Source organism: Paraburkholderia sp. RL17-373-BIF-A (assembly GCF_046030175.1).
GTDB lineage: Bacteria > Pseudomonadota > Gammaproteobacteria > Burkholderiales > Burkholderiaceae > Paraburkholderia.
Window position 1 is genome coordinate 1 of record NZ_JARESO010000019.1, and the last position, 111,137, is coordinate 111,137.

The window sequence follows — 111,137 nt, forward strand, 5'->3', positions numbered from 1 at the left end:
GGGAGGCAGCAGTCACTATATAAGTGAGAGCTTTGGGTTTGGTGCAGTCAAGCAAGTCTTGACAACAAGCGGTTGTTCCCCCATAATCATCAGTTCTCTGCGGAGGGGTGCCCGAGTGGCTAAAGGGGGCAGACTGTAAATCTGTTGGCTTACGCCTACGTTGGTTCGAATCCAACCTCCTCCACCAGAATGCAAGTTGTAGCAGTTGTTGGGAATCCATGAATCCTTGCGGGTGTAGCTCAATGGTAGAGCAGAAGCCTTCCAAGCTTACGACGAGGGTTCGATTCCCTTCACCCGCTCCAGCAACACAGAAGTAGCGCCCATGTGGCTCAGTGGTAGAGCACTCCCTTGGTAAGGGAGAGGTCGGCAGTTCGATCCTGCCCATGGGCACCAGAAGTACTCGGTGATTGTTTGCGCCCGGCGCAACGTACGGAAAAATCCTCTTAGGAGTCGAAAATGGCCAAGGGTAAGTTTGAGCGGACCAAGCCGCACGTGAACGTCGGCACGATCGGTCACGTTGACCACGGCAAGACCACGCTGACGGCAGCGATCACGACGGTTCTGACGCAGAAGTTTGGCGGCGAAGCGAAGGCGTACGACCAGATCGATGCGGCGCCGGAAGAAAAGGCGCGTGGCATCACGATCAACACGGCACACGTCGAGTACGAAACGGCTAACCGCCACTACGCACACGTCGACTGCCCGGGCCACGCTGACTATGTGAAGAACATGATCACGGGCGCAGCGCAGATGGACGGCGCGATCCTGGTGTGCTCGGCCGCAGACGGCCCGATGCCGCAAACGCGTGAGCACATCCTGCTGGCGCGTCAGGTTGGCGTGCCGTACATCATCGTGTTCCTGAACAAGTGCGACATGGTGGACGACGCTGAGCTGCTGGAACTGGTCGAGATGGAAGTTCGCGAACTTCTGTCGAAGTACGACTTCCCGGGCGACGACACGCCGATCATCAAGGGTTCGGCCAAGCTGGCGCTGGAAGGCGACAAGGGCGAGCTGGGCGAAGTGGCGATCATGAATCTGGCCGACGCGCTGGACACGTACATCCCGACGCCGGAGCGCGCAGTTGACGGCGCGTTCCTGATGCCGGTGGAAGACGTGTTCTCGATCTCGGGTCGCGGCACGGTGGTGACGGGTCGCGTTGAGCGCGGCGTCGTGAAGGTCGGCGAGGAAATCGAAATTGTCGGTATCAAGCCGACGGTGAAGACGACCTGCACGGGCGTGGAAATGTTCCGCAAGCTGCTGGACCAGGGTCAGGCGGGCGACAACGTGGGTATCCTGCTGCGCGGCACGAAGCGTGAAGACGTGGAGCGTGGCCAGGTGCTGGCGAAGCCGGGTTCGATCAACCCGCATACGCACTTCACGGCTGAAGTGTATGTGCTGAGCAAGGACGAAGGTGGCCGTCACACGCCGTTCTTCAACAACTATCGTCCGCAGTTCTACTTCCGTACGACGGACGTGACGGGCTCGATCGAGTTGCCGAAGGACAAGGAAATGGTCATGCCGGGCGACAACGTGTCGATCACGGTGAAGCTGATCAACCCGATCGCGATGGAAGAAGGTCTGCGCTTCGCAATCCGCGAAGGCGGCCGTACGGTCGGTGCAGGTGTGGTTGCCAAGATCCTCGAGTAACGCCAGATAGTTCTCGTTGATCGGTAGTTTCGGGGTTGGCGGTGTCGTCAACCCCAAATGGTTTAGGGGTATAGCTCAACTGGCAGAGCGTCGGTCTCCAAAACCGAAGGTTGGGGGTTCGATTCCCTCTGCCCCTGCCAACTCTCGCGCCGTATGTGGCGCTTCGTTAAGGTGTTATGGCGAATCCTTCCGTCGAAACTGTAAATACATCCGGCGACAAGCTGATGCTCGTCGGGGGCGTATTGTTGGTCTTGGCCGGGTTCGTGGGGTTCTTCTGGCTTAGCGGCCAGGAATGGTACGTCCGCGGAGCTGCCTTGGCTGTTGGTGCGATCGCGGGTGTTGCAGTCGGTCTTCTCTCCGCGCCTGGCAAGGGTTTCATCGCTTTCGCCAAAGATTCGTATAAGGAAGTCCGCAAGGTTGTTTGGCCGACTCGCAAAGAGGCTACCCAGACAACGCTCGTAGTGTTCGGCTTCGTGTTCGTCATGGCGATCTTTCTTTGGATTAGTGATAAATCCATCGAATGGGCGATTTTCTCGGTGATTCTGGGTTGGAAATGATATGAGCGATACTCCGGCATCCCCGAGCGGCAAGCGTTGGTACGTCGTGCACGCCTACTCCGGCATGGAGAAGAGCGTGCAACGTGCGCTTCAGGAGCGCATCGAACGTGCTGGCATGCAAGACCAGTTTGGTCAAATCCTTGTTCCGACTGAAGAAGTGGTCGAGGTGAAGGGCGGTCACAAATCGGTGACCGAGCGTCGTTTCTTCCCGGGCTATGTGCTCGTGGAGATGGAAATGACTGACGAGACGTGGCACCTCGTGAAAAATACGGCAAAGGTGACGGGTTTCGTTGGTGGTGCGCGTAATCGTCCGAGTCCGATTTCCCCACGGGAGGTCGAGAAGATCATGTCGCAAATGCAGGAAGGCGTGGAAAAGCCGCGTCCGAAGACCCTGTTCGAAGTCGGCGAGATGGTGCGGGTGAAGGACGGTCCGTTCACGGATTTCAACGGCAGCGTCGAAGAAGTGAACTACGAAAAGTCGCGCGTCCGCGTTTCCGTTACGATTTTCGGCCGCGCAACGCCGGTCGAGCTGGAATTCGGCCAGGTCGAAAAGCTGTAATCCAAAATTCTACGGAGCGCACCAGTCGGTGCGTTTCGTATTTCGCGCTTACGGTCCGCGTAATGGCCGTTGAGGAGCGTAAGTACCCAGTTTTTCGGCGAACGCGCGCTACTACTCACTGAACTCCCGCATGTACCCATGCGGTGTTCCAAAGAGGTTTTCAACATGGCAAAGAAAATCATCGGCTTTATCAAGCTGCAGATTCCTGCAGGTAAAGCCAATCCGTCGCCGCCGGTTGGTCCGGCACTGGGTCAACGCGGCCTGAACATCATGGAGTTCTGCAAGGCGTTCAACGCGCAGACTCAAGCGCTGGAACCGGGTCTGCCGATTCCGGTCGTGATCACCGCGTTTGCGGACAAGAGCTTCACGTTCGTTCTGAAGACGCCGCCGGCTACGGTTCTGATCAAGAAGGCAGCGAAGATCGACAAGGGTTCGAGCAAGCCGCATACCGACAAGGTCGGCAAGATCACCCGCGCTCAAGCTGAAGACATCGCCAAGACCAAGATGCCCGATCTGACGGCAGCTGATCTGGACGCAGCGGTTCGTACGATCGCTGGTAGCGCCCGCTCGATGGGCATCACCGTGGAGGGCGTGTAAATGGCTAAGCTTTCAAAGCGTCTGCAAGCATTTGCAGCCAAGGTCGATCGTCAAAAGCTGTACGCAATCGATGAAGCGCTGTCGCTCGTGAAGGAATGCGCAAGCGCGAAGTTCGACGAGTCGATCGACGTTGCAGTGCAACTCGGCATCGACGCGAAGAAGTCGGACCAAGTGGTTCGTGGCTCGGTCGTTCTGCCGGCAGGTACCGGTAAGTCGGTCCGCGTCGCCGTGTTCGCACAAGGCGAAAAGGCTGAACAGGCCCGTGCAGCCGGCGCGGAAGTCGTCGGTATGGAAGACCTGGCTGAACAAGTCAAGGCTGGCAAGCTGGACTTCGACATCGTGATCGCTTCGCCGGATACGATGCGCGTCGTCGGTACGCTCGGTCAGATCCTCGGCCCGCGCGGCTTGATGCCGAACCCGAAGGTCGGTACGGTTACGCCGGACGTCGCGACCGCGGTCAAGAACGCCAAGGCTGGTCAGGTGCAATTCCGTGTCGACAAGGCCGGTATCATCCACGCCACTATCGGCCGTGCTTCGTTCGAGCCGACGGCTCTGCGTAGCAACCTGAACGCTCTCGTCGACGCGCTGCAAAAAGCGAAACCGGCAACGAGCAAGGGTATCTACCTGCGCAAGGTTGCGCTGTCGAGCACGATGGGTGTCGGCGTTCGCGTCGACCAGGCATCGCTGGCAGCACAGTAAGAAAATTCATCGCCTCGGCGAAAGTCGGGGCGGTTTTATGGGCTTTGGGCGGTTGTGAAATGGCAGTTTGCATGGCACAGCCGGTTGTCAAAGACCGTTGGCGGGCACGCAGCAGGTGGGCGAGTCCTTAATGCAAAGCCAACGCAGATGGCGAACCCGAAAAGGTTTTGTAGTGATGAAGCCGGTCGATCTCCGCAGCAATGCGGGTGTCGGGCGGTCGAAATACTCCTGACTGGTCGGACGCCGTTATTGAACGCGATACACAAGGCGCACGCCGCGTGTATCGAATCTGGAGGTTAACCGTGCCACTCAACAAAGAAAGCAAGCAGGCCGTCGTCGCTGAGGTTGCCGCGCAAGTCGCGAAAGCCCAGACCGTGGTTCTGGCTGAGTATCGTGGAATCGCGGTTGGCGATCTGACCAAGCTGCGCGCGAAAGCGCGTGAGCAACAGGTTTACCTTCGCGTGTTGAAAAACACGTTGGCGCGTCGCGCTGTCGAAGGTACCCCGTTTGCTCCGCTGGCAGAGCAGATGACTGGTCCCCTGATCTACGGCATCTCGGAAGATGCAATTGCTGCTGCTAAGGTCGTCAACGACTTCGGCAAAACCAATGACAAGTTGATCATCAAGGCTGGTTCCTACGAAGGCAAGGTGATGGACAAGGCTGGCGTGCAAGCGCTGGCAAACATCCCGAGCCGCGAAGAACTGCTCTCCAAGCTGTTGTACGTTATGCAGGCACCTGTTTCCGGCTTTGCGCGCGCTCTGGCCGCGCTGGCAGAAAAGAAACAAGGCGAAGAAACCGCTGCGTAATGCACTTCAGTCGAGCGTGATTGATCGCTGGCTGTATCCGAATTCAATTTAGGAGTATTTCAAATGGCAATCGCAAAAGAAGACATCCTCGAGGCAGTAAGCTCGATGTCGGTTCTGGAACTGAACGAACTGGTCAAGGCGTTCGAAGAAAAGTTTGGCGTGTCGGCAGCTGCTGTTGCAGTGGCAGGCCCGGCAGGCGGCGGCGCTGCTGCTGCTGCTGAAGAGCAAACCGAATTCACGGTCAACCTGACGGAAGTCGGCGCGAACAAGGTTTCGGTCATTAAGGCTGTTCGTGAACTGACGGGTCTTGGCCTGAAGGAAGCGAAAGACCTGGTCGACGGCGCACCGAAGCCTGTTAAGGAATCGGTACCGAAGGCTGCTGCTGAAGAAGCCAAGAAGAAGCTGGAAGAAGCCGGCGCGAAGGCTGAAATCAAGTAAGTTTCAGCGCGCTGTGCGAAGGCTGGCGGTTTTCCACCGCCGGCCTTTTTGTGCTTTGTGGGGACTACGTTTTTGCCAGCTAATTTCGGCAAGAACAGACGCCCCAGAAGCCAAAGAAAACCGCCTTTCGGCAACATTGACCGGCGTTTCTCTTTGTCTTCTGAAGCGACTGCAGAAGGCAAGTTTGGTCGGGTAGCGGGCAACATAGGCATCCGCTGCCGTCAGCCAGCGGTTGGTAGCGGCCAACCACCAAGCTTCTAGGCTCGTTCAAGCCATCGGACGGCCATCGGGTCTCAGTCGGTGAACACTCGGGTTGTCTCATCAAGGTATCCTGCCTCGACAACAATGCCCGCCGTGATTCGGAGATCGTATGCAATATTCCTTCACCGAGAAGAAGCGTATTCGCAAGAGTTTTGCGAAGCGCCCCATCGTTCACCAAGTACCTTTCCTGCTGGCTACCCAGCTTGAATCATTCAGCACGTTTCTGCAAGCAGACACGTCGTCCACGCAACGCAAGCCGGAAGGCCTGCAAGCTGCGTTTACCTCCGTTTTTCCGATTGTTTCGCATAACGGGTTCGCTCGTCTAGAGTTCGTCAGCTACATGCTGTCGCCGCCGGCATTCAACATCAAGGAATGTCAGCAGCGCGGTTTGACGTACTGCTCGGCCCTGCGCGCGAAAGTGCGTCTGGTGCTGCTCGACAAGGAATCGCCGAGCAAGCCGGTCGTCAAGGAAGTGAAGGAACAGGAAGTGTACATGGGCGAAATTCCGCTCATGACGCCGACAGGTTCGTTCGTCATCAACGGCACGGAACGTGTGATCGTTTCGCAGTTGCACCGTTCGCCGGGCGTGTTCTTCGAACACGACAAGGGCAAGACGCACAGCTCGGGCAAGCTCCTGTTCTCGGCACGTATCATTCCTTACCGCGGTTCGTGGCTCGATTTCGAGTTCGACCCGAAGGACGTGCTGTACTTCCGCGTCGACCGTCGCCGCAAGATGCCGGTCACGATCCTGCTGAAGGCAATCGGCCTCACGCCGGAACAGATCCTCGCAAACTTCTTCGTGTTCGACAATTTCACGCTGATGCCGGAAGGCGCGCAGATGGAATTCGTGCCGGAGCGTCTGCGTGGCGAAGTCGCGCGTTTCGACATCACGGACCGTGATGGCAACGTGATCGTCCAGAAGGACAAGCGGATCAACGCGAAGCACATTCGCGACCTCGACAACGCCAAGACCAAGTTCATCTCGGTCCCGGAAGACTATCTGCTCGGCCGCGTGCTGGCGAAGAACGTCGTCGACGGCGACACCGGTGAAGTCATCGCCAACGCGAACGACGAAATCACGGAAACCGTCCTCGAGAAGCTGCGCGAGTCGAAGATCAAAGACATCCAGACGCTCTACACGAACGATCTGGATCAAGGTCCGTACATTTCGTCGACGCTGCGTATCGACGAAACCGCGGACAAGATGGCCGCGCGCATCGCGATCTACCGCATGATGCGTCCGGGCGAACCGCCGACCGAAGAAGCGGTCGAGGCGCTGTTCAACCGTCTGTTCTACAGCGAAGACGCATACGACCTGTCCAAGGTGGGTCGTATGAAGTTCAATCGTCGTGTTGGCCGCGACGAAATCGTCGGCCCGATGACGCTGCAAGACGACGACATCCTCGCCACGATCAAGATCCTGGTCGAGCTGCGTAACGGCAAGGGCGAAGTGGACGACATCGACCACTTGGGCAATCGTCGTGTGCGTTGCGTCGGCGAACTGGCGGAAAACCAGTTCCGCGCAGGTCTCGTGCGTGTCGAACGTGCTGTGAAGGAACGCCTCGGCCAGGCCGAAAGCGAAAACCTGATGCCGCACGACCTGATCAACTCGAAGCCGATTTCGTCGGCGATTCGCGAGTTCTTCGGTTCGTCGCAGCTGTCGCAGTTCATGGACCAAACGAACCCGCTGTCGGAAATCACCCACAAGCGCCGTGTTTCGGCTCTTGGCCCGGGCGGTTTGACGCGTGAGCGCGCTGGGTTTGAAGTCCGCGACGTGCACCCGACTCACTACGGTCGCGTTTGCCCGATTGAAACGCCGGAAGGTCCGAACATCGGCCTGATCAACTCGCTCGCTCTGTATGCGCACCTGAACGAATACGGCTTCCTCGAAACGCCGTATCGCAAGGTTGTGGACAGCAAGGTGACCGATCAGATCGACTACCTGTCGGCGATCGAAGAAGGCCGTTACGTGATCGCTCAGGCGAACGCGGCGGTTGCTGCTGACGGCTCGCTGACCGACGAACTGGTGTCGTCGCGTGAAGCAGGCGAAACGCTGATGGTCACGCCGGACCGCATCCAGTACATGGACGTGGCGCCGTCGCAGATCGTGTCGGTGGCAGCATCGCTGATTCCGTTCCTCGAGCACGATGACGCGAACCGCGCATTGATGGGTTCGAACATGCAGCGTCAGGCTGTGCCGTGTCTGCGTCCTGAAAAGGCCGTGGTCGGTACGGGTATCGAGCGCACGGTGGCAGTCGACTCGGGTACGACGGTTCAGGCATTCCGCGGCGGTGTGGTCGATTACGTCGACGCAGGCCGTATGGTGATCCGCGTGAACGACGATGAAGCCGTTGCTGGCGACGTCGGCGTGGACATCTACAACCTGATCAAGTACACGCGTTCGAACCAGAACACGAACATCAACCAGCGCCCGATCGTGAAGGTCGGCGACATCGTGTCGCGTGGCGACGTGCTGGCTGATGGTGCATCGACCGATCTCGGCGAACTGGCTCTCGGCCAGAACATGCTGGTCGCGTTCATGCCGTGGAACGGCTACAACTTCGAAGACTCGATTTTGATCTCGGAGAAGGTGGTTGCTGACGACCGTTACACGTCGATCCACATCGAAGAACTGAACGTCGTTGCTCGCGATACGAAGCTCGGACCTGAAGAAATCACGCGCGACATCTCGAACCTGGCTGAAGTGCAGCTCGGCCGTCTCGACGAGTCGGGCATCGTCTACATCGGCGCTGAAGTCGAAGCAGGCGACGTGCTGGTCGGCAAGGTCACGCCTAAGGGCGAAACCCAGCTGACGCCGGAAGAAAAGCTGCTGCGCGCGATCTTCGGCGAGAAGGCTTCGGACGTGAAGGACACGTCGCTGCGCGTGCCGTCGGGCATGAGCGGCACGGTGATCGACGTTCAAGTGTTCACGCGTGAAGGCATTCAGCGCGACAAGCGTGCGCAACAGATCATCGACGATGAACTGAAGCGCTATCGCCTTGACCTGAACGACCAGCTGCGTATCGTGGAAGGCGACGCCTTCCAGCGTCTCGCACGTATGCTGACCGGCAAGGTCGCGAACGGCGGTCCGAAGAAGCTCGCGAAGGGCACGAAGATCGAACAGGCTTACCTGGAAGATCTGGATCACTACCACTGGTTCGACATCCGCCTCGCGGACGAAGAAGCAGCGGCCCAGCTCGAAGCTATCAAGGACTCGATCGAACAGAAGCGTCACCAGTTCGATCTGGCGTTCGAAGAAAAACGCAAGAAGCTCACGCAAGGCGACGAACTGCCGCCGGGCGTGTTGAAGATGGTCAAGGTTTACCTGGCAGTCAAGCGCCGCCTGCAGCCTGGCGACAAGATGGCCGGCCGTCACGGTAACAAGGGTGTGGTGTCCAAGATCGTTCCGATCGAAGACATGCCGTACATGGCCGACGGCCGTCCGGCTGACGTCGTTCTGAACCCGCTCGGCGTGCCGTCGCGGATGAACGTGGGTCAGGTTCTCGAAGTGCATCTGGGTTGGGCCGCGAAGGGTCTCGGCTGGCGTATCGGCGAAATGCTGCAGCGTCAGGCGAAGATCGAAGAACTGCGCGAATTCCTGACGAAGATCTACAACGAGTCGGGCCGCGCCGAAGAGCTGGACAGCTTCACGGACGACGAGATCGTCGAACTGGCGAAGAACCTGCGCGAAGGCGTGCCGTTTGCCACGCCGGTGTTCGACGGTGCGACGGAAGAAGAAATGTCGCGCGCGCTGGATCTGGCATTCCCGGACGACATCGCGAAGAACCTCGGCATGACGCCGTCGAAGAATCAGGTGCGTCTGTACGACGGCCGCACGGGCGAGATGTTCGAACGTACGGTGACGGTCGGCTACATGCACTACCTGAAGCTGCACCACTTGGTCGACGACAAGATGCACGCGCGTTCCACGGGCCCGTACTCGCTCGTGACGCAGCAGCCGTTGGGCGGTAAGGCGCAGTTCGGTGGCCAGCGTTTCGGTGAAATGGAAGTGTGGGCGCTCGAAGCGTACGGCGCATCGTACGTGCTGCAGGAAATGCTGACGGTGAAGTCGGACGACGTGACAGGCCGGACCAAGGTTTATGAAAACCTGGTCAAGGGCGATCACGTGATCGACGCCGGCATGCCGGAATCCTTCAACGTGTTGGTGAAGGAAATCCGCTCGCTCGGTATCGACATCGACCTCGACCGCAACTAATCGGACTACGGAGAGAAAGCAATGAAAGCTCTGCTCGATCTATTCAAGCAAGTCCAACAGCCTGAAGTTTTTGACGCGATCAAGATCGGTCTGGCTTCGCCGGACAAGATCCGTTCGTGGTCGTTCGGTGAAGTCAAGAAGCCGGAAACCATCAACTACCGGACGTTCAAGCCGGAACGCGATGGTTTGTTCTGCGCGAAGATCTTCGGGCCGATCAAAGACTACGAATGCCTGTGCGGCAAGTACAAGCGCCTGAAGCACCGTGGCGTGATCTGCGAGAAGTGCGGCGTCGAAGTGACGCTGGCGAAGGTGCGTCGCGAACGGATGGGCCACATTGAACTGGCCTCGCCGGTTGCGCACATCTGGTTCCTGAAGTCGCTGCCGTCGCGTCTGGGCATGGTGCTCGACATGACGCTGCGCGACATCGAACGCGTGCTGTACTTCGAAGCATATGTGGTGATCGATCCGGGCATGACGCCGCTGAAAGCGCGGCAGATCATGACGGAAGAGGATTACTACAACAAGGTCGAAGAGTACGGTGACGAATTCCGCGCTGAAATGGGCGCGGAAGGCGTGCGCGAACTGCTGCGCGCGATCAACATCGACGAACAGGTCGAGATGCTGCGCACCGAACTTAAGAACACGGGTTCGGAAGCGAAGATCAAGAAGTACGCGAAGCGCCTGAAGGTGCTCGAGGCTTTCCAGCGTTCGGGCATCAAGCCTGACTGGATGGTGCTCGAAGTGCTGCCGGTGCTGCCGCCGGAACTGCGTCCGCTGGTGCCGTTGGACGGCGGCCGTTTCGCGACGTCGGACCTGAACGACCTGTATCGCCGCGTGATCAACCGTAACAACCGGTTGAAGCGTCTGCTCGAACTGAAGGCGCCTGAAATCATCGTCCGCAACGAAAAGCGGATGCTGCAGGAAGCCGTCGATTCGCTGCTCGACAACGGTCGTCGCGGTAAGGCCATGACCGGCGCGAACAAGCGTCCGCTGAAGTCGCTCGCTGACATGATCAAGGGTAAGGGCGGTCGTTTCCGTCAGAACTTGCTCGGTAAGCGCGTTGACTACTCGGGCCGTTCAGTGATCGTGGTCGGCCCGACGCTCAAGCTGCATCAGTGCGGTCTGCCGAAGCTGATGGCGCTCGAACTGTTCAAGCCGTTCATCTTCAACAAGCTGGAAGTGATGGGTGTCGCTACCACCATCAAGGCTGCGAAGAAGGAAGTCGAGAACCAGACGCCGGTGGTGTGGGACATTCTCGAAGAAGTCATTCGCGAACATCCGGTCATGCTGAACCGTGCGCCGACGCTGCACCGTCTTGGCATTCAGGCTTTCGAGCCGGTGCTGATCGAAGGTAAGGCAATCCAGCTGCACCCGCTCGTTTGCGCGGCGTTCAACGCCGACTTCGACGGTGACCAGATGGCTGTTCACGTGCCGCTGTCGCTGGAAGCGCAGATGGAAGCGCGCACGCTGATGCTGGCGTCGAACAACGTCCTGTTCCCGGCTAACGGCGATCCGTCGATCGTGCCGTCGCAGGATATCGTGCTCGGTTTGTACTACGCGACTCGTGAAGCAGTGAACGGCAAGGGCGAAGGCCTGACGTTCACGGGCGTCTCGGAAGCGCTGCGTGCGTACGAAAACAAGGAAGTCGAGCTCGCCTCGCGCGTCAACGTGCGGATCACCGAAATGGTCCATAACGAAGACAAGTCGGAAGGTGCGCCGGCGTTCGTGCCGAAGATCACGCTGTACCCGACCACCGTCGGCCGCGCAATCCTGTCGGAAATTCTTCCGCCGGGCCTGCCGTTCTCGGTGCTCAACAAGCCGCTGAAGAAGAAGGAAATCTCGCGCCTCATCAACACCGCATTCCGCAAGTGCGGTCTGCGCGAAACGGTGATTTTCGCCGACCAGTTGATGCAGTCGGGTTTCCGTCTGGCAACGCGCGCTGGTATCTCGATCTGCGTCGACGACATGCTCGTGCCGCCGCAGAAGGAAACCATCGTCGGCGACGCCGCGAAGAAGGTGAAGGAATACGACCGTCAGTACATGTCGGGCCTCGTCACGTCGCAAGAGCGCTACAACAACGTGGTCGACATCTGGTCGGCAACGTCGGAAGCAGTCGGCAAGGCGATGATGGAGCAGCTGTCGACGGAACCGGTCACGGATCGCGACGGCAACGAAACGCGTCAGGAATCGTTCAACTCGATTTACATGATGGCGGACTCCGGTGCTCGTGGTTCCGCGGTTCAGATTCGTCAGCTGGCCGGTATGCGTGGCCTGATGGCGAAGCCGGACGGCTCGATCATCGAGACGCCGATTACGGCGAACTTCCGTGAAGGCCTGAACGTGTTGCAGTACTTCATCTCGACCCACGGCGCACGTAAGGGTCTGGCTGATACGGCACTGAAGACGGCAAACTCGGGTTACCTGACGCGTCGTCTCGTCGACGTGACGCAAGACTTGGTGGTGGTCGAGGACGATTGCGGTACGTCCAACGGTGTCGCCATGAAGGCGTTGGTCGAAGGCGGTGAAGTCGTCGAAGCGCTGCGTGACCGTATTTTGGGTCGCGTGACGGTGGCTGACGTCGTCAATCCGGAATCGCAGGAAACGCTGTACGAAACGGGCACGTTGCTCGACGAAGACGCGGTCGAAGAAATCGAACGCCTCGGCATCGACGAAGTGCGCGTGCGTACGCCGCTGACTTGCGAAACGCGTTACGGTCTGTGCGCAGCCTGCTACGGCCGCGACCTGGGCCGCGGCTCGTCGGTCAACGTTGGTGAAGCAGTCGGCGTGATCGCTGCGCAGTCGATCGGTGAACCGGGCACGCAGCTCACGATGCGTACGTTCCACATCGGTGGTGCGGCATCGCGTGCGGCAGTGGCTTCGTCGGTTGAAGCCAAGTCGAACGGCACGGTGCGTTTCACGGCAACGATGCGTTATGTCACCAACGCGAAGGGCGAGCAGATCGTCATCTCGCGTTCGGGCGAAGCGATGATCACCGACGACCACGGCCGCGAGCGCGAACGTCACAAGGTGCCGTACGGCGCGACGCTGTTGCAACTGGACGGCGCGCAGATCAAGGCCGGCACGCAGCTGGCGACGTGGGATCCGATGACGCGTCCGATCATCACCGAGTACGGTGGTACGGTGAAGTTCGAAAACGTCGAAGAAGGCGTGACGGTTGCCAAGCAGATCGACGACGTGACGGGTCTGTCCACGCTGGTCGTGATCGACGTGAAGCGTCGTGGTTCGCAAGCGTCGAAGACGGTGCGTCCGCAGGTCAAGCTGCTCGACGCGAACGGCGAAGAAGTCAAGATCCCGAACACCGAGCACTCGGTGCAGATCGGCTTCCAGGTCGGCGCTCTGATCACCGTGAAGGACGGTCAGCAAGTGCAGGTCGGTGAAGTGCTCGCACGTATCCCGACTGAATCGCAGAAGACGCGTGACATTACCGGCGGTCTGCCGCGTGTGGCGGAACTGTTCGAAGCACGTTCGCCGAAGGACGCAGGTATCCTGGCGGAAGTCACGGGTACGACGTCGTTCGGTAAGGACACGAAGGGCAAGCAGCGTCTCGTTATCACGGACCTCGAGGGCAACCAGCACGAGTTCCTGATCGCGAAGGAAAAGCAGGTTCTGGTGCACGATGGTCAAGTCGTCAACAAGGGCGAAATGATCGTCGACGGGCCGGCGGATCCGCACGACATTCTGCGTTTGCAGGGCGTCGAAGCGCTGTCGCGTTACATCGTGGACGAAGTGCAGGACGTGTACCGTCTGCAAGGCGTGAAGATCAACGACAAGCACATTGAAGTGATTGTTCGTCAGATGCTGCGCCGCGTGCAGATTACGGACAACGGCGATACGCGTTTCATCCCGGGCGAACAGGTCGAGCGGTCGGATATGCTCGACGAGAACGACCGTATGATCGCGGAAGACAAGCGTCCGGCAACGTACGAAAACGTCTTGCTCGGTATCACGAAGGCCTCGTTGTCGACCGATTCGTTCATCTCGGCGGCGTCGTTCCAGGAAACGACCCGCGTGCTGACCGAAGCGGCGATCATGGGCAAGCGCGACGACCTGCGTGGTCTGAAGGAAAACGTGATCGTCGGCCGTCTGATTCCGGCCGGTACGGGTCTCGCGTTCCACAAGGCACGCAAGAGCAAGGAACTGTCCGACCGCGAGCGTTTCGATCAGATCGCAGCGGAAGAGTCGTTCGAATTCGGTACGCCGGAAACCCCGGCCGCCGAACAGCAGCACTCAGGCGAGTAAGTCCTGGCGGCGCAAGCCGCTTGGGGCTGACCAGCCAGCGAAGCCGCTCAGTTTCGACTGAGCGGCTTTTTTTTATGCGCTTTTCTTTTTGCACTTTTTTGCGGACTAGTAGGCCAAACGGCTAACGCTGCATCAAAGCGCGGGCGCAGCACGAATGCGTTGGTAAAATTCGTGTCACCGGCATCACGCTGCTTCTCTCAAATTCATGTCCCGTCCCCTCGAAATCCTCAACGAAGTCTTCGGTTACCCCGCGTTCAGAGGACAGCAGGGTGAAATTGTCGAGCACGTCGCCGGCGGCGGCGATTGTCTCGTGCTGATGCCGACGGGCGGCGGCAAGTCCCTCTGCTATCAGATTCCGTCGCTGGTGCGCCGCGAAGGCGGTTTCGGCACGGGCATCGTCGTCTCTCCGCTGATCGCGTTGATGCAGGATCAGGTGGCCGCGCTCACCGAAGTGGGCGTACGCGCGGCGTATCTGAATTCGACGCTGTCGAGCGCCGAGGCGATGGCAACGGAGCGCGCGTTGCGCGACGGTGATATTGATCTGCTCTACGTGGCGCCGGAGAGGTTGATGACGCCCCGTTTTCAGGAACTGCTGGAGCGCACGCGCATTGGCTTGTTCGCCATCGACGAGGCCCATTGCGTGTCGCAATGGGGGCACGATTTCCGGCCGGAATACATTCAGCTATCTGTGCTGCACGAGCGCTTTCCGAACGTGCCGCGAATCGCGCTCACGGCCACCGCGGATGCCATCACGCGCGATGAGATCATCCACCGCCTCGCGTTGGATGACGCGCGCATTTTCGTGTCGAGCTTCGACCGGCCGAACATCCGCTATCGCATCGTCGAAAAAGACAACGCGCGTACGCAATTGCTGGACTTCATCCGCGCCGAGCATTCGAAGCCGGACGGCACGACCGACGCCGGCGTGGTCTATTGCTTGTCGCGTCGCAAGGTCGAAGAGACGGCGGAGTGGCTGAAGGAAAAAGGCATGCGCGCGCTGCCGTACCACGCCGGGATGGAGTTCGAAATCCGCCAGAAGCATCAGGAGATGTTTCAGCGCGAGGAAGGGATCGTGATGTGCGCGACGATCGCGTTCGGCATGGGCATCGACAAACCGGACGTACGCTTCGTCGCTCACCTCGACTTGCCGAAGAGCGTCGAGGGCTATTACCAGGAAACGGGCCGCGCGGGCCGCGACGGCATGCCGGCGAACGCGTGGATGGCCTACGGTCTCGGCGACGTCGTGCAGCAGCGCAAGATGATCGACGAATCCGACGCCGACGACGCGCACAAACGCGTACAAACGGGCAAGCTGGATGCGCTGCTGGGACTGTGCGAAGCGGCGACCTGCCGGCGTGTGCGACTGCTCGCGTATTTCGGCGAATCGAGCAAACCTTGCGGCAACTGTGACAACTGCATTGAACCGCCGGACACATGGGATGCGACGCGCGAGGCGCAGATGGCGCTATCGTGCGTGTTCCGCGCCCAGCGGGCGAGCGGCTTTCATTTCGGCGCCGGCCATCTGATCGACATTCTGCGTGGCAACAGCAGCGAGAAAATCGTGCAGCGCGGTCACGAGAAACTGACTACGTTCGGCATTGGCTCGGCGCTAGGCGAGCCGGAGTGGCGCGCGGTATTTCGCCAACTGGTCGCATTCGGCTATCTAACGGTCGACCACGAAGGCTTCGGCTCACTGGTCCTGACCGAGGCAAGCAAGCCGGTCCTCAAGGGCGGGCAGAACGTCACGATGCGCCGTTATGTGAAGCCGACGCGCACGCGTCAATCGTCCGGCCGCACCAGCGAGCGCGCCGACCCGACGATCGGCATGGGCCCGCGTGAACGCGCGCGCTGGGAGCGTCTGCGCGCGTGGCGCACCGAAACGGCCAAGAGCGACGGCGTGCCGGCATATGTGATATTCCACGACGCGACCTTGGCGGAAATTGCTCGCAACGGCCCTGACTCGATCGAGGATTTGCGCGGCATTCCGGGTATGGGCGCGCGCAAACTTGACCGTTTCGGCGACGAATTGCTGGAAGTCGTCGCCGCCGACTGAGCGCTCAGCGAGTGCCTGAGCGGGTCGGCAGGGATGCGAAACATCGCAACCTGTTGACTCCCTTAGTATTTTCGGAATATTATGCTAGGTTCCGGTTCTTGGAATGCCTGCGCACGAAGTCGATTCGTACGCCGACTACCGGTCCGGAAGTTCGATGCGCAATCGTTTCTGCTTTGCCCGGAAACAGATGCGTCGATTTTGTTCAATTTCAGGAATAAACAATGCCAACCATCAATCAACTGGTTCGCAAAGGCCGCGCGTCGGAAACGACGAAGAGCAAGAGCCCGGCTTTGCAGGACTGCCCCCAGCGTCGCGGCGTGTGCACCCGTGTGTACACCACGACGCCGAAGAAGCCGAACTCGGCACTCCGTAAGGTTGCGAAGGTGCGCCTGACGAACGGCTTTGAAGTGATTTCGTACATCGGTGGTGAAGGCCACAACCTGCAGGAACACTCGGTCGTGCTGATTCGCGGCGGCCGTGTGAAGGACTTGCCGGGTGTGCGTTACCACATGGTTCGCGGCTCGCTGGATACCCAGGGCGTCAAGGATCGTAAGCAGGCTCGCTCGAAGTACGGTGCGAAGCGTGCCAAGGCTGGCAAGTAACTAGCCGGTCAGTAGTTTCACGTCGCCTGCAAGGGCGGTAATAGCGGTGGTGCCGGAATCGCCGGCGCTGTCGAGTAAGTGGTCACCCGACCAGGCTGGTAAGTCGTTAGAGATGAATCGGGTTAGTTGGTGGCCGCGGGGCTAAAAATAGCTCCAACTGAAAAGTTAAAGGAAGAAACATGCCGCGTCGTCGCGAAGTCCCCAAGCGGGAAGTGTTGCCGGATCCGAAGTTCGGTAACGTTGATGTAGCTAAGTTCATGAACGTGCTGATGCTCTCTGGCAAGAAGTCGGTTGCCGAGCGTATCGTGTACGGCGCTTTCGAACAGATCCAGACCAAGGGTGGCAAGGACCCGCTGGAAGTGTTCACGGTAGCGCTCAACAACGTCAAGCCGGTGGTCGAAGTGAAGAGCCGCCGCGTTGGTGGTGCGAACTATCAGGTTCCGGTCGAAGTGCGCCCGTCGCGTCGTATGGCATTGGCGATGCGTTGGCTGCGTGAAGCCGCGAAGAAGCGCAGCGAGAAGTCGATGGCCCTGCGTCTGGCAGGTGAACTCTCCGAAGCGGCCGAAGGCCGTGGCGGCGCAATGAAGAAGCGCGACGAAGTTCACCGGATGGCAGAAGCCAACAAGGCGTTCTCGCACTTCCGTTTCTAAGCTTCCCGAACCCGGGTTTAGCAGAAAAAACGGAAAGAAATTCCGGGCGGGTGCGCTTACAAAGCGCCTCGCCCGTTTGTGTTACAGCGCGATGGGCATTTTCTCGCATCGCGTCATCCCAATAGAGGATCAAAGTGGCTCGCAAGACACCTATCGAGCGCTACCGTAACATCGGTATTAGCGCTCACATCGACGCCGGCAAAACGACGACGACCGAGCGCATCTTGTTCTACACCGGCGTGAACCACAAGATTGGTGAAGTTCACGACGGCGCTGCCACCATGGACTGGATGGAGCAGGAGCAGGAACGCGGCATCACGATCACGTCCGCTGCTACCACGGCGTTCTGGAAAGGCATGGCCGGCGACCGCGCTGAGCACCGCATCAACATCATCGACACCCCGGGCCACGTCGACTTCACGATTGAAGTTGAGCGCTCGATGCGCGTGCTCGACGGCGCGTGCATGGTCTACTGCGCTGTGGGCGGCGTTCAGCCCCAGTCGGAAACCGTGTGGCGTCAGGCTAACAAGTACAAGGTTCCCCGTCTCGCGTTCATCAACAAGATGGACCGTACCGGCGCGAACTTCTTCAAGGTTTACGACCAGCTCAAGCTGCGTCTGAAGGCGAACCCGGTTCCGGTCGTGGTGCCTATCGGCGCGGAAGAAAACTTCACGGGCGTCGTCGATCTGCTGAAGATGAAAGCGATCATTTGGGACGACGCGTCGCAAGGCACGAAGTTCTCGTACGAAGAGATCCCGGCGGAATTGCTCGATTCGTGCAACGAGTGGCGCGAAAAGATGGTCGAAGCGGCTGCTGAGTCGAGCGAAGACCTGATGAACAAGTACCTCGAAGAGGGCGAGCTGACGGAAGCGGAAATCGTTAAGGGTCTGCGCGACCGTACGATCGCTTGCGAAATCCAGCCGATGCTGTGCGGTACCGCGTTCAAGAACAAGGGCGTGCAACGTATGCTGGACGCCGTGCTCGACTTCCTGCCGTCGCCGGTCGACATCCCGCCGGTTACCGGCGAGCTGGAAAACGGTGAAAAGGGCGAGCGCCGCGCTGCCGACGACGAAAAGTTCTCGGCACTGGCATTCAAGATCATGACCGACCCGTTCGTCGGCCAGCTGATCTTCTTCCGCGTGTACTCGGGCGTTGTGAATTCCGGTGACACCGTGCTGAACGCGACCAAGGACAAGAAGGAACGTCTGGGTCGTATTCTGCAGATGCACGCGAACCAGCGCGAAGAAATCAAGGAAGTCCGCGCAGGCGACATCGCTGCCGCGGTCGGCCTGAAAGACGCAACGACCGGCGACACGCTGTGCGATCCGCAAAGCCCGATCGTGCTCGAACGCATGATTTTCCCGGAGCCGGTGATTTCGCAGGCTGTTGAGCCGAAGACGAAGCCTGACCAGGAAAAGATGGGTCTGGCGCTGAACCGTCTGGCACAGGAAGATCCGTCGTTCCGCGTTCAAACGGACGAAGAATCGGGCCAAACCATTATTTCGGGCATGGGCGAGCTTCACCTGGAAATTCTGGTTGACCGCATGAAGCGCGAATTCGGCGTGGAAGCGACCGTCGGCAAGCCGCAGGTTGCTTACCGCGAAACGATTCGCGGCAAGGCGGAAGACGTTGACGGCAAGTTCGTCAAGCAGTCGGGTGGTCGCGGCCAGTACGGTCACGCGGTCATCACGCTCGAGCCGAATGAGCAAGGCAAGGGCTACGAGTTCCTCGACGAGATCAAGGGCGGCGTGATTCCGCGCGAATACATCCCGGCGGTGGACAAGGGTATCCAGGAAACGCTGAAGGCAGGCGTGCTGGCAGGCTTCCCGGTCGTCGACGTCAAGGTTCACCTGACGTTCGGTTCGTACCATGACGTTGACTCGAACGAAAATGCGTTCCGCATGGCCGGTTCGATGGCGTTCAAGGAAGCAATGCGCAAGGCTCAACCGGTCATCCTCGAGCCGATGATGGCTGTGGAAGTCGAAACGCCTGAAGATTACATGGGCAACGTGATGGGCGACCTGTCGGGTCGTCGCGGTATCGTTCAGGGCATGGACGACATGGTTGGCGGCGGCAAGATCGTTCGCGCCGAAGTCCCGCTGTCGGAAATGTTCGGCTACTCGACGTCGCTGCGTTCGCTGACCCAAGGTCGTGCAACGTACACGATGGAGTTCAAGCACTACTCCGAAGCACCGCGTAACGTGTCCGAAGCGATCATCAACGCGAAGTCGAAGTAATCGCGCGGCAAGTCATTCAACGATTAACTTTTTGAAAGAAGAGAAACATGGCTAAAGGTAAATTCGAACGGACCAAGCCGCACGTGAACGTCGGCACGATCGGTCACGTTGACCACGGCAAGACCACGCTGACGGCAGCGATCACGACGGTTCTGACGCAGAAGTTTGGCGGCGAAGCGAAGGCATACGACCAGATCGACGCGGCGCCGGAAGAAAAGGCGCGTGGCATCACGATCAACACGGCACACGTCGAGTACGAAACGGCTAACCGCCACTACGCACACGTCGACTGCCCGGGCCACGCTGACTATGTGAAGAACATGATCACGGGCGCAGCGCAGATGGACGGCGCGATCCTGGTGTGCTCGGCCGCAGACGGCCCGATGCCGCAAACGCGTGAGCACATCCTGCTGGCGCGTCAGGTTGGCGTGCCGTACATCATCGTGTTCCTGAACAAGTGCGACATGGTGGACGACGCTGAGCTGCTGGAACTGGTCGAGATGGAAGTTCGCGAACTTCTGTCGAAGTACGACTTCCCGGGCGACGACACGCCGATCATCAAGGGTTCGGCCAAGCTGGCGCTGGAAGGCGACAAGGGCGAGCTGGGCGAAGTGGCGATCATGAATCTGGCCGACGCGCTGGACACGTACATCCCGACGCCGGAGCGCGCAGTTGACGGCGCGTTCCTGATGCCGGTGGAAGACGTGTTCTCGATCTCGGGTCGCGGCACGGTGGTGACGGGTCGCGTTGAGCGCGGCGTCGTGAAGGTCGGCGAGGAAATCGAAATTGTCGGTATCAAGCCGACGGTGAAGACGACCTGCACGGGCGTGGAAATGTTCCGCAAGCTGCTGGACCAGGGTCAGGCGGGCGACAACGTGGGTATCCTGCTGCGCGGCACGAAGCGTGAAGACGTGGAGCGTGGCCAGGTGCTGGCGAAGCCGGGTTCGATCAACCCGCATACGCACTTCACGGCTGAAGTGTATGTGCTGAGCAAGGACGAAGGTGGCCGTCACACGCCGTTCTTCAACAACTATCGTCCGCAGTTCTACTTCCGTACGACGGACGTGACGGGCTCGATCGAGTTGCCGAAGGACAAGGAAATGGTCATGCCGGGCGACAACGTGTCGATCACGGTGAAGCTGATCAACCCGATCGCGATGGAAGAAGGTCTGCGTTTCGCAATCCGCGAAGGCGGCCGTACGGTCGGCGCAGGTGTGGTTGCCAAGATTCTCGAGTAAAATCGCGGATTGACGTATTTGCTGTAAGTGGTGCCCGGAGCCGGGCGCCGGCCCTCAGCGGGCGCCCGGCTCTACGTTCTTTTATTGTCTGGCGGTGCAATACCGCCTCGCTCTTTTCCAAGGAATTGTCATGCAGAACCAGAAAATCCGCATTCGCCTGAAGGCTTTCGACTATCGTCTGATCGATCAATCGGCAGCTGAAATCGTCGACACGGCAAAGCGGACTGGCGCAATCGTTCGTGGTCCGGTGCCCCTGCCGACCCGCATTCAACGCTTCGACATCCTGCGTTCGCCGCACGTCAACAAGACCTCGCGCGATCAGCTCGAAATCCGTACGCACCAACGTCTGATGGACATCGTCGATCCGACGGACAAGACCGTTGACGCACTGATGAAGCTCGATCTGCCGGCTGGCGTGGACGTGGAAATCAAGCTGCAATAAGGCTTCCAGCGGTTATCCGGTCCGCCGGACATCGCTAAGTCATTGATTGCTTGCGGAAAACGAAAAGCCTCGCTATAATGCAAGGCTTTTCGCGCATTGGCGCAAAAAAGTCGGTGTGCTGCAGCATGAATTCATGCCCGAAACGGCACCGGCATTTTGTAAATTAGCCCCGACCAATCGCAGTCGGGAATGGAGAAAACGATGAGCCTTGGACTCGTAGGTCGCAAGGTTGGCATGACCCGTATCTTCACGGCAGAAGGGGATTCGATTCCCGTTACCGTGCTGGACGTGTCCGACAACCGCGTGACGCAGATCAAGACTGTTGAAACCGACGGCTACACGGCCGTGCAGGTTGCATTCGGTACGCGCCGTGCATCGCGTGTGACGAAGCCGTTGGCCGGTCATCTCGCCAAAGCCGGTGTTCAAGCCGGTGAAATCCTCAAAGAATTCCAGATCGATGCTGCCAAGGCTGCCGAGTTGTCGAACGGCACCGTGGTCGGCCCCGACCTGTTCGAAGTAGGCCAGAAGGTCGACGTGCAAGGCGTGTCGATTGGTAAGGGCTACGCCGGTACCATCAAGCGTTACAACTTCGCATCTGGCCGTGCATCGCACGGTAACTCGCGCTCGCACAACGTGCCGGGCTCGATCGGTATGGCGCAGGATCCGGGTCGTGTTTTCCCGGGTAAGCGCATGACCGGTCACATGGGTGACGATACGGTAACCGTGCAAAACCTCGAAATCGCTCGTATCGACGCTGACCGCAAGCTGTTGCTGGTCAAGGGCGCCGTTCCGGGTGCGAAGGGTGGCAAGGTATTCGTTACGCCGGCCGTGAAGACGCGTGCCGTGAAAGGAGCGAAATAATGGAACTTAAGCTCCTGAATGCCAATGGTCAGGAAGGTGCAGGCGTTAGCGCGTCGGACGTCGTGTTCGGCCGCGATTACAACGAAGCCCTGATTCACCAGGTAGTGGTTGCGTACCAGGCGAATGCCCGTAGCGGCAACCGCGCGCAGAAGGATCGTGAGCAAGTCAAGCACACGACCAAGAAGCCGTGGCGCCAGAAGGGTACGGGCCGTGCCCGTGCCGGTATGTCGTCGAGCCCGTTGTGGCGCGGCGGTGGCCGGATCTTCCCGAATTCGCCGGAAGAAAACTTTTCGCACAAGGTCAACAAGAAGATGCATCGCGCAGGTCTCTGCTCGATCTTCTCGCAGCTGGCCCGCGAAGGCCGCATCTCGGTGGTCGACGAGCTGACGCTCGAAGCGCCGAAGACGAAGCTGCTGGCCGAAAAATTCAAGGCGATGGGTCTCGACTCCGTGCTGGTGATTACCGACACGGTTGACGAAAACCTGTACCTCGCGTCGCGCAACCTCGCCCATGTGGCAGTTGTCGAGCCGCGTTACGCCGACCCGCTGTCGCTGATCTACTTCAAGAAGATCCTGATCACGAAGGCTGCGGTCGCCCAGATCGAGGAGTTGCTGTCATGAGCGAGATTCGCAAGAACGATCATCGTTTGATGCAGGTCCTGCTCGCGCCGGTGATCTCCGAAAAGGCGACGCTGGTGGCCGACAAGAACGAGCAAGTCGTGTTCGAAGTCGCGCCCGATGCCACGAAGCAGGAAGTGAAAGCTGCAGTCGAGCTACTGTTCAAGGTGGAAGTCAATTCCGTCAACGTGCTGGTCTCGAAGGGCAAAGCCAAGCGCTTTGGCCGCTTCATGGGCAAGCGCAAGGACGTGAAGAAGGCGTACGTCTGCCTGAAGCCCGGCCAGGAAATCAACTTTGAAGCGGAGGCCAAGTAATCATGGCAATCGTTAAAGTTAAGCCGACTTCGCCGGGCCGCCGTGCGATGGTCAAGGTGGTCAACAAGGATCTGCATAAGGGCAAGCCGTACGCACCGCTGCTCGACTCGCAATCCACGACCGCCGGCCGTAATAACAACGGTCACATCACCACCCGTCATAAGGGCGGTGGTCATAAGCATCACTATCGTGTCGTCGACTTCCGTCGCAACAAGGACGGCATTCCGGCAAAGGTCGAACGTCTTGAGTACGATCCGAACCGTAGCGCGAACATCGCGCTGGTTCTGTACGCAGACGGCGAGCGCAAGTACATCATCGCTCCGAAGGGTGTGACGGTTGGCCAGCAGTTGATGTCGGGTTCGGAAGCTCCGATCCGCGCAGGCAACACGCTGCCGATCCGCAACATTCCAGTCGGTACGACGATTCACTGCATCGAAATGCTGCCGGGCAAGGGCGCGCAAATGGCGCGTTCGGCTGGCACGTCGGCGATGCTGCTGGCTCGTGAAGGCATCTACGCACAGGTCCGCCTGCGCTCGGGTGAAATCCGCCGCGTTCACGTTGAATGCCGCGCGACGATTGGTGAAGTTGGCAACGAAGAGCACAGCCTCCGTCAAATCGGTAAGGCTGGCGCGAACCGCTGGCGCGGTATCCGCCCGACGGTGCGTGGCGTTGCAATGAACCCGGTCGATCACCCGCACGGTGGTGGTGAAGGCAAGACGGCTGCAGGTCGCGATCCGGTGAGCCCGTGGGGCACGCCTGCTAAGGGTTATCGCACCCGCAGCAACAAGCGCACGACGAGCATGATCGTCCAGCGCCGTCACAAGCGTTAAGGAGTAGGCAATGGCACGTTCTGTAAAAAAAGGTCCGTTCTGCGACGCCCATTTGCTGAAGAAAGTTGAGGCGGCAGCAGCTTCGCGGGATAAGAAGCCGATCAAAACCTGGTCGCGTCGCTCGACGATCCTCCCGGATTTCATCGGTCTGACGATCGCCGTTCACAACGGCCGTCAACACGTTCCGGTGTACATCTCGGAAAACATGGTCGGCCACAAGCTTGGCGAGTTCGCACTGACCCGTACGTTCAAGGGTCATGCAGCCGACAAGAAGGCTAAGAAATAAGGGGCTCATGATGGAAGTGAAAGCAATTCATCGCGGTGCCCGCATCTCGGCGCAGAAAACGCGCCTTGTGGCTGACCAGATCCGCGGTTTGCCGGTCGACAAGGCGCTGAACGTTCTGACGTTTTCGCCGAAGAAGGCTGCGGGAATCGTGAAAAAGGTCGTGCTGTCGGCGATCGCGAATGCGGAGCATAACGAAGGCGCCGATATCGATGAGCTCAAGATCACGAGCATCTACATCGACAAGGCTGCGTCGCTCAAGCGTTTTACCGCGCGCGCTAAAGGCCGCGGTAACCGCATCGAGAAGCAATCCTGTCACATCACTGTGACGGTCGGGAATTAAGGGGTCATACGATGGGACAGAAAATTCATCCGACTGGCTTCCGTTTGGCCGTCAGCCGCAATTGGGCGTCGCGTTGGTACGCGAACAACAACAATTTCGCGGCGATGTTGCAGGAAGACATCGGTGTTCGTGAATACCTGAAGAAGAAGCTGAAGAACGCTTCGGTTGGTCGCGTCGTCATCGAGCGTCCGGCAAAAAACGCGCGCATCACGATTTATAGCTCGCGTCCGGGTGTGGTCATCGGTAAGAAGGGCGAGGATATCGAGCTGCTGAAGTCGGAACTGCAACGCCGCATGGGCGTTCCGGTCCACGTCAACATCGAAGAAATCCGCAAGCCGGAAACCGATGCGCAACTGATCGCGGATTCGATCACGCAACAGCTCGAGCGCCGGATTATGTTCCGCCGCGCGATGAAGCGTGCGATGCAAAACGCAATGCGTCTGGGTGCTCAAGGCATCAAGATCATGAGCGCTGGCCGCCTGAACGGTATCGAAATCGCTCGTACGGAATGGTATCGCGAAGGTCGCGTGCCGCTTCATACGCTGCGTGCTGATATCGACTACGCAACTTCGGAAGCGAAGACGACGTACGGCATCATCGGCGTGAAGGTGTGGGTCTACAAGGGCGATACGCTCGGCCGCAACGACGCACCGGTGGTTGAAGAAGTCGCCGAAGAAAAGCGTCCGCGCCGCAACGCACGTCCGGGTGGCGATCGCCGTCCGCGTCGCGATGGTGAAGGTGGTGGCCCGGCAGGTGCACGCCGTGGCGCTCCTCGTCGTGCTGGCGGTGCCGGCGACGGCGGGAAGACTGGAGAATAACGATGCTGCAACCGAAACGCAGAAAGTATCGCAAAGAGCAGAAGGGTCGTAACACCGGTATCGCTACCCGCGGCAACGCGGTGTCGTTCGGTGAGTTCGGCCTGAAGGCTATCGGTCGTGGTCGCTTGACCGCGCGCCAGATTGAAGCGGCACGTCGTGCAATGACGCGTCACATCAAGCGTGGTGGCCGCATCTGGATCCGCATCTTCCCGGACAAGCCGATCTCGCACAAGCCGGCTGAAGTACGTATGGGTAACGGTAAAGGTAACCCTGAGTACTACGTCGCAGAGATTCAACCGGGCAAGATGCTGTACGAAATGGACGGCGTAACCGAAGAGCTGGCACGCGAAGCGTTCCGTCTGGCTGCAGCTAAGCTGCCGCTCAAGACGACGTTTATCGTGCGTCAGCTCGGCGCCTAAGGAGCAAATGATGAAGGCTTCCGAACTTCACCAGAAAGATCAGGCCGCGCTCAACAAGGAGCTGTCGGACCTGTTGAAGGCGCAATTCGGCCTGCGCATGCAACTCGCGACCCAGCAGCTTACGAACACGAGCCAGTTGAAGAAGGTTCGTCGCGACATCGCACGTGTGCGGACCGTCCTGACTGAGAAGGCGAACCAGAAATGAACGATAGCGTAAAAACCTCGCTCAAGCGGACGCTGGTCGGCAAGGTCGTCAGCAACAAGATGGACAAGACGGTCACCGTGCTGGTTGAGCACCGCGTGAAGCACCCGATCTACGGCAAGTACGTTGTGCGTTCGAAGAAGTACCATGCGCACGACGATGCGAATACGTACAACGAGGGTGACCTCGTTGAAATCCAGGAAACACGTCCGATTTCGAAGACGAAAGCTTGGGTTGTGGCTCGCCTGGTCGAGGCTGCTCGCGTCATCTGACGCCGCAAAGTTGTAGAAGTAATTGAAATCGCAGTAAGTTTCGCTTGCAAGACCGGGATTATTTGTTATAATCTCGGTCTTCCCTCTTTTATGGGAGCCCCGTCGCGGGCGAAGTTGGTGGGGGAAGCGGTTCAGGCGCCAGTCTGTTCCGAAGGATTCACCGGATTGCGATGGCGGGTTTCGTTTGCCGTCGCTGCTGTTCATACCCAAGCAGCCGATTGGCTGACGGGACCAAGACTGACCGGGTACGCCATGGTGGTGTGGCCGGATTAAGTTGGGAAAGATAAACCATGATCCAGACCGAAACTCGGCTTGAAGTGGCCGACAACACGGGTGCGCGTGAAGTCATGTGCATCAAGGTGCTCGGCGGCTCGAAGCGTCGTTATGCCAGCATTGGCGACATCATCAAGGTGACCGTCAAAGAAGCAACGCCGCGCGGGCGCGTGAAGAAAGGCGAAATTTACAACGCCGTGGTGGTTCGCACCGCCAAGGGCGTGCGCCGTCAGGACGGCTCGCTGATCAAGTTCGATGGCAACGCCGCTGTGTTGTTGAATGCCAAGCTCGAACCTATTGGCACCCGTATTTTCGGGCCTGTCACGCGCGAGTTGCGCAGCGAACGATTCATGAAGATCGTTTCGTTGGCACCCGAAGTGCTGTAAGGAGTCGCGATGAACAAGATTCGCAAGGGTGACGAAGTTATCGTCATCACCGGCAAAGATAAAGGCAAGCGCGGCGTCGTGCTGTCCGTTGGCGAAGGCAAAGTGATTGTCGAGGGTATCAACCTCGTCAAGAAACACGTCAAGCCGAACCCGATGAAGGGTACGACGGGCGGTGTGGAAGCCAAGACGATGCCGCTGCAAATTTCGAACGTCGCATTGGTCGACGCGAATGGCAAGGCGTCGCGTGTAGGCATCAAGGTCGAAGGAGACAAGAAAGTCCGTTTCCTTAAGACGACCGGTGCCGAGCTGAGCGCCTGACGCTGCGGAGTAAAAAAATGGCTCGTTTGCAAGAGTTTTACAAAGAGAAGGTTGTACCCGGCCTCATCGAGAAGTTCGGTTACAAGTCCGTGATGGAAGTGCCGCGCATCACCAAGATCACCCTGAACATGGGCCTTGGCGAAGCGGTTGCTGACAAGAAGATCATCGAAAACGCCGTCGGCGACCTGACGAAGATCGCAGGCCAGAAGCCGGTGATCACGAAGGCACGCAAGGCAATCGCTGGCTTCAAGATCCGTCAGGGCTATCCGATCGGTGCAATGGTCACGTTGCGTGGTCAGGCAATGTACGAATTTCTGGACCGTTTCGTGACGGTCGCGCTCCCCCGTGTGCGTGACTTCCGTGGCGTGTCGGGTCGTGCGTTCGATGGTCGCGGCAACTACAACATCGGTGTGAAAGAGCAGATCATTTTCCCCGAAATCGACTACGACAAGATCGACGCACTGCGTGGGCTGAACATCAGCATCACGACGACTGCGAAGACCGACGACGAAGCAAAGGCTCTGCTCGCCAGCTTCAAGTTCCCGTTCAGAAACTGAGGTTACCGTGGCTAAACTGGCACTGATCGAACGTGAAAAGAAGCGTGCTCGCCTGGCCGCTAAGTACGCTCCCAAGCGTGCTGAGCTGAAAGCGATTATCGGCGATATGAGCAAGTCGGACGAAGAGCATTACGCAGCACGTCTGGAACTGCAACAACTGCCGCGCAACTCTAACCCGACCCGTAAGCGCAACCGCTGCGCAATTACCGGTCGCCCGCGTGGCACGTTCCGTAAATTCGGGCTGGCGCGTAACAAGATTCGCGAAATCGCGTTCCGCGGCGAGATCCCTGGCCTGACCAAGGCGAGCTGGTAATAGGAGAAACGTAAATGAGCATGAGTGATCCTATCGCCGATATGCTGACTCGCATCCGCAATGCGCAGATGGTTGAGAAAGTCTCGGTGACTATGCCCTCGTCGAAAGTCAAGGTTGCGATTGCGCAGGTCCTGAAGGACGAAGGCTATATCGATGATTTCGCAGTGAAGTCCGAAGGTGCGAAGTCTGAATTGAACATCGTGTTGAAGTACTACGCTGGCCGCCCGGTCATCGAGCGCATTGAACGCGTTTCGAAGCCTGGTCTGCGTGTGTACCGCGGCCGTAACGACATCCCTGTGGTCATGAATGGCCTCGGCGTGGCAATCGTGTCGACGCCGAAGGGCGTGATGACGGACCGCAAGGCGCGCGCAACGGGCGTTGGCGGCGAAGTCATCTGCTACGTCGCTTAAGGCCGAAAGGAGAGAAACATGTCTCGAGTAGGTAAAAGCCCGGTCGCGCTGCAAGGCGCCGAAGTGGCCCTGAGCGACGATCGCATTACCGTCAAGGGCCCGCTGGGTACGATTTCGCAGGCTGCTAACAGCCTCGTGAAGGTGGTGAACGACAACGGCACGCTGAAGTTCGAGCCGGTTGACGAAAGCCGCGAAGCGAATGCGATGTCGGGCACGATGCGCGCACTGGTTGCGAACATGGTGAACGGCGTGACGAAGGGTTTCGAGCGCAAGCTGACGCTGGTTGGCGTTGGTTACCGCGCACAAGCGCAAGGCGACAAGCTGAATCTGTCGCTGGGTTTCTCGCACCCCGTGGTGCACCAGATGCCGGAAGGCGTCAAGGCTGAAACCCCGACGCAAACCGAAATCGTGATCAAGGGGATCAATAAGCAACAAGTTGGCCAGGTCGCTGCAGAAGTGCGCGGCTATCGCCCTCCGGAGCCCTACAAGGGCAAGGGTGTGCGTTACGCCAACGAGGTTGTGATCCTCAAAGAAACGAAGAAGAAGTAAGGGTGCGCAATCATGGATAAGACTCAATCTCGCCTGCGCCGCGCTCGTCAGACGCGTATCAAGATCGCTGAGCTGCAGGTCGCGCGTCTCGCCGTGCATCGCACGAACACGCACATCTATGCGCAAGTGTTCTCGCCGTGCGGCACCAAGGTGCTCGCCAGCGCGTCGACGCTCGAGGCCGAAGTGCGTGCGCAACTGGCTGATCAAACGGGCAAGGGCGGCAACGTCGCCGCTGCTACGCTGATCGGTAAGCGCATCGCAGAAAAGGCTAAGGCTGCCGGCATCGAATCCGTCGCCTTCGACCGTTCGGGTTTCCGTTACCACGGCCGCGTGAAAGCGCTGGCTGATGCGGCGCGCGAAGCCGGACTCAAGTTCTAAGGGAAGAATTCGTCATGGCAAAGATGCAAGCGAAAGTTCAGGCTGACGAACGCGACGACGGCCTTCGTGAAAAAATGATTTCGGTCAACCGCGTGACCAAGGTCGTGAAGGGTGGCCGGATTCTCGGTTTCGCCGCACTGACCGTGGTTGGCGACGGTGATGGCCGCGTCGGTATGGGCAAGGGCAAGGCGAAGGAAGTGCCGGTCGCTGTTCAGAAGGCGATGGAACAGGCTCGCCGCAACATGTTCAAGGTGCCGCTCAAGAACGGTACCCTGCAACACGAAGTGCACGGTAAGCACGGCGCATCGATGGTCCTCCTGGCCCCGGCCAAGGACGGTACCGGTGTGATCGCTGGCGGCCCGATGCGCGCAGTGTTCGACGTGATGGGCGTGCAGAACGTTGTGGCCAAGAGCCACGGTTCGACGAACCCGTACAACCTCGTTCGTGCAACGCTCGACGGTCTGCGCAAGCAGTCCACGCCGGGCGACATCGCGGCGAAGCGCGGCAAGTCCGTCGAAGATATTCTGGGCTAAGGTGGACACCATGTCTGATAAAACTGTCAAGGTCCAGCTCGTCAAGAGCCTGATCGGCACCCGTGAAACGCACCGTGCAACGGTGCGTGGCTTGGGCCTGCGCCGACTCAACTCGGTTAGCGAGTTGCAGGACACGCCGGCTGTGCGCGGCATGATCAACAAGGTTTCGTACCTCGTTAAGGTCATCAGCTAAGCGGCTGACCAGGACTCAAGGAGTTGATAATGGAATTGAATAACCTGAAGCCGGCTGAAGGCGCGAAGCACGCAAAGCGTCGCGTTGGTCGCGGCATCGGCTCCGGCCTCGGCAAAACCGCCGGCCGTGGTCACAAGGGTCAGAAGTCGCGTTCGGGCGGCTTTCACAAGGTTGGCTTCGAAGGCGGTCAAATGCCGCTGCAACGTCGCCTGCCGAAGCGTGGCTTCACCTCGCTGACGAAGGAATTCGTCGGTGAAGTGCGTCTCTCGGATCTGGAAAAGCTGCCGGTCGACGAAATCGATCTGCTGGCTCTGAAGCAAGCCGGCTTGGTCGGCGAGCTGATCAAGAGCGCCAAGATCATCGCGACGGGCGAGCTCAAGCGCAAGGTCGTTGTGAAGGGTCTGGGTGCGACGAAGGGTGCGCGCGCTGCTATTGAAGCAGCCGGCGGCTCTTTTGCCGAGTAACGCGCAAGTTATTTGCCGTCACTAGCATTTGCATCGGAGAAGGTACTTGGCTAACAGCCCGAGTCTCGCAAAACCCGGTCGCAGCGCGGCGAAGTTCGGCGATCTGCGTCGGCGAGCAGTGTTCCTGCTGCTGGCGCTGATCGTCTACCGTATCGGCGCGCATATTCCGGTGCCGGGTATTGACCCGGACCAGCTGGCAAAGTTGTTCCAAAGCCAGTCGGGCGGCATCCTTGGCATGTTCAACATGTTCTCGGGTGGCGCACTTTCGCGGTTCACGATTTTTGCGCTGGGGATCATGCCGTATATTTCGGCGTCGATCATCATGCAGTTGCTGGCGATTGTCTCGCCGCAGCTCGAAGCGCTGAAAAAAGAAGGGCAGGCAGGTCAACGGAAGATTACGCAGTACACGCGTATCTTTACGGTCCTGCTGGCAACGTTCCAGGCCTTCGGCATTGCCGTGGCGCTGGAAAATCAGCCTGGTCTCGTGATCGACCCGGGGATGGTTTTTCGGTTGACGACGGTCGTGACGCTGGTGACCGGCACGATGTTCCTGATGTGGCTAGGTGAGCAGATCACGGAACGCGGGCTTGGCAACGGTATCTCGATCATTATTTTCGGCGGGATTGCAGCGGGTTTCCCGAATGCGATCGGTGGTCTTGTTTCGCTGGTGCAAACCGGTTCGATGAGCCCGATATCCGCGATTATCGTCGTCGCGCTGATTGCTGCTGTGACGTATCTGGTGGTGTTCATCGAACGCGGCCAGCGCAAGATTCTTGTGAACTACGCAAAGCGGCAAGTCGGTAACAAGATTTACGGCGGACAGTCTTCGCATCTGCCGTTGAAGCTGAACATGTCGGGCGTGATTCCGCCGATCTTTGCATCGTCGATCATTCTCTTCCCGGCAACTATCCTGAACTGGTTTAGTTCGGGGTCGCGTACCGGCTGGTTCGCAGACACGTTGCACAACGTGGCCGAAGCCCTCAAGCCCGGCCAACCCGTGTACGTGTTGCTGTACGCGTTGGCGATCGTTTTCTTCTGTTTCTTCTACACCGCACTGGTGTTCAACAGCAGAGAGACGGCCGACAACCTGAAAAAGAGTGGCGCTTTCGTCCCAGGCATCCGCCCGGGCGATCAAACGGCGCGATATATCGACCGCATCCTCACGCGTCTGACGCTGGCCGGTGCGATCTACATCGTGTTTGTTTGTCTGCTGCCCGAGTTTTTGGTGCTGCGCTGGAACGTGCCGTTTTATTTTGGTGGAACGTCGCTGCTGATCATTGTCGTCGTCACAATGGATTTCATGGCGCAGGTGCAGTCGTACGTTATGTCGCAACAGTATGAATCGCTGCTGAAGAAAGCTAATTTCAAAGGCGGCGGCGTCCCGATGCGTTGAAAGGACTTATGGCCAAAGACGATGTTATCCAGATGCAGGGTGAAGTCATCGAAAACCTGCCTAACGCTACCTTCAGGGTGAAGCTGGAAAACGGCCATGTCGTATTGGGACACATATCCGGGAAGATGCGGATGCACTACATCCGAATCTTGCCGGGCGACAAGGTGACGGTTGAATTGACGCCTTACGATCTGTCGCGTGCGCGGATCGTGTTCCGGGCGAAGTGATTTGAAAAAAGGGTAATATCATGAAAGTGATGGCATCGGTTAAGCGCATTTGCCGCAATTGCAAGATCATCAAGCGCAAAGGCGTTGTGCGCGTGATTTGCAGCTCTGATCCGCGCCACAAACAGCGTCAAGGCTGAACGCCGCGCTTTTGCTTGCGCTTTTTGTTTGAGGAAAAACAATGGCTCGTATCGCAGGGGTTAACATCCCGAATCACCAGCACACCGAAATCGGCCTCACGGCTATTTACGGTGTCGGCCGCACGCGCTCGCGCGACATTTGCGTCGCTGCTGGTGTGGCATTTTCGAAGAAGGTCAAAGACCTGAACGACGCAGACCTCGAAAAGCTGCGTGAAGAAGTCGGCAAGTTCATCGTTGAAGGCGATCTGCGCCGTGAAACGACGATGAACATCAAGCGCCTGATGGATCTCGGCTGCTACCGTGGCGTTCGGCATCGTAAGGGCTTGCCCCTGCGCGGCCAGCGTACGCGTACGAATGCCCGTACGCGCAAGGGTCCGCGTCGTGCAGCGCAATCGCTGAAGAAGTAAGCGGAACTGACAGTTACAGGAAAACGTAATGGCTAAGGCTTCGAACAACTCCGCGGCGCAACGCGTTCGCAAGAAGGTCAAGAAGAACGTCGCCGAGGGCGTGGTTCACGTTCACGCGTCGTTCAACAACACCATCATCACGATCACCGATCGTCAAGGCAATGCACTTGCTTGGGCAACGTCGGGTGGTCAGGGCTTCAAGGGTTCGCGTAAATCGACCCCGTTTGCAGCCCAGGTGGCAGCCGAATCGGCTGGCCGCGTGGCGATGGAATACGGCGTGAAGAACCTCGAAGTGCGGATCAAGGGCCCCGGTCCTGGCCGTGAGTCGGCGGTGCGCGCGTTGCATGGTCTTGGCATCAAGATCACTGCGATCTCCGACGTGACCCCGGTCCCGCACAACGGCTGCCGTCCGCCGAAGCGTCGTCGTATCTAAGACGCTAGTATTGCTTGCGCCTGTTGCCGCCCTGCGCGGCGGCAGGCTGCTTGCGCTATTGAATTGACTAAGCCCACCGTTCGGCCCAAAGGGCTCGGACTAGCGCGAGTGCACGCATTCGCGTGATTAATCACTGAAGGAATCAACGTGGCACGTTATATCGGCCCTAAGGCCAAGCTGTCCCGCCGTGAAGGCACTGACCTTTTCCTGAAGAGCGCCCGTCGTTCGCTCGCTGACAAGTGCAAGCTTGACAGCAAGCCCGGCCAACACGGCCGCACCTCGGGCGCACGTACGTCCGACTACGGCACGCAGCTGCGCGAAAAGCAAAAAGTGAAGCGCATCTACGGTGTCCTCGAGCGTCAATTCCGTCGTTACTTCGCTGAAGCCGACCGCCTGAAGGGCAACACGGGTGAAAACCTGCTGCAGTTGCTCGAATCGCGTCTGGACAACGTCGTGTATCGCATGGGCTTCGGCTCGACGCGTGCTGAAGCACGTCAGCTCGTGAGCCACAAGGCGATCGTCGTGAACGGCGTGGTGTCGAACATCCCGTCGATGCAAGTGAAGGCAGGCGACGTCGTCGCGGTGCGCGAAACGAAGAAGAAGCAGGCGCGGATTCTCGAAGCGCTGTCGCTGGCTGAGCAAGGCGGTCTGCCGAGCTGGGTCGCTGTCGATTCGAAGAAGTTCGAAGGCACGTTCAAGCAGAAGCCGGAACGCAGCGACATCGCTGGCGATATCAACGAAAGCCTGATCGTCGAATTGTATTCGCGGTAATCGGATTAACGGCCGGGGCACCCTGATTGCGCTGAGCAAGGGGGCGCCTCGGCTGTTTATTTTCAGGTTGTTACCGGTCAGCCTTATCGGTGTAACGAGCCGAGGGTATTGAAAAGGAAAACCTATGCAAACCAGTTTGTTGAAGCCCAAGATCATCGCTGTTGAATCGCTTGGTGAGAGCCATGCGAAAGTGGTCATGGAACCGTTTGAACGCGGTTACGGCCACACCTTGGGTAACGCGCTCCGGCGTGTGCTGCTGTCGTCGATGGTGGGCTACGCGCCGACCGAAGTGACGATCGCAGGCGTCGTACATGAGTATTCGACGCTCGACGGTGTGCAAGAGGATGTGGTCAACCTGTTGTTGAACCTGAAGGGCGTGGTCTTCAAGCTGCATAACCGTGACGAAGTAACGGTTACGCTGCGCAAGGAAGGCGAAGGCGTTGTCACCGCTGGCGACATCGAAGTCGCGCACGATTGCGAAGTGATCAACCCGGATCACGTGATTGCGCATCTGTCGAAGGGCGGCAAGCTCGACGTGCAGATCAAGGTCGAGAAGGGCCGCGGCTACGTGCCGGGCAACGTGCGTCGTTACGGCGAAGAGTCGGCCAAGATCATCGGCCGTATCGTGCTGGACGCGTCGTTCTCGCCGGTTCGCCGCGTGAGCTACGCCGTTGAAAGCGCTCGCGTCGAACAGCGTACCGACCTCGACAAGCTCGTGATGAACATCGAAACCAACGGTGTGATTTCGCCGGAAGAAGCGATCCGTCAATCGGCGCGCATTCTGGTCGATCAACTGTCGGTCTTCGCTGCACTGGAAGGCACCGAAGCAACGGCTGAAGCGCCGTCGCGTGCGCCGCAGATCGATCCGATCCTGCTGCGTCCGGTCGATGATCTCGAACTGACGGTTCGTTCCGCGAACTGCCTGAAGGCCGAGAACATTTACTACATCGGCGACCTGATCCAGCGCACGGAAAACGAGCTGCTGAAGACGCCGAATCTGGGTCGCAAGTCGCTGAACGAAATCAAGGAAGTACTGGCGTCGCGTGGTTTGACGCTCGGCATGAAACTCGAAAACTGGCCGCCGGCAGGGTTGGACAAGTAAGTCGACAAGTAATCCCGGGACAGAACCCGCCGCTGCACTGGCAAAGACGCGGATTTTGCTTTAAAATCCGCGTCTTGTCTTTTTTCACTACCGGCCCGTGCACTCGCTACCATTGGGAAACCGCAGGTAGTTCGAGCGCGATAGAAGAGCTGGACCAAAACTCTGAATCGAAGGAATTAACATGCGTCACCGTCATGGTTTGCGGAAACTGAACCGCACGAGCAGCCACCGTCTGGCAATGCTCCGTAATATGTCCAATTCGCTGATCGAGCACGAAGTCATCAAGACCACGCTGCCGAAGGCGAAAGAACTCCGTAAAGTTGTCGAACCGCTGATCACGCTCGGCAAGAAGCCGTCGCTGGCAAATCGTCGTCTGGCGTTCAACCGCCTGCGCGATCGTGACTCGGTCACGAAGCTGTTCGAAGTTCTGGGCCCGCGTTACGCTACCCGTCCGGGCGGCTATCTGCGCGTTCTGAAGTTCGGCTTCCGCGTCGGCGACAACGCTCCGATGGCACTGGTCGAACTGCTCGACCGTCCGGAAGTTGAAGAAGTTGAAGTGCAAGAAGCTGAGTAAGCTTCCTCGCATCTAAAAAAGCCAGGCGCCAAGCCTGGCTTTTTTGTTTATAGCGCCAGAACGCAATGGTTGCGGCCATTTGCCGAGTGGCCGCTGCAGAGCCCTCAGCGGTCGGACAAGGCTAGGTGATACGATATCGGCACCTGAATCGTGCCTTTGCCGGAGCCATCTGTGAGCGTGAATGTGACCTTGATTCTGACAACGGTACCGGATGCGGCCGTGGCTCAGAAGCTTGCCGCAGATGCCTTGGCCGCGCGGCTATGTGCCTGTGTCACGCAGTTAGGCACCGTGCAGTCCAGCTATCACTGGCAGGGCGCGATCGAAACAGCGCAGGAAATCCAGTTGCTGTTCAAGACCAGCGCGGCACGCGCGCTCGAACTCGAGCAGTACATTCAGGCTCACCATCCCTACGACACGCCGGAAATCCTCTCATGGCAAGCGACGGCATCGGCCGCGTACGGCCAGTGGATCACTGCTGAAACCCAACGTCCTCTTCATGTTTAACGGCCTCGATCGGCGCGTGCGCAATGCACTGCGCACCGTATTCTTCCTGCTTGGTTGCCTGATCTTCGCGCAGTTCGGCACGCTCGCCCGCGCGGCGGACGATTTTCTCGATCCTGCGGTGGCGTTCAAATTCAGCGCGTCGGAGAAACCCGGCGAAGTCGACGTAACCTACAAAATCGCGGATGGCTACTACATGTATCGTGAGCGCTTCGCCTTCGCGACGCGCAACGGCACGACCACGATCGGCGAGCCGCAATTGCCGGCTGGCCACGTCAAGTTCGATCAGACCTTTAACAAGAACGTCGAGACGTATCGGAACGAACTGACGATCCGGATTCCCGTTAAACAGGCGGTCGGACCGTTCGACCTGGCGGTGACGTCGCAGGGCTGTGCCGATGCCGGCATCTGCTATCCGCCGATGGAGCGCGTGTATCACGTGAGCGGCGCGGCTCTGCAGTCGGCCGGCAGCGCGGCTGACGCCGGCGCCGAAGTTGCGCAGAAATCCGCTGCCGCGGCCACCTCGTGGTACGACCGCGCCACCAGCGCAGACTACGCGCAGTCGCTGCTGCAAGGCGGTGGTTTCTTCGCGATCGTCGGACTCTATTTCGTCGCCGGCGCCGTGCTCAGTCTGCTCCCGTGTTCGTACCCAATGATTCCGATTCTTTCGGCGATCATCATCGGCGAAGGCGCGCGCGTCACGCGTGCACGTGGATTCGCACTGTCGCTGGCCTATGTGATCGGCATGGCGCTCGTGTACACGGCGCTCGGCATCGCCGCCGCGCTGGTCGGGCAGAGTCTCGGCGCGTGGCTGCAAAACCCGTGGGTGCTCGGTGCTTTTGGCGTCCTGTTGGCCATTTTCGCGCTGACCCTGATTGCAGGTTTCGACGTCGCACTGCCGCAGCGTTGGCAGGACGGCGTCTCGCGTGCATCGACCGGGCGCTCCGGGGGCAAGTTTGCGGCCGTTGCCGTGATGGGCGCGCTGTCTGCGCTGGTGGTCGGCGCCTGCATGACCGCACCGCTCTTTGCGGTGCTGGCGTTCATTGCGCATACAGGCGACGCGGTGCTCGGCGGCGCGGCGCTGTTTTCGATGGGATTGGGATTGGGCGTGCCGCTGCTGATCCTCGGTCTAGGCGCGGGCACACTGCTGCCGCGCGCCGGCGCATGGATGGACAGCGTCAAGGTGTTCTTCGGCGTCGTGCTGCTTGCGGCCGCCCTGTGGATCGTCTGGCCGGTGCTCGGCGCGACTGCGACGATGCTACTGAGCGCGCTCTGGCTGCTGATCGCCGCGGCCTCCCTCGGCTTGTTCTCGGCACCCACAGCGGAGGCTTCCGTGTGGCGCCAGCTCGGTCGAGGCATCGGTGCGGCGTTTGCCATCTGGGCGGCGGTCCTGCTGGTCGGGCTGGCGGCGGGCTCATCCGATCCGCTGCGCCCGCTTGCGGTGTTGGCGGCGCGTGGCGGAGAAGCGGGCGTCGCGAACACTTCGAATAAGCCGGACAGCGAGCCGCAGAGCGATTTGACGTTCGCCCCGGTGCGTTCATCGAATGAACTCGACCAGGCCGTCAAAACGGCTGCACAGCCCGCCATGCTCGATTTTTACGCGGACTGGTGTGTCAGCTGCAAAGAGATGGAGAAATTCACCTTCAGCGATCCGCGTGTTCAAGCGAAATTGAAGCAGATGAATCTGTTGCGCGCCGACGTGACCGCCAACAATGTCGACGATCAGATGCTGCTCAAGCGCTTCAGTTTGTTCGGGCCACCGGGGATCATCTTTTTCGATCAGAGTGGCAAGGAGGTGCTGCGCGTCGTCGGCTACGAGTCCGCGGATAAATTTTTGCGCAGTCTGGATCGGGTGAACGCGCCGGGTGCGTAACGCAAACCGGCGGTTCGTCACGGCGCCGGGCGGCGCGTCGCCTTACTTCTGCGAGCGCAAAATCCGCGCGGCATCCAACGCGAAATAGGTCAGCACGCCGTCCGCGCCCGCCCGCTTGAACGCCAGCAGCGATTCCATCATCGCCTTGTCGTGATCGAGCCAGCCGTTCTGCGCGGCCGCCTTCAGCATCGCGTACTCGCCACTCACCTGATACACATAGGTCGGGAACTGGAACTCGTCCTTCACGCGACGCACGATATCGAGATACGGCATGCCGGGCTTGACCATCACCATGTCCGCGCCTTCGTTGATGTCCGCTTGCACTTCGCGCAGCGCCTCATTCGAATTGGCCGGATCCATCTGGTAAGTCATCTTGTTGCTCTTGCCGAGGTTCGTCGCGGAACCGACGGCGTCGCGGAACGGGCCGTAAAACGCCGACGCGAACTTGGCCGCATAAGCCATGATCCGCGTATGGATATGGTCTTCGCTCTCGAGCATTTCGCGGATCGCGCCAATGCGGCCGTCCATCATGTCCGAAGGCGCAACGATGTCGACGCCGGCTTCAGCCTGCGCGCGCGCCTGTTCGACCAGAATCTCGACGGTCTCGTCGTTGATCACATAGCCGGTTTCGTCGAGCACGCCGTCCTGACCGTGGCTCGTGTAGGGATCGAGCGCCACGTCGGTGAGCACGCCCAGCCCGGGGAAGTTCTTTTTGAGTTCGCGAACCGCGCGCGGAATCAAACCGGCCGGGTTGGTCGCTTCGCGGCCATCGGGCGTTTTCAGCGACGGCTCGATCGCCGGGAACAGCGACAGCACGGGCACGCCCAGTTCGACGCATTGTTCAGCCACGCCCATCAGCAGGTCGACCGACACGCGCTCGACGCCCGGCATCGACGGCACGGCTTGCCGCACGTTGGTGCCTTCGACGATAAAGACGGGATAAATCAGATCGTTGGTGGTGAGGATGTTTTCCCGCATCAGACGGCGCGAGAAGTCGTCGCGGCGCATGCGGCGCGGACGGTAGTGCGGATAGAAGCTCATAGCGAATCGAAGAAACGTGGATGTGTGGAGTGGACAAGTAACGCCTGCCTCCGCTGCCGGAAACTTTTCGAGACAATGGTATATCATACCGATCGAGCAAGGCGCCTTGCGCTGACCTCCCCGCTTCTCCTCCCTGAGCGGGTGCCTGTCGTTTTTCGATTAGGCTGTTTGACCCGCCGTTAAAGCGGCGGGTTTTTTTATGGGCGGCCGGAATGGCGTTTTTGCCTTGTCCGGCGGTGTTCGCCTCGCTTACTGAGCGGCGTCCGTTTCACCCTTCGCCTCGGGGATCAGCCAGCTTTCGATCAGCTCGTGCGCTTCGTCGATGCCGACGCGTTTGAGCGCCGAGAACAGCTGGGCGGTTAGTTCGCCCTGGTAGCCGGCGGTGCGATATTCAGCCAGACCTTTCTGGGTCGCGCGCAACGCGTTCACGCTTTCCTGACGCGTCAATTTGTCGCATTTGGTCAGGAGCGTGTGGATCGGCTTGCCGGTCGGCGCGAACCACTCGATCATGCGGCGGTCCAGATCGGTCAGCGGGCGGCGTGAATCCATCATCAGGATCATGCCGCGCAATTGCGAGCGCGATTGCAGGTAGGTGGACAGCAGCGCTTCCCAGTGTGCCTTGGCCGCGCCCGGCACTTCCGCATAGCCGTAACCCGGCAGATCGACCAGGTGCGCGGTCGGCTCGTCCGCCTTGCCCACCGAAAAGTAATTGATATGCTGCGTGCGTCCCGGCGTCTTACTGGCGAAGGCCAATCGCTTCTGATTGCACAGAATATTAATGGCCGTCGACTTGCCTGCGTTCGAGCGTCCCGCAAAGGCGATCTCGGGTTGCGAAGTGGCCGGCAGATCACGCAAGTGATTGACGGTCGTGAAAAAGCGGGATTGGTGGAGCAGGAAGGACATGATCAGGCCAGGATTCGAGACGCCGGGGAACCCGGAGTGGGGACGGGTCAAGCCCGACTGGCGTCTTAGCGATTAGCGAGTTATTGTACAATACGATGGTTTACTGAAAACCTGAGGGGGCCAGCCCACGTGCCTTGGCGGCTCCTGGCGGTCACTCGGTCGCCGTCGTATTTTGCAAAACCTTCAAGAAAAACGCCGGGCCTGGCGCGAAGCGGCAGGTTTGGGGGCGCTCTAAAAATCCCACAAGACGAGACAGGGTGTGCGAATGAATCGACTGAGCAAGACTCTGATGGTGCTTCATGTAGCGGCAGGTCTTTCAGGTTTGGCAATTCAGGCACGAGCAGCAGAACCGGCAAAGCCGGACGTCAATCGGGGGCAGGCAATCGCGGTGCAGGTGTGCGCGTCGTGTCACGGGGCAGACGGCAACAGTGCCGGCGGCGCGTATCCGAAGCTGGCGGGCCAGCACCCTGAGTATCTCGTCAAGCAACTCAAGGACTTCAAGACCCAGCCGGGCGCCAAGCAGCCAGCGCGCAACAATGCGATCATGGCGGGCATGGCGGCGGCACTGTCTGATCAGGATATGGTCAACGTCGCAGCTTATTTCGCGGCGCAGACCCCGAAGCCGGGCTACGCGCACAACAAGGACACCGTGCCGCTCGGCCAGAAGATTTATCGCGGCGGCATTGCCGACAAGGGCGTGCCGGCGTGCGCAAGCTGCCACGGGCCGACCGGGCAAGGGATTCCGTCGCAGTATCCACGGCTGTCGGGGCAGTGGGCGGAATACACGGTGGCGCAGTTGACCGCGTTCACGCAAGGTCCTGGCGCACGTAACAACAACGAGGCGATGCATGCTATTGCAACGCGTCTGTCGGACAGCGAGATCAAGGCTGTAGCCGATTACATCGCGGGCTTGCACTAGGAAGCCCGCACGCAAGTGCAACCGGCCCGGCGAGGCCGGTACAAAACAAGAAAAGGGTGAGGGCGTCGTGCCTACGACAGCCCTTCACCCTTTTTTGCTGTTCAGTCGGAGTATGAATGAGCGTCACCACGTCGGGTTTGCAGTCGAAGTCGGGCAATCGCGTCATGCGCAGCGTCGTCGAAGTCTTGAGTTCGATGCGTTTTGCCATTTCGTTGCTCGTGATTCTGTCGATCGCCAGCATCATCGGCACCGTCCTCACGCAGGACGATCCGTATCCCAACTACGTCAATCAGTTCGGCCCGTTCTGGGCGGACATCTTCCGCTCGTTGAGCCTGTACACGGTGTACAGCTCGTGGTGGTTCATGCTGATTCTCGGCTTCCTGATGGTGTCGGTGTCGCTGTGCGTGATCCGCAATGCGCCGAAAATGGTCGCCGACGCGAAGAGCTGGAAGGACAGGGTTCGCGAAGGCAGCCTGCGCGCGTTCCATCACAAGGGCGAATTCGCGGTGCATGCCTCCCGCGCGCAGACCGCGACGTTGCTCGCCAAGCTCTCGGCGAAGCTCGGCTACAAGTTCGTCACGCGAGAGTCCGAAGGCGCGACCTTGATCGCCGCCAAGCGCGGCGCCTTGACCAAGTTCGGCTACATCTCTGCTCACATTGCGATCGTGGTGATCTGTCTCGGCGGCCTGCTGGACAGCAATCTGCCGATCAAGCTGCAAATGTGGCTGTTCGACAAGTCGCCGATCCGCGCCAACACGGTGATCAACGACATCACGCCGGACCATCGCCTGTCACAGTCCAATCCGACGTTCCGCGGCTACGCGTGGGTGCCGGAAGGCCAGCACGTGTCCACGGCGATCCTCAACCAGCCGGACGGCTCGCTGATTCAGGACCTGCCGTTTTCGATCGAACTGAACAAGTTCATCGTCGATTACTACTCGACGGGCATGCCGAAGCTGTTCGCGAGCGACATCGTGGTGGTGGATCACAAGACCGGCGCGCGCGTTCCGGCGCGAGTCGAAGTGAACAAGCCGTTCACCTACGACGGCGTATCGATTTATCAGTCGAGCTTCCAGGACGGCGGCTCGCAGATGCAGATGACGGCCTACCCGATGAGCGGTGCAAGCGCGAAGACCGCACCGTTCGGCGGCACGATCGGCGGCAATGCGCCGTTGGGCACGGCCACGCCGCTCGCCGACGGCCAGACGGTCGAATTCACCGATTTCCGCGCGATCAACGTCGAAAACATCCAGAACGGCAGCGGCCAGACCGACGCCCGCGGCGTCGCGGCGCAGCGCACGTTGAAGGAAGCGTTCGACGAGCGCCTCGGCTCCGGCGCGAAGACCTCGAAGCCGCTCGATCTGCACAACGTCGGCCCATCGGTGCAATACAAGGTGCGCGACAAGGACGGCCAGGCGCGCGAGTACAACAACTACATGCTGCCGGTCGACGTATCCGGCGAAAAGATGTTCCTCGCCGGCATGCGCGTGAATCCGGACGATCCGTTCCGCTACCTGCGCATTCCCGCTGACAACGGCGGCACCGTCAAGGAATGGATGAACCTGCGCGCCACGCTCGAAGATCCGGCCATGCGCGCCTCGGCGGCTCACCGTTTCGCGCTGCGCTCGGTGCCCGGTTCGAACGCGGAATTGCAACAGCATCTCGAAGAAAGCGCGCTGCGGGTGCTGACCCTTTTTGCGGGTGCGGACAACGGCATCAAGATGCCGAACGGCCAGACGGTCGGCGGCTTCCAGGCTATTGCCGGTTTTATCGACCATTCGGTGCCGAAGGGCGAGCAGGAAAAGGCCGCCGGCCTGCTGTTGCGCATGCTGGAAGGCGCGACGTGGGACCTGTATCAACTGTCCCGCCAGCAACTCGGCGAGCCCGAGGCGCCGGCCAATCCGGACGCCAGCCGCTTCATCCAAAGCTCGATCAACGCGATATCCGACAGCTTTTTGTATGGATCGCCGGTCTATTTACAGCTTGACTCATTCAAGCAGGTGCAAGCTTCGGTATTTCAGTTGACGCGCGCGCCGGGCAAAAAAGTCGTGTATCTTGGCAGCCTGCTCCTCGTGTTGGGCATCTTTTCGATGTTCTACATCCGTGAACGGCGCCTCTGGTTCTGGCTTAAAGACACCGAGCACGGCACGAACGTCGTGATGGCGATGTCGAGCGCGCGCAAGACGCTCGACTTCGAGAAAGAGTTCGTCCAGACGCGCGACGCAGTAGGCGCCGCGTTGGGCGCCAAACTCGTTGAAGCACCCGACGCCGCCGGCGCCTCCGATAAATCCGGCAACGCCGGCGCGCCGTCCGCAAGCTCACAAGATTCGACCCGGTAAGATCATGGACTTGACTCAGGTTTCCCAATCTCCCTCTTCGCGGCCCCAAAAGGCGCTGGCAGGCGAGTCACTCAACATCGGCGAGTACGACGAACGGCCGTTCCTGAAGCGGCTCGGCGTTGTCGACTGGCTGTTTGCCGTCGCGATGGTCGCGGGCGCCGGGTTCGCGCTGTCGCGCTATCACCCGTTCATGAATTACTACGACAAGCTGGTGCTCTGCTGCGCGGTGCCGGTTTTCGTGGTGCTCGGCTGGCGCTGGAAACCGGTGCGTCCGCTGATGGTGGGCATCGCTGCGCTGTCGCTGCTGGCCATCCAGATCTATCACGGCGATCTCAGCCGCGCGGATAACGCCTTCTTCCTCAAGTATTTCCTGTCGAGCCAGTCCGCGATTCTGTGGATGAGCGCGCTCTTCGTGTTCGCCACCGTGTTCTACTGGATCGGCCTGCTGTCGCGCTCGCCGACCGGCGCGGCGATCGGCTCAAAAATGACGTGGGCGGCAGTGGTGATGGGCTTCGTCGGGCTGATGGTGCGCTGGTACGAGTCGTACCTGATCGGCGCGGACGTCGGCCATATTCCTATCTCGAACCTGTACGAAGTGTTCGTGCTGTTCAGCCTGATCACCGCGCTTTTCTATCTGTACTACGAGCAGCACTACAACACCCGTGCGCTCGGCGCGTTCGTGCTGCTGGTGATCAGCGCCGCGGTCGGTTTCCTGATGTGGTACTCGGTGGCGCGCGACGCGCAGCAGATCCAGCCGCTGGTTCCGGCGCTGCAAAGCTGGTGGATGAAGATTCACGTGCCGGCGAACTTTATCGGCTATGGCAGCTTCGCGTTGTCGGCCATGGTGGCTGTCGCGTACCTATCGAAGGAGCGCGGCGTGCTGGCCGATCGCCTGCCGGCGCTCGAAGTGCTCGACGACGTGATGTACAAGTCGATCGCGGTTGGTTTCGCTTTCTTTACGATCGCGACGATTCTCGGCGCACTGTGGGCTGCTGAAGCCTGGGGCGGCTACTGGAGCTGGGACCCGAAGGAAACGTGGGCGCTGATCGTCTGGCTGAACTATGCGGCGTGGCTGCACATGCGTCTGATGAAGGGCCTGCGTGGCGCGGTCGCGGCATGGTGGGCGCTGACTGGCCTGCTGGTGACGACCTTCGCTTTCCTCGGCGTCAACATGTTCCTGTCGGGCCTGCATAGTTACGGCAAGCTGTAAGATCTGCCGTTCTGAACCGACTTAAAACCGCCGTGTGCTTCGCACCGGCGGTTTTTTTACGGCCAATGGAATATTGGCTGACTCCAGAGTGTTCGCCCTGACAGTACCCATGGATGGCTGAAAGACGGACGCCCGGACGAGCGATCATCAATATGGCCCCTTAAGATGCATAGACCGATGGGCCGGCAAGGAGCAGCACGATGTGGATCAAGCGTAGCGACAGAATTCAACTCACTGGCGACGACATTGCGCGCAGCGAAATCACGCCGCAGCGCGTTTTCCAAAACCGGCGGCGCGTGTTGCAGGCGGCCGGCGCGGTGGCGCTCGGCAGTCTGATCGGGGTGAACGGCGAGGCGCTGGCGGCTTACACGTCGCCGGACCCGAAGGCGCAAAAGCTGGCGGCGAAGACCAACGCCAAATTCGTCGCGCTCGACAAGATCACGCCGTACAAGGACATCACCACGTACAACAACTTCTACGAGTTCGGCACCGACAAGGCCGATCCCGCGCACAATGCCGGGACGCTGCGGCCGCACCCGTGGAAGGTGAGCGTCGAGGGTGAGATCAAGAATCCGAAGGTCTACGATATCGACGAATTGCTCAAGCTCGCGCCGCTCGAGGAGCGCGTGTACAGGATGCGCTGCGTCGAGGGATGGTCGATGGTGATTCCGTGGATCGGCGTGCCGCTCTCGGAGTTGATCAAGCGCGTGCAGCCGACGGGCAATGCCAAATACGTGCAGTTCATCACGCTGGCCGATCCGTCGCAAATGCCCGGACTGTCGACGCCCGTGCTCGATTGGCCGTACTCCGAAGGTCTGCGCATGGACGAAGCGATGAATCCGCTGACGTTGCTGACGATGGGCCTCTACGGCCAGGTGCTGCCCAATCAGAACGGCGCGCCGGTGCGGGTCGTGGTGCCGTGGAAGTATGGCTTCAAGAGCGCGAAGTCGCTGGTGAAGATCCGCTTCCTCGACAAGCAGCCGCCGACCAGCTGGAATACGTACGCATCGAACGAATATGGGTTTTATTCGAACGTGAATCCGAACGTCGATCATCCGCGCTGGAGTCAGGCGACCGAGCGACGCATCGGCGAAGACGGTTTCTTCACGCCCAAGCGCAAGACGTTGATGTTCAACGGCTACGGCGATCAGGTCGCGTCGCTTTATCAGGGCATGGACCTGAAGAAGAATTTTTGAGCGGCGCGAACATGGCTTCCGATACGCAATCCGCTACCCAGGCCGAACGAAAAACGCCGCGCGCACAAGCGTCCGCGTCGGTGGCGGCGAAGCGCCCCGCAGCCGGCGCGCGTTGGATCGTGCCGGCCAAGATCGCGGTGTTTATCGCGGCATGGTATCCGCTCGCGCGCATCGTGCTATTTGGCTTGACCGACCGGCTCGGCGCGAATCCGATCGAGTTCATCACGCGCTCGACGGGTCTCTGGACGCTCGTCTTTCTCTGCATCACGCTCGCCGTGACGCCGTTGCGCCGACTCACCGGCGTCGCCGCGTTCGTACGTTTTCGGCGGATGCTCGGACTCTATGCGTTCTTCTACGCGACGCTGCATTTCACCACTTACCTGTGGTTCGATAAATGGTTCGATGTCGCTGACATCATCAAGGACATCGGCAAGCGACCGTTTATCACGGTGGGGTTCGCGGCGTTCGTGTTGCTGATCGCATTAGCCGTGACGTCGCCGCGCGCGATGGTGCGCAAGCTCGGGCGTCGCTGGCAGATGTTGCATCGGTCCATCTATGTAATCGGCGCGCTGGCGATCCTGCACTTCTGGTGGATGAAGGCCGGCAAACACGATCTGATCCTGCCGAAGATTTACGGCGCGATCATGTTGGCGTTGCTGGGCTGGCGCTTGATCGTTTGGGCGCGTGACAGGATGTCGAAGACGCGTTGATCGGCGCTGCGCTGACGTAGATCGCGCACAACGGCGACGTAAACACAAAAAGGCGATGCTGCGGTGGCATCGCCTTTTTGATGTTGGGGCAGTTGTTAAAGGTTACGCCGGCAAAACCGTTTCGCCCGCAAACAACTGCTTCACCTCTTCGCGTGCGCGAACCACATGCACCTGTGTACCATCAACCATCACCTCCGCCGCGCGCGGACGTGTGTTGTAGTTCGAGCTCATCACGAAGCCGTATGCGCCGGCCGAGCGGATCGCCAGCAGATCGCCCGGTTCAACCGCCAGCAGGCGTTCACGTCCGAGCCAATCGCCGCTCTCGCAAACCGGACCGACCACATCGTATACGTGGGCCGGCACGTCGCGCTCCGCGACCGGGTCGATCGCGTGATACGCCTCGTACATGGCGGGGCGCGCGAGATCGGTCATGGCCGCGTCGACGATAGCGAAATTCTTTTCCGCGCCCGGCTTCAGAAACTCGACGCGCGTGAGCAGCACGCCCGCGTTGCCGACCAGCGAACGGCCCGGCTCGAAATACACTTCGCGATGGCCGTGACCGCGCGCTTCGATGCGATCGAGCACGGTGCGCACGAACTCGCCGATTTCCGGCGGCGTTTCATCGTCGTACGTGATGCCGAGACCGCCGCCCACGTCGATGTGACGAATCTTCACGCCGTCCTGCTCGATCTGCTCGACCAGCTCCAGAACCTTGTCGACCGCGTCGAGATACGGCGCGACTTCGGTGATCTGCGAGCCGATATGGCAGTCGATGCCGACCACTTCGAGATTCGCCATGGCCGCAGCCGCCTGGTACGTGGCGCGCGCGTCCTCGAATGCGACGCCGAATTTGTTCGACTTCAGGCCGGTGGAAATATACGGATGCGTCTTCGCGTCGACGTCAGGATTCACGCGCAGCGAAACGGGCGCTTTCTTGCCCATTTCCGCGGCAACCGCATTCAGGCGATCGAGCTCGGGAATCGATTCGACGTTGAAGCATTTCACGCCGGCCGCGAGCGCGTCGCGCATTTCGTCCGCGTTCTTGCCGACGCCGGAAAACACGGTGTTTTCCGCTTTGCCGCCGGCAGCCAACACACGCGCCAGCTCGCCGCCCGACACGATGTCGAAGCCGGCGCCCAGGCGCGCGAACACGTTCAGCACAGCGAGGTTGCTATTGGCCTTCACGGCGACATGCACACTCGCGCGACGCCCGGCGCAAGCACCCGCGTAGGCGTTCCACGCCTCGGTGAGCGCGGCGCGCGAATACACGTACAGCGGCGTGCCGAACTGCTCGGCGAGGGAGACGGCGGACACGCCTTCGGCGTGCAGCACGCCGTCGACGTAGTCAAATGCGGATCGAGTCATGCGAAAGTCTTATTGAACAGGTGTGGCGGCGGAAGCAGGCAGCGGAGCCGCCGTAGCTGATGCAGCGGAGGCGGGCGGCGTGGCGAGTTCGTTTTCCGGCGCCAACGAAAGCGGTGTGCCGGAGGTATCCGGGACGGTGCTCATGTCGGTGGATGTTGCCGAGGCGGGTTGCGCAACGTTCGGCGGCGTTTGCGTGCGATCGATCGGCTTGGCCGGTAGCGGCGGCACGGTGGGCAAATAGAGCGAACCGCGTTGTCCGCAGCCGGCAAGTGCACAACCTGCGAGAATGGCTAAAACCGCTACAATCGCGCGGCCGGGCGCCGCCGCGCGCATCCGAGATACGACTCGCATGACTGTCCCTGAATAAATAATCGATGGAGTTTAGCATGTCCGATAGTGAATACCTGACCCGCGCGGAAGCCGCGCTAGCCGCCATCGAACGCGCGCTCGACGACACGGATGCCGACATCGAACTGGAGCGCAGCGGCAACGTCCTGACCCTCGAATTCGAGAACCGCTCGAAGATCATCGTCAACCTGCAGCCACCTATGAGCGAGGTCTGGATCGCCGCGAAAGCGGGTGGTTTCCACTTCCGTTTCGTCGACGGCGAATGGCGCGACACGCGCAGCGGCACGGAGTTTTTTGCCGCGCTGTCGGAGTACGCCACGCAGCAGGCGGGCGAGCCGGTTCACTTCGAAGCGTAAGACCCGCCGGTCGGGTGAGGGCCGCCAACGCGGCCGAGTTGATTACCCGAACCGCACAAAAAACGGCCGCGCATTTAGCGCGGCCGTTTTGCTTTCTGCGGGACTTCGGGCGGAGCGTCAGTGTCCGCGGAACAGATTCATGATGTCCTGCTTCTCCTGCTCGCCGACCTGCTCGGGCGCGGCCGCCGACGCGCCGCTCGCCTCGGCGTCCAGCGCCGCCTGACTGATGCCGACCGTAGCGATGAAACCATGCCCCGGCGTGAAGTCGTCGAAATAAAGCTCCGAGCCGACTTCAGTCACGTCGTCGGGCATCGGCATCTTGTACTCCGGCACGCCCTTGAGCGCACGACCCATGTATTCGACCCACACGGGTAGCGCGAGGCCGCCGCCGGTTTCCTTGTCGCCCAGACTGCGCGGGTTGTCGTAGCCGATCCACGCAATGGCCGTGAGCGTGTGCTGATAACCGGCGAACCACGCGTCGCGCGAATCGTTGGTCGTGCCCGTCTTGCCGGCGAGGTCAGTGCGTTTCAGTACGTTGGTCTTCGCACCCGTGCCGCGTTGCGCCACGCTTTGCAGCAGGCTGTTCATCACGTACGCATTGCGCGGCTCGATCGCGTGCGGCGCGCTTTGCGCGGCCACGAGCGGTTGTGCGTGCGCGACCACCATGCCGCGCTGATCGGTGACTTCAGCGATCAGATACGGATTGATCCGATAGCCGCCGTTGGCGAATACCGAAAACGCGCCCGCCATCTGCAACGGCGTGACGAGACCGGCGCCCAGCGCCATCGGCAGATAAGCCGGATGGCGATCCGCGTCGAAGCCAAAACGCGTGATGTACTGCTGCGCGTACTTCGTGCCGATCTGGTTCAGGATACGAATCGACACCAGGTTCTTCGAGCGTTGCAACGCGGTGCGCATGGTCATCGGGCCGTCGAAGCCGCCGCCGTAGTTCTTCGGTTCCCACGCCTGGCCGCCTGTCTCAGCCGCGCTGAAGAAGAGCGGCGCGTCGTTGATCACGGTTGCCGGCCCAAGCCCCTTTTCGAGCGACGCCGAATAGATAAACGGCTTGAAGCTCGATCCCGGCTGACGCCAAGCCTGAGTCACGTGATTGAACTTGTTCTTGTTGAAGTCGAAACCGCCGACCAGTGCGCGAATCGCGCCATCTTGCGGGATGACCGAAACGAACGCGCCTTCCACTTGCGGCAATTGCGTGATCGACCAGTTGCCGTCGTCGTTCTTGACGAGCCGGATGATCGCGCCGGGCCGCACGCGTTGATTCGGCTGGGCGCGCGGACCGAGCGCAAACTGCGCGAAGCGCAGGCCGTCGCCCTGAATCGTCGCGACATTGCCGTCGATGAAAGCGGCCTGCACCTGCTTCGGACTCGCCGAGGTGACCACGGCGGCAATGATCTCGCCGTTGTCCGGGTGTTCGAGCAGCGCGTCGTCGATGGCCTGCTCGCGATCATCGGCGTCGGTCGGCAGATCGATGAACGCCTCCGGACCACGATAACCGTGGCGCCGTTCGTAGTCCATCAGACCTTTGCGCAGCGCCCGGTATGCGACGTCCTGATCCGCCGAATCGATCGTGGTCACCACGTTCAGACCGCGCGTATAGGCTTCTTCGCGGTACTGCGCGTACATCATCTGACGCACCATTTCCGCGACGTATTCCGCGTGCACGCTGAATTCCTTGCCCGCGCCCTTGACCACGAGCGGCTGTTTGCTCGCTTCGTCGTATTGTTCCTGGGTGATGTAGTGCAACTCGTACATGCGTTGCAGGATGTACTCCTGACGCACCTTCGCACGCTTCGGATTGACGACCGGGTTATACGCGGACGGCGCCTTCGGCAAGCCGGCCAGCATGGCCGATTCCGCCAGCGTCAGATCCTTCAGATCCTTGCCGAAGTACACCCGCGCCGCGCTCGCGAAACCGTAGGCGCGCTGGCCGAGATAGATCTGATTCATATACACCTCAAGAATCTGATCTTTGGACAGCTTTGACTCGATCTTGTACGCCAGCAGCATCTCGTAGATCTTGCGCGTGTAGGTCTTCTCGCTGGAAAGGAAGAAGTTGCGCGCCACCTGCATGGTGATCGTGCTTGCGCCCTGCGTGGCGTGGCCATTGGTCAGCGCGACGAAGCCCGCGCGCGCGATGCCCGTGAGGTCGACGCCGCCGTGATCGTAGAAGCGCGCGTCTTCGATGGCGAGAATCGCCTTCTTCAGATGATCGGGCACATCCTGAATATGGACGATGTCGCGCCGTTCTTCGCCGAATTCGCCGATCAGCACATGGTCGGCCGTATAGATGCGCAGCGGCACCTTCGGCCGGTAGTCGGTCAACGCATCGAGCGACGGCAGATTGGGCGTGGCGACGACGAGCGCATAGCCGAGCACCAGCAGCACGCACAGAATGCCTGCGACGATCAGACCCACGAAGCCCAGGATGAGCTTCAGCCACAGCGGGCGTTTGCGCTTCTGCGGCGCGGGCGGCGGGGACGTAGGAGACGTGGATTGCATATAGGCACCAAAAAACAGTCCCGCGATTATAGCCGCCTCGCTTTTCAGCTTTCGGCATGCTTACTGACACTTATTGGCAAGTCTGCGCGCCGCGCGGGAATGACTTCACTGTAGCCGCTTTGATGGCATACAGGACGTGCGTTGCTCAACGTTAGCCATTTGGCTGAGTGTCGCGCGGCGGCGCGGCTACGCACAATTCTTCCTCATCACTCGCGTTCGAATGGTTCGTCGCGTGAGTCAGAGGGAGGGCGTCATGGCGTTGAAAAGATCTTGGCTTCAGGCAGTGCAACCCGGTGCGCAGCGTTTTGCTGCGGGGATCGATGTCGGCTCGCAGACCGTGCGTCTGATCGTGCTGAGTCAGCGCGTGCGCTCACCCGGCGCGTTGCATATCGAATACGTGAGCACCGTCCCGCTTGCCGCCGGTGCTATGGCTGGCAGTGAGATCGCCGACCGGCACGCGGTGGCGCGTGCGTTGCGCGAGGCGTTCGCCGGTCTGCCGCACGCGTGCGCGACACATGCCTTGCGATGTGCGATGGCGCTGCCCGCGTCGGCCACCATGACCACCACGGTGCCGCTCACGCGGCTTGCCGCGCAGAGCGGTTGCGGGGAAGACGGCGGGCATCAACTGGCCGAACTGGAGCCGGCGGTGATGAGCGAGGTCGAGCGCATTGCCGGCCTCGAGCGGCATGCTCTCGCCGTCGACTGGTATCTCGACGAAACGTATTCGCCGGTCCGCTCCGTGACCATTGCCGCTACCGCGCGGCAACATCTCGAAGCGCGAATCGAATGCGCGGCGATTGCGGGTATCTCGCTCACCGTCATCGACGGCGAGCCGCATGCGGCGCTGCGCGCCATGCGCTACGCGGCGAGTTACGAGCTCGATCCGCACGAGCCGTATGTCGCGTTGTGGATCGGTACGGACGGCGTGTATGGCTGGCGGATCGTCGACGACGTCATCTGCTGCGAAATGCGCTATCCCGCACCGGAACACGCCGATCTCGCGGATGCGTTGCGCGACCTGGCCCAAGGCCCGGAACTCGACTGCGCGTTATTGAGCGGCGAGGTCGATCTGCTCGACGGTGTGGGTTTCTCGAGCGCGGATATCGCCGACGTGTTGAGCTGCGCAGTGCTGCCGTTCGAATGCGCGGCGCTGGGCGGTCTCGTCCGGCCGTTGGACGATTCGCTGTTGCACGAACCGTCCGGTGCGGTCGCGTTCGGGCTTGCGTTACGCGGGGTGCTCGAATGACGGGCGGCCTGTTGCACGCAACGGCCTCTAACACCCGAGCGCCGGTACTCGGCACGCGCTTCGCGCGGTCGTGGCTCGGCGGTTTCAATCTGCTCCCGTACCGGCAAACCAACGCGCGGCTCGCGCGCCGACGGCGCGTGCTCGAATGGGTTGCCGCGGTCTGCGCCGGTTGCGCCGCCGTTTTCGCATTGGGCGGTTGGCAGGTAATCGAGAGAGCGCGGCTCGATGCGCAGCGCGTGTCGATCGAACACACGCTCACGCAACTGTCGGCACCGCTCGCGGAGCACGCGGCGTTGCTGCGCGCGCGAGACGAACAGCGCCGCGACGTCGAACGCGCAAAGAGCGTGTCTGAGCCGCTCACGCATCTACGCGATCTGCTCGACGCGCTGAGTTTCGAACCGGGCGACGGCGTGGTGCTGCAGCAGTTGCGCCACCGTGAGGACGAGACCGAGTTGCTGGCGACATCGCGTGGACATCTCGCTTCGGCTGAGTGGCTCAAGCGGCTGAGTGTGATCCGTGGCGTGAAGGGGGCGGAGGTGAGCGATCTGCATCGTTCGGTTTCACGCGGCGTTGCGGCTGCTGCGCAGGTGAGCGTTGCCGGTCCGATCGAATTCGGTGCGCATCTGCGGTGGAACGAGCCGGCGCAGAAAGCGGCTCGCCCGGCTGGGTCCACGACGCAGCGTCCTGTGAAGTCTGAACAATCAAGAGGTGCGAAATGAGTACGGTCTTTGTCGAGTTCGGCGGCGCGGCAAACGCGCGGCTTTCTCTTTCCCATTGGATGAAGCGCGTGCGCTTGCCGCTCGATGCATGGAGCCGGCGTCGTCGCTGGGTGGTCGCGTTACTGATCGCGGCATTGGTGTTCGGTCTTGGCGCGCATGGCTGGGTCGTGGCCGATCTCGGTGGTGTCGAAGCGAGCCGCACTGCGTTGGAAGCCAGTAGCTTGCATCTCGCGAACGCGCGGCGCGCGCTTGCGCAATTGCCCGCGCTGCGCCGTGATGCCGCCGCCGCGCCGGTTGCTGCTTCGACCACGAGCACATCCGCGTCGTGGAGTTCCGCCGACGACCTGCGCATCGTCTCCGAACTGGCCGCGCAAAATAACGTCGCGTTGCTGGCGGTGGAACCCGGCGTGGTCAGCGGCGCGGGCGTTGAAAGCATGCGACCGCTGCAACTGACCGCGCGTACGGACTTCGTTCACCTGATGGCATTTTTGCGCGGACTGTCCGATCTGCCGGTGCTGATCGTGCCGGTCGATGTGACCGTCAAGCGTGATGCCGCGGCGTTGTCGGTGAGCGCTACGCTGCACGTGTTCGACGCGCTGCGGCCGGCGCCATCGACAACCTCCGCGGATGCATTCGCCGACGACAGCCTCGACTCCGACGACGATGAAGACATCGTTTTCTTCGATCCGTTTTCGCAGCCGCAGATGCAGGCTGCCGGCGATCTGCCCGATGCCTCGCAACTACGTCTGGTCGGATTGCTGAGCGATCGTACGCGTGGGCTGGCCTTGCTCGATACACCGGACGGCGTGGCAACCGTCGAGTCCGGAGAGCGGATCGGCGCCGAGCGAGTCACGAAGCTGGACGCGTCCGGCATTACGCTCGCTAAGGACGGTGCGACACGCATGCTGGCGATGACGGAGGCTTCCTGATGAGACTGGTGAAGCCCTTTCCCTTTGCATTGTCGAGAGTTGATCCGCGTGCGTCGCCTCGCCTCATTGTGTGTCTCGGCCTGTATCTCAGCGCGACGCTGGGCGCCAGCGTCACGCAGGCGTCGACTCCACCACTGCCGCCGTTGCCTGCCTACATGCCGCTCGACGACGCGGTATCGCCGCGCGACGCTCCGTACAGCGGCACACCGCCACTACCACACGACGTTTCGGCCGATGTGCCCAACCCGTTTCGTCAGGATTCAGCAGACGATCCAGAGGCATCGCGCGGGAGCACTGCGGCGGCCAACGCCGGCACGGACGAGCGTGCCGACGCCGCTGCAACGCAATCCGCGGCTCCGGATCTCAGCGATGCCGACGCCGACGGCTCCGTCCCGCTGCGAAGGCAATCCGCCGCTCCGGCTCGCGCCGAAGCCGCCGGCACCGCCGCGCTCGAAGGTCCGCCGGTGCCGCTGCCACCGCTCGCCCGTCTGAGCAACGCGCCACGCAGCGCCGCCGACGCAGCCCTCGCGCCCGACGACAAACCGATCTCGCTGAATTTCCAGCGTGCCGAACTCGGCGCCGTCCTCAATGCGTTCGCCAAGTTCACCGGGCTGAACATCGTCGCGAGCGAAAGAGTGCGCGGCGCGGTCTCACTGAAGCTCGACAAAGTGCCGTGGCGCACTGCCTTCGACACCTTGCTCGACGTCAACGGCCTGGCGATGGAGCGCCACGGCAACGTGATCTGGGTCGCGCCGATTGCGGATCTGGCGGCGCGCGAGCGGCAGCGCTTCGAAGCGCACGCCCGAGCCGCCGATCTCGAGCCGCTCGCGAGCCGCACGTTCGAGCTGCACTACGCGCATGCCGAAGACGTCAGACGGCTGTTGACCGGTTCGGGCGCGCAACGCGTCTTGTCCAAGCGCGGTGCCGCGACTGCCGATCCGCGCACCAATCTGCTGTTCGTGACCGATCTCGAAGGGCGCCTCGCGCAGATCGCAGCGCTGCTCGCTTCCGTCGACCGGCCAACGCGCCAGGTGTTGATCGAAGCGCGTATCGTCGAAGGCGAACATGGTTTTTCGCGCAATCTCGGCGTGAAGCTCTCCATGGCGGCCACGAACGCTGATGGCACCGCGAAAGGCTTGACCGGCGCCGGCTACGATCTGTCGGCCCGCCCGATTTCCGGCTTCGACGCCGCGACCGCCGGCCTGACCCTGTTCGCCGCCGGCGCGACGCGGCTGCTGAACATCGAGCTGAGCGCGCTCGAAGCGCAGGGCCGCGGCGAAATCGTCTCGAGTCCGCGCGTGGTCACGGCCGACCGGATGAAGGCGGTGGTCGAGCAGGGCACCGAGCTGCCGTATCAGGCGAAAGTGGGGCAGGGCGTGTCGGGCGTGCAGTTTCGCCGCGCCACGCTCAAACTGGAGGTCGAGCCGCAGATCATGCCGGACGGCCGTGTGGTGCTGGACCTCGACGTCGCCAAGGACAGCGTCGGCGAACAGACCGACGCCGGGCCCGCGATCAACACCAAGCACGTGCAAACGCGCGTCGAGGTCGAGGATGGTGGTACGGTGTCGATCGGCGGAATTTATGCGACCGACGACCGGGACGATGTGACGCGGGTCCCGGTCCTGGGCAAAATACCGGTTTTAGGTGCGCTTTTCCGCCATCGGGCTCATCGCGACCAGCGCAGCGAACTGGCTGTTTTCATCACGCCGCGCGTCGTTCAGACAAATTAGGGGCATGCTGCCGCCGCTTGCGAGCGGGGGCGCGCAGGCTCGACAAGGCAGCCGCTTTGCCAGTAAGCTGCGGCACGAACCATACCGGATTAGCCAGAGGACACCGTTGCAAGCGCGGGACGCACACGCCAATGTATTTTTTGTAGGGCTCATGGGGGCAGGGAAAACCACCGTGGGCCGGGCCATTGCGCGCCGTCTCGATCGCCCGTTCTTCGATTCCGACCATGAAATCGAGGCGCGCACGGGCGCGCGCATCCCGGTGATTTTCGAGCTGGAGGGCGAAGCGGGCTTCCGCGAGCGCGAAGCCAGCGTGATTTCCGACCTCACGGGGCGCGACAATATCGTGCTCGCGACCGGCGGCGGCGCGATACTGCGGCCGGAAAATCGCGAAGCACTGCAGAATCGCGGAGTGGTCATCTACCTGCGCGCCAATCCGCACGACCTTTGGCTGCGCACGCGGCGCGACAAGAATCGCCCGCTTTTGCAGACCGAAGACCCCAAAGCGCGTCTCGAAGCACTCTATGAAGTGCGCGACCCGTTGTACCGGGAATGCGCGCATTTCGTGATCGAAACCGGCCGGCCTTCGGTCAACGGACTCGTCAACATGGTTCTGATGCAGCTCGAGATGGCCGGCGTCGCCAAACATCCTGCGTCATAATGGACCGTATGATTACCGTCAACGTCGAACTGGGCGAACGCGCCTACCCCATCCATATCGGTGCCGATCTGATTGGCCAGACGGCGCTGTTCGCGCCGCATATCGCCGGCAGCTCGGTCACCATCGTCACCAACGCCACCGTCGAGCCGCTGTATGGCGACAAGCTGCGCGCCGCGCTGGCGCCGCTCGGCAAGCAGGTATCCACGGTCGTGTTGCCGGACGGCGAGGCGTACAAGAACCTCGAAACCCTGAACCTGATTTTCGACGCGCTGCTCGGCGGCCGCGCCGATCGCAAGACCACGTTGATCGCATTGGGCGGCGGCGTGATCGGCGACATGACGGGTTTTGCGGCCGCCTGCTACATGCGCGGCGTGCCGTTCATTCAGGTGCCGACCACGTTGCTGTCGCAGGTCGATTCTTCGGTGGGCGGCAAGACGGGCATCAATCACCCGCTTGGCAAGAACATGATCGGCGCGTTCTACCAGCCGCAGGCCGTGATCGCCGACATCGGCGCGCTGCGCACGCTGCCGGCGCGAGAACTCGCGGCGGGCGTCGCCGAAGTGATCAAGACGGGCGCCATCGCCGACGCGGGTTTCTTTAGCTGGATCGAAGCCAATATCGAAGCATTGAACCGCTGCGAACCCGAAGCGCTAGCTGAGGCGGTCAAGCGGTCTTGCGAAATCAAGGCGTCGGTGGTCGCGCAGGACGAACGCGAAGGCGGACTGCGCGCCATTCTCAATTTCGGCCACACCTTCGGCCATGCGATCGAAGCCGGCCTCGGCTACGGCGAATGGCTGCACGGCGAGGCGGTCGGCTGCGGAATGGTGATGGCGGCGGATCTGTCCGTGCGCTTGGGCTATCTCGACGAGGCCGCACGCAAGCGCTTGGTCGACGTGATCGTCGCCGCGCATTTGCCGACGCGGGCGCCCGCTCTTGGCGACTCGCGCTATGTCGAACTCATGCGGGTCGACAAGAAGGCGGAAGCCGGCGCGATCAAATTCATTCTGCTGAAGCGTTTCGGTGAGACGCTGATCACCCAGGCGCCCGACGCCGAGGTGCACGCCACGCTGGCCGCCGCCGTCTGAGTCTCGCGGGGCATCCAGCAACGCAACACGCACCAGCGTCACGAGGCGCCGCCCATGTTTCGGAGAACCCGGTGACTGACAGGCGCAGCGACGATGTAAAGCATGACCCGGCGGCAGGCGCGTCGACGATCGGCGTGCGTTCGCAGGAAGCACTCGAAGCGCACCTCGCGCCGTACGCGGCGCACTCCGCGCAATCGCGCGGCCGCCGCTATCCGGAAGCCGCGCCCAGCGCGCGCACCGAATTTCAGCGGGACCGCGACCGCATCGTCCATTCGACGGCATTCCGTCGGCTCGAGTACAAAACTCAGGTGTTCGTGAACCACGAGGGCGACCTGTTTCGCACGCGTCTGACGCACAGCCTGGAAGTCGCGCAGATCGCGCGGTCGGTCGCGCGCAATCTGCGGGTGAACGAAGATCTCGTCGAAGCCATTTCGCTCGCCCATGATTTAGGCCATACGCCTTTCGGGCATGCCGGGCAGGACGCGCTCAACGAATGCATGCGCGAGCACGGCGGCTTCGAGCACAATCTGCAGAGCCTGGCGGTGGTCGACGATCTGGAGGAGCACTACGGCGCGTTCAACGGCTTGAACCTTTGCTTCGAAACGCGTGAGGGGATTCTCAAGCACTGCTCGCGCGAGAACGCGCGGCGGCTCGGTGCATTGGGCGAGCGCTTTCTGGAAGGGCGGCAGCCGTCCATCGAGGCACAGATCGCGAATGTCGCCGATGAGATCGCGTACAACAATCACGACGTCGACGACGGCCTGCGTTCGGGCCTGCTCACCGTCGAGCAACTCGCCGAAGTGGAGTTGTGGCAAGTGCACTATGAGGCGGCGCGCCGCGATTTTCCGCAGATCGAAGGGCGCCGGCTGATTCACGAAACGGTGCGCCGCATCATCAATACGTTGATCGTCGATCTGATCGACACGACCAAGCTGAATCTGGACCGGCACGCACCGGCGTCGCTGGATGCCGTGCGCTTGTCGCCCGCGCTCGTCGCGCACAGCGACACGATTGCCGCGCAGGCCGCGGCGCTCAAGCGCTTTCTGTTCAAGAACCTGTACCGCCATTACCGCGTGATGCGCATGGCCAACAAGGCACGCCGCGTCGTCGCGGGTCTGTTCGACGCGTTCACGGACGATCCGCGGCTGCTGCCGCCGAGCTACCAGACGACCGACGCGACGCAGCAACCGCGCCTGATCGCCCACTACATCGCGGGCATGACGGATCGCTACGCGGTCAAGGAATACCAGCGGCTGTTCGTGATCGACGACAACTGAGCAGCGCGGCGCGAGGCTGCGCCGGCACGGACGGCCCGCGAGCCTGCACCAGTGCACGGCGCCGGTTCAGAGCACCTGCAACAACCGCCAGGGCGAGGGCGCGCCCCGCGCTGTAGCCGTCTTAACGCAGCCGCGACGCGAACAACGCGCCCGCAATCAACGCGACGCCGCCGACGATCGCAATCGTCTGCCACGGATTCTCATGCACGTAATCGTCGGCATCGGCGATCGCCACTTCGGCGCGTTCGCGCACGGCTTCGCGCGTGTCGTTCAAGCGGGCGCGCGCGACCTCGAGTTGTTTGCGAAGTTTGCTGCGCAACGCCACCGCGTCGGCCTGGGTGCCGTCCGCCAGCGTGGATTCGAGTTCCGACATTAGCGTGCGCAGTTCGCCTGCTATATCTTCGGCCGCGTGGCGGCTGTGGCGAGCGATACGCCGCGCACGGCGGCTGGTGCTGGTCCAGGATTCGCCGAGGGCGTCTCGCGTATTCGGAAGTGCAGTCATGGTCGCTCCGTCGATGAGGTGAAAAGGGTCCCGCGCGTTGTCACGAAGAGACGCAGATTCACGTCGCGACGCGGGAAACACCATGCGAATGCAACTTCGGTGCCAAACCCGAGAGGCCCCACCCGTCGTGGTTTGGACGCGGATTCGTCAGCACATATTGCACTGGCTGACGCGAATCCGGGTCAAATTTACAACGCTGACAGCCGGTCGGCGCGTGGCTTCCACGAGCGCCGAAGTGGGAGCCATGAAGCGCCCACAAAAATAAAAACGCCGCCATTGGATGTATGACGGCGTTGTCCAAGCCACGAAAATTCGACTACCCTAACTCTACGGCCCCTAATTTTCTCGAAGCGTTAGAAACGGTAACCGATGTTGACGTAGGTAACGATCGGGTTCAGCTTGATCTTGGTTTCAGATTGCACGTTCAGCGTGCCGACCGGCGTGTTCGCCGCGGTGTTCAGCTTGGCAGTCGTGCTGAGCGGCAGGTAGGAAACGGAAAAGCCGGCGAACCAGTGCTGGTTGAAGGCGTAAGTGAAGCCGGCATTAAACACCGGCTCCCACGAACTATCCGTAGTGACGCTGGTCGGACCATGCAGTACGTTTGCCTCGAATGCGCTGTTGGTGATCTTTTCGTCGGTGAACCAGATGCGGCTCACGCCAACGCCGAGATACGGGCGGAAAGCGGCAGTCGGGGCGTTGAAGTAGTACTTGAACAGCAGAGTCGGGCTCCACTGTTTTGCCTGGCCCAGCTTGCCGAATTGGGCGAGGCTGCCCGAGCCTTCCAGGTCGAACGAAGGCGGGACGCCAATCACGAACTCGGCTGCGATGTGATCGGTGACGAAGTAGCCGGCAGTGAAGCCGATTGTGTCGGCGGAACTGAGTGTTGCACCGGTGTTGGCTTCGGTGATGTTGGTCGGGCTGCCGCCGATGCTTGTCACCTTCAACGGTTCGCTGCTCGATTGAGGCGCTAGATGGAACCAGCCTGATGTGACGAAAAAGCTACCGGCCGATTGCGCATGCGCTGCCGTTGTCATGCAGGCTAGCGCCGCGATCCCCGTTACGGCCTGTTTTAATTTCATATGTGCTCCTCCAAAAAAGGCCCGCTCATTATGACTACAACGTTTGAAACAAACCATACGCGGCGGTTAGAGCTTTCTCCCTAAGCTCCGCGCGGTTTCTGGCTTTGCCGCGCCGCGCCGAACCTTTGGCGCATGCGGTTCTTCGGACCTTCGGGTATGTACCAACGCGACTATCGGATACTCCAGCATGGCACGGCTTGCACGTCTCTATGTCCCTGACCAGCCGCAGCACGTCATCCTCCGCGGGCTCGATCAGCAGCCCGCATTCGTCGACGACCAGGACTACGAGCTCTTCATCGATTGTTTGAAAGCGGCTTCTCGCGACCATCACTTATCCATCCACGCCTATGCGTTGATGCCAGGCGCGGTGCAACTGCTCGTCACGCCCACCGAGGAGTCGAGTCTGCCCAAGGCGATGCAGGCGGTCGGGCGCCGCTACGTGGCGCACTTCAACCGGCGTTACGCGCGCCGCGGCACCTTGTGGGAAGGCCGCTACCGCGCCACGGTGATCGAAGGCGAGCGCTACTTCCTGCTGGCGAGCCGCGTCGTCGAGATGTGCCCGGTGCGCGCGGGGCTCGTGAGCGCGCCGGAAGACTACCGCTGGTCGAGCTACCGCCATCACATCGGCCTCACGCTCGACAGCCTGATTACCGACCATCCGCTGTACTGGTCGCTCGGCAATACGCCGTTCGAACGACAGCGTGCGTACCGCGAACTGTGCGAACAGCCGCTCGACGAACGCGAAGCCAGCCAGCTTCAACAGGCCACACTGAAGGGCTGGGTTTTGGGGAGTGATACATACCGTGAATGGGCGGCGCGGGCCGCCAACCGACGCGTGTCGCCGCTGCCACGCGGACGGCCGCGCAAGGTGCGCGAGACGCCGCAGCAGCAATAAAGCGTTTCGCATCAAAGGGCTGCATCGAAACGGCATCTTCGCATGCCGTTTTCTTTTGCACGATTGTGATGTGGCACCAATAAAAATAAAGTGCAATGCACCAACTTGATAATTGGGGTTCGATGATCACGTTTTATTTGCTATTCCATTGATTCGTCGCGTATATTCCGAATTCCGGCGCTTTTTGACGCGCGTAGCATCGAGCGTTGAGCGCGCCGTCGCGGTTGTGAATCGCACTGCGGCAATAGAAAAAATGGTTTAACGGCCTGTCCGGCCCCTCACAGACGGTGTCCCCATGAACGACCACCAGCAACCGACTCATCCGGTTCCCGCCGCACAAGGTCTGTACGACCCGCAAAACGAGCACGATGCCTGTGGCGTCGGCTTTGTCGCACACATCAAGGGCAAGAAAAGCCACGAGATCATCGAGCAGGGCCTGAAGATTCTCGAGAACCTCGACCACCGGGGCGCCGTCGGCGCCGATCCGCTGATGGGCGACGGCGCGGGCATCCTGATCCAGATTCCGGACGGCTTCTATCGCGAGGAAATGGCCAAGCAGGGCGTAGTGCTGCCGCCGCACGGCGAGTACGGCGTCGGCATGGTCTTCCTGCCGAAGGAACACGCGTCGCGTCTGGCTTGCGAACAGGAGCTGGAACGCACGGTGAAGGCCGAGGGCCAGGTCGTGCTGGGCTGGCGCGACGTGCCGGTCGACCACACCATGCCGATCTCGCCCACCGTCAAGGCGAGCGAGCCGCTGATCCGCCAGATCTTCATCGGCCGCGGCAAGGACATCATGGTGACGGACGCGCTCGAGCGGAAGCTGTATGTGATCCGCAAGACCGCGAGCCACCGCATCCAGGCGCTCAAGCTCAAGCACGGCAAGGAATACTTCGTGCCGTCGTGCTCGGCGCGCACGGTCGTCTACAAGGGCCTGCTGCTGGCCGGCCAGGTCGGCGTGTATTACCGCGACCTGCAGGACGAGCGCACGGTGTCGGCGCTGGCGCTGGTGCACCAACGCTTCTCGACCAACACGTTCCCGGCGTGGGAACTGGCTCACCCGTACCGCATGATCGCCCACAACGGCGAAATCAACACGGTGAAGGGCAACGTCAACTGGCTGAACGCGCGTACCGGCGCAATCGCGTCGCACGTGCTCGGCGACGATCTGCCGAAGCTCTGGCCGCTGATCTATCCGGGCCAATCGGACACCGCCTCGTTCGACAATTGTCTCGAACTGCTGGTGATGGCCGGCTACCCGCTCGTCCACGCGATGATGATGATGATCCCGGAAGCCTGGGAGCAGCACACGCTGATGGACGACAACCGCCGCGCGTTCTACGAATACCACGCCGCGATGATGGAGCCGTGGGACGGCCCCGCTGCGATCGCCTTCACCGACGGCCGCCAGATCGGCGCCACGCTCGACCGTAACGGCCTGCGTCCGGCGCGCTACATCGTCACGGACGACGACCTGGTCATCATGGCGTCGGAAGCCGGCACGCTGCCTATCCCCGAGTCGAAGATCGTCAAGAAGTGGCGTCTGCAGCCGGGCAAGATGTTCCTGATCGACATGGAACACGGCCGCATCATCGACGACAAGGAACTGAAGGACAACCTCGCGAACGCCAAGCCGTACAAGAGCTGGATCGACGCCGTGCGCATCAAGCTCGACGAAATCGAGCCGAAGGCCGAAGACGTCGTGACGGAGCGCCGCGAAGCCGCTGCTTTGCTGGATCGTCAGCAGGCGTTCGGCTACACGCAGGAAGACCTCAAGTTCCTGATGGCGCCGATGGCGCAAGCCGGCGAAGAAGCCGTCGGCTCGATGGGCAACGACTCGCCGCTGGCGGTCATGTCCAACAAGAACAAGACGCTCTACCACTACTTCAAGCAACTGTTCGCGCAAGTGACGAACCCGCCGATCGACCCGATCCGCGAAAACATGGTGATGTCGCTGGTGTCGTTCGTCGGTCCGAAGCCGAACCTGCTGGACACGAACAACATCAACCCGCCGATGCGTCTCGAAGTGTCGCAGCCGGTGCTCGACTTCAAGGACATCGCCAAGATCCGCGCGATCGATCAGTACACGGGCGGCAAGTTCAGCTCGTACGAACTGAACATCTGCTATCCGGTGGCGTGGGGCAAGGAAGGCATCGAAGCGCGCCTCGCCTCGCTGTGCGCGGAAGCTGTCGATGCGGTCAAGTCCGGCTACAACATGCTGATCGTGTCGGACCGCAAGACCGACCGCGACAACGTCGCGATTCCGGCGCTGTTGGCTACCGCCGCAATCCACACGCACCTCGTCCAGCATGGTCTGCGCACGAGCGCGGGCCTGGTCGTGGAAACCGGCTCGGCGCGTGAAACGCACCACTTCGCGTTGCTCGCGGGCTACGGCGCCGAAGCCGTGCACCCGTACCTCGCGATGGAAACGCTTGGCCAGCTCGCAGCCGGCCTGAAGGGCGACCTGTCGGCGGAGAAGGCGGTCTACAACTTCACCAAGGCAGTCGGCAAGGGCCTGCAGAAGGTCATGTCCAAGATGGGCATTTCGACCTACATGTCGTACACCGGTGCGCAGATTTTCGAAGCCGTCGGTCTCGCTGAAGATCTGGTGCAGAAGTACTTCAAGGGCACGTCGTCGAAGGTCGGCGGCATTGGCCTGTTCGACGTCGCGGAAGAAGCGATCCGTCTGCATCGCGAGGCGTTCGGCGACAACCCGGTCCTCGCGAACATGCTCGACGCGGGCGGCGAATACGCTTACCGCGTGCGCGGCGAAGAACACATGTGGACGCCGGATGCGATCGCCAAGCTGCAACATTCGGCACGCAGCAACTCGTACCAGACGTACAAGGAATACGCGCATCTGATCAACGATCAGACCAAGCGTCACATGACGTTCCGCGGCCTGTTCGAGTTCAAGTTCGACCCGACCAAGGCCATCCCGCTCGACGAAGTCGAATCGGCGAAAGACATCGTCAAGCGTTTCGCCACCGGTGCAATGTCGCTGGGTTCGATCAGCACGGAAGCGCACGCCACGCTGGCAGTCGCGATGAACCGCATCGGCGGCAAGTCGAACACCGGCGAAGGCGGCGAGGACGTGAACCGTTATCGCAATGAACTGCGCGGCATTCCGATCAAGAACGGCGACACCATGAAGTCGGTGATCGGCGACGAAGTGATCGTCGACATTCCGTTGAAGGAAGGCGATTCGCTGCGCTCGAAGATCAAGCAGGTGGCGTCGGGCCGTTTCGGCGTGACCGCGGAATACCTCGCGTCCGCTGACCAGATCCAGATCAAGATGGCGCAGGGCGCGAAGCCGGGCGAAGGCGGCCAGTTGCCGGGCCACAAGGTGTCGGACTACATCGGCAAGCTGCGTTACTCGGTGCCGGGCGTCGGCCTGATCTCGCCGCCGCCGCACCACGACATCTACTCGATTGAAGACTTGGCGCAGCTGATCCACGATCTGAAGAACGCCAACTCGGCGGCCAGCATCTCGGTGAAGCTGGTGTCGGAATCGGGCGTCGGTACAGTTGCCGCAGGTGTCGCCAAGGCGAAGGCCGATCACGTCGTGATCGCTGGCCATGATGGCGGCACGGGCGCGTCGCCGCTGTCGTCGGTGAAGCATGCCGGCACGCCGTGGGAACTGGGTCTCGCCGAAACGCAGCAAACGCTGGTGCTGAACCAGCTGCGCGGCCGTATTCGCGTGCAGGCCGACGGTCAGATGAAGACCGGCCGCGACGTCGTGATCGGCGCGCTGCTCGGCGCGGACGAGTTCGGTTTCGCGACGGCGCCGCTCGTCGTCGAAGGCTGCATCATGATGCGCAAGTGCCATCTGAACACCTGCCCGGTCGGCGTCGCGACGCAAGATCCGGTGCTGCGTGCGAAGTTCCAGGGCCAGCCGGAACACGTCGTGAACTTCTTCTTCTTCGTTGCGGAAGAAGCGCGCGAAATCATGGCGCAACTGGGCATCCGCAAGTTCGACGATCTGATCGGCCACGCCGAACTGCTCGATATGAAGAAGGGCATCGAGCACTGGAAGGCGAAGGGCCTCGACTTCTCACGCGTGTTCTATCTGCCGCAAGTGTCGGCCGAAGTGGCGCGCAAGCATGTGGACGTGCAGGACCACGGTCTGGACAAGGCACTCGATCACACGCTGATCGAGAAGGCGAAGGCGGCGATCGAGAAGGGCGAGCACGTCTCGTTCATCCAGCCGGTGCGTAACGTGAACCGTACGGTCGGCGCGATGCTGTCCGGCACGATCGCGAAGAAGTACGGTCACGACGGCCTGCCCGACGACTCGATCCACATCCAGTTGAAGGGCACCGCGGGCCAGAGCTTCGGCGCGTTCCTCGCCAAGGGCATCACGCTGGACCTGGTCGGCGACGGCAACGATTACGTCGGCAAGGGCCTGTCGGGCGGCCGCATCATCATCCGTCCGACCAACGATTTCCGCGGCAAGTCGGAAGAGAACATCATTTGCGGCAACACGGTCATGTACGGCGCGATCGAAGGTGAATCGTTCTTCCGCGGCGTCGCGGGCGAGCGCTTCTGCGTGCGTAACTCGGGCGCGACGGCGGTTGTCGAAGGCACGGGCGACCACGGTTGCGAATACATGACGGGCGGCACGGTGGTCGTGCTCGGCGAAACGGGCCGTAACTTCGCGGCCGGCATGTCGGGCGGCGTCGCCTACGTGTACGACCCGGACAGCACGTTTGCCGGCAAGTGCAACAAGTCGATGGTCGCGCTCGATCCGGTCCTGCAAACGGCCGAACAGGAACGCACGGTCGACAAGGGCCTGTGGCATACCGGCACGACCGACGAAGCGCTGCTCAAGGGACTCATCGAGCGCCACTTCCAGTTCACGGGTTCGCCGCGCGCCAAGGCGCTGCTCGAAAACTGGGATGCGTCGCGCCGTCAATTCGTGAAGGTGTTCCCGACCGAATACAAGCGCGCGCTGGGCGAAATGGCCGCGAAGAAGGCGAACAAGGAAGTGCTCGCCGCCTGATTCGCAACGCTGTTCATCAGCAAAACGTCACCTTTAGCCGTACCCGCCGCGCGCGATCGTTCAACGGTGCGACGCGGCGGGTCCAGATCACCCCTAGATACAGATAGAGAAGAGAACCACATGGGCAAGGCAACCGGTTTTCTCGAGTTCGAACGCCGCCACGAGGCGTACGAAGCTCCGCTCACGCGTGTGAAGCACTACAAGGAATTCGTCGCCGCACTGACCGACGACGAAGCGAAGATTCAAGGCGCGCGTTGCATGGACTGCGGCATTCCGTTCTGCAACAACGGCTGCCCGGTGAACAACATCATCCCGGACTTCAACGACCTGGTGTTCCATCAGGACTGGAAGAACGCGATCGAAGTGCTGCACTCGACGAACAACTTCCCCGAGTTCACGGGCCGCATCTGCCCGGCGCCGTGCGAGGCGGCGTGCACGCTCGGCATCAATGACGACCCGGTCGGCATCAAGTCGATCGAACACGCGATCATCGACAAGGCATGGGCCGAAGGCTGGGTTGCGCCGCAGCCGCCGAAGCACAAGACCGGCAAGAAGGTCGCCGTGGTCGGTTCCGGCCCCGCCGGTTTGGCCGTCGCGCAGCAACTCGCGCGCGCGGGGCACGATGTCACCGTGTTCGAAAAGAACGACCGCATCGGTGGTTTGCTGCGTTATGGCATTCCCGACTTCAAGCTGGAGAAGTGGCTGATCGATCGCCGCATGCGCCAGATGGAAGCCGAAGGCGTGACGTTCCGCGCGGGCGTGTTCATCGGCAAGCCAGATTCGCTGCCGGCGCACATCGGCAACACGGCGAAGGAAACCATCACGCCGGATCAGCTGAAGGAAGAATTCGACGCCGTGGTGATCGCTGGCGGTTCGGAAACGCCGCGCGATCTGCCGGTGCCGGGCCGCGAGCTGGAAGGCATCCACTACGCGATGGAATTCCTGCCGCAGCAGAACAAGGTCAACGCCGGCGACAAGGTCGCGAACCAGCTGCTCGCGAAGGGCAAGCATGTGGTCGTGATCGGCGGCGGCGATACGGGTTCGGACTGCGTGGGCACGTCGAATCGTCACGGCGCGAAGAGCGTCACGCAGTTCGAACTGCTGCCGCAACCGCCGGAAGAAGAGAACAAGCCGCTCGTGTGGCCGTACTGGCCGATCAAGCTGCGCACGTCGTCGTCACATGACGAAGGCTGCTCGCGTGATTGGGCGGTCGCGACCAAGCGCCTCGAAGGCAAGAACGGCAAGGTCGAGAAGCTGATCGCGGCGCGCGTCGAATGGAAGGACGGCAAGATGCAGGAAGTGCCGGGCTCCGAATTCGAAATGAAGGCCGATCTGGTGCTGCTCGCCATGGGTTTCACGCAGCCGGTGTCGCCGGTGCTCGAAGCGTTCGGCGTCGACAAGGACAATCGCGGCAACGTGCGTGCGTCGACCGAAGGCGACAAGGCGTATTACACGTCGGTGGACAAGGTGTTCACCGCGGGCGACATGCGCCGCGGCCAGTCGCTGGTGGTGTGGGCGATTCGTGAAGGCCGTCAGTGCGCGCGTTCAGTTGACGCGTTCCTGATGGGTCATTCGGAACTGCCGCGGTAAACGTCTCCGTCGGGTTTTCACGCTCTGACTGTGGCGTGGAAACTGGCTACTGCTTGCAGGAAGAGGTGGAGACGACAATGTGCGCCGTCAGCGGCACATCGAGCGGTAAAAAATGAAGCCGGGCACCTGAGAGGGTGACCCGGCTTTTTAATGTCTGCGCGACGCGGCGCTATGTGCGTGCCTACCCGCGAGGCTTGCGATACCGCGCCAAGGTCAGTCCATCGAGATCGATCTCCGGCTTGCGGTGCGTGATCAGATCCGCGACAACGCGTCCCGAACCCATCGACATCGCCCAGCCCGTCGAGCCGTGCCCGAGGTTCAACCACAGTTTCTCCACGCCGGACGGACCGAGCAGCGGCGCGCCATCGGGTGTCATCGGACGGCGGCCTACCCAGAAATGCGCTGACGTGGGATTGGCCGCGTGCGGGAACCAGTCGCTCAGCACTTTCAGCAGCGTTTGCAGCGCCTGTTCGCGCAAGGTGGTCTGCCGATTACCGAGTTCCGCAGTGCCGGCCACTCGCAGGTTGTTGCCGAAGCGAGTGATCGCCGTTTTCAGCGATTCGTCCATCAGCGCGGCGCGCGGGGCTTTTTCTTCGTCGGTGACGGGCAGCGTCGCCGAATAGCCTTTCACCGGATAAAGCGGCACCTTCACGCCGAGCCGCGCAAGCAGCGCCGCGCTATCGACGCCTAGCGCTACCACCACGGCATCCGCGTGCAGCATCTCGGCGCCGCGCTCGCTCTCGATACCCACCGTGCGCACCGCACCGCCTTGCACATCGAGCGACGTGACGCGTGTGTCGAAGCGAAAGCGCACGTCGTTGCGCTCGCAGATCGCTCGCAGTTCGCGGGTGAAGCGGGCACAATCGCCGGCTTCGTCGTCGGGCAGATAGAGGCCTGAGAGCGGCGCCTGGCGCGCCCAGCGCAAACCCGGCTCGATCTCGACGCATTGCGCCGCGCTAACCTCACGATGCGCGATGCCCGCATCGCGCAACACGGCGAGCGCCGGCTGCGCTAGCTCGACGTCGTACTCCCTGCGGAACAACTGCAAGTAGCCCTGGCTGCGGCTGTAGTCGAACGGATGGCGGCCGCGGAATTCGTGCAGACACTCGCGGCTGTAATAAGCAATGCGCTGCATGCGCTGCTTGTTGACGCGAAACCGTTCGAGGTCGCATTCACGCAGCCAGCGCGCGATCCAGCGCCATTGAGCCGGATCGAAGGTCGGGCGGAAGATCAGGGGTGAGGCCGGTTTGAACAGGTATTTGAGAATCTTCGTCGGCATGCCGGGCGCGGCCCAAGGCGTCACATAGCCCGGCGCGATCACGCCCGCGTTGCCGAAACTGGTGGAGAGCGCGACGTCCGGCTCGCGCTCGATCACGGTGACTTCGCAGCCCTGCTGGCGCAGGTAAAAAGCCGTGGCGACGCCGATGACGCCGCCGCCCAGAACAATCGTTTTCATGTGTGTGTACTGCGGATTCAGGCGGCGGTGCGAGTCGCGCCGAGTACCTTGCCCTTGGTTTCAGGCAGACACAACGCGGCGACGATCACGAGCAGATAGCCCGAGCCGGCCACGATGCCCATCGCCTTCACCAGCGTCATGGTTTGCGACAGTGTACCTACCAGAATCGGAAAGAACGAGCCGAGTCCGCGTCCGAGGTTGTAGCAGAACCCTTGACCCGAACCGCGTATCGCGTTCGGATAAAGCTCCGACAGGTAAGCGCCCACGCCCGCGAAAATCCCTTGCACCACGATGCCGAGCGGAAAGCCGAGCGCGAGCATCATGCCGTCGGTGATCGGCAGCATGGTGTAGAACATGCCGAGTACGAAAGAGCCGATCGCGAACAGCACGAACGACGCGCGCCGGCCGATCTTGTCGCACAGAATCGCGCCGACGATATACCCGGTGAACGAACCGACGATCAGCACGATCAGATAGCCACTGGTGTTGAACACCGACAGATGGCGCACGGTCTTCAGATAGGTCGGCAGCCAGGTGGTGATCGCGTAATAGCCGCCGAGCATGCCGGTGCACAGCGCACTGCCGAGCAAAGTGGTTTTGAGGTGATCGCCCGAGAAGATCTGCAGGAAATGCGAGGTGTCGAAACCGCTCTCACGAGCGCGGCGCGTTTCGAGAAAAATATCCGGATCGCTCACGTTGCGGCGAATGTAGATGATCCACGCCGCGGGCAGCAGGCCAATCCAGAAGCAGGCGCGCCATGCGTATTGCTCCGGCAGCAGCGCGAAGAACGCCCAGTAAATGATGGCCGCAGCCGCCCAGCCGAACGACCAGCTGCTCTGCACGGTGCCCACGGCTTTCGCGCGATGCTGAGGCGAGCGAATGGTCTCGGCCATCATGATCGTCACGACCGACCATTCACCGCCGAAGCCGATGCCTTGCAACGTGCGCGTGGTGAGCAACTGCCAGAACGAATGCGTGAAGCCGGACAGAAAGGTGAAGAGCGCGAAGGTGGCGATGGTCCACTGCAGCACGCGGATACGGCCGTAGCGGTCAGCGAGAATGCCGGCGAGCCAGCCGCCCACCGCCGACGAGATCAGCGAACTGGTGGCGATCATGCCGGCTTCGCTTTTGGTCATGCCCCATGTCGCGATCAGCGTCGGAATGAGGAAGGAGTAAATCATGAAGTCGAAGGCGTCGACCGCGTAACCGCCGAAGCCGGCGTACAGAGTGCGGCGTTCTCGTTGTGTCAGTTCGGTGAACCATTGGAGAGAAGGCATGTTTTGTTGTGGTCTCCAGTGCTTGTTGGCCTGCCGTTGGCGTGAATGTGGGGTGTTTGTATTCTACGGGGATGGGGCGTCGTGGGGCCAGTTGTGGTCAAAAATGGCAGGGAAGGGTAAGAAACCGATAACAGATGAAATGCCGGAGAAATCAGGCCGAGGAAAGGCCAGACCCACAGCCAGGCTGGCGATCACGCTGTTCGGGCGATACGCGCGAAGATCTTTTTCCTTACCAACTACTACCGTGTAACCCAAACATTATTTGCCGTGGTTAAACTGCGCTCGCAGCGCCGATGCTGCGACTAATCCACTCACGCCCGCGACAGCCACGCCGAATGCCCGCTACCGCAAAAACCTGCTCGCCATCCCGTCGCTCCGCGAGCACGTTCCCGCGGGCAAGCCAGATCTCAGACGAGGCGCCGCTGGCCTCGCGCCGCACTTTTCTGAAGCGCTCAGCCAGTGTGCTGCTGGTTTCCGGCATGGGCAGTTCGCTGCTGTCCGCGTGCGGCGGCGGCAACCTTGACGCCGATCAGCCGGCCACGCCGCGCCTTGCGTCGGTCGACAACTTCCGCGATCTGGCGGGAGCGGCCGCGGGTTATCCGACCGTCGACGGCAAGCAGATGCGCCGAGGCGCGTTCTATCGCGCGAACGCATTGACGCTCAACGCCACCGACCAGGCCACGATAGACCGGCTCGGCATTGCCTCGGTCTACGATCTGCGCACGCCCGGTGAAATCGCGCGCACCGCCGATGTCTTGCCGGGCGGTGCGACTAGCCAGACGCTCAACGTGCTCGGCATCACGGACTTCGTGGCGCAGCCCTTCGATACGGCGGGTGCCGCCGTCGCGTTCATGGAGGCGCAGGCGCGCGGCTATGTCACCGGCGCCGCCCAGCGCGCCGCTTACGGTGCGCTGCTGACGAGGCTCGCCGACGGACCCGGCGCGCAACTCTTTCACTCCAACGCGGGCAAGGACCGCGCTGGCTGGGTCGCGGCGCTTCTGCTCAGCATCGCGAACGTTCCGCTCGACGTCATCATGCAGGACTATCTGCTGAGCAACGTCTATCTGGTGCCGTCGATCAAGGCGCAAACCGACAGGTTGCGCGCGCAGGACGGCGACGCCGTCGCATCGGCCGAAGCGCCTTTGATGAATGTTCAGGAAAATTATCTGCAGGCCGGGTTCGACCAGGTGCAGGCGAGCTACGGCACGATGGTGAGCTATCTGACGCAAGGCCTCGGCGTCGCGCAGACGACCATCGACACTTTGCACAGCCGCTTGGTGGTCTGAGCCGTCCACGCCGCGCGCTCAAAGCAGGCAAAAAAAAGTCCGCCCCAAGTGACTGGGCGGACAGAGAAGGGCGGCATCGAGGTTGCCGGGGGCGACTATAAAGCCGCCGCGCCTGTGATGGTTCATGCAGTAAGGGCGCGTAAGCGCCCGCCCAACTCTCTCTTACGTCAACGCCGGCACCACCGGCAATTCGATCCGCACTTCCAGTCCGCCCTGCGCGTGATTGCGTACGTGACACCGTCCGCCGCGATCGTGCGCGAGCCGAGCGACGATCGCGAGGCCGAGGCCGCAATGGCCTTCGCCGCCACGCGCGGCGTCGAGCCGGACGAACGGCTTCATCGCGGCGGCGATGCGGTCGTCGGGGATGCCGGGACCGTGGTCGCGCACGCTGATCACCCAATGGCCGTCAGTGCGGGCGGTGACGATATCCACCGGCGGCGCACCGTGTTCGAGCGCGTTATCGACGAGGTTCGTGACCAGCCGGTCCAGCAACGTGCGCGGCAGCTTGAACGCCGAACCGGCGCGCAGATCGAGCGTGAAGAGCGGCGTTTCGGTGCTGTCGCTGGCGGAGAACTGTTCCTGCAAAAAGTCGTCGACTTCGACCGGCGGCCCGGTGTCGGCGGACTGGCCCGCGAATTCGAGAAACTGCTGGACGATATTGGTGAGCGAGTCGACATCGCGAATCAGACCGGCACGTTCGCTTTCGGCGACCAGCACGCTCGCGCGCAACTTCAGGCGTGTGAGCGGCGCCTTCAGATCGTGCGCGACGCCGGCCAGCATCACGGCCTGGTCGTCGCCCGCTTCGTTCAGGCGCCGCATCATGTCGTTGAACGAACCGATGAGATCGCGCAATTCGCGTGGGCCTTGCACCGTCACGGGTTCCGGACGGCCGCCCGAGCCGAATGCGCGCGCGGCGTCGGCGACGCGCGAGAGCGGCCGCTGCATCTGCCAGACCGCGAACAGCGAGAGGATCAGCGCGGCGAGCAGCATCGAGATCGCCTCGATCAGGAAGCGCGGGCGCGGCGGCACGTCGACCGGCACCACGACCCAGTTCGACTTGCCGGGAAACAGCACCCATAACTGCGGCGGGCGCAGGTCGTCGACGGCGATCTGCGTGCCGGGCGGCAGGTTCTCGCGCAGATGCCGGCTCAGTTCTTCCAGCGGACGCTGGGTCGGCTGGTGCAGATGCACGCTCGCCGGCATGTTCCAGGTGGGCACGAGATGCACGCGCATGGCGGGCGCGAGCGCGGCGCCTTTCATCGGCTCGCCGTTGATGGCTTGCAGCACCAGCAGGATGCCGCGCGCGAAGCCGTCGATTTCATGACGCGGCGGCTGCATCACCACCAGCACGAACCAGCCGGCCTGAATTGCGAACAACACCGCCGCCGAGAGTAACGCCATTCTGCCGAACAGCGTGTTCAGCGGGTTTTTCATGCGCTTGCGGCGGCCTCGTCGGCGAAGGGCGTGCCGTCGGCGTCGGGCACGAAGACGTAGCCTTTGCCGCGCACCGTCTGCACGTAGCAGGGATTCGACGGGTCGTCTTCGATCACGCGGCGCAGGCGCCAGATCGGCACGTCGAGGCTGCGGTCGCGGAAGGCGAGATTGTCGCGATGCACGAGATCGTGAATCAGCACGCGCGACAGCACCTTGTACGGATTGTTGACGAAGATCTTCAGGAGCGCGAACTCACTGTCGCGCAGCGCCAGCTTCGAGTTGTCGCGGCACAGCGAACGCGTGGCGAAGTCGAGTTCGAACGGCCCAAAGCGATACGGCTTGCGGGCTTCCGGCGCGCTCGTGGTGGACGGCCCGCGCCGGCGCAGCACCGTGTGGATGCGGGCCAGCAATTCGCGCGGATCGAACGGCTTGGTCAGGTAGTCGTCTGCGCCGAGCGAGAGCCCGACGATGCGGTCGGCCACGGTGCCGCGCGCCGTCACGAAGATCACCGGAATGTCGTCGCCGGCGGCGCGCAGCGCGGTGAGCGCGCGCAAGCCGTCGGTGTTCGGCATCATGATGTCGAGCACGACGACGGACGGCCGTTCGCGTTCGAGCCGGCGTTGGAGATGCGTGCCGTCGTGGAGCACGGACGCGTCGAAGCCGTTCGATTGCAGAAACTTGCAAAGTAGATCGCGTACGACCGGATCGTCGTCGACGATGAGGACCTGTGGATTCATGGCGAAATTTTAGACTGGCGCGCGCGACGCGCGGCCGACTGTTTTCTTACCAATGCTTACGGCATGCCGCGCCGCTTCGCGGCGGCTCGCTTGTCAGGCCTGCCACGCAAGGCTCGCGGCATATTTCAGCGGCGCCATATCTGGCGACACGCGCAGTGGTGCTGAATTCGTTTCGCATCGCCAACATCCCTCCGAAGAAAGAATTTGCGCGCATCTGGAACCGGTCGAAACAGGTCGCAACGGGTAGGAACAGGTCGTAAGAACCGGTGGAAAGCGCGCTTTCCTTCGTGCATCGGCACTGCGTGGTCGGCGAGATGATTCGTCGTGCAGTACGTTGCGCCGCATGCTGAGAACAGCCTAACGCCTTGGGCCCACGGCAAGCGGCGTGAAATCGAAACCTAGCGCCACGCGAGGCTCACCATGACCGTTCCAAGCAATCTCACTTCAACCCGCTTTTCTTCCTTGGCGCCGATGCCGCCGGCCGAAAGGCCCGCAGCCGCCAACAACCCGGGCGCCGCCGGGCAAGCCAGGGAGTCCGCCACCCAGCCGCAGCCGTCGCTGCCCGCTGGGCTGGTCGGGCACCACGTCAATACGACAGCCTGACGTACCGAGGCCCATGTGTCGACCCCGAGAATTCTTCACCGCTTCATGCGTGTCGTTGCGTGGTTGACGCTCGGCGCGGCGCTGCTGCCCCTGGGTGGCTGCGCCGTTGCCGCGCTGCCGTGCCGGCTGACTTCGGCCACGCTGAAAATCATCCCGGTCGTCGGCCATGCCGCGGCCTCGCCGTTCGACATGTGTTCATCCGCCATCGACTGAATCATGACACTCAAACGGATTGCCTGGGCGCTGGCGTTGCTGGGCGGCGTACTGTCGTCGAGTGCTGAAGCGCAGCCGCCCGCGCGCGACGCGAGTGCGGCGAGCGCCGCGTCGAAAGAGCCTTCCGTCGATGCACGGCGGCGCCCGCAAGACGCGCCGTTCGCGTTTCGTGGCATCGCGCTCGGCATCACGCTCGACGAATTCCGCGCGGGCTCGAGCGTGCGGGCGACGCCGCTCGGCAGCGTGCCGGTCTGCGAGACGGACGTGCAGGCGGGCGCGCTCGGCATGCGGCTCAAGTCGCACGACAGTCTGACAGTGGCATGCCGCTGGGCGCATCGCGCGGACAACGGCTGGGCGGTGTCGCAGGCGGTGGTCGATGGCGCACCTGCGTTAGAGCACGTGCTGCGCTTCGCGCGCGTGGACGGGCAAAGCGCGCTGCATCTGTACGAGATTTCTTTCGTGATCGACGAGATCACCGCGGAGGACTTGCGCGACGCGCTCGCGGACCGCTACGGGCCGCCGCGTCTCGCGACACAGAACGTGTCGGCGTCCGGTGCGATGCCCACCTATGTCTGGGAAAACGCGGTCAGTTCGATCACGTTGTGCTTTCTGCCGGGTACGCGCAACGGCACGCTCACTTATCTGCTGAAGGGCTCGGACGCGTGGGTGAAGTCGGTCGTGCGGCAATGGCAGGCGAGCGGCGCGGAGGCGGGTTGATGCGCGGCACGAGTGTGGCCAATGAGTGGGCCAATGAGTATGGCCATCAGGCCCGTTTCGAACAAGGAGCATGCATGACTGCGCTACGTCTGACTGTCGCGCTGGGCGCGGCGGCTTGCCTTGCGGCTTGCGCGAGCCACCAGCAAAACTCGATCGTCGATACGCCGATGGCGCCGCCGCTCGCCTCGGCGCCGCTGAACGTCAACACGCAAGGCGCGATCTATCAGGCTGGCACGCCGTTGCTGCTGTACGAAACGCCGCGCGCCCAGCATATCGGCGACGTGCTGACGATCCGTCTAGCGGAATCGTATAGCGGCAACAACAGCGCGACCGCGGCGGCGAGCCGTTCGAGCAGCATTACCGCCGACGCCGCCGACCAGTCCACCAATGCCGCCGCGCGGCTCGCGCGCCTGTTCAACATCGGCTCGGCGAGCACTGAATACAAAGGGCAGGGCAATATCACCGACATCAGCGGCATGAGCGGCACGCTCGCCGTCACTGTGATCGGCACGATGTCGACCGGTAATCTCGTGGTGTCGGGCGAGAAGGTGATTGCGATGAGCGGCAACCGCGACCGGCTGCGACTGTCGGGCATCGTCAATCCTAAGGATATCGAAGCGGGCAACTACGTGGCGTCGAGCAAGGTCGCGAACGCGCGCATCGCACAGGCGGGCGTGGGCATGGTGTCCGACTCCACGACGATGGGTTGGCTGCAGCGAATGTTCATGAGCGTGCTGACGTTCTGAGCCGGCGACGACGCGTTGGATACCTGAAACGCAAGAGATGCATGAAGTGGGATGTCCGTCGCACTTCATGCATGCGTCAGGCGCTGCGTTCGGCCGCGCCGATTTCACCGTCCGGCACGAATACGTAGCCGCGTCCCCACACGGTTTGCACATAGCGCGGCTCGGACGGATCCACTTCGATCAGCCGGCGCAAACGCCAGATCGAGACGTCCAGGCTGCGATTCCGATGCAACTCGCTATTGCCGTGCAGTTTCTCCAGCAACTGCGCGCGCGTGAGCACGGTCATAGCGTGGCTGACGAATACCTTCAGCATGGCGAATTCGCTCGAACGCAGCGTGATGCGCTCGCCATCGCGGCGTAATTCGCGCGCCGGGAAATTCACTTCAAAACGGCCGAAACGGTACGGCGCGCGCTGCTCCGGCGCGCTCGGCGCAATACTGCCACGACGGCGCAGCACGGTGCGAATCCGCGCGACCAGTTCGCTCGGTTCGAAGGGCTTGCCGAGATAGTCGTCCGCGCCGAGTTCGAGGCCGATCACGCGATCGATCGGATCGGAGCGCGCGGTCAGCAGAATCACGGGAATGTCGTCGCCGGCCACGCGCAAGGCGCGCAGCGCGCTGATGCCGTCGAGCTCCGGCATCATGATGTCGAGCACGATCAAGGCGGGACGCTCGTCCTGCAAGCGACGCTGCAGCGCCATGCCATGCTCGAGCGTGTCCACCTTGAAGCCGCGCCCTTGCAGATAGCCGCTGACGAGCTCACGTACGACGGGGTCGTCGTCGACGACCAGAATGGATTGGTTCATTCAGGTCATCTTAGAGAACGGCGCGGGCGGAGCAAAGCGCGTAACGCTTTCGAATCCTTTCCCGTGTAAGAGAAAGCAAGAGCCCGCGTGCCTAGTTCGCCTGGGAGGTCTGAATGGTCTGCAGCGGCTGCCGCGCGAAGTCGGTTCGATCGACCACCATTCGCTCGATCAGGCCGTTGAGCTTGGTCGACGCCGAGGAAAAGCGATCGGTGTTCAGGCCGCCGGTCTGATAACGGGCCGTGACGAGAATGCGGCCGTTCTGAATCAGCGTCAGGTCGATGATCGACAGATACTGGATCGTTTCGTCGCTGAACGAGCGGCGACCGTAGTCGATCGCGGCGTTGTAGACAAGGCGCGCCTCACACCCGGCGGGCGAGGTGCCCGGATTGTAGACGTCCGAACGAATCCCGCGCCGGTCGAGTGCGAGTTGCAGCGCCGGCACGAAATCGCCGACCGACACGTTCTGATTCACTTCGATGCAGACGTTACTCACCTCGGCCGGCCGTTGACGAAGGTCGGCGACGAATAGTTCGCTGCGATCGCGTAGCCCGCCTGAATCACGGAGCCGGTGGCATCGGCGGCCTGGATCAGCGTCCAGGCGCAGCCGTTCAGACCAACCGCCAGTGTGGCGGAAACGGCGAGCCACGCGCAGGGACGCCGCAACGTGACCCACGCGGCGCGAGAGGCTCGCGTGAAAGCATAAGCGCGCATGCTCGGCATGAAGGTCATGAGGCGGTGCCTGGTGGCGGTCAGTGGATGCGGTGAATCACAGCGAATCACCGCGGATAGCTGCGCTCTGGATCGAGCTTCAGCGCGTGACGCGCAGGCGCAGTTCGTTTTGACCTTGCACGCTTGCCGTGACGCTGACGCGCCGCTCGGCAGTGGTGACGATGAAATGCTGGCGCGTGGGTGTGTTGACGTCGTGCACGACGTTCGGGAAGCAGGCAGCGATATCGGCGCCGAACTCTTCAAGCGGATCGGTGACGACGCCGTCGGCTTGCCAGTGCGCGCGCCAGTGGCAATCGTAGGCGTGCGTGTTGGCGCGGCAGTCGTCGGCGCTCGACGTGCCCGGCAGTTGCGCGGCGGCTTGGGTTTGCAACTGCCGGAAATCGGCGGCGTCGACGATGTGCTTGAGCGCGGGGCAAACGTCGGCCGGCTCGTTGGCCAGATTTGCCTGAGTCGCCTGGGCTGCGTGCGCGGCGCTCGTGACGAGCAGCGCGGCGCCGAGAGCCAGCGCGAGACGCTGGGTCAAAGGATGGGAGCGGCGATCGAATGACATGGGCGGAGAATCCAGTAGCGATGAATGACGTGGGGCAGGACGTGGTACGGCCCGCACGACTATCGTCGCCGCTGGGGGGCATTTCCAAAGCGCGGAACAGCTTGCCCGCTTCGCAAATGCTTTCGAACTCTTCTCGCGTGTTTCGGGATGTTGCGGGGTATTGCCTGGGATCGCGAAGGGATGCGGCGGTGGCCGCTGCGATCTGGCGTGGCTGGGTGAAGCGGTCAGGCGGTGCGGCGTGAGCGAGCGTTGCGGCTGAGTGGCCGCGCGTGTGGCTCCTACGGTCGGCGTGGCGCGGTTCGCCCGTCACTCACCCGAGCGTGAGACCACCGTCTACATGAATCACCTGGCCGGTGATATGACGCGCTTCGTCAGAGAGCAGGAACGCGATCAACGCGGCGACATCCGCCGGTTCGGCGACATGCCCGAGCGGCGTCGCTTCGGCAGCCCGAGTCCACACCGATGCATTATCGGCACTCGGCCCGCGATCTTTACGGGTATAGCCGGGCGCCACGCAATTGACCGTCACGCCGTGCGGTGCCAGTTCGGCGGCTGCCGTTTTCGCCAGCGACTCGAGCGCTGCTTTCGCGGCGGCGGTCGCGGCAAACGGCGCGTCCGCGCGATAGCGGTGCGCAACGAACGAACTGAGCGCGATCACGCGGCCGCGCTTCGAGGTTTCCAGTGCGGGTGTCGCGCGTTTGACGAGCGCCGCGAAGGCGGCGGGCATCGCCGCAAAGGCTGCGCCGAGCGCGTCGGGATCGAGCGCATTCAGCGTTTGGCGCTGCGCGTGTCCCGCGTTGGCGACGAGTTGATCGAGTGCGCCGAAGCTCGCCAGCGTTTGGTGGACCACATGTTCCGCGGCCCCGCGTTCGGCGAGGTCGCCAAACACCGTCGCGCAGCGCGCGCCGTTCGCGCTGCAATCGACGGCGACTTGCGCGAGCCGTTCACGCGCGTCATGATCGGCGCCGCGTGCGTGCAACATCAAGGCCGAGCGTGGCGCGGCGATGCGCCGGGCGAGAGCGGCGCCGATGCCGGAGCCCGCGCCGGTGATCAGCACGACGCGTTCGAATCCGGCGCTGCCGGCGTCGTTCAGGTCACTCACGCGGCTCATGGCGGTCATGCCGCGACCGCTTCGCCCGAGCGCTCGACTTCGAGCGTCTCGTCATGGAATGCAGCCAGCGACTCGCGATGCGCAACGCTGACAATCGCCGCCTTCGGCAGCCGCTCCGTGAACAGGCGATACAGACGCGCTTCGTTTTCCGCGTCGAGCGCGCTGGTCGCTTCGTCGAGGAACAGATAGTCCGGCTTGTGCAGCAGCACGCGCGCGGCGGCGAGGCGCTGTTGCTCGCCCGGCGAGAGAATGCGGGTCCAGTGTCCCGACTCCTGCAGACGGTCCGCGTATTCCGACAGATGGCACACGACGAGCGCCTCGCGGCATTCGTCGTCCGTGTAGGTGTCGACGGCGGACGGATAGGCGAGCGCCGCTTTGAGCGTGCCGATCGGCATGTAGCTCACCTGCGGGATGAACATCATGCGCGCGTTGACCGGGGCGTCGATCGAGCCGTCGCCGAACGGCCACAAGCCGGCGAGCGCGCGCATCAGCGTGCTCTTGCCCGAGCCCGACGGGCCGCGCACCAGCCAGCGCGAGCCCGGCTGAATCGCGACATCGCGAATGCGCGACAACGGGTTGCCGTTGGGCAGGGCGAGCTTGAGGCCGTCGGTGGTGAGCTTGTCCTCATCGACGAAATGCAGATTGATGCCGCCATGCGCGGTAGCCGGCGAGACCGATTCCTTCAGATGCGGCGCGTGCACGACGCGCTTGAATTCACGCAACCGGTTCACCGTGGCGCGCCATTCGACCAAAGTGCCGTAACTGTTGATGAACCACGAGAACGAATCGCTGACGGTGCCGAATGCGCTGGAGATCTGCATCAGCACGCCGAACGTGAAGGCGCCGGCGAAGTAGCGCGGCGCGGCGACCACCAGCGGGAAGATGATCGCGATCTGACCATAGAAGCTCAGTACGAACGTGAGCCGCTTGGTGTACTTCATCACCTGCCACCAGTTGTCGCGGATGCGGCCGAACAGCGAGTGCGCGTTCGTCTTCTCGGTGTCCATGCCGTTGTAGAAGGCGATCTGTTCGGCGTTTTCACGCAGACGGATCAGGCCGAAACGGAAATCCGCCTCGACTTTCTGCGCCTGGTAGTTGATCGGCACGAGCGGATGGCCGACCTTCTGGATGATCAGCGAACCGACCACGGCGTAAAGCGCCGCGGCCCACACCATGTAGCCGGGAATCTCGATCGGCATGCCGCCGAGCGAAATGGTCAGAGCGCCGGCGAGTGACCACAGGATCGTGATGAACGACACCAGCGTGACGACGGTGGACAGCAGGTCGAGCGTCAGCGAGAGCGTGCTGGTGGCGAATGACTGCAGGTCGTCGCTGATCCGCTGGTCGGGGTTGTCGGCGAGGCGGTCGCGTTCGATCCGGTAGAACGCGCTGTCCTTCAGCCACTCGTTCAGATAGCGCGTGGTCAGCCACTGGCGCCAGCGGAAGCCGAGCATCTGGCGCAGGTAGCGGCCGTACACCGCTAGAATGATGAAGCCGAACGCGAGCCCCGAGAACACCATCAGCAGATGCGGGAAGTCGTGCACGTTCTTGGTTTGCAGCGCGTTGTAGAAGTCGGCGCTCCAGCGGTTCAGGCGCACGTTGATCCACACCACGAGCAGATTCATCACGATGATCGCGATGAGCAGGCCCCATGCCGTTTTTCGTTCTTCGGAAACCCAGTAGGGCTTGATCAGGCTCCAGGCGGAGACTTTTTCGTCCGGCGGCAGCACGGGGGTGGCAGAGGTATTCGGTGTCATGAGCATCCTGAAGTAGTGCTGGCCCATTCGGGGCTGACCCATCGGGGCAGGCCCGTCTGCGGGCTGCCCTGCGGCGGGTTTGCGGTACATGCCCGGGCGTCGTGCTCGACGAACGCACGCCCGGGTGAGCGTCAGATTCTGGCGTGAAGCCCTTAAGCGAAAATTAATTTGCGCCGCGAGGCCCCGCGCCGGTGCCGCTGCGAACATGGCGGGACGGCGTGCCGCCCGCGCCGCGTTCGTGCGGCATCCTGTGCTGGCATTGTGCCAGAGCGCTGCCTTCGACCGTATTGATAACGTGAAAGATGGTGCCGGATCAAATTGCGCGCGACGCGGCCAGCCGCTGGTTTGCGGGCGCCGCGCCTTTTATGGTCTAATGACCTTCGACGAAACAGGGGTGCTTCGCGCACAGGCGGCATGGTTTTCATGGCGCAGCGGCGAGGCTGAGAGACACCCTTTGCACCCGATCCGGGTAATACCGGCGCGGGAAGTTTCCGGAAGCAGCCAGTCTTCCATTCCCCGCCGGGCAGCGTCCGTCATTGGAACGCGCATTGCCCGGCCGGCCTCACCCGCCGGTTTCGTCCTGGGTACGTGCGTTTTTTTGCCGTACGGAAAGGACTCGATGACCGCCTATTCTTCAGATATGTGTTTTGCTCTTCGTCACGCCGCCGTCGGCGCGCCGTGCTTCAGCTTTGCTTGCCGTCCTGAAATGGAGTGTGCGCGATGACGCGTCCTGCACAAACCGATTTCGCGGTGCTTGGCGGCGGCCTGTGCGGGCGGCTGGTGGCGTGGCGTCTCGCCGGACAGGGGCGTCGCGTGGCGCTCTATGAGCGCGGCGACGCCGCTGGTACGCAATCGGCGGCGTGGGTCGCCGCGGCCATGCTGGCGCCGCTCGCGGAAGCCGCCAGCGCCGAGTTGCTGATCACGCGCCTAGGCGCGAGTTCGCTCGAAACCTGGCCGCAAGTGCTGGCCGAACTTCCTGAGCCGGTGTTCTTTCAACGCAATGGCACGCTGGTCGTCTGGCATCACGCCGACCGTACCGAAGCACCGCTGTTCGAGCGCCGGGTGCGCTCGAATGCCCCGGCTGAGTTGCTGGACGGCGGCTTCGTCACGCTCGCGGGCGCGCAGCTCGGCGCCGCCGAGCCTGCTTTGGCGGGACGCTTCAATCAGGGCTGGCTGTTGCCGCGTGAAGGGCAACTGGATAACCGTCAGGTGCTGAGCGCACTGGCCGCGGGCCTCGCGCAACGTGGTGTCGACACGCACTGGAATACGCCCGTCGACGATCGCGCGCTGCCTCCCGCCCGCATCACGATCGACTGCCGCGGCCTCGGCGCGAAGCCCGTGCTGCCCACGCTGCGCGGCATTCGCGGCGAAGTGGCGCGCGTGCATGCGCCCGGTATCAAACTGACGCGGCCGGTGCGGCTGCTGCATCCACGCTACCCGCTCTACATCGCGCCGAAGCAGGACGACCTCTACGTGATCGGCGCGACCGAAGTGGAAGGCGAGGACATGTCGCCGGTCAGCGTGCGTTCCGCGCTCGAACTGTTGAGCGCGGCGTTTTCCGTGCATCCCGGCTTCGGCGAGGCACGCATTCTCGAACTGAATTCGCAGTGCCGCCCAACTTTGCCGGACCACCGTCCGGCCTTGCTGTGGGACGGTGCGCAGACACTGCGCGTGAACGGCCTGTACCGGCACGGCTACATGATCGTGCCCGAAGTCGCCGACGAAGCCGTGCGCTTCGCCGCGGCGCTGCTCGACGGCCGCATCGGCGACGCCGATGCCTTCGCCGACTGGCAGCGCGATGCGCGCTGGAGCGAGCTTTTTCAACTGGACTCCGCGCGGGAGCCGGCATGAGCGTTGCGCGACTGGTCTTTACCCAAACGAGCGCTCCACGCCACGCCGCTTTCGCCATCGACTGAAACGTATTCGAACGCCATGGACATTCATATCAATCAGAAGCCGTTGTCGCTGCCCGAAGGCGCGACTGTCGCCGACGCGCTCACCGCGTTCGGCGCGCGTCCGCCGTTCGCGGTCGCGCTGAACGGCGACTTCGTGGCGCGCACCCAGCATGCGGCGCGCGCGCTGCGCACGGGCGACAAGCTCGATGTCGTGCAACCCGTGGCCGGCGGTTGAGCGCCCGCCACGCATTGCCGGAACGCCGATAGCCGGAGACAAACAGGATTATGCAAATGACTTCCCCCCAAACCGCCGATGCGCTCACGCTCTACGGCCAGACCTTCGCGAGCCGCGTGCTGCTCGGCACTTCGCGCTATCCGTCGCTGCAATCGCTGTCCGATTCGATCGACGCGGCGCGGCCCGGCATGGTGACCGTCGCGTTGCGCCGGCAGATGAACGAAGGCGGCGCCGAAGCCGGCTTCTTCGACCTGCTCAAGCGCCACGGCGTGCCGCTCCTGCCGAACACGGCCGGCTGCCTGACGGTCGGCGAGGCGGTGACGACCGCGCACATGGCGCGCGAAATCTTCGAGACCGAGTGGATCAAGCTCGAACTGATCGGCGACGACTACACGCTGCAGCCCGACCCGGTCGGCCTGATCGAAGCGGCCGCGCAACTGGTCAAGGACGGCTTCAAGGTGCTGCCGTATTGCACCGAAGACCTGGTGATCGGCCGTCGTCTGCTGGACGCCGGTTGTGAGGCGCTGATGCCGTGGGGCGCGCCGATCGGCACCGGCAAGGGCGTGATCAATCCGTATGGCTTGCGCGTGTTGCGTGAGCGGCTGCCGGACGTGCCGCTGATCGTCGACGCCGGCCTCGGCGTACCGTCGCATGCTGCGCAGGTCATGGAATGGGGTTTCGACGGCGTGTTGCTGAACACGGCGGTTTCGCAGGCGACGCACCCCGACGCGATGGCGCGCGCCTTCGCGCTGGGCGTCGAAGCGGGCCGCCAGGCTTTTCTGGCGGGGCCGATGGCCGAGCGCGAAAGCGCGCACGCGAGCACGCCGGTGGTCGGCATGCCGTTCTGGCATCAAGACGGGAGCGCCGCATGACACAGACGTTGACATTGAAAGACCGCGACCTGTTCTGGCCGCCCGCCGACGAACTCACCGAAGCCACCGAGCGGATCCGCGCCCGGCTGGGCGACTGGCCGCCGACGCATGCGCCGTGGCGCATCTGCCTGACCGCGCCGGACGAACCGAACGGCGGCGATCTGATCGTCATCGCCGACGCGCAGCAGCATGGCGAGCAGGTGGCGCGCTGGCTGGTGCGGGGCGCCGGCGTGATCGAAGCCGCTGAAGACAAAGCGACGCTGCATCTTGGCGGCGAAAAATACCGCCTCGAAGGCCATCTGGCGGAAGACTGGATTGCCGCGCTGGCGGCTTTCCTCGACTGCGGCTTCGACCCGCATGACGCGCTGGTGCTCGCGCTGGCCTGGCGCGACGGCGATGAAACCCGCGCCGACGACGCCTTTCCCGCCGATCTCAGCCATTTCCCGCGTCTCGCCGGCTTGCCCGACGCGCCGGCCCAGGCGTTCGCGCGCTGCCCGGACCGGCTCGGCCTTTATCCGGTGCTGCCGACGGCGGAATGGGTCGAACGCGTGGTGGGCTTCGGCGTGAAGACCGTGCAGTTGCGCCGCAAATCGGCCGAACCCGCCGATGAACTGAAGCGCGAAATCGCCCGCTGCGTGACCGTCGGCCGCCAGCACGACGCCCAGGTGTTCATCAACGACCATTGGCTGGCCGCGCTCGAAGCCGGCGCGTACGGCGTCCATCTCGGTCAGGAAGACGTGCATACGGCTGACCTCGCCGCGCTCGCGGCGGGAGGCATTCGGCTCGGGCTGTCGACCCACGGTTTCTACGAGATTCTGAAAGCGCTGCATTTCCGGCCGAGCTACATTGCACTGGGCGCGGTGTTTCCGACCACCACCAAGGTCATGCCGACCGCGCCGCAGGGCCTCAAGCGTCTAGCCCGCTACGTGCGGCTGCTCGACGGCGTGGTGCCGCTGGTGGCGATCGGCGGGATCGATCTGCAGGTGCTGCCCGACGTGCTGGCGACGGGCGTCGGTTGCGCGGCTGTGGTGCGGGCAGTAACGGAAGCAGCGGATCCTGCCGCCGCCGTTTATGCACTGCAACAAGCGTTTGCGCAATAATCGTCACGTTTAGTCAAGGGACGGGGCAGCCTCAGGGCAACTTTTGCACGATGGCCCTATAATTCGCCTTCCGTGTAAAAGGACTGTCCGTTTCGTGTCTTCCTCTCCCGAGACCTTACTCGAGCTGCGCGACGTCGACTTCGGTTATGGCGACCGGCTCGTCCTGTCGAACCTGAATCTGCGCTTCAAGCGCGGCCAGGTAGTCGCGGTCATGGGCGGGTCGGGCTGCGGCAAGACCACGGTGCTGCGCCTGATCGGCGGCCTGGTGCGCGCGCAGCGCGGCCAGATCCTGTTCCAGGGCCAGGACGTCGGCCGGCAAACGCGCGACGGCCTGTACGCGATGCGCCGCAAGATGGGCATGCTGTTCCAGTTTGGCGCTCTGTTCACCGACATGTCCGTGTTCGAAAACGTCGCCTTCGCGCTGCGTGAGCACACCGACCTCCCCGAAGAACTGATCCGCGACCTCGTGCTGATGAAGCTCAACGCGGTCGGTCTGCGGGGCGCGCGCGACCTGGCGCCGTCGGAGATTTCGGGCGGCATGGCGCGGCGTGTCGCGCTGGCCCGCGCCATCGCGCTCGATCCCGAACTGATGATGTACGACGAGCCGTTCGCCGGCCTCGATCCGATCTCACTCGGCATCACCGCGAACCTGATTCGCGCGCTCAATCAGGCGCTCGGCGCCACCTCGATTCTCGTCACGCACGACGTGCCGGAATCGTTCGCGATCGCCGATTACGTCTACTTCCTCGCCAACGGCGGGGTTCACGCCGAAGGCACGCCCGCCGAACTGCGGGCGTCGACCGATGCCACCGTGCGTCAGTTCATCGACGGCGCGCCGGACGGCCCCTTCAAATTTCACTATCCCAGCAAGACGCCGCTCGCGGCGGACTTCGGCATCGGCGGAGGTCAGTCATGATCAGTGCGATCGGCCGCTCGGTGATCGACGGGCTGGGCACGGCCGGCTACGCCACGCGGTTTTTCTTCCGGCTGCTGCTCGAATTTTTCCCGTTGTTGCGCCGTCCGCGTCTTGTCACGAAGCAGATCCACTTCGTAGGTAACTATTCGCTGGTGATCATTGCCGTGTCGGGCCTGTTCGTCGGCTTCGTGCTCGGCCTGCAGGGCTATTACACGCTGAACCGGTACGGCTCCGAGCAGGCGCTCGGCCTGCTGGTCGCGCTGTCGCTCGTGCGCGAACTCGGTCCGGTGGTCACGGCGCTGCTGTTCGCCGGGCGCGCCGGGACGTCGCTCACCGCCGAGATCGGCTTGATGAAGGCCGGCGAGCAACTGACCGCGATGGAAATGATGGCGGTCGACCCGGTCAAGGTCGTGGTCGCGCCGCGCCTGTGGGCGGGCATTATTTCGATGCCGATCCTCGCCGCGATCTTCAGCGCGGTCGGCGTGTTCGGTGGTTATGTGGTGGGCGTGCTGCTGATCGGCGTCGATGCCGGCGCGTTCTGGTCGCAGATGCAAGGCGGCGTCGATGTCTGGCGCGATGTCGGCGCCGGGGTCGTCAAGAGCGTGGTGTTCGGGCTCGCGGTGACGTTCGTTGCGCTGTTTCAAGGCTATGAAGCCAAGCCGACGCCGGAAGGCGTGTCGCGCGCCACGACCAAGACGGTCGTGTACGCGTCGCTTGCGGTGCTCGGCCTCGATTTTCTGCTGACCGCACTGATGTTCAGCTAAGACTGCGCTGCGGGTTTTCCGCCGGCGACGCGTCACTGGGCGCGCGCGGCGGGGAGTATCGGCGGCGTGGCGGATTCACTTTGGGATGACGATGAAAAAGACTGCTGCTCTCGACTTCTGGGTCGGCCTGTTCGTGGTGCTGGGTTTCGTGGCGTTGCTGTTTCTCGCGCTGAAGGCCGGCAACATGAGCTCGTTGTCGTTCCAGGCAACGTATCCGGTCAAGCTCAAGTTCGACAATATCGGCGGACTGAAGGCGCGCGCGCCCGTGAAAAGCGCCGGCGTGACGGTTGGCCGCGTCGATTCGATCGGCTTCGACAGCAACGCGTACCAGGCCGTCGTCACGATCGACCTCGACAAGCAGTACCAGTTTCCGAAAGACACCTCGGCGAAGATCCTGACCTCGGGTCTGCTCGGCGAGCAATACATCGGGCTCGAACCCGGCGGCGACACCGAAATGCTCAAGGCGGGCGACACCATCTCCATGACGCAGTCGGCGATCGTGCTGGAAAACCTCATCGGCCAATTTCTGTACAGCAAGGCCGCGGATTCGGGCGCGTCCAAACCTGGCGCGGCGACGGGCACGCCCGCGCCTGCGGTGGCGCCGGCGGCGCCGAGCTTGCCCGCCTCCGGCGCGGCCGCTCAATAAGGAGAACAAGAATGCAGACCACACGCATCAGCGGCGCGCGCGCCTTCCAGGCCGGTAAGCTGGCGGTAGCCGCAGCGCTGCTCGCCGGCTGTTCGACGGTGCAGACGCCGACCAAGGGCGACCCGCTCGAAGGTTTGAACCGCACCATCTTCACGGTCAACGACAAGCTCGATCAGTACGCGCTCAAGCCGGTCGCGAAGGGCTACGTGTTCATCACGCCGCAGCCGGTGCGCGACAGCGTGACGAACTTCTTCTCGAACATCGGCGACGTCTACATTGCGGCAAACAACTTGCTGCAGTTGAAGATCACCGACGGTGTCGAAGACATCATGCGGATCGTGATCAACACCGTGTTCGGCGTGGGCGGCCTGTTCGACGTGGCGACGCTCGCCAAGCTGCCCAAGCACGACAACGACCTCGGCCTCACGCTGGGCCACTACGGCGTGCCGGCGGGCCCGTATCTCGTGCTGCCGCTGTTCGGGCCGAGCACCGTGCGCGACGCGGTCGGCTCGATCGGCAACTACTATGTGAATCCGCTCAGCTATATTCATCCGGATGGTCTGAGCTGGGCGCTGTACGGCTTGAACATCGTCAACACGCGCGCGAATCTGTTGAACGCGAGCGATGTGCTGGAAGGCGCCGCGCTCGACAAATATTCGTTCGTGCGTAACGCGTATTTGCAACGCCGTCAGTATCTGCTGTCGGACGGCAAGCAGTCGGCGGCGCTGCCCAACTACGGCGACGAAGCGCCGCTGCCGAAGTACGACGACGTCGACAGCGGCGCGGCGGCTGGTGCGGCGGGCACGCAGGGTGCTGCAGCCGCGAAGGCGGCTTCGGGTGCGACCGCGGCAACGCCGCCGCAAGCGGCATCGGCCACCGCTGCCGTGCCAGAGGCCGCTTCGGGTAGCTCGGAATCACCGCCGCTGGACCTGAACGGCGGCCCTGAGACGACGCAGATCCCGGCTGGTCAACTGGTCCCGCCCACGCGTTTCAACTTTCCGTCATTCAAATTGCGTTGATCGTGCGGCCGTAACAGATCGATACGACTCTCGCAGTTTGCGCATGGATTGCTGCTGAACTCGCGTGCTAATGTCGGTTCAAACGGTTGCACTATTTTTAAGGCAAGGCTCCAAATGAAAAAATTCTTCCTGATTCCGCTGTTCGCCGCGCTGTTCTCGTTTGCTAGTGCCGGTGCATCGGCACAAACGGTCGACACCAATTCGCCCGACGGCATGGTCAAGACGGTCACCCAGCAGGTGATCGACGCAATTCGTGCAGACAAGTCGATCCAGCAAGGCGATATCTCGCACATCACCAGGCTGGTCAACGAAAAGATCCTGCCGTACACGGATTTCCGCCGCACCACACAACTGGCGATGGGCCGCAACTGGCGCACCGCTACGCCGGAGCAGCAAAACGCGGTGGTCGAGCAGTTCAAGATGCTGCTGATCCGTACGTACTCGGGCGCATTGGCTCAGGTGCGCGATCAGGAGATCCAGTACAAGCCGTTCCGCATGAACCCGGACGACACCGACACGGTGGTGCGCTCGGTTGTGATGAACAACGGCTCGCCGATCGAACTCGACTACCGTCTGTACAAGACGCCGCAAGGCTGGCGCGTGTATGACATCAACGTGCTCGGCGCATGGCTGATCCAGGCGTACCAGCAGCAGTTCAACGAGCAGATCCAGCAGAAGGGCGTGGACGGACTGATCCAGTTCCTCACGCAGCGCAACCAGCAACTCGCCGCGGGCAAGCAGTCGTGAGCGAAGTGCTGAGCCCCGTCGTCAGCCGCTTCGAGAGCGGCGCGACGCTGACCCACGCGAGCGCGAATGCCGCGCTCGCGGCGGGTTTGCAACGTATCGCGGCGGGCGCGACGGGCGTGGACTGCGCACCGCTCGCGCAGTTCGATTCGTCCGCGCTGGCCGTCCTCCTCGCGTGGCAGCGTGCCGCCCAGGCACGCGGTGCCGCGTTCGAGATCGTCAATCTGCCGGCTGGTCTCGCCAGTCTCGCGCAAGCCTACGGCGTCGATACCCTCATCGCCTCGCGACATTGACGCTCTAACGCGTCACATCCAAACACCTCCGGCTGAGATAGGGCTACAGATTTTTGCCCTATAATCAAACGTTTTTTGGGGCACATAACCGGCCCCAATTCCGTTCCTTCCAGCATTTGTGCGCCCTCCCAGGGCTCCTTTAGGCGCCGCGACGCACGCGGCCCACAGTCATGTCAGCCATAGAAATTCGTAACGTCAAGAAGCGCTACAAGGATTTGCAGGCGCTCAAGGGCGTCAGCCTCACAGTTGAAGAAGGCGAGTTCTTCGGACTGCTCGGTCCGAACGGCGCGGGCAAGACGACGCTCATCAGCATCCTCGCCGGGCTCGCGCGCGCCGACGAAGGCAGCATTGCCGTGCGCGGCCACGACGTCGTCAGCGATTTTCGCGACGCACGCCGCGCGCTCGGCGTGGTGCCGCAAGAACTGGTGTTCGATCCGTTCTTCACGGTCCGCGAAACCTTGCGCATCCAGTCCGGCTACTACGGGCTGCGCAACAACGACGCGTGGATCGACGAGATCATGGCCAATCTCGACCTCACCGACAAAGCCGATGCCAACATGCGCGCGCTGTCGGGGGGCATGAAGCGCCGCGTGCTGGTCGCGCAGGCGCTGGTGCATCGGCCGCCGGTGATCGTGCTCGACGAGCCGACCGCGGGCGTCGACGTCGAATTGCGGCAAACGCTGTGGAAATTCATTTCGCGTCTGAACCGCGAAGGCCACACCATCGTGCTGACCACGCATTACCTGGAAGAAGCCGAATCGCTGTGTGACCGCATCGCGATGCTGCGGCGCGGCGAAGTCGTCGCGCTCGAGCGCACCAGCGCGCTGTTGCAACGCTTCGCCGGCATGCAGCTGTTCCTGCGTTTCTCGCAAGGCGTCTTGCCGGTCGATCTGCGTCCGCTCGAAGTGGAAAGCGGCACGGGCAACGGCAATGGCCGTCAGCATCTGCTGCGTCTGGCGAGCTACGACGACGTCGAAACAATTCTCGCGCAGTGCCGCGCAGCGGGCTGCATATTCGAAGAAATCGAGGTTCGCAAAGCCGACCTCGAAGATGTGTTCGTTCAGGTGATGAACGGTCCGGAAGTGATCGAGGGGCTTGCATGAGCGGTTTCCGTACGCTGTTTTACAAAGAGCTCCTGCGTTTCTGGAAGGTGGCGTTCCAGACCGTGCTGGCGCCGGTCATCACCGCGCTCCTGTATCTGACGATTTTCGGCCACGCGTTGCGCGGTCATGTGCAGGTCTATCCGGGCGTCGAATACACGAGTTTCCTGATTCCGGGTCTCGTGATGATGAGCGTGTTGCAAAATGCATTTGCAAACAGTTCGTCCTCGCTGATCCAGTCGAAGATCACCGGCAACCTGGTGTTCGTGTTGCTGCCGCCGCTGTCGCACTACGAGATGTTCGGCGCCTATGTGCTCGCGGCCGTGGCGCGCGGGCTGGCGGTCGGCTTCGGCGTATTCATCGTGACGATCTGGTTCGTGCCGGTCAGTTTCAGCGCGCCGCTCTACATCATTCTCTTCGCGATTTTCGGCGCGGCGATTCTCGGCACGCTCGGTTTGATCGCAGGTATCTGGGCCGACAAATTCGATCAGCTTGCCGCGTTTCAAAATTTTCTGATCATGCCGCTCACGTTCCTCTCGGGCGTGTTCTACTCCACTCACACGCTGCCACCGGTGTGGCGCGAAGTGTCGCGGCTGAATCCCTTTTTCTACATGATCGACGGCTTTCGCTACGGTTTCTTCGGGATGTCGGATATCAATCCGCTCGCGAGCCTCGCGATCGTTGCCGGTTTCTTTGTGGTGCTGGCCGTGGTGGCGATGCGCATGCTCGCTTCCGGCTACAAACTGCGCCACTGATCAGGAGCTTCTCTCATGTTGCCGACTCCCGAACAGGTCAAGCAATACATCGCGGCTGGGCTCGCCTGCCAGCATCTCGAAGTCGAAGGCGACGGCCAGCATTTCTTTGCGACCATCGTTTCGCCGAGCTTCGAAGGCAAGCGTCTGATCCAGCGACATCAACTCGTGTATGCGGCGCTCGGCGACCGCATGCGCGAAGAAATCCACGCGCTCAGCATGAAGACGCTGACGCCCGCCGAATGGCAGAACGCGTAATCTGGAAATTTAGTGCGAATTACTCAAGAAGGGCGTGACGCCGGTAGCGGCGCGCCGAACACAGTCAAAGCAGCCCCGGCCGAAGTCCGGGTCAATCAGGAACTGACAGGCATGGATAAACTCGTCATTGAAGGTGGCTACCCGCTGTCGGGTGAAGTCGTCGTCTCGGGTGCGAAGAATGCGGCATTGCCGATTCTGTGCGCGAGTCTGCTCAGCGCGGAGCCGGTGCATCTGGAAAACGTGCCCGACTTGCAAGACGTGCGCACGATGCTCAAGCTGCTCGGCCAGATGGGCGTGCAGATCGAAAGCGGCGACGGGCGTGTGTCGCTGAACGCGTCGAAGGTCGATAACCTCGTCGCGCCGTACGAAATGGTGAAGACCATGCGCGCGTCGATCCTCGTGCTCGGCCCGCTGGTCGCGCGCTTTGGTCACGCGCGTGTTTCGCTGCCTGGCGGCTGCGCGATCGGCGCGCGTCCGGTGGATCAGCACATCAAAGGCCTGCAGGCCATGGGCGCCGAGATCACGATCGAGCACGGCTTCATCGAAGCGCGCGCGAAGCGTCTGAAGGGGGCGCGCATCGTCACCGACATGATCACCGTGACCGGTACCGAAAACCTGCTGATGGCCGCCGTGCTGGCCGAAGGCGAAACCGTCATCGAGAACGCGGCGCGTGAGCCGGAAGTCGGCGATCTCGCGCATCTGCTGGTCGAGATGGGCGCGAAGATCGAAGGCATCGGCACGGACCGTCTCGTGATCCAGGGCGTCGACAAGCTGCATGGCGCGAAGCACACGGTGATTCCGGACCGGATCGAAGCCGGCACGTTCCTGTGCGCGGTGGCGGCAGCCGGTGGCGATGTCACGTTGCGCAAAGTGCGTCCGCTGATTCTCGAAGCGGTCACCGAAAAGCTGCGCGAAGCCGGCGTCACGATCGAAGAGGGCGACGACTGGATGCGCGTGCGCATGGACAAGCGTCCGAGCGCGGTCACGTTCCGCACCTCCGAATACCCGGCGTTCCCGACCGACATGCAGGCGCAGTTCATGGCGCTGAACACGATCGCGACGGGCACCTCGCAGGTCGTCGAAACGATCTTCGAAAACCGCTTCATGCACGTGCAGGAACTGAACCGTCTCGGCGCCAACATCACGATCGATGGCAACACCGCGCTCGTGACCGGTGTCGACCAGCTGTCCGGCGCGAAGGTGATGGCGACCGATCTGCGCGCGTCCGCGAGTCTCGTGATCGCCGCCTTGCGCGCCGACGGTGAAACGCTGATCGACCGGATCTATCACCTCGACCGCGGTTACGACCGGATGGAAACCAAACTCACCGCCATCGGCGCGAAGGTGCGCCGGGTCTCGGGGAGCCAGGCATGAGCGCCATGGCGCAAACTTCGTCGTCGCCGGCGGTGAGCGCACCGCTCACGCTGGCGTTGTCGAAAGGGCGTATCTTCGAGGAGACCTTGCCGCTGCTCGCCGCAGCCGGCATCGAGGTGGCCGAAGACCCGGAAACCTCGCGCAAGCTGATCCTGCCAACCACGGACGCGAACCTGCGCGTGATCATCGTGCGCGCCACCGACGTGCCGACCTATGTCGAATACGGCGCGGCCGACTTCGGCGTGGCGGGCAAGGACGTGCTGCTCGAACACGGCGGCAGCGGCCTGTATCAGCCGGTCGACCTGGATATTGCGCGTTGCCGCATGTCGGTCGCGGTCGCCGCCGGTTTCGATTATGCGAATGCGGTGCGCCAGGGCGCCCGTTTGCGGGTGGCGACCAAGTACGTTGAAACCGCCCGTGAGCATTTCGCCGCCAAGGGCGTGCACGTCGATCTGATCAAGCTGTATGGTTCGATGGAACTGGCACCGCTGGTCGGTCTCGCCGATGCGATCGTCGACCTGGTGAGCTCGGGCAATACCTTGCGCGCCAACAATCTGGTCGAGGTGGAGGAGATCATGCAGATTTCGTCGCGCCTCGTTGTGAATCAGGCGGCGCTGAAGCTCAAGCGCGCCGCGTTGCGGCCGATTCTCGACGCGTTCGAACGCGCGTCGAAAACCGGCGCCGCGACGGCCTGATCGTGTCAGTGTGACCACGTTCTAAAGCGCGCCTTACCGAAACGGATACCCGTATGTCTATCAAGATTCGCAAACTCGATTCCACCGCTCCCGACTTCCAGAAGTCGCTGCACGCGGTGCTCGCGTTCGAGGCGAGCGAAGACGAAGCAATCGAGCGCTCGGTCGCGCAGATTCTGAACGACGTGAAGGCGCGCGGCGACGCTGCGGTGCTCGAGTACACGAAGCGCTTCGACCGTGTCGAGGCGAAGAGCGTCGACGCGCTCGAACTGCCGATGTCGGAACTGGAAGCGGCGCTCGAAAGCCTCGAGCCGAAGCGCCGTGCGGCGCTCGAAGCGGCGGCGGCGCGGGTGCGTGGTTACCACGAGAAGCAGAAGATCGAATGCGGCAGCCATAGCTGGCAGTACACGGAAGCCGACGGCACCGTGCTCGGCCAGAAGGTCACGCCGCTGGATCGCGCGGGTATCTACGTGCCGGGCGGCAAGGCGGCGTATCCGTCGTCGGTCCTGATGAACGCGATTCCGGCGCGGGTGGCCGGCGTGCGTGAAATCGTCATGGTCGTGCCGACGCCGGACGGTGTGAAGAATCCGCTGGTGCTCGCGGCCGCGCTGCTGGGCGGCGTGGATCGCGTGTTCACGATCGGCGGCGCGCAGGCGGTCGGCGCGCTGGCCTACGGCACGGCAACCATTCCCGCGGTCGACAAGATCTGCGGTCCCGGCAACGCGTACGTCGCATCGGCCAAACGCCGGGTGTTCGGCACGGTCGGTATCGACATGATCGCCGGGCCGTCGGAAATCCTCGTGTTGTGCGACGGCACCACGGACCCGCGCTGGGTCGCGATGGACCTGTTCTCGCAAGCCGAGCACGACGAGCTCGCGCAGTCCATTCTGCTGTGCCCTGACGACGCGTTCATCGGCCGCGTGAAAGACGCGATCGACGAACTGCTGCCCACCATGCCGCGCCGCGACGTGATCCGCGCGTCGCTGGAAGGCCGCGGCGCGCTGGTCAAGGTGCGCGATATGGAGCAAGCCTGCGCGATCGCCAACGACATCGCCCCGGAACACCTCGAAATCTCCGCGCTGGAGCCGCATCAGTGGGGCCAGCTGATCCGCCATGCCGGCGCGATCTTCCTCGGCCGCTACACCAGCGAAAGCCTCGGCGACTACTGCGCGGGGCCGAATCACGTTTTGCCTACGTCTCGTACCGCACGGTTCTCGTCTCCTTTGGGCGTCTATGATTTCTTTAAGCGTTCAAGCGTGATCGAAGTCAGCGCGGAAGGCGCGCAGACGCTCGGCGAGATCGCTGCCGAGCTCGCTTACGGCGAAGGCCTGCAGGCGCATGCCCGCAGCGCCGAATACCGGATGCGGCAGACCGGCTGAGCGCGGTTGATCCGACGCTGAAACCGCGGGCATGCGGGCATGCGGGCATCGAGCCGGTTGCCCGCGAACGCCGGCGACGGATTGCGCGCGGTTCTCCGTTTAATAAAGACAACACAGACCAACCTGGGGCGGCCCGCATGCCGCCGACGCCGGGCCGGCGTTCCCCCCCGCGGCCCGCTCACCTGACCTATGACGACACCTCAAGACATCATCCGCCGCGACGTGCTCGCGATGACGAGCTATCCAGTCCCCGACGCCACGGGCTACATCAAGCTCGACGCGATGGAAAATCCGTTCACGCTGCCGCCGGTGCTGGCCGCGCATCTGGGCGAGCACCTGGCCGGCATCGCGCTGAATCGCTATCCGGCGCCGCGTCCGGATGCGTTGATCGAGAAGATCAAGCGTGTGATGGACGTGCCGGCCGGCTGCGACGTGCTGCTCGGCAACGGCTCGGATGAAATCATCAGCATGGTGTCGGTCGCGTGCGCGCAGCCGGGCGCCAAGGTGCTCGCACCGGTGCCGGGCTTCGTGATGTATCAGATGTCGGCGAAGCTGGCGAATCTCGAGTTCATCGGCGTGCCGCTGCAGGCGGACTTCACGCTCGACACCGAAGCGATGCTGGCCGCCATCGCCGAGCACCAGCCGGCGATCATCTATCTTGCCTACCCGAACAACCCGACCGGCACGTTGTACGACGACGCCGACATGGAACGCATCATCGCTGCGGCAACCAAGAGCCTCGTGGTGATCGACGAGGCTTACCAGCCGTTCGCGCAGAAAAGCTGGTTGCCGCGCGCCGACGCGTTCGACAACGTCGTCGTGATGCGGACGGTGTCCAAGCTCGGCCTCGCCGGGATCCGTCTCGGCTACCTGGTCGGCAAACCGGGCTGGCTGACCGAATTCGACAAAGTGCGGCCGCCGTACAACACCAACGTGCTCACGCAAGCCGCCGCCGATTTCCTGCTCGACCACGTCGACGTGCTCGACTCGCAAGCCGCGCAATTACGCGACGAACGTACGAAACTGGCGCACGCGGTGTCCCAATTACCGGGCGCCGAAGTGTTCCCGAGCGCCGGTAATTTCCTGCTGGTGCGCGTGCCCGACGCGTCGGTGCTGTTCGAAACGCTACTGACGGCGCGGGTTCTGATCAAAAACGTGAGTAAAATGCATGCATTGCTGGCCAATTGCGTGCGTTTGACCGTCGGTTCGCCGGAAGAAAACGCCCAATTGATCGCTGCACTGAAACTCGTGCTGAACTGAACGGCGTGCAGAACGGGCGCGCAAGCGTTTTCCCATATTGCGGAAAAGCGCGCGTGGCCCGCCGTTTTCCCATCCCACCTACCTATCGCTTTCTAGCTAGATTCGAGGAATTACCATGCGCCTTGCGGAAGTCGTTCGCAACACCAGCGAAACGCAGATCCGTGTGAAGATCAATCTGGACGGCACCGGTCAGCAAAAGCTGGCCACCGGCGTGCCGTTTCTGGACCACATGCTCGACCAGATCGCGCGGCATGGATTGTTCGACCTCGAAATCGAAGCGCATGGCGACCTGCATATCGACGACCATCACACGGTCGAAGACACCGGTATCACGCTCGGCCAGGCCGTCGCGAAAGCGATCGGCGACCGCAAGGGCATCCGCCGCTACGGTCATTCCTACGTGCCGCTCGACGAAGCGCTGTCGCGCGTCGTGATCGATTTTTCCGGCCGTCCGGGCCTCGAATTCCATGTGCCGTTCACGCGCGCGCGCATCGGCACGTTCGACGTCGATCTGTCCATCGAATTTTTCCGCGGCTTCGTGAATCACGCCGGTGTCACGTTGCATATCGACAACCTGCGTGGCCTGAACGCCCACCATCAGATGGAAACGGTGTTCAAGGCGTTCGGGCGTGCGTTGCGCATGGCCACCGAACTGGACGAACGCGCGGCGGGGCAGATTCCGTCGACCAAGGGCAGCCTTTAAGCGCTCACTAGCCGGCTCGTTGGCCGGCTCATTGGCCAACTCACTTACCAGGACCGGGACCAGCGCCGATGCGCTCGCGCCCGGTGTGCGATGGACATTCTGAAGTCGTTTATTTCGCTGCTGGCACTGATCAACCCGGTCGGCGCGATCCCGTTCTTCATGAGCCTGACGGCGAATCAGAGCGATGCCGAGCGGCGTAGAACCATTCGCATTGCAGCGATTTCGGTGTTCTGCGTGATCACGATCACCACGCTGCTCGGGCAGCAGATCATCAGCTTCTTCGGTATTTCGGTCGGCTCGCTCGAAGTGGGCGGCGGGATCATCATGCTGCTGATGGCGATCAACATGCTGAACGCGCAGATCGGCAACAGCCGTTCGACGCCGGAAGAGCGCCATGAAGCCGAGCAGAAAGACAACATCGCGGTCGTGCCGCTGGCGATTCCGCTGTTGACCGGTCCGGGCGCGATCAGCACCACGATCATCTACGCGGCCGGTTCGGCGCACTGGTACGACCGGATCAGCCTCGTCGCGATCGGCGCGGTGCTGGCGGCGATCTGCTTTTTTTCGCTGCGGCTCGCCGAACCGATTGCCCGCTGGGTGGGTCGCACGGGTATCAACATCGGCACGCGGCTCATGGGTTTGATGTTATCGGCGCTGGCGGTGGAATTCATCGTCGATGGATTGAAGGCATTGTTGCCTAACTTGAAATGAAAACTTCGATAGCGATTGTGGATTACGGAATGGGCAACCTGCGTTCGGTCGCCCAGGCACTGCGCAAAGCCGCGCCGGAAGCGGACGTGGCGATCGTCGACCAGCCTGAAGCGATTCGCGCGGCCGACCGTGTCGTGCTGCCCGGCCAGGGCGCGATGCCCGACTGCATGCGCAGCCTGGCCGAATCCGGCCTGCAGGAAGCGGTGATTGAAGCGTCGCGCAGCAAGCCGCTGATGGGCGTATGCGTCGGCGAGCAGATGCTGTTCGACTGGAGCGCGGAGGGCGGTACGCCCGGCTTGGGCCTCTTGCCCGGCAAAGTGCTGCGCTTCGACCTGGAAGGCCAGGTGCAGGACGACGGCTCCCGCTTCAAAGTCCCGCAAATGGGCTGGAACCGCGTGCGCCAGGCGCAGCCGCACCCACTGTGGGACGGCGTCGCGGACAACGCCTTCTTCTACTTCGTGCACAGTTATTACGTGGTGCCGGACAACGCCGCCCATACCTCGGGCGAAACGGTGTACGGTGTGCCCTTTACCTCGGCGGTGGCGCGGGATAACATCTTCGCGACCCAATTCCACCCGGAAAAGAGCGCCGAAGCGGGGCTGCGCGTGTATCGCAACTTCGTGCACTGGAATCCGTGAGCGCCTTTCTTCATCCTGTTGCCGTGCACCGTTTCGCCACAAGCGGAGCGTGCGCTGCGGGCCGCAATCGCAGCGTCACGATTTCGCTCCCCCACGACGCCGCGCAAGGGCGTCGAAAGAGTTGTACTAAACTAGCGAAACGGCGTCCCGGCGGGCTGGACCATCAGCCGCCTCCGCCGACCTTCAACCCCTTCCCAGACAACACCCGATTGCTATGCTGCTGATTCCCGCCATCGACCTGAAAGACGGTCAGTGTGTACGCCTCAAACAGGGCGATATGGACCAGGCGACGATATTTTCCGAGGAACCGGCGGCGATGGCCCGACATTGGGTCGATCGCGGTGCCCGGCGTCTGCACCTCGTCGACCTGAATGGCGCGTTCGCCGGCAAGCCGAAGAATGAAGACGCGATTCGCGCGATCATCGAGGAAGTGGGCGGCGAGATTCCCGTGCAACTGGGCGGCGGCATCCGCGACCTGAACACGATCGAGCGCTATCTGGACGACGGTTTGTCGTACGTGATCATCGGCACGGCGGCGGTGAAGAACCCCGGCTTCCTGCAGGATGCCTGCACGGCGTTCGGCGGCCATATCATCGTCGGGCTGGATGCGAAAGACGGCAAGGTCGCGACCGACGGCTGGAGCAAGCTGACCGGCCACGAAGTGGCCGATCTGGCGCGCAAGTTCGAGGACTACGGCTGCGAGTCGATCATCTACACCGATATCGGCCGTGACGGCATGCTTCAGGGCATCAACATCGAAGCGACGGTGCGCCTTGCGCGCGCGGTGAAGATTCCGGTGATCGCGAGCGGTGGCTTGTCCAACCTCGCCGACATCGAATCGCTGTGCGAAGTCGAAGACGAAGGCATCGAAGGCGTGATCTGCGGCCGGGCGATTTACTCGGGCGATCTCGACTTCGCGGCGGCGCAAACCCTCGCGGACCGGCTGCGCGAATCGGACGACGCTTAAAGGTCGTTCAAGCGGCGTCGCGTTTGGCTCATCATTCGCGCAGAGGCGCCTCAGGGCGCCCGGCGCGCGCGGCTCGCCGCGCCGGCACTGTGCCGTTCGTCTGAATTCAAAGCGAGCGGCCTCATCAGCGGTATTGGCAGAATTGCAAGATCATGGCTCTAGCTAAACGCATCATCCCCTGTCTCGACGTCACGGCTGGCCGCGTGGTCAAGGGCGTCAACTTCGTCGAACTACGCGATGCGGGCGACCCGGTCGAAATCGCCCGCCGTTACGACGATCAGGGCGCCGACGAACTCACCTTCCTCGATATCACCGCGACCTCGGATCAGCGCGATCTGATCCTGCCGATCATCGAAGCGGTCGCCTCGCAAGTGTTCATCCCGCTGACGGTCGGCGGCGGCGTGCGCGCTGTCGAAGACGTGCGGCGCCTGCTGAACGCGGGCGCGGACAAGATCAGCATGAACTCGTCGGCGGTGGCGAATCCGCAGCTCGTGAAAGACGCGACGGACAAATACGGCTCGCAATGCATCGTGGTCGCGATCGACGCGAAACGCGTCTCCGCGGACGGCGAGCCGCCGCGCTGGGAAGTCTTCACGCACGGCGGACGCAAGGCCACTGGCCTCGAAGCCGTCGAATGGGCGCGCAAGATGGCCGAACTCGGCGCCGGCGAAATCCTGCTCACCAGCATGGACCGCGACGGGACAAAGAGCGGTTTCGACCTTGCACTCACGCGCGCGGTGTCCGACGCGGTGCCGATTCCGGTGATCGCTTCGGGCGGCGTGGGCAATCTGCAGCATCTGGCCGACGGCATCAAGAGCGGCCACGCGGACGCAGTACTCGCCGCGAGCATCTTCCACTACGGCGAACACACCGTGGGCGAGGCCAAGCGCTTCATGGCCGATCAGGGCATTTCGGTGAGGTTGTGACGTGGTGAATCCCTCGGCAGTCAATTGGCTCGACAAGGTCAGGTGGGACGCGAACGGCCTTGTGCCGGTGATCGCGCAGGAGGCGTCGACGAACGACGTGCTGATGTTCGCGTGGATGAACCGTGAAGCCTTGGCCAAGACCATCGAAACCAACCGTGCGGTGTATTTCTCGCGCTCGCGTCAGCGTCTGTGGTTCAAGGGCGAAGAGTCCGGCCATGTGCAGCATGTGCACGAGGTGCGGCTCGATTGCGACGAAGACGTCGTGCTGCTGAAAGTGGAGCAGGTGTCGGGCATTGCCTGTCACACCGGCCGCCACTCGTGCTTTTTCCAGAAATTCGAAGGCGCGGTGGACGATGGCGACTGGGTCGCCGTCGATCCCGTGCTGAAAGACCCTGAACACATTTACAAATGACGCAATCCACGCAAACCACGTCGTCCAACCCCGCGACCACGAATGACACGCTGCTGCGCCTCGCGGCGATCATCGACAGCCGCAAGGGCGGCGATCCGGACGTGTCGTACGTGTCGCGCCTTTTCCACAAGGGCGACGACGCGGTGCTGAAGAAGATCGGCGAAGAAGCCACCGAAGTCGTGCTGGCCGCCAAGGATGCGCGCCACGGCGGCGCGCCGAAGGCGCTGGTCGGTGAAGTCGCGGACCTGTGGTTTCACTGCCTCGTGATGCTGTCGCACTTCGATCTGAGCCCGGCGGACGTGCTCGCCGAGCTGGAGCGCCGCGAAGGCATGTCGGGCATCGAGGAGAAGGCGCTACGCAAGAGCCGCGACCGCGAGCAGAACGGCGACTGATCGTCGTTGGGCCGCTCGCGTCTTGAAGTGGGGAGCACCGGCGCCCATATTGCACTGAACGCACCTGATCGCATCCTTGGGAGGACGCAAGCATGGAACAGTCGCACGAAAGCTATCCGCCGCCGGTCTATCGCAATGCTATCGAGCCAGAGCGCGAACGCAGCCTGCGCACGCTCACCCACGTTCTGTACGCGCTGTATGCGGTCCACTGGCTGACAGGCGGCCTGACGATCGTGATCGCGATCATCATCAACTACGTGAAGCGGCCCGACGTGGTGGGCACGCCGTACGAAGCCCATTTCGAGTGGCAGATCCGCTCCTTCTGGATGGCCTTGCTGGGTTATGCGATCGGCGGCGTGCTGCTGTTCGTGGTGATCGGCATTCCGGTCCTGTGGGCCGTGAGCATCTGGATGTTGTACCGTATTATCAAAGGCTGGCTGTATCTGTACGATAACAAGCCGCTCGCGAATCCGCGCGCCTGGTTCTGAGTTTCGTCCGACGGTTGCCGGGCCTGACATGAATCGCGCCGCGTACGCTTCGCGCTTCAGCCATACTGTGTCAGGAATACGATGAGCCACGACCCGAACTGCCTTTTCTGCAAAATCGCCGCCGGCGCGATCCCGTCGACCAAAGTCCACGAAGACGACGAATTCGTCGCCTTTCGCGACATTCGTCCGGCCGCCGAGACGCATGTGCTGGTCATTCCGCGCAAGCACATCGCCACGCTGTCGAATTGCACCGAAGGCGATGCGCCGCTGCTTGGTAGAATGCTAGTTTTGGCGGCACGTCTGGCCGATCAGCTGGGCGTGGCGTACACCGGCGGCGAAACGGGTTTTCGCACGGTAATCAATACCGGGCCGGGCGGCGGGCAAGAGGTGTATCACCTGCACGCACACATTCTCGCGGGGCCGCGCCCCTGGCAGCGCATGGGCTGACGCGGCTGCGCGGCGAGTTTTGGTCACGCACAATACCGCGGCCGTTGTTTTTGCCGCATTGTAACGACGCCGACGCGATCGTCTGGTCACAATGACATACCGTGTCGCGGGTTGAGTCGGAAGGGCTCGCGGTAATGTTCAGATGAAGCGTACGCGCTTCGATTCATGCCGCAAGGCGTACGAGGTTCACCGCATTACGGTGCGGTGTCGGGTTTAAGGAGAGTAGTCATGGGTTCGTTGAGTATTTGGCATTGGTTGATCGTGTTGTTGATCGTGGCGCTCGTGTTCGGCACGAAGAAGCTGCGCAATATCGGCACCGATCTGGGTGGCGCGGTGAAGGGCTTCAAGGAAGGCATGAAGGAAGCCGAAACGCCGGGCGGCGAAGCGCAGCAGCGCGAACTGCCGCGCAACGGCGCCGTGGATGTGGAAGCGAAGGAAAAGACGCCGCGTTCGGGCGATTACCGCTAAGCCGCGGCTTAACCGCGTTACTGACGGACATTCCACTTCATGCTGGACCTCGGTCTAACCAAGATGGCGCTGATCGGCGTCGTCGCGCTGGTCGTACTCGGGCCTGAGCGCCTGCCACGCGTCGCCCGCACAGCCGGCGCGTTGTTTGGCCGCGCGCAGCGGTATATCAACGACGTGAAGGCCGAAGTCACGCGCGAAATCGAACTCGACGAACTGCGTCGCATGAAAAGCGAGTTCGAAGCCGCCGCGACCAACGTCGAAACCTCCGTTAAGGATAATCTGCGCAAGCACGAGACCGAACTGAACGACGCGTGGAACAGCGGCACGTCGGTGTCGCCGAGCATTGCCGGTGGCGCGCTCGAAGACGTCGGCAATGCAGGTAACACCTCGTGGCCGAGCAGCACGCCGGCTGCGGCGCCCAAACGCAAGAACTGGCGCGTCAAGCAGACGGCTATGCCCACCTGGTACAAGCGCGCGACCACGCGCCGCACGCGTGTGCAGTCGGGTGCGGCCCGCGTGGCGCGGCATACGCCGGCCAGCATGCGTCGCCCGACGCGGTTTTTCTGATGATCAGAACGACAATCTCTAACCGAGGGCCGGTGTGAGCGACCCCCAGCATACCCAGGACGAAGGCACTGAAGAGACCTTCATTTCCCACCTCGTTGAATTGCGCGACCGTATCATTCGCGCCGGCCTTGCCGTCGTCGTGGTGTTCGTCGGGCTCGTGTACTGGGCGCCGGATATCTTCCGGTTGCTGGCGCGGCCCTTGATGCAGAACCTGCCGAAGGACGGCAAGATGATCGTCACCGACGTCACCGGCTCGTTCTTCGTGCCGATGAAGGTGACCATGCTGGTGGCCTTCGTGATCGCGCTGCCGATCGTGCTGTATCAGATCTGGGCATTCGTCGCGCCGGGTCTTTATCAGCACGAGAAGAAACTGGTCGGCCCGCTGGTGGGTAGCAGCTACACGCTGTTCCTGTGCGGCATGGCGTTCGCGTATTTCGTGGTGTTCCCAACTATCTTCCGCGTGATGGCGCACTACAACGCGCCACTCGGCGCGGAGATGACCACGGACATCGACAATTACCTGAGCTTCGTGTTGACCATGTTCATCGCATTCGGCGTGACGTTCGAAGTGCCGATCGTCGTGGTGCTGTTGGTGCGCATGAACGTGGTGACGCTCAAGAAGCTCAAGGAGATTCGTCCCTATGTGATCGTCGGCGCCTTTGTTATCTCGGCCGTGGTCACGCCGCCGGACGTGTTCTCGCAATTGATTCTGGCGATTCCGCTGATCGTGCTGTACGAGGCAGGGATCATCGCGGCGCGGTTGATTGTTGGTAAGCAGCCGGTGGTGGTTGAGGATGCGAGCGCTTCGGAGTGAGCGGCGCGGGGTTTTCCTGCGGTTCCGCATGAGTTAACAAAAAGGGCAGCACATCACGGGCTGCCCTTTTTGTTTTCGCTCATGTTGCGGTAGGTTTGGATGCTTGCTCTTGTGGACATTCAAACGTCGAACAAAAAGCACAGGTTCTTAGAATGCGAGTTGAAAAGTCTTAAGGCGTCTAATTGTTTATCGCCTTATCGAGCGATATTATTTTGCCTGGCCATTAGACGGGCGTTCGTATGTCAAATCAATAAATACGGAATACATGACGGGCTAAGTCGAGAAGAGATCTTCTCTCTTATCACAATTGACGAGACATGCAAGCAACTCGGTGTGGACGATTTCGCTGGTGTTGCGAGCGTCTTGCTGGGACAGCGATTCATTCCGACGCGTGGCAAGTTCTCGGGTGCGGTCAAGGGAACCTCAATCGCATCGGTTGTGTCCCGCCGTGTGTTGCCATACGAACTCAAGTAGAGGCTGCTGCCGACAGTCACATCGTTCAAAAGTCTTATTTTGCTGAGAATCAAATTTACCCGTAGTGTTGGCGCGTTCGTTGGACGCGCTATTCCGGGTGTTGGCGGGGTCCTCCTCGCTTCCGATGCGTCTACAATCATTTACCGTTCGGTTATCTCGTAACGGACTTGTAAAAGCAGAGGACCGACTGTGACCGCAGATATCTGGAACAACCTTGAAGCGTTCGTTACAGAAGATGCCGGCAAACCGATTGTCGGCCGACTCCAACTCACGAGAGAAACGGACCTCTATCACGATCTTTTCATGAATCCGGATTACATCTCCGAATTCATGAAAAGATGGGCCGCCCAGTTTCACGTCGAGCTAAACGGGTTTGATCTCCATCACTACTCCCCGCTGCGAAATTGAATATCGGCTCGTTTCTCGCTACGGTGGCCAAGTCGCCATTCAGCGCGAATGCGCGCGAAACCCTTGGCGGTAGATCGCTTACGCTCGGCATGCTTGAAGAGGCTATGAAAACGGGGCAGTGGGAAGCCTAGCGGTCTTCCACGCAGCTAAACCTCAACCCCCGTCATCTTCTTGCTGATCACCACCGCCGTTGTCCTCGGCGGGTTGTTTCGGCGGAGGCGGGCGTTTGCCGATCGTGACTTCCAGATCCATCTCGCGGCTCTTGCGCACGAGATGCACCTTCGCGGCCGTGCCCGGCTTGATCTGCGCGATCACATTCAGGAGACGCGTGGTGTCGGTGATTTCCTGGCCATTCACGCTCATGAGAATGTCGCCCGGCTTGATGCCCGCGCGGTCCGCGGGACCATTCTTCAGCACGCCCGCGACAATCGCGCCCGACTTCTGATCCAACCCAAATGATTCGGCGATTTCCGGCGTGACATCCTGCGGTTCGACGCCGATCCAGCCGCGCGTGACCGAACCCGTGGTGATGATGCTCTCGAGCACGCTGCGCGCCGTCGAGACGGGAATCGCGAAGCCGATGCCGAGCGAGCCACCGGAGCGCGAATAGATCGCGGTGTTGATGCCGAGCAGATTGCCGTTCACGTCGACGAGCGCGCCACCCGAATTGCCCGGGTTGATGGCCGCGTCGGTCTGAATGAAGTTTTCGAACGTGTTGATGCCAAGGTGATTGCGCCCGAGCGCGCTGACGATGCCCATGGTCACCGTCTGGCCGACGCCGAACGGGTTGCCGATCGCCAGCACCACGTCGCCCACGCGTGTCTGATCCATGCGGCCGAGCGTGATGGTGGGCAGATTGGTCATGTTGACCTTGAGCACGGCCAGATCCGTTTCCGGATCGACGCCGATCACCTTCGCATTCGTGGTGCGGCCGTCGGCCAGCGCGATTTCGATCTGATCGGCGCCGTCCACGACGTGCTGGTTCGTTAGAATGTAACCTTCCGAACTCACTATCACGCCGGAGCCCAGATTGGACGCGGGCTGTTCCTGCTGCTTGCGGTTCTTGTCGCCGAAGAAGTAGCGGAACAGCGGATCTTTTGCGCGCGGGTCGGGTGGCAGTGAGCCATCCTTGCTGGAGAACACATTGACGACCGCGGGCATGGCCTTTTGCGCGGCGTCCGCGTACGACGCCTGAGCTGGGCCGCTGCCGATGCCTGGCGCTACTTCCCGCAGGGCGACGATCGGTTCGGCGAGTTGCTTGCCGAATTGCCCTTGACGCTGGAGCCACTGCGGTTTGAGGGTCGCAATGATGAACATGAGCGCCAACAGCACGGTCACCGCTTGGGCAAAGAACAGCCAAAAGCGTCTAAGCATCTGAAGACTAGAGGTTTATATGGATCGGATCGAACTTGAATTGTACTTGAACAATCTCCTTGAAACCGCGCGCTTCAAGGACTATTGCCCCAATGGACTGCAGGTCGAAGGGCGTCGCAAGATCAATAAGCTCGCGACCGGCGTGACCGCTTCGGCGGCCTTCCTGGAGGCTGCGCTCGATTGGGGTGCGGACGCCGTGCTAGTCCATCACGGCTACTTCTGGCGCAACGAAGCGCCGCAGATCACCGGCCGCAAACACGCGCGGCTGAAGCTGCTGATCGCCAACGACCTGAACCTGTTCGCCTATCACCTGCCGCTCGACGACCACCCCGAATTCGGCAATAACGCGCAGATCGGCCAGAAGATGGGCTGGATCAGCGACGCGCGCTTCGGCGAGAACGATCTCGGCTGGCTTGCCACGTTTCCGATGCCGATCACGCTCGCGCACTTCACCGCGCAAGTCGAACAGACGCTCGGCCGCACGCCGCTCGTGTTCGGCGACGCGGACCGCGAACTGCGCCGCGTAGGCTGGTGCACGGGCGCCGCGCAAGGCATGTTCGACGCGGCCATCAACGCCGGCGCGGACGTTTATCTGACCGGCGAAGTGTCGGAGTCGGTGATGCACACATCGGCGGAAAGCGGTGTGGCTTTTCTCGCGGCGGGCCACCATGCCACCGAGCGCTTCGGCGTGCAGGCGGTGGGCAAGCATCTGTCCGAGCAGTTCGATATCGAGCACCTCTTTATCGATATCCCTAATCCCGTTTGAATCGCAAGAATCAGGTAAAACGCATTAGCGTAGAAAAAGGCACGAATAACGGAGGGGGCACTTAAAAGGAGGTGCAAAAAGGTTTGCGATTCGTACGGAGAAACCCTGATTTATCAAAGGCTTCGCACGGTTTTTGGCAATCGGCCCTTGTAAATGGCGACTCCATTCGCGCAAACTAGCGGCGGTAGAAGAGACGTGAAGGAAAAATCCAACTCAGAAGTGGGGCGTGTGATGCGAGACAAGGAAGATGAACGCGTCGACGGCAGCCGCCGTACCTGGCTGATAGCGACGACCGTAGCAGGTGGCATAGGAGGCGTTGCCACTGTCGTACCCTTTGTTAGTTCGTTTGCACCATCTGAAAAGGCCAAGGCAGCAGGTGCCCCGGTCGAAGTCGATATCAGTGATCTCAAGCCCGGCGACATGAAGACCGTTGCCTGGCGCGGTAAGCCGGTGTGGATCATCAACCGCACCGACCGGATGCTCGCCGATGTCCAGAAAGCCGATAACGAAGTAGCGGATCCCCACACCAAGAATCCTTTTTCGATGCCGTTGCCGGAGTACTGCAACAACGAGTTCCGTTCACGCACTGACCACAAGAACCTTTTCGTCGCCGTCGCCGTGTGCACCCATCTGGGCTGCACGCCGACGCCGCGCTTCCAGGAGGGCGCGCAGCCCAATCTTCCAGACGACTGGCCAGGCGGCTTCCTGTGCCCTTGCCATGGCTCGACCTATGACATGGCCGGCCGCGTCTTCAAGAACAAACCTGCGCCGCAGAACCTCGACATCCCGCCTTACATGTTCACCTCGGCCACCGGCCTCGTGATCGGCAAGGACGAGAAAGGAGAAGCGTAATGGCGATCGAACACGAAGTAGAGACGACCGGGCTGGTCGGCTGGATCGACCGGCGCTTTCCGATGACTTCCACCTGGAAGAAGCACGTTTCCGAGTACTACGCGCCGAAGAACTTCAACTTCTGGTACTTCTTCGGTTCGCTTGCGCTCCTGGTGCTGGTCAACCAGATCGTCACCGGCATCTTCCTCACCATGAACTACAAGCCCGACGCGACGCTTGCGTTCTCGTCGGTCGAGTACATCATGCGCGAGGTGCCGTGGGGCTGGCTGATCCGCTATATGCACTCCACGGGCGCGTCGATGTTTTTCGTCGTCGTGTATCTGCATATGTTCCGCGGGCTGATGTACGGCTCGTACCGCAAGCCGCGCGAACTGGTGTGGATCTTCGGCTGCGCGATTTTCCTGTGCCTGATGGCCGAGGCCTTTTTCGGCTATCTGCTGCCGTGGGGGCAAATGTCGTTCTGGGGCGCGCAGGTGATCGTGAACCTGTTCTCGGCGATTCCGTTCATCGGGCCGGATCTGTCGCTGTGGATTCGCGGCGACTATGTGGTCTCCGACGTCACGCTGAACCGTTTCTTCGCGTTTCACGTGATCGCGATTCCGCTGGTGCTGATCGGTCTGGTGGTCGCCCACCTGGTCGCGCTGCACGAAGTGGGATCGAACAACCCGGACGGCATCGAAATCAAGGCGAAGAAGGGCCCGGACGGCATTCCGCTCGACGGCATCCCGTTCCACCCGTACTACTCGGTGCACGATTTCATGGGCGTGACGGTGTTCCTGCTGATCTTCGCGGCGATCATCTTTTTCGCGCCGGAGATGGGCGGCTACTTCCTCGAAGCGAACAACTTCGTGCCGGCCAACCCGCTGCAGACGCCGCCTGAAATCGCCCCGGTGTGGTACTTCACCGCCTTCTACGCGATGCTGCGCGCCACTACGGATCCGTTCAAGATCGTGCTAATGGTCGTGATCGGGCTGCTCGGCCTGCTCGCGCTGGTGCGCGCGCGCGGCAAGTGGGAGCTCGGCCTGCCGGCGCTCGCGGTGCTGGTGATTCTGGCCATGGCGTTCACGGAGTCGAAGTTCTGGGGCGTGGTGGTGATGGGCAGTGCGGTGGTGTCGCTGTTCTTCCTGCCGTGGCTCGACCGCTCGCCGGTCAAGTCGATCCGTTACCGGCCGTTTTTTCACAAGGTGTTCTACGGCATCTTCGTGGCCGCGTTCCTGACGTTGGCTTTCCTCGGCACTAAACCGCCGTCGCCGGCCGCCACGTTGATCGCCCAGATCTGCGCGCTGATCTACTTCGCGTTTTTCCTCGGTATGCCGTTCTGGACGCGGCTTGGCACGTTCAAGCAGCCGCCCGAACGTGTGCGGTTCAAGCCTCACTAATCGCGAGCCAGGAGAACACGAAATGAAAAAACTGCTTACGAAGTGCGCGCTGATCGGCGCGACACTGCTCGCGGTGCTGACCGCCCCGGCTTACGCGGACGAGAATTTCCCTCTCGACCGCGCGCCGGATAACGCGGAGAATTTCGCTTCTTTGCAGCACGGCGCGCAATTGTTTGTAAACTACTGCCTGAATTGCCACAGCGCGAACCTGATGCGCTACAACCGCCTGACCGACATCGGCATTACGCCGAACGAAATTCAGGCGAACCTGCTCTTCACCACGGATAAAGTCGGCAACACCATGACCGTGGCGATGCGTCCGGCCGACGCGCAAGCGTGGTTCGGTGCGAGTCCGCCGGATTTGTCGGTGGAAGCGCGAGCGCGCGGCAAGGATTGGCTGTACACGTATTTGCGCAGCTTTTACCGCGACAATACGCGGCCGACCGGCTGGAACAATCTGGTGTATGAAAACGTGAGCATGCCTCACGTGCTGTGGCAGCTTCAGGGGCAACGTACCGCGAAGTTCGGTGACGAAACCGACGAAAAAACTGGCGAGACGGTACACAAATTTGTCGGCTTCCAGCAGGTCACTCCGGGGACGATGTCGCCGGTAGATTATGATTCTGCTGTGGCCGACCTTGTGTCGTACCTGTCATGGATGTCCGAACCGACCCAGAAAACCCGCAAACAGCTTGGCGTGTGGGTGCTGTTGTTCCTCGGTATCCTGAGCTTTTTCGCTTGGCGATTGAACGCCGCGTACTGGAAACATATCAAATAATCACGCCGTCACCCGGCGTGGGGCCGGCGCCAGGAAAAACCTGCTGAACGGTTTTTCCGCGCGCTGGCCTTTCAGCTTTTTGAGGAAACGTAAACATGATGGTTCTGTACTCCGGCACAACTTGCCCGTTCTCCCAGCGCTGCCGGCTGGTGTTGTTCGAAAAGGGCATGGACTTCGAGATCCGCGACGTCGACCTGTTTAACAAGCCGGAAGACATCGCCGTGATGAATCCGTATGGTCAAGTGCCGATTCTCGTCGAACGGGACCTGATTCTGTACGAATCGAACATCATCAACGAGTATATCGACGAGCGCTTCCCGCACCCGCAACTGATGCCGGCCGATCCGGTGCAGCGCGCCCGCGCCCGCCTGTTCCTGCTGAACTTCGAGAAGGAACTGTTCGTTCACGTCGGCACGCTCGAAAACGAAAAGGGCAAGGCCGCCGAGAAGAATCACGAGAAGGCCCGTCTCGCGATTCGCGATCGTCTGACTCAACTCGCACCGATCTTCCTGAAGAACAAGTACATGCTCGGCGAAGAGTTCTCGATGCTCGACGTCGCGATCGCGCCGTTGCTGTGGCGTCTGGATCATTACGGCATCGAGCTGTCGAAGAACGCCGCACCGCTGATGAAGTATGCCGAACGCATTTTCAGCCGCCCGGCTTATATCGAAGCGCTGACGCCTTCGGAAAAGGTGATGCGTCGTTGAGTTTGGCTTTGGGGCGAGGGCGCCGCGCGGCGGAGTGAGCGCGGGCCCGCGCCCGGTAAGAGGACTGTTGATGCAAGAGATTTCCACCAAGCCTTACCTGCTGCGCGCGCTCTACGAGTGGTGCACGGATAACGGCTATACGCCGCACATCGCGGTCCGGGTCGACAATCAGACGCGCGTGCCGCGTCAGTTTGTGCGCGACAACGAAATCGTGTTGAACATCAGCTTCGAGGCGACCAGCCAGTTGCAGATGGGCAACGAGTGGATTGAGTTCAGCGCGCGTTTCTCCGGCAAGTCGCACAAGATCGAGGTGCCGATCGCCAATATTCTCGCGATTTACGCGCGCGAAAACGGGCAGGGCATGGCGTTCCCGGTCGAGTCGACGGGCGGTGAAGCGCAGGATTCGGGCGCCGACGCGGAAGTGGCGGACGAGACCGAGGCGCCCGCGCCACGCGTGGTCGAAACGGCGCCGGCAACGGATGCCGCCACCGCCAAAGCGGATAGCGAGACGGACGGTCCG

General features: G+C 61.8%; 118 protein-coding genes, 4 tRNA genes, 2 pseudogenes and 1 riboswitch (1 of these 125 running past the window's edge). Of the genes and pseudogenes, 106 read left to right on the forward strand and 18 right to left on the reverse strand.

Features of this window, described 5'->3' with window-relative positions; genetic code table 11:
• The first annotated feature begins 101 nt into the window (after nt 1-101).
• The 11 genes from P0D80_RS23120 to rplL all read left to right on the forward strand — a co-directional run bounded on the left by P0D80_RS23120 (nt 102) and on the right by rplL (nt 5,303).
• Nucleotides 102-187 (forward strand) — tRNA-Tyr (locus P0D80_RS23120).
• Nucleotides 188-228: 41 nt separating this feature from the next.
• A tRNA-Gly gene (locus P0D80_RS23125) sits at nt 229-302 on the forward strand.
• 16 nt (nt 303-318) lie between these two features.
• Nucleotides 319-393, forward strand: a tRNA-Thr gene (locus tag P0D80_RS23130).
• A 63-nt stretch (nt 394-456) separates the two neighbouring features.
• On the forward strand, nt 457-1,647 hold the full coding sequence (tuf, locus tag P0D80_RS23135) for an elongation factor Tu (RefSeq protein ID WP_012434572.1): 1,191 nt from the start codon (nt 457-459) through the stop codon (nt 1,645-1,647).
• A 64-nt stretch (nt 1,648-1,711) separates the two neighbouring features.
• Nucleotides 1,712-1,787, forward strand: a tRNA-Trp gene (locus tag P0D80_RS23140).
• Between the two features lie 36 nt (nt 1,788-1,823).
• Nucleotides 1,824-2,204, forward strand: coding sequence for a preprotein translocase subunit SecE (gene secE, locus P0D80_RS23145; protein WP_132376690.1), 381 nt, complete (start codon nt 1,824-1,826; stop codon nt 2,202-2,204).
• A 1-nt stretch (nt 2,205) separates the two neighbouring features.
• Nucleotides 2,206-2,763: a transcription termination/antitermination protein NusG gene (gene nusG / locus P0D80_RS23150; protein WP_007180147.1), complete on the forward strand. Its 558-nt coding sequence runs from the start codon at nt 2,206-2,208 to the stop codon at nt 2,761-2,763.
• A 165-nt stretch (nt 2,764-2,928) separates the two neighbouring features.
• Nucleotides 2,929-3,360, forward strand: coding sequence for a 50S ribosomal protein L11 (rplK, locus tag P0D80_RS23155; protein WP_007180146.1), 432 nt, complete (start codon nt 2,929-2,931; stop codon nt 3,358-3,360).
• Nucleotides 3,361-4,059, forward strand: a complete 699-nt coding sequence (gene rplA / locus P0D80_RS23160) for a 50S ribosomal protein L1 (RefSeq protein WP_132376691.1) — start codon at nt 3,361-3,363, stop codon at nt 4,057-4,059.
• 302 nt (nt 4,060-4,361) lie between these two features.
• Entirely contained in the window at nt 4,362-4,865 is a 504-nt protein-coding gene (gene rplJ, locus P0D80_RS23165) for a 50S ribosomal protein L10 (protein ID WP_007180144.1), read from the forward strand.
• A gap of 63 nt (nt 4,866-4,928) precedes the next feature.
• Complete coding sequence (gene rplL / locus P0D80_RS23170; protein ID WP_011490060.1) at nt 4,929-5,303, forward strand: 50S ribosomal protein L7/L12; 375 nt, start codon at nt 4,929-4,931, stop codon at nt 5,301-5,303.
• A 3-nt stretch (nt 5,304-5,306) separates the two neighbouring features.
• Here the strand turns inward: rplL and P0D80_RS23175 are convergent, their stop codons facing one another.
• Complete coding sequence (locus P0D80_RS23175; protein WP_132376692.1) at nt 5,307-5,549, reverse strand: hypothetical protein; 243 nt, start codon at nt 5,547-5,549, stop codon at nt 5,307-5,309.
• Between the two features lie 124 nt (nt 5,550-5,673).
• Here P0D80_RS23175 and rpoB point away from each other — a divergent pair, with 124 nt between their 5' ends.
• From rpoB to dsbD, 38 genes are all read left to right on the forward strand, one after another.
• Nucleotides 5,674-9,780 (forward strand): DNA-directed RNA polymerase subunit beta, encoded by a 4,107-nt coding sequence (gene rpoB / locus P0D80_RS23180; RefSeq protein WP_132376693.1) that lies wholly within the window; start codon nt 5,674-5,676, stop codon nt 9,778-9,780.
• A gap of 21 nt (nt 9,781-9,801) precedes the next feature.
• Nucleotides 9,802-14,040 (forward strand): DNA-directed RNA polymerase subunit beta', encoded by a 4,239-nt coding sequence (gene rpoC / locus P0D80_RS23185; RefSeq protein ID WP_132376694.1) that lies wholly within the window; start codon nt 9,802-9,804, stop codon nt 14,038-14,040.
• A gap of 205 nt (nt 14,041-14,245) precedes the next feature.
• Nucleotides 14,246-16,093, forward strand: a complete 1,848-nt coding sequence (gene recQ / locus P0D80_RS23190) for a DNA helicase RecQ (RefSeq protein ID WP_408179034.1) — start codon at nt 14,246-14,248, stop codon at nt 16,091-16,093.
• Between the two features lie 221 nt (nt 16,094-16,314).
• Nucleotides 16,315-16,695, forward strand: a complete 381-nt coding sequence (gene rpsL, locus P0D80_RS23195) for a 30S ribosomal protein S12 (protein WP_006998493.1) — start codon at nt 16,315-16,317, stop codon at nt 16,693-16,695.
• Between the two features lie 179 nt (nt 16,696-16,874).
• On the forward strand, nt 16,875-17,345 hold the full coding sequence (gene rpsG, locus P0D80_RS23200; RefSeq protein WP_006053291.1) for a 30S ribosomal protein S7: 471 nt from the start codon (nt 16,875-16,877) through the stop codon (nt 17,343-17,345).
• A gap of 134 nt (nt 17,346-17,479) precedes the next feature.
• On the forward strand, nt 17,480-19,582 hold the full coding sequence (gene fusA, locus P0D80_RS23205; RefSeq protein ID WP_408179035.1) for an elongation factor G: 2,103 nt from the start codon (nt 17,480-17,482) through the stop codon (nt 19,580-19,582).
• Nucleotides 19,583-19,629: 47 nt separating this feature from the next.
• Nucleotides 19,630-20,820, forward strand: a complete 1,191-nt coding sequence (tuf, locus tag P0D80_RS23210; RefSeq protein ID WP_012434572.1) for an elongation factor Tu — start codon at nt 19,630-19,632, stop codon at nt 20,818-20,820.
• A gap of 130 nt (nt 20,821-20,950) precedes the next feature.
• Nucleotides 20,951-21,262, forward strand: a complete 312-nt coding sequence (gene rpsJ / locus P0D80_RS23215) for a 30S ribosomal protein S10 (RefSeq protein ID WP_006998489.1) — start codon at nt 20,951-20,953, stop codon at nt 21,260-21,262.
• A 201-nt stretch (nt 21,263-21,463) separates the two neighbouring features.
• The gene (gene rplC / locus P0D80_RS23220) at nt 21,464-22,123 is read left to right on the forward strand and encodes a 50S ribosomal protein L3 (protein WP_007180137.1); all 660 of its coding nucleotides are present in this window, start codon (nt 21,464-21,466) and stop codon (nt 22,121-22,123) included.
• Complete coding sequence (gene rplD, locus P0D80_RS23225; protein ID WP_007180136.1) at nt 22,123-22,743, forward strand: 50S ribosomal protein L4; 621 nt, start codon at nt 22,123-22,125, stop codon at nt 22,741-22,743. The genes rplC and rplD overlap by 1 nt, the downstream gene beginning before the upstream one ends.
• Nucleotides 22,740-23,054 (forward strand): 50S ribosomal protein L23, encoded by a 315-nt coding sequence (gene rplW / locus P0D80_RS23230; protein ID WP_007180135.1) that lies wholly within the window; start codon nt 22,740-22,742, stop codon nt 23,052-23,054. Before rplD ends, rplW begins: the two co-directional genes overlap by 4 nt.
• A 2-nt stretch (nt 23,055-23,056) precedes the next feature.
• Nucleotides 23,057-23,884, forward strand: a complete 828-nt coding sequence (rplB, locus tag P0D80_RS23235) for a 50S ribosomal protein L2 (protein WP_132376697.1) — start codon at nt 23,057-23,059, stop codon at nt 23,882-23,884.
• Nucleotides 23,885-23,894: 10 nt separating this feature from the next.
• Complete coding sequence (rpsS, locus tag P0D80_RS23240; RefSeq protein ID WP_004199273.1) at nt 23,895-24,170, forward strand: 30S ribosomal protein S19; 276 nt, start codon at nt 23,895-23,897, stop codon at nt 24,168-24,170.
• Nucleotides 24,171-24,177: 7 nt separating this feature from the next.
• The gene (rplV, locus tag P0D80_RS23245) at nt 24,178-24,510 is read left to right on the forward strand and encodes a 50S ribosomal protein L22 (protein ID WP_007180133.1); all 333 of its coding nucleotides are present in this window, start codon (nt 24,178-24,180) and stop codon (nt 24,508-24,510) included.
• An 11-nt stretch (nt 24,511-24,521) separates the two neighbouring features.
• Nucleotides 24,522-25,328, forward strand: coding sequence for a 30S ribosomal protein S3 (gene rpsC / locus P0D80_RS23250; protein WP_011490053.1), 807 nt, complete (start codon nt 24,522-24,524; stop codon nt 25,326-25,328).
• A gap of 2 nt (nt 25,329-25,330) precedes the next feature.
• Nucleotides 25,331-25,747, forward strand: coding sequence for a 50S ribosomal protein L16 (gene rplP / locus P0D80_RS23255; protein ID WP_007180131.1), 417 nt, complete (start codon nt 25,331-25,333; stop codon nt 25,745-25,747).
• Nucleotides 25,748-25,757: 10 nt separating this feature from the next.
• Nucleotides 25,758-25,952 carry a 50S ribosomal protein L29 gene (rpmC, locus tag P0D80_RS23260; RefSeq protein WP_007180130.1) on the forward strand — a complete coding sequence of 65 codons (195 nt, stop codon included), beginning with the start codon at nt 25,758-25,760 and terminating at the stop codon, nt 25,950-25,952.
• On the forward strand, nt 25,949-26,221 hold the full coding sequence (gene rpsQ / locus P0D80_RS23265) for a 30S ribosomal protein S17 (RefSeq protein ID WP_007180129.1): 273 nt from the start codon (nt 25,949-25,951) through the stop codon (nt 26,219-26,221). Before rpmC ends, rpsQ begins: the two co-directional genes overlap by 4 nt.
• Before the next feature lie 290 nt (nt 26,222-26,511).
• Entirely contained in the window at nt 26,512-26,880 is a 369-nt protein-coding gene (gene rplN / locus P0D80_RS23270; RefSeq protein ID WP_006052212.1) for a 50S ribosomal protein L14, read from the forward strand.
• A gap of 9 nt (nt 26,881-26,889) precedes the next feature.
• The gene (gene rplX / locus P0D80_RS23275; RefSeq protein ID WP_006052213.1) at nt 26,890-27,198 is read left to right on the forward strand and encodes a 50S ribosomal protein L24; all 309 of its coding nucleotides are present in this window, start codon (nt 26,890-26,892) and stop codon (nt 27,196-27,198) included.
• A gap of 17 nt (nt 27,199-27,215) precedes the next feature.
• On the forward strand, nt 27,216-27,755 hold the full coding sequence (gene rplE / locus P0D80_RS23280) for a 50S ribosomal protein L5 (RefSeq protein WP_006052214.1): 540 nt from the start codon (nt 27,216-27,218) through the stop codon (nt 27,753-27,755).
• Nucleotides 27,756-27,762: 7 nt separating this feature from the next.
• A complete protein-coding gene (gene rpsN / locus P0D80_RS23285) occupies nt 27,763-28,068 on the forward strand; it encodes a 30S ribosomal protein S14 (RefSeq protein WP_006052215.1) in 306 nt (101 codons plus the stop codon).
• 14 nt (nt 28,069-28,082) lie between these two features.
• Entirely contained in the window at nt 28,083-28,478 is a 396-nt protein-coding gene (rpsH, locus tag P0D80_RS23290) for a 30S ribosomal protein S8 (RefSeq protein ID WP_006052216.1), read from the forward strand.
• 18 nt (nt 28,479-28,496) lie between these two features.
• Nucleotides 28,497-29,027 (forward strand): 50S ribosomal protein L6, encoded by a 531-nt coding sequence (gene rplF, locus P0D80_RS23295; RefSeq protein WP_132376698.1) that lies wholly within the window; start codon nt 28,497-28,499, stop codon nt 29,025-29,027.
• Between the two features lie 12 nt (nt 29,028-29,039).
• Complete coding sequence (rplR, locus tag P0D80_RS23300; RefSeq protein WP_006052218.1) at nt 29,040-29,405, forward strand: 50S ribosomal protein L18; 366 nt, start codon at nt 29,040-29,042, stop codon at nt 29,403-29,405.
• Between the two features lie 14 nt (nt 29,406-29,419).
• The gene (rpsE, locus tag P0D80_RS23305; protein WP_006052219.1) at nt 29,420-29,938 is read left to right on the forward strand and encodes a 30S ribosomal protein S5; all 519 of its coding nucleotides are present in this window, start codon (nt 29,420-29,422) and stop codon (nt 29,936-29,938) included.
• 10 nt (nt 29,939-29,948) lie between these two features.
• Entirely contained in the window at nt 29,949-30,131 is a 183-nt protein-coding gene (gene rpmD / locus P0D80_RS23310; RefSeq protein WP_007180126.1) for a 50S ribosomal protein L30, read from the forward strand.
• A 29-nt stretch (nt 30,132-30,160) separates the two neighbouring features.
• A complete protein-coding gene (rplO, locus tag P0D80_RS23315; RefSeq protein WP_011490050.1) occupies nt 30,161-30,595 on the forward strand; it encodes a 50S ribosomal protein L15 in 435 nt (144 codons plus the stop codon).
• Nucleotides 30,596-30,641: 46 nt separating this feature from the next.
• Nucleotides 30,642-31,988 carry a preprotein translocase subunit SecY gene (gene secY, locus P0D80_RS23320; RefSeq protein ID WP_011490049.1) on the forward strand — a complete coding sequence of 449 codons (1,347 nt, stop codon included), beginning with the start codon at nt 30,642-30,644 and terminating at the stop codon, nt 31,986-31,988.
• An 8-nt stretch (nt 31,989-31,996) separates the two neighbouring features.
• Complete coding sequence (gene infA / locus P0D80_RS23325; protein WP_004521905.1) at nt 31,997-32,215, forward strand: translation initiation factor IF-1; 219 nt, start codon at nt 31,997-31,999, stop codon at nt 32,213-32,215.
• 20 nt (nt 32,216-32,235) lie between these two features.
• Nucleotides 32,236-32,352, forward strand: coding sequence for a 50S ribosomal protein L36 (gene rpmJ, locus P0D80_RS23330; RefSeq protein ID WP_004199844.1), 117 nt, complete (start codon nt 32,236-32,238; stop codon nt 32,350-32,352).
• Between the two features lie 41 nt (nt 32,353-32,393).
• Nucleotides 32,394-32,759, forward strand: a complete 366-nt coding sequence (rpsM, locus tag P0D80_RS23335) for a 30S ribosomal protein S13 (protein ID WP_012434566.1) — start codon at nt 32,394-32,396, stop codon at nt 32,757-32,759.
• 28 nt (nt 32,760-32,787) lie between these two features.
• Entirely contained in the window at nt 32,788-33,192 is a 405-nt protein-coding gene (rpsK, locus tag P0D80_RS23340) for a 30S ribosomal protein S11 (RefSeq protein WP_006052224.1), read from the forward strand.
• A 147-nt stretch (nt 33,193-33,339) separates the two neighbouring features.
• Nucleotides 33,340-33,963, forward strand: coding sequence for a 30S ribosomal protein S4 (rpsD, locus tag P0D80_RS23345; protein ID WP_106284146.1), 624 nt, complete (start codon nt 33,340-33,342; stop codon nt 33,961-33,963).
• Nucleotides 33,964-34,087: 124 nt separating this feature from the next.
• On the forward strand, nt 34,088-35,065 hold the full coding sequence (locus tag P0D80_RS23350) for a DNA-directed RNA polymerase subunit alpha (protein WP_408286907.1): 978 nt from the start codon (nt 34,088-34,090) through the stop codon (nt 35,063-35,065).
• A gap of 181 nt (nt 35,066-35,246) precedes the next feature.
• Nucleotides 35,247-35,639 (forward strand): 50S ribosomal protein L17, encoded by a 393-nt coding sequence (gene rplQ, locus P0D80_RS23355; RefSeq protein WP_006052227.1) that lies wholly within the window; start codon nt 35,247-35,249, stop codon nt 35,637-35,639.
• A 171-nt stretch (nt 35,640-35,810) separates the two neighbouring features.
• The gene (gene cutA, locus P0D80_RS23360; RefSeq protein ID WP_408179037.1) at nt 35,811-36,143 is read left to right on the forward strand and encodes a divalent-cation tolerance protein CutA; all 333 of its coding nucleotides are present in this window, start codon (nt 35,811-35,813) and stop codon (nt 36,141-36,143) included.
• Nucleotides 36,136-38,013, forward strand: a complete 1,878-nt coding sequence (gene dsbD / locus P0D80_RS23365) for a protein-disulfide reductase DsbD (protein ID WP_408179038.1) — start codon at nt 36,136-36,138, stop codon at nt 38,011-38,013. The genes cutA and dsbD overlap by 8 nt, the downstream gene beginning before the upstream one ends.
• A gap of 42 nt (nt 38,014-38,055) precedes the next feature.
• Here the strand turns inward: dsbD and hemB are convergent, their stop codons facing one another.
• Together hemB and yihA are read right to left on the reverse strand one after the other, a co-directional pair.
• On the reverse strand, nt 38,056-39,054 hold the full coding sequence (gene hemB, locus P0D80_RS23370) for a porphobilinogen synthase (RefSeq protein ID WP_132376702.1): 999 nt from the start codon (nt 39,052-39,054) through the stop codon (nt 38,056-38,058).
• 249 nt (nt 39,055-39,303) lie between these two features.
• Nucleotides 39,304-39,957, reverse strand: coding sequence for a ribosome biogenesis GTP-binding protein YihA/YsxC (gene yihA / locus P0D80_RS23375; protein WP_408179039.1), 654 nt, complete (start codon nt 39,955-39,957; stop codon nt 39,304-39,306).
• Between the two features lie 265 nt (nt 39,958-40,222).
• Between yihA and P0D80_RS23380 the strand changes: the two genes are divergently transcribed.
• The 5 genes from P0D80_RS23380 to msrQ all read left to right on the forward strand — a co-directional run bounded on the left by P0D80_RS23380 (nt 40,223) and on the right by msrQ (nt 46,331).
• Nucleotides 40,223-40,876 carry a c-type cytochrome gene (locus P0D80_RS23380; protein WP_408179040.1) on the forward strand — a complete coding sequence of 218 codons (654 nt, stop codon included), beginning with the start codon at nt 40,223-40,225 and terminating at the stop codon, nt 40,874-40,876.
• A 116-nt stretch (nt 40,877-40,992) separates the two neighbouring features.
• Nucleotides 40,993-43,215 (forward strand): cytochrome c biogenesis protein ResB, encoded by a 2,223-nt coding sequence (locus P0D80_RS23385; RefSeq protein WP_408286911.1) that lies wholly within the window; start codon nt 40,993-40,995, stop codon nt 43,213-43,215.
• A 4-nt stretch (nt 43,216-43,219) separates the two neighbouring features.
• On the forward strand, nt 43,220-44,425 hold the full coding sequence (gene ccsB, locus P0D80_RS23390) for a c-type cytochrome biogenesis protein CcsB (protein ID WP_408179042.1): 1,206 nt from the start codon (nt 43,220-43,222) through the stop codon (nt 44,423-44,425).
• A 200-nt stretch (nt 44,426-44,625) separates the two neighbouring features.
• The gene (gene msrP, locus P0D80_RS23395; protein WP_408286913.1) at nt 44,626-45,621 is read left to right on the forward strand and encodes a protein-methionine-sulfoxide reductase catalytic subunit MsrP; all 996 of its coding nucleotides are present in this window, start codon (nt 44,626-44,628) and stop codon (nt 45,619-45,621) included.
• 11 nt (nt 45,622-45,632) lie between these two features.
• Entirely contained in the window at nt 45,633-46,331 is a 699-nt protein-coding gene (gene msrQ, locus P0D80_RS23400) for a protein-methionine-sulfoxide reductase heme-binding subunit MsrQ (protein ID WP_408179044.1), read from the forward strand.
• Nucleotides 46,332-46,433: 102 nt separating this feature from the next.
• Here the strand turns inward: msrQ and lysA are convergent, their stop codons facing one another.
• Together lysA and lptM are read right to left on the reverse strand one after the other, a co-directional pair.
• Nucleotides 46,434-47,696, reverse strand: a complete 1,263-nt coding sequence (gene lysA / locus P0D80_RS23405) for a diaminopimelate decarboxylase (RefSeq protein WP_408179045.1) — start codon at nt 47,694-47,696, stop codon at nt 46,434-46,436.
• Between the two features lie 9 nt (nt 47,697-47,705).
• Nucleotides 47,706-48,047, reverse strand: coding sequence for an LPS translocon maturation chaperone LptM (lptM, locus tag P0D80_RS23410; RefSeq protein WP_408179046.1), 342 nt, complete (start codon nt 48,045-48,047; stop codon nt 47,706-47,708).
• 35 nt (nt 48,048-48,082) lie between these two features.
• Between lptM and cyaY the strand changes: the two genes are divergently transcribed.
• A complete protein-coding gene (gene cyaY / locus P0D80_RS23415; protein ID WP_408286914.1) occupies nt 48,083-48,400 on the forward strand; it encodes an iron donor protein CyaY in 318 nt (105 codons plus the stop codon).
• 117 nt (nt 48,401-48,517) lie between these two features.
• On the opposite strand, the gene P0D80_RS23420 is transcribed toward cyaY, so the two are convergent.
• A complete protein-coding gene (locus P0D80_RS23420) occupies nt 48,518-50,917 on the reverse strand; it encodes a penicillin-binding protein 1A (RefSeq protein WP_408286915.1) in 2,400 nt (799 codons plus the stop codon).
• 253 nt (nt 50,918-51,170) lie between these two features.
• On the opposite strand from P0D80_RS23420, the gene pilM reads away from it, so the two are divergent.
• The 7 genes from pilM (at nt 51,171) to P0D80_RS23455 (ending at nt 58,561) form a co-directional block, all read left to right on the forward strand.
• Nucleotides 51,171-52,163 (forward strand): type IV pilus biogenesis protein PilM, encoded by a 993-nt coding sequence (gene pilM / locus P0D80_RS23425; protein WP_408286916.1) that lies wholly within the window; start codon nt 51,171-51,173, stop codon nt 52,161-52,163.
• A complete protein-coding gene (locus P0D80_RS23430; protein WP_408286917.1) occupies nt 52,160-52,882 on the forward strand; it encodes a fimbrial assembly protein in 723 nt (240 codons plus the stop codon). Before pilM ends, P0D80_RS23430 begins: the two co-directional genes overlap by 4 nt.
• Entirely contained in the window at nt 52,879-53,811 is a 933-nt protein-coding gene (locus P0D80_RS23435; protein WP_408179049.1) for a hypothetical protein, read from the forward strand. The genes P0D80_RS23430 and P0D80_RS23435 overlap by 4 nt, the downstream gene beginning before the upstream one ends.
• The gene (locus P0D80_RS23440; RefSeq protein WP_408286919.1) at nt 53,811-55,541 is read left to right on the forward strand and encodes a type IV pilus secretin PilQ; all 1,731 of its coding nucleotides are present in this window, start codon (nt 53,811-53,813) and stop codon (nt 55,539-55,541) included. The genes P0D80_RS23435 and P0D80_RS23440 overlap by 1 nt, the downstream gene beginning before the upstream one ends.
• Nucleotides 55,542-55,647: 106 nt before the next feature.
• Nucleotides 55,648-56,199 (forward strand): shikimate kinase, encoded by a 552-nt coding sequence (locus tag P0D80_RS23445; protein WP_106284162.1) that lies wholly within the window; start codon nt 55,648-55,650, stop codon nt 56,197-56,199.
• Entirely contained in the window at nt 56,199-57,284 is a 1,086-nt protein-coding gene (gene aroB / locus P0D80_RS23450; protein ID WP_132376716.1) for a 3-dehydroquinate synthase, read from the forward strand. The genes P0D80_RS23445 and aroB overlap by 1 nt, the downstream gene beginning before the upstream one ends.
• Before the next feature lie 71 nt (nt 57,285-57,355).
• Nucleotides 57,356-58,561 (forward strand): deoxyguanosinetriphosphate triphosphohydrolase, encoded by a 1,206-nt coding sequence (locus tag P0D80_RS23455; RefSeq protein ID WP_408286922.1) that lies wholly within the window; start codon nt 57,356-57,358, stop codon nt 58,559-58,561.
• A gap of 121 nt (nt 58,562-58,682) precedes the next feature.
• Here the strand turns inward: P0D80_RS23455 and P0D80_RS23460 are convergent, their stop codons facing one another.
• Both P0D80_RS23460 and P0D80_RS23465 read right to left on the reverse strand, forming a co-directional pair.
• On the reverse strand, nt 58,683-59,063 hold the full coding sequence (locus P0D80_RS23460; RefSeq protein WP_132376718.1) for an ElaB/YgaM/YqjD family protein: 381 nt from the start codon (nt 59,061-59,063) through the stop codon (nt 58,683-58,685).
• A gap of 353 nt (nt 59,064-59,416) precedes the next feature.
• Nucleotides 59,417-60,142, reverse strand: a complete 726-nt coding sequence (locus tag P0D80_RS23465; RefSeq protein ID WP_342960587.1) for an OmpW/AlkL family protein — start codon at nt 60,140-60,142, stop codon at nt 59,417-59,419.
• A 187-nt stretch (nt 60,143-60,329) separates the two neighbouring features.
• Between P0D80_RS23465 and P0D80_RS23470 the strand changes: the two genes are divergently transcribed.
• From P0D80_RS23470 to P0D80_RS23480, 3 genes are all read left to right on the forward strand, one after another.
• A complete protein-coding gene (locus P0D80_RS23470; RefSeq protein ID WP_007180173.1) occupies nt 60,330-61,037 on the forward strand; it encodes a transposase in 708 nt (235 codons plus the stop codon).
• A gap of 295 nt (nt 61,038-61,332) precedes the next feature.
• Nucleotides 61,333-66,036 (forward strand): glutamate synthase-related protein, encoded by a 4,704-nt coding sequence (locus tag P0D80_RS23475; RefSeq protein ID WP_132376719.1) that lies wholly within the window; start codon nt 61,333-61,335, stop codon nt 66,034-66,036.
• 120 nt (nt 66,037-66,156) lie between these two features.
• Nucleotides 66,157-67,626 (forward strand): glutamate synthase subunit beta, encoded by a 1,470-nt coding sequence (locus tag P0D80_RS23480; protein ID WP_408286924.1) that lies wholly within the window; start codon nt 66,157-66,159, stop codon nt 67,624-67,626.
• 181 nt (nt 67,627-67,807) lie between these two features.
• On the opposite strand, the gene P0D80_RS23485 is transcribed toward P0D80_RS23480, so the two are convergent.
• Both P0D80_RS23485 and P0D80_RS23490 read right to left on the reverse strand, forming a co-directional pair.
• Nucleotides 67,808-69,082 (reverse strand): D-amino acid dehydrogenase, encoded by a 1,275-nt coding sequence (locus P0D80_RS23485; protein WP_408179053.1) that lies wholly within the window; start codon nt 69,080-69,082, stop codon nt 67,808-67,810.
• A gap of 17 nt (nt 69,083-69,099) precedes the next feature.
• Complete coding sequence (locus P0D80_RS23490) at nt 69,100-70,359, reverse strand: MFS transporter (RefSeq protein WP_132376722.1); 1,260 nt, start codon at nt 70,357-70,359, stop codon at nt 69,100-69,102.
• Nucleotides 70,360-70,694: 335 nt separating this feature from the next.
• Between P0D80_RS23490 and P0D80_RS23495 the strand changes: the two genes are divergently transcribed.
• Nucleotides 70,695-71,645, forward strand: a complete 951-nt coding sequence (locus P0D80_RS23495) for a tyrosine-protein phosphatase (RefSeq protein ID WP_408286926.1) — start codon at nt 70,695-70,697, stop codon at nt 71,643-71,645.
• 162 nt (nt 71,646-71,807) lie between these two features.
• Here the strand turns inward: P0D80_RS23495 and P0D80_RS23500 are convergent, their stop codons facing one another.
• On the reverse strand, nt 71,808-73,079 hold the full coding sequence (locus tag P0D80_RS23500) for an ATP-binding protein (RefSeq protein ID WP_408179055.1): 1,272 nt from the start codon (nt 73,077-73,079) through the stop codon (nt 71,808-71,810).
• Complete coding sequence (locus P0D80_RS23505) at nt 73,076-73,816, reverse strand: response regulator (RefSeq protein ID WP_132376725.1); 741 nt, start codon at nt 73,814-73,816, stop codon at nt 73,076-73,078. Before P0D80_RS23505 ends, P0D80_RS23500 begins: the two co-directional genes overlap by 4 nt.
• A gap of 648 nt (nt 73,817-74,464) precedes the next feature.
• Between P0D80_RS23505 and P0D80_RS23510 the strand changes: the two genes are divergently transcribed.
• From P0D80_RS23510 to P0D80_RS23520, 3 genes are all read left to right on the forward strand, one after another.
• Entirely contained in the window at nt 74,465-74,632 is a 168-nt protein-coding gene (locus P0D80_RS23510; RefSeq protein ID WP_308706150.1) for a DUF6726 family protein, read from the forward strand.
• A gap of 3 nt (nt 74,633-74,635) precedes the next feature.
• On the forward strand, nt 74,636-75,349 hold the full coding sequence (locus tag P0D80_RS23515) for a hypothetical protein (protein WP_408286927.1): 714 nt from the start codon (nt 74,636-74,638) through the stop codon (nt 75,347-75,349).
• 74 nt (nt 75,350-75,423) lie between these two features.
• Nucleotides 75,424-76,095, forward strand: coding sequence for a flagellar basal body L-ring protein FlgH (locus tag P0D80_RS23520; protein WP_408286928.1), 672 nt, complete (start codon nt 75,424-75,426; stop codon nt 76,093-76,095).
• Nucleotides 76,096-76,171: 76 nt separating this feature from the next.
• Here the strand turns inward: P0D80_RS23520 and P0D80_RS23525 are convergent, their stop codons facing one another.
• The 5 genes and pseudogenes from P0D80_RS23525 to P0D80_RS23545 form a co-directional block, all read right to left on the reverse strand.
• Nucleotides 76,172-76,900 carry a response regulator gene (locus P0D80_RS23525; RefSeq protein WP_408179060.1) on the reverse strand — a complete coding sequence of 243 codons (729 nt, stop codon included), beginning with the start codon at nt 76,898-76,900 and terminating at the stop codon, nt 76,172-76,174.
• 91 nt (nt 76,901-76,991) lie between these two features.
• Nucleotides 76,992-77,629, reverse strand: a pseudogene (locus P0D80_RS23530) (hypothetical protein).
• A gap of 79 nt (nt 77,630-77,708) precedes the next feature.
• Nucleotides 77,709-78,179 (reverse strand): hypothetical protein, encoded by a 471-nt coding sequence (locus tag P0D80_RS23535; protein WP_408179062.1) that lies wholly within the window; start codon nt 78,177-78,179, stop codon nt 77,709-77,711.
• Nucleotides 78,180-78,489: 310 nt separating this feature from the next.
• Nucleotides 78,490-79,299 (reverse strand): SDR family NAD(P)-dependent oxidoreductase, encoded by an 810-nt coding sequence (locus P0D80_RS23540; RefSeq protein ID WP_408286931.1) that lies wholly within the window; start codon nt 79,297-79,299, stop codon nt 78,490-78,492.
• On the reverse strand, nt 79,296-81,047 hold the full coding sequence (locus tag P0D80_RS23545; RefSeq protein WP_408286932.1) for an ABC transporter ATP-binding protein/permease: 1,752 nt from the start codon (nt 81,045-81,047) through the stop codon (nt 79,296-79,298). The genes P0D80_RS23540 and P0D80_RS23545 overlap by 4 nt, the downstream gene beginning before the upstream one ends.
• 380 nt (nt 81,048-81,427) lie before the next feature.
• A riboswitch (TPP riboswitch) is annotated at nt 81,428-81,551 on the forward strand.
• A gap of 216 nt (nt 81,552-81,767) precedes the next feature.
• On the opposite strand from P0D80_RS23545, the gene P0D80_RS23550 reads away from it, so the two are divergent.
• The 31 genes and pseudogenes from P0D80_RS23550 to P0D80_RS23700 all read left to right on the forward strand — a co-directional run bounded on the left by P0D80_RS23550 (nt 81,768) and on the right by P0D80_RS23700 (nt 104,761).
• The gene (locus P0D80_RS23550) at nt 81,768-82,898 is read left to right on the forward strand and encodes an FAD-dependent oxidoreductase (RefSeq protein ID WP_408286934.1); all 1,131 of its coding nucleotides are present in this window, start codon (nt 81,768-81,770) and stop codon (nt 82,896-82,898) included.
• An 81-nt stretch (nt 82,899-82,979) separates the two neighbouring features.
• On the forward strand, nt 82,980-83,177 hold the full coding sequence (thiS, locus tag P0D80_RS23555; RefSeq protein ID WP_132376735.1) for a sulfur carrier protein ThiS: 198 nt from the start codon (nt 82,980-82,982) through the stop codon (nt 83,175-83,177).
• Between the two features lie 56 nt (nt 83,178-83,233).
• Nucleotides 83,234-84,049, forward strand: a complete 816-nt coding sequence (locus P0D80_RS23560) for a thiazole synthase (protein WP_012434521.1) — start codon at nt 83,234-83,236, stop codon at nt 84,047-84,049.
• Nucleotides 84,046-85,149 carry a thiamine phosphate synthase gene (gene thiE / locus P0D80_RS23565; protein ID WP_408286935.1) on the forward strand — a complete coding sequence of 368 codons (1,104 nt, stop codon included), beginning with the start codon at nt 84,046-84,048 and terminating at the stop codon, nt 85,147-85,149. Before P0D80_RS23560 ends, thiE begins: the two co-directional genes overlap by 4 nt.
• Nucleotides 85,150-85,243: 94 nt before the next feature.
• Nucleotides 85,244-86,065, forward strand: coding sequence for an ABC transporter ATP-binding protein (locus P0D80_RS23570; protein WP_408286936.1), 822 nt, complete (start codon nt 85,244-85,246; stop codon nt 86,063-86,065).
• Nucleotides 86,062-86,829, forward strand: a complete 768-nt coding sequence (mlaE, locus tag P0D80_RS23575; protein ID WP_132376738.1) for a lipid asymmetry maintenance ABC transporter permease subunit MlaE — start codon at nt 86,062-86,064, stop codon at nt 86,827-86,829. The genes P0D80_RS23570 and mlaE overlap by 4 nt, the downstream gene beginning before the upstream one ends.
• A 91-nt stretch (nt 86,830-86,920) precedes the next feature.
• Nucleotides 86,921-87,475, forward strand: a complete 555-nt coding sequence (gene mlaD, locus P0D80_RS23580) for an outer membrane lipid asymmetry maintenance protein MlaD (RefSeq protein WP_408286937.1) — start codon at nt 86,921-86,923, stop codon at nt 87,473-87,475.
• A gap of 11 nt (nt 87,476-87,486) precedes the next feature.
• Nucleotides 87,487-88,494 (forward strand): MlaA family lipoprotein, encoded by a 1,008-nt coding sequence (locus P0D80_RS23585; protein ID WP_408286938.1) that lies wholly within the window; start codon nt 87,487-87,489, stop codon nt 88,492-88,494.
• A gap of 114 nt (nt 88,495-88,608) precedes the next feature.
• Nucleotides 88,609-89,241: an MlaC/ttg2D family ABC transporter substrate-binding protein gene (locus tag P0D80_RS23590; protein ID WP_408179068.1), complete on the forward strand. Its 633-nt coding sequence runs from the start codon at nt 88,609-88,611 to the stop codon at nt 89,239-89,241.
• Nucleotides 89,238-89,531, forward strand: coding sequence for an STAS domain-containing protein (locus P0D80_RS23595; RefSeq protein ID WP_408179069.1), 294 nt, complete (start codon nt 89,238-89,240; stop codon nt 89,529-89,531). Before P0D80_RS23590 ends, P0D80_RS23595 begins: the two co-directional genes overlap by 4 nt.
• Before the next feature lie 170 nt (nt 89,532-89,701).
• Complete coding sequence (locus P0D80_RS23600; protein ID WP_132376743.1) at nt 89,702-90,634, forward strand: ABC transporter ATP-binding protein; 933 nt, start codon at nt 89,702-89,704, stop codon at nt 90,632-90,634.
• Entirely contained in the window at nt 90,631-91,386 is a 756-nt protein-coding gene (locus tag P0D80_RS23605) for an ABC transporter permease (RefSeq protein ID WP_132376744.1), read from the forward strand. The genes P0D80_RS23600 and P0D80_RS23605 overlap by 4 nt, the downstream gene beginning before the upstream one ends.
• A gap of 15 nt (nt 91,387-91,401) precedes the next feature.
• On the forward strand, nt 91,402-91,641 hold the full coding sequence (locus tag P0D80_RS23610) for a BolA family protein (RefSeq protein WP_006052280.1): 240 nt from the start codon (nt 91,402-91,404) through the stop codon (nt 91,639-91,641).
• 111 nt (nt 91,642-91,752) lie between these two features.
• Nucleotides 91,753-93,015 (forward strand): UDP-N-acetylglucosamine 1-carboxyvinyltransferase, encoded by a 1,263-nt coding sequence (murA, locus tag P0D80_RS23615; protein ID WP_408179071.1) that lies wholly within the window; start codon nt 91,753-91,755, stop codon nt 93,013-93,015.
• The gene (gene hisG, locus P0D80_RS23620; RefSeq protein WP_408286939.1) at nt 93,012-93,710 is read left to right on the forward strand and encodes an ATP phosphoribosyltransferase; all 699 of its coding nucleotides are present in this window, start codon (nt 93,012-93,014) and stop codon (nt 93,708-93,710) included. Before murA ends, hisG begins: the two co-directional genes overlap by 4 nt.
• A gap of 53 nt (nt 93,711-93,763) precedes the next feature.
• Nucleotides 93,764-95,086 (forward strand): histidinol dehydrogenase, encoded by a 1,323-nt coding sequence (gene hisD / locus P0D80_RS23625; protein ID WP_408286941.1) that lies wholly within the window; start codon nt 93,764-93,766, stop codon nt 95,084-95,086.
• Nucleotides 95,087-95,275: 189 nt separating this feature from the next.
• Entirely contained in the window at nt 95,276-96,346 is a 1,071-nt protein-coding gene (hisC, locus tag P0D80_RS23630) for a histidinol-phosphate transaminase (protein WP_408286943.1), read from the forward strand.
• Between the two features lie 115 nt (nt 96,347-96,461).
• Nucleotides 96,462-97,049, forward strand: coding sequence for an imidazoleglycerol-phosphate dehydratase HisB (hisB, locus tag P0D80_RS23635; RefSeq protein WP_064267519.1), 588 nt, complete (start codon nt 96,462-96,464; stop codon nt 97,047-97,049).
• A 90-nt stretch (nt 97,050-97,139) separates the two neighbouring features.
• Complete coding sequence (locus tag P0D80_RS23640; RefSeq protein WP_132376748.1) at nt 97,140-97,760, forward strand: MarC family protein; 621 nt, start codon at nt 97,140-97,142, stop codon at nt 97,758-97,760.
• Nucleotides 97,757-98,398 carry an imidazole glycerol phosphate synthase subunit HisH gene (gene hisH, locus P0D80_RS23645; RefSeq protein WP_408235018.1) on the forward strand — a complete coding sequence of 214 codons (642 nt, stop codon included), beginning with the start codon at nt 97,757-97,759 and terminating at the stop codon, nt 98,396-98,398. The genes P0D80_RS23640 and hisH overlap by 4 nt, the downstream gene beginning before the upstream one ends.
• Before the next feature lie 214 nt (nt 98,399-98,612).
• On the forward strand, nt 98,613-99,365 hold the full coding sequence (gene hisA / locus P0D80_RS23650) for a 1-(5-phosphoribosyl)-5-[(5-phosphoribosylamino)methylideneamino]imidazole-4-carboxamide isomerase (RefSeq protein ID WP_042329166.1): 753 nt from the start codon (nt 98,613-98,615) through the stop codon (nt 99,363-99,365).
• A 152-nt stretch (nt 99,366-99,517) separates the two neighbouring features.
• Entirely contained in the window at nt 99,518-100,291 is a 774-nt protein-coding gene (gene hisF / locus P0D80_RS23655) for an imidazole glycerol phosphate synthase subunit HisF (RefSeq protein WP_013589770.1), read from the forward strand.
• Between the two features lies 1 nt (nt 100,292).
• Nucleotides 100,293-100,703 carry a phosphoribosyl-AMP cyclohydrolase gene (gene hisI / locus P0D80_RS23660; RefSeq protein ID WP_207915672.1) on the forward strand — a complete coding sequence of 137 codons (411 nt, stop codon included), beginning with the start codon at nt 100,293-100,295 and terminating at the stop codon, nt 100,701-100,703.
• Nucleotides 100,700-101,095 (forward strand): phosphoribosyl-ATP diphosphatase, encoded by a 396-nt coding sequence (locus P0D80_RS23665; RefSeq protein WP_408286946.1) that lies wholly within the window; start codon nt 100,700-100,702, stop codon nt 101,093-101,095. Before hisI ends, P0D80_RS23665 begins: the two co-directional genes overlap by 4 nt.
• Before the next feature lie 92 nt (nt 101,096-101,187).
• Nucleotides 101,188-101,583, forward strand: a complete 396-nt coding sequence (locus P0D80_RS23670; protein ID WP_408286948.1) for a DUF4870 family protein — start codon at nt 101,188-101,190, stop codon at nt 101,581-101,583.
• 81 nt (nt 101,584-101,664) lie between these two features.
• Entirely contained in the window at nt 101,665-102,030 is a 366-nt protein-coding gene (locus tag P0D80_RS23675; protein WP_342960584.1) for a histidine triad nucleotide-binding protein, read from the forward strand.
• 228 nt (nt 102,031-102,258) lie between these two features.
• The gene (gene tatA / locus P0D80_RS23680; RefSeq protein ID WP_132376752.1) at nt 102,259-102,498 is read left to right on the forward strand and encodes a Sec-independent protein translocase subunit TatA; all 240 of its coding nucleotides are present in this window, start codon (nt 102,259-102,261) and stop codon (nt 102,496-102,498) included.
• A gap of 39 nt (nt 102,499-102,537) precedes the next feature.
• The gene (gene tatB / locus P0D80_RS23685) at nt 102,538-103,065 is read left to right on the forward strand and encodes a Sec-independent protein translocase protein TatB (RefSeq protein WP_408179075.1); all 528 of its coding nucleotides are present in this window, start codon (nt 102,538-102,540) and stop codon (nt 103,063-103,065) included.
• A gap of 34 nt (nt 103,066-103,099) precedes the next feature.
• A complete protein-coding gene (tatC, locus tag P0D80_RS23690) occupies nt 103,100-103,879 on the forward strand; it encodes a twin-arginine translocase subunit TatC (RefSeq protein ID WP_408286950.1) in 780 nt (259 codons plus the stop codon).
• 246 nt (nt 103,880-104,125) lie between these two features.
• Nucleotides 104,126-104,546: pseudogene (locus tag P0D80_RS23695) on the forward strand (STM2901 family protein).
• Nucleotides 104,543-104,761 (forward strand): DUF1493 family protein, encoded by a 219-nt coding sequence (locus P0D80_RS23700; RefSeq protein WP_408286952.1) that lies wholly within the window; start codon nt 104,543-104,545, stop codon nt 104,759-104,761. The pseudogene P0D80_RS23695 and the gene P0D80_RS23700 overlap by 4 nt, the downstream one beginning before the upstream one ends.
• 153 nt (nt 104,762-104,914) lie before the next feature.
• Here the strand turns inward: P0D80_RS23700 and P0D80_RS23705 are convergent, their stop codons facing one another.
• Nucleotides 104,915-106,135, reverse strand: a complete 1,221-nt coding sequence (locus P0D80_RS23705; protein WP_408286954.1) for a Do family serine endopeptidase — start codon at nt 106,133-106,135, stop codon at nt 104,915-104,917.
• A 19-nt stretch (nt 106,136-106,154) separates the two neighbouring features.
• Here P0D80_RS23705 and P0D80_RS23710 point away from each other — a divergent pair, with 19 nt between their 5' ends.
• From P0D80_RS23710 to P0D80_RS23735, 6 genes are all read left to right on the forward strand, one after another.
• Entirely contained in the window at nt 106,155-106,901 is a 747-nt protein-coding gene (locus P0D80_RS23710; RefSeq protein WP_106284204.1) for a Nif3-like dinuclear metal center hexameric protein, read from the forward strand.
• Nucleotides 106,902-107,132: 231 nt separating this feature from the next.
• Nucleotides 107,133-107,753, forward strand: coding sequence for a ubiquinol-cytochrome c reductase iron-sulfur subunit (petA, locus tag P0D80_RS23715; RefSeq protein WP_012434493.1), 621 nt, complete (start codon nt 107,133-107,135; stop codon nt 107,751-107,753).
• Entirely contained in the window at nt 107,753-109,132 is a 1,380-nt protein-coding gene (locus P0D80_RS23720) for a cytochrome b (protein ID WP_408286956.1), read from the forward strand. The genes petA and P0D80_RS23720 overlap by 1 nt, the downstream gene beginning before the upstream one ends.
• 22 nt (nt 109,133-109,154) lie before the next feature.
• Complete coding sequence (locus P0D80_RS23725; protein WP_408179078.1) at nt 109,155-109,910, forward strand: cytochrome c1; 756 nt, start codon at nt 109,155-109,157, stop codon at nt 109,908-109,910.
• Between the two features lie 95 nt (nt 109,911-110,005).
• Entirely contained in the window at nt 110,006-110,617 is a 612-nt protein-coding gene (locus P0D80_RS23730; protein ID WP_006052302.1) for a glutathione S-transferase N-terminal domain-containing protein, read from the forward strand.
• Between the two features lie 70 nt (nt 110,618-110,687).
• On the forward strand, nt 110,688-111,137 hold the 5' portion of the coding sequence (locus P0D80_RS23735) for a ClpXP protease specificity-enhancing factor (RefSeq protein WP_132376758.1). It continues 60 nt past the right edge of the window; the window shows 450 of its 510 coding nt (coding positions 1-450); its start codon is at nt 110,688-110,690; its stop codon lies off the right edge, out of view.

Coding starts and splice junctions, on each gene's coding strand:
- rplF (WP_132376698.1), top strand. CDS start 28,497: ATGTCTCGAGTAGGTAAAAGCCCGGTCGCGCTGCAAGGCGCCGAAGTG.
- rplN (WP_006052212.1), top strand. CDS start 26,512: ATGATCCAGACCGAAACTCGGCTTGAAGTGGCCGACAACACGGGTGCG.
- rpmJ (WP_004199844.1), top strand. CDS start 32,236: ATGAAAGTGATGGCATCGGTTAAGCGCATTTGCCGCAATTGCAAGATC.
- P0D80_RS23505 (WP_132376725.1), bottom strand. CDS start 73,816: ATGAATCCACAGGTCCTCATCGTCGACGACGATCCGGTCGTACGCGAT.
- rplV (WP_007180133.1), top strand. CDS start 24,178: ATGATGGAAGTGAAAGCAATTCATCGCGGTGCCCGCATCTCGGCGCAG.
- P0D80_RS23525 (WP_408179060.1), bottom strand. CDS start 76,900: ATGAACCAATCCATTCTGGTCGTCGACGACGACCCCGTCGTACGTGAG.
- msrP (WP_408286913.1), top strand. CDS start 44,626: ATGTGGATCAAGCGTAGCGACAGAATTCAACTCACTGGCGACGACATT.
- yihA (WP_408179039.1), bottom strand. CDS start 39,957: ATGTCCTTCCTGCTCCACCAATCCCGCTTTTTCACGACCGTCAATCAC.
- rplQ (WP_006052227.1), top strand. CDS start 35,247: ATGCGTCACCGTCATGGTTTGCGGAAACTGAACCGCACGAGCAGCCAC.
- P0D80_RS23705 (WP_408286954.1), bottom strand. CDS start 106,135: ATGCTTAGACGCTTTTGGCTGTTCTTTGCCCAAGCGGTGACCGTGCTG.
- P0D80_RS23480 (WP_408286924.1), top strand. CDS start 66,157: ATGGGCAAGGCAACCGGTTTTCTCGAGTTCGAACGCCGCCACGAGGCG.
- hisB (WP_064267519.1), top strand. CDS start 96,462: ATGCGCCTTGCGGAAGTCGTTCGCAACACCAGCGAAACGCAGATCCGT.
- recQ (WP_408179034.1), top strand. CDS start 14,246: ATGTCCCGTCCCCTCGAAATCCTCAACGAAGTCTTCGGTTACCCCGCG.
- rpmD (WP_007180126.1), top strand. CDS start 29,949: ATGTCTGATAAAACTGTCAAGGTCCAGCTCGTCAAGAGCCTGATCGGC.
- P0D80_RS23465 (WP_342960587.1), bottom strand. CDS start 60,142: ATGAAATTAAAACAGGCCGTAACGGGGATCGCGGCGCTAGCCTGCATG.
- rplO (WP_011490050.1), top strand. CDS start 30,161: ATGGAATTGAATAACCTGAAGCCGGCTGAAGGCGCGAAGCACGCAAAG.
- rpmC (WP_007180130.1), top strand. CDS start 25,758: ATGAAGGCTTCCGAACTTCACCAGAAAGATCAGGCCGCGCTCAACAAG.
- P0D80_RS23470 (WP_007180173.1), top strand. CDS start 60,330: ATGGCACGGCTTGCACGTCTCTATGTCCCTGACCAGCCGCAGCACGTC.
- P0D80_RS23585 (WP_408286938.1), top strand. CDS start 87,487: ATGCAGACCACACGCATCAGCGGCGCGCGCGCCTTCCAGGCCGGTAAG.
- P0D80_RS23535 (WP_408179062.1), bottom strand. CDS start 78,179: ATGTCATTCGATCGCCGCTCCCATCCTTTGACCCAGCGTCTCGCGCTG.
- rpoC (WP_132376694.1), top strand. CDS start 9,802: ATGAAAGCTCTGCTCGATCTATTCAAGCAAGTCCAACAGCCTGAAGTT.
- petA (WP_012434493.1), top strand. CDS start 107,133: ATGCGAGACAAGGAAGATGAACGCGTCGACGGCAGCCGCCGTACCTGG.
- mlaE (WP_132376738.1), top strand. CDS start 86,062: ATGATCAGTGCGATCGGCCGCTCGGTGATCGACGGGCTGGGCACGGCC.
- rplR (WP_006052218.1), top strand. CDS start 29,040: ATGGATAAGACTCAATCTCGCCTGCGCCGCGCTCGTCAGACGCGTATC.
- aroB (WP_132376716.1), top strand. CDS start 56,199: ATGGACCGTATGATTACCGTCAACGTCGAACTGGGCGAACGCGCCTAC.
- rpsS (WP_004199273.1), top strand. CDS start 23,895: ATGGCACGTTCTGTAAAAAAAGGTCCGTTCTGCGACGCCCATTTGCTG.
- hisG (WP_408286939.1), top strand. CDS start 93,012: ATGAGCGCCATGGCGCAAACTTCGTCGTCGCCGGCGGTGAGCGCACCG.
- rpsK (WP_006052224.1), top strand. CDS start 32,788: ATGGCTAAGGCTTCGAACAACTCCGCGGCGCAACGCGTTCGCAAGAAG.
- P0D80_RS23490 (WP_132376722.1), bottom strand. CDS start 70,359: ATGCCTTCTCTCCAATGGTTCACCGAACTGACACAACGAGAACGCCGC.
- P0D80_RS23560 (WP_012434521.1), top strand. CDS start 83,234: ATGACTTCCCCCCAAACCGCCGATGCGCTCACGCTCTACGGCCAGACC.
- dsbD (WP_408179038.1), top strand. CDS start 36,136: ATGTTTAACGGCCTCGATCGGCGCGTGCGCAATGCACTGCGCACCGTA.
- pilM (WP_408286916.1), top strand. CDS start 51,171: ATGGCGTTGAAAAGATCTTGGCTTCAGGCAGTGCAACCCGGTGCGCAG.
- rplL (WP_011490060.1), top strand. CDS start 4,929: ATGGCAATCGCAAAAGAAGACATCCTCGAGGCAGTAAGCTCGATGTCG.
- P0D80_RS23435 (WP_408179049.1), top strand. CDS start 52,879: ATGAGTACGGTCTTTGTCGAGTTCGGCGGCGCGGCAAACGCGCGGCTT.
- P0D80_RS23430 (WP_408286917.1), top strand. CDS start 52,160: ATGACGGGCGGCCTGTTGCACGCAACGGCCTCTAACACCCGAGCGCCG.
- rpsJ (WP_006998489.1), top strand. CDS start 20,951: ATGCAGAACCAGAAAATCCGCATTCGCCTGAAGGCTTTCGACTATCGT.
- rplW (WP_007180135.1), top strand. CDS start 22,740: ATGAGCGAGATTCGCAAGAACGATCATCGTTTGATGCAGGTCCTGCTC.
- P0D80_RS23475 (WP_132376719.1), top strand. CDS start 61,333: ATGAACGACCACCAGCAACCGACTCATCCGGTTCCCGCCGCACAAGGT.
- rpsE (WP_006052219.1), top strand. CDS start 29,420: ATGGCAAAGATGCAAGCGAAAGTTCAGGCTGACGAACGCGACGACGGC.
- hisA (WP_042329166.1), top strand. CDS start 98,613: ATGCTGCTGATTCCCGCCATCGACCTGAAAGACGGTCAGTGTGTACGC.
- P0D80_RS23610 (WP_006052280.1), top strand. CDS start 91,402: ATGTTGCCGACTCCCGAACAGGTCAAGCAATACATCGCGGCTGGGCTC.
- tatB (WP_408179075.1), top strand. CDS start 102,538: ATGCTGGACCTCGGTCTAACCAAGATGGCGCTGATCGGCGTCGTCGCG.
- P0D80_RS23540 (WP_408286931.1), bottom strand. CDS start 79,299: ATGACCGCCATGAGCCGCGTGAGTGACCTGAACGACGCCGGCAGCGCC.
- rpsH (WP_006052216.1), top strand. CDS start 28,083: ATGAGCATGAGTGATCCTATCGCCGATATGCTGACTCGCATCCGCAAT.
- thiE (WP_408286935.1), top strand. CDS start 84,046: ATGACACAGACGTTGACATTGAAAGACCGCGACCTGTTCTGGCCGCCC.
- tuf (WP_012434572.1), top strand. CDS start 457: ATGGCCAAGGGTAAGTTTGAGCGGACCAAGCCGCACGTGAACGTCGGC.
- lysA (WP_408179045.1), bottom strand. CDS start 47,696: ATGACTCGATCCGCATTTGACTACGTCGACGGCGTGCTGCACGCCGAA.
- P0D80_RS23500 (WP_408179055.1), bottom strand. CDS start 73,079: ATGAAAAACCCGCTGAACACGCTGTTCGGCAGAATGGCGTTACTCTCG.
- P0D80_RS23640 (WP_132376748.1), top strand. CDS start 97,140: ATGGACATTCTGAAGTCGTTTATTTCGCTGCTGGCACTGATCAACCCG.
- rplA (WP_132376691.1), top strand. CDS start 3,361: ATGGCTAAGCTTTCAAAGCGTCTGCAAGCATTTGCAGCCAAGGTCGAT.
- rpsG (WP_006053291.1), top strand. CDS start 16,875: ATGCCGCGTCGTCGCGAAGTCCCCAAGCGGGAAGTGTTGCCGGATCCG.
- rpsQ (WP_007180129.1), top strand. CDS start 25,949: ATGAACGATAGCGTAAAAACCTCGCTCAAGCGGACGCTGGTCGGCAAG.
- P0D80_RS23605 (WP_132376744.1), top strand. CDS start 90,631: ATGAGCGGTTTCCGTACGCTGTTTTACAAAGAGCTCCTGCGTTTCTGG.
- rplP (WP_007180131.1), top strand. CDS start 25,331: ATGCTGCAACCGAAACGCAGAAAGTATCGCAAAGAGCAGAAGGGTCGT.
- P0D80_RS23550 (WP_408286934.1), top strand. CDS start 81,768: ATGACGCGTCCTGCACAAACCGATTTCGCGGTGCTTGGCGGCGGCCTG.
- rplC (WP_007180137.1), top strand. CDS start 21,464: ATGAGCCTTGGACTCGTAGGTCGCAAGGTTGGCATGACCCGTATCTTC.
- P0D80_RS23730 (WP_006052302.1), top strand. CDS start 110,006: ATGATGGTTCTGTACTCCGGCACAACTTGCCCGTTCTCCCAGCGCTGC.
- nusG (WP_007180147.1), top strand. CDS start 2,206: ATGAGCGATACTCCGGCATCCCCGAGCGGCAAGCGTTGGTACGTCGTG.
- P0D80_RS23725 (WP_408179078.1), top strand. CDS start 109,155: ATGAAAAAACTGCTTACGAAGTGCGCGCTGATCGGCGCGACACTGCTC.
- P0D80_RS23665 (WP_408286946.1), top strand. CDS start 100,700: ATGACGCAATCCACGCAAACCACGTCGTCCAACCCCGCGACCACGAAT.
- P0D80_RS23710 (WP_106284204.1), top strand. CDS start 106,155: ATGGATCGGATCGAACTTGAATTGTACTTGAACAATCTCCTTGAAACC.
- P0D80_RS23420 (WP_408286915.1), bottom strand. CDS start 50,917: ATGCAATCCACGTCTCCTACGTCCCCGCCGCCCGCGCCGCAGAAGCGC.
- P0D80_RS23545 (WP_408286932.1), bottom strand. CDS start 81,047: ATGACACCGAATACCTCTGCCACCCCCGTGCTGCCGCCGGACGAAAAA.
- P0D80_RS23495 (WP_408286926.1), top strand. CDS start 70,695: ATGCCCGCTACCGCAAAAACCTGCTCGCCATCCCGTCGCTCCGCGAGC.
- rpsC (WP_011490053.1), top strand. CDS start 24,522: ATGGGACAGAAAATTCATCCGACTGGCTTCCGTTTGGCCGTCAGCCGC.
- infA (WP_004521905.1), top strand. CDS start 31,997: ATGGCCAAAGACGATGTTATCCAGATGCAGGGTGAAGTCATCGAAAAC.
- cyaY (WP_408286914.1), top strand. CDS start 48,083: ATGTCCGATAGTGAATACCTGACCCGCGCGGAAGCCGCGCTAGCCGCC.
- tatA (WP_132376752.1), top strand. CDS start 102,259: ATGGGTTCGTTGAGTATTTGGCATTGGTTGATCGTGTTGTTGATCGTG.
- mlaD (WP_408286937.1), top strand. CDS start 86,921: ATGAAAAAGACTGCTGCTCTCGACTTCTGGGTCGGCCTGTTCGTGGTG.
- rpoB (WP_132376693.1), top strand. CDS start 5,674: ATGCAATATTCCTTCACCGAGAAGAAGCGTATTCGCAAGAGTTTTGCG.
- rplX (WP_006052213.1), top strand. CDS start 26,890: ATGAACAAGATTCGCAAGGGTGACGAAGTTATCGTCATCACCGGCAAA.
- P0D80_RS23385 (WP_408286911.1), top strand. CDS start 40,993: ATGAGCGTCACCACGTCGGGTTTGCAGTCGAAGTCGGGCAATCGCGTC.
- P0D80_RS23515 (WP_408286927.1), top strand. CDS start 74,636: ATGACACTCAAACGGATTGCCTGGGCGCTGGCGTTGCTGGGCGGCGTA.
- tuf (WP_012434572.1), top strand. CDS start 19,630: ATGGCTAAAGGTAAATTCGAACGGACCAAGCCGCACGTGAACGTCGGC.
- P0D80_RS23485 (WP_408179053.1), bottom strand. CDS start 69,082: ATGAAAACGATTGTTCTGGGCGGCGGCGTCATCGGCGTCGCCACGGCT.
- rplD (WP_007180136.1), top strand. CDS start 22,123: ATGGAACTTAAGCTCCTGAATGCCAATGGTCAGGAAGGTGCAGGCGTT.
- hisF (WP_013589770.1), top strand. CDS start 99,518: ATGGCTCTAGCTAAACGCATCATCCCCTGTCTCGACGTCACGGCTGGC.
- rpsL (WP_006998493.1), top strand. CDS start 16,315: ATGCCAACCATCAATCAACTGGTTCGCAAAGGCCGCGCGTCGGAAACG.
- ccsB (WP_408179042.1), top strand. CDS start 43,220: ATGGACTTGACTCAGGTTTCCCAATCTCCCTCTTCGCGGCCCCAAAAG.
- P0D80_RS23380 (WP_408179040.1), top strand. CDS start 40,223: ATGAATCGACTGAGCAAGACTCTGATGGTGCTTCATGTAGCGGCAGGT.
- P0D80_RS23590 (WP_408179068.1), top strand. CDS start 88,609: ATGAAAAAATTCTTCCTGATTCCGCTGTTCGCCGCGCTGTTCTCGTTT.
- rplE (WP_006052214.1), top strand. CDS start 27,216: ATGGCTCGTTTGCAAGAGTTTTACAAAGAGAAGGTTGTACCCGGCCTC.
- hemB (WP_132376702.1), bottom strand. CDS start 39,054: ATGAGCTTCTATCCGCACTACCGTCCGCGCCGCATGCGCCGCGACGAC.
- secE (WP_132376690.1), top strand. CDS start 1,824: ATGGCGAATCCTTCCGTCGAAACTGTAAATACATCCGGCGACAAGCTG.
- murA (WP_408179071.1), top strand. CDS start 91,753: ATGGATAAACTCGTCATTGAAGGTGGCTACCCGCTGTCGGGTGAAGTC.
- P0D80_RS23600 (WP_132376743.1), top strand. CDS start 89,702: ATGTCAGCCATAGAAATTCGTAACGTCAAGAAGCGCTACAAGGATTTG.
- rplK (WP_007180146.1), top strand. CDS start 2,929: ATGGCAAAGAAAATCATCGGCTTTATCAAGCTGCAGATTCCTGCAGGT.
- P0D80_RS23720 (WP_408286956.1), top strand. CDS start 107,753: ATGGCGATCGAACACGAAGTAGAGACGACCGGGCTGGTCGGCTGGATC.
- hisH (WP_408235018.1), top strand. CDS start 97,757: ATGAAAACTTCGATAGCGATTGTGGATTACGGAATGGGCAACCTGCGT.
- thiS (WP_132376735.1), top strand. CDS start 82,980: ATGGACATTCATATCAATCAGAAGCCGTTGTCGCTGCCCGAAGGCGCG.
- rplB (WP_132376697.1), top strand. CDS start 23,057: ATGGCAATCGTTAAAGTTAAGCCGACTTCGCCGGGCCGCCGTGCGATG.
- rpsM (WP_012434566.1), top strand. CDS start 32,394: ATGGCTCGTATCGCAGGGGTTAACATCCCGAATCACCAGCACACCGAA.
- P0D80_RS23670 (WP_408286948.1), top strand. CDS start 101,188: ATGGAACAGTCGCACGAAAGCTATCCGCCGCCGGTCTATCGCAATGCT.
- hisC (WP_408286943.1), top strand. CDS start 95,276: ATGACGACACCTCAAGACATCATCCGCCGCGACGTGCTCGCGATGACG.
- hisD (WP_408286941.1), top strand. CDS start 93,764: ATGTCTATCAAGATTCGCAAACTCGATTCCACCGCTCCCGACTTCCAG.
- P0D80_RS23510 (WP_308706150.1), top strand. CDS start 74,465: ATGCGTGTCGTTGCGTGGTTGACGCTCGGCGCGGCGCTGCTGCCCCTG.
- P0D80_RS23520 (WP_408286928.1), top strand. CDS start 75,424: ATGACTGCGCTACGTCTGACTGTCGCGCTGGGCGCGGCGGCTTGCCTT.
- P0D80_RS23440 (WP_408286919.1), top strand. CDS start 53,811: ATGAGACTGGTGAAGCCCTTTCCCTTTGCATTGTCGAGAGTTGATCCG.
- P0D80_RS23350 (WP_408286907.1), top strand. CDS start 34,088: ATGCAAACCAGTTTGTTGAAGCCCAAGATCATCGCTGTTGAATCGCTT.
- msrQ (WP_408179044.1), top strand. CDS start 45,633: ATGGCTTCCGATACGCAATCCGCTACCCAGGCCGAACGAAAAACGCCG.
- P0D80_RS23675 (WP_342960584.1), top strand. CDS start 101,665: ATGAGCCACGACCCGAACTGCCTTTTCTGCAAAATCGCCGCCGGCGCG.
- P0D80_RS23460 (WP_132376718.1), bottom strand. CDS start 59,063: ATGACTGCACTTCCGAATACGCGAGACGCCCTCGGCGAATCCTGGACC.
- lptM (WP_408179046.1), bottom strand. CDS start 48,047: ATGCGAGTCGTATCTCGGATGCGCGCGGCGGCGCCCGGCCGCGCGATT.